Source organism: Mesobacillus sp. S13 (genome assembly GCF_020422885.1).
GTDB classification, from domain to species: domain Bacteria; phylum Bacillota; class Bacilli; order Bacillales; family Cytobacillaceae; genus Mesobacillus; species Mesobacillus selenatarsenatis_A.
This window is the reverse complement of record NZ_CP084622.1, coordinates 2,748,471-2,862,115: the sequence shown is the minus strand read 5'-3', so window position 1 is coordinate 2,862,115 and position 113,645 is coordinate 2,748,471. Positions and strand designations below refer to the sequence as shown.

Annotated in this window: 125 protein-coding genes and 1 other annotated feature (2 of these 126 cut by a window edge); of the genes, 94 read left to right on the top strand and 31 right to left on the bottom strand. The window is 40.9% G+C overall.

What is annotated here, in order from left to right:
* From LGO15_RS14615 to LGO15_RS14600, 4 genes are all read left to right on the top strand, one after another.
* Nucleotides 1-542 carry the 3' portion of a DHH family phosphoesterase gene (locus LGO15_RS14615; protein WP_226085154.1) on the top strand. Its footprint begins 652 nt before the window's first position, so only the last 542 of its 1,194 coding nucleotides appear in the window; its start codon lies beyond the left edge, outside the window; the stop codon is at nt 540-542.
* A gap of 269 nt (nt 543-811) precedes the next feature.
* A complete protein-coding gene (locus LGO15_RS14610; protein ID WP_226085153.1) occupies nt 812-1,984 on the top strand; it encodes a D-alanyl-D-alanine carboxypeptidase family protein in 1,173 nt (390 codons plus the stop codon).
* A gap of 164 nt (nt 1,985-2,148) precedes the next feature.
* On the top strand, nt 2,149-3,534 hold the full coding sequence (locus tag LGO15_RS14605) for an alkaline phosphatase (protein WP_226085152.1): 1,386 nt from the start codon (nt 2,149-2,151) through the stop codon (nt 3,532-3,534).
* Nucleotides 3,535-3,598: 64 nt separating this feature from the next.
* Entirely contained in the window at nt 3,599-4,252 is a 654-nt protein-coding gene (locus LGO15_RS14600; RefSeq protein ID WP_226085151.1) for a DUF4352 domain-containing protein, read from the top strand.
* A gap of 157 nt (nt 4,253-4,409) precedes the next feature.
* Here the strand turns inward: LGO15_RS14600 and modB are convergent, their stop codons facing one another.
* From modB to LGO15_RS14585, 3 genes are all read right to left on the bottom strand, one after another.
* A complete protein-coding gene (gene modB / locus LGO15_RS14595; protein WP_226085150.1) occupies nt 4,410-5,066 on the bottom strand; it encodes a molybdate ABC transporter permease subunit in 657 nt (218 codons plus the stop codon).
* Nucleotides 5,067-5,072: 6 nt separating this feature from the next.
* Nucleotides 5,073-5,846 carry a molybdate ABC transporter substrate-binding protein gene (modA, locus tag LGO15_RS14590; RefSeq protein ID WP_226085149.1) on the bottom strand — a complete coding sequence of 258 codons (774 nt, stop codon included), beginning with the start codon at nt 5,844-5,846 and terminating at the stop codon, nt 5,073-5,075.
* A 184-nt stretch (nt 5,847-6,030) separates the two neighbouring features.
* On the bottom strand, nt 6,031-6,282 hold the full coding sequence (locus LGO15_RS14585; RefSeq protein WP_226085148.1) for a YkuS family protein: 252 nt from the start codon (nt 6,280-6,282) through the stop codon (nt 6,031-6,033).
* Between the two features lie 94 nt (nt 6,283-6,376).
* Here LGO15_RS14585 and LGO15_RS14580 point away from each other — a divergent pair, with 94 nt between their 5' ends.
* The gene (locus tag LGO15_RS14580) at nt 6,377-6,511 is read left to right on the top strand and encodes a YuzL family protein (RefSeq protein ID WP_226085147.1); all 135 of its coding nucleotides are present in this window, start codon (nt 6,377-6,379) and stop codon (nt 6,509-6,511) included.
* Between the two features lie 49 nt (nt 6,512-6,560).
* Here the strand turns inward: LGO15_RS14580 and LGO15_RS14575 are convergent, their stop codons facing one another.
* Nucleotides 6,561-8,180 (bottom strand): ABC-F family ATP-binding cassette domain-containing protein, encoded by a 1,620-nt coding sequence (locus tag LGO15_RS14575; protein ID WP_226085146.1) that lies wholly within the window; start codon nt 8,178-8,180, stop codon nt 6,561-6,563.
* A 302-nt stretch (nt 8,181-8,482) separates the two neighbouring features.
* Here LGO15_RS14575 and LGO15_RS14570 point away from each other — a divergent pair, with 302 nt between their 5' ends.
* Nucleotides 8,483-8,620: a hypothetical protein gene (locus LGO15_RS14570; RefSeq protein ID WP_167832465.1), complete on the top strand. Its 138-nt coding sequence runs from the start codon at nt 8,483-8,485 to the stop codon at nt 8,618-8,620.
* A gap of 123 nt (nt 8,621-8,743) precedes the next feature.
* On the opposite strand, the gene LGO15_RS14565 is transcribed toward LGO15_RS14570, so the two are convergent.
* Complete coding sequence (locus tag LGO15_RS14565) at nt 8,744-9,343, bottom strand: SCO family protein (protein WP_167832466.1); 600 nt, start codon at nt 9,341-9,343, stop codon at nt 8,744-8,746.
* A 189-nt stretch (nt 9,344-9,532) separates the two neighbouring features.
* Between LGO15_RS14565 and LGO15_RS14560 the strand changes: the two genes are divergently transcribed.
* Together LGO15_RS14560 and LGO15_RS14555 are read left to right on the top strand one after the other, a co-directional pair.
* Nucleotides 9,533-9,931: a CidA/LrgA family protein gene (locus LGO15_RS14560; protein WP_226085145.1), complete on the top strand. Its 399-nt coding sequence runs from the start codon at nt 9,533-9,535 to the stop codon at nt 9,929-9,931.
* Nucleotides 9,906-10,592, top strand: coding sequence for an LrgB family protein (locus LGO15_RS14555; protein ID WP_226087898.1), 687 nt, complete (start codon nt 9,906-9,908; stop codon nt 10,590-10,592). The genes LGO15_RS14560 and LGO15_RS14555 overlap by 26 nt, the downstream gene beginning before the upstream one ends.
* A gap of 46 nt (nt 10,593-10,638) precedes the next feature.
* Here the strand turns inward: LGO15_RS14555 and LGO15_RS14550 are convergent, their stop codons facing one another.
* Nucleotides 10,639-11,301, bottom strand: coding sequence for a Crp/Fnr family transcriptional regulator (locus LGO15_RS14550; RefSeq protein ID WP_318999842.1), 663 nt, complete (start codon nt 11,299-11,301; stop codon nt 10,639-10,641).
* A 770-nt stretch (nt 11,302-12,071) separates the two neighbouring features.
* Between LGO15_RS14550 and LGO15_RS14545 the strand changes: the two genes are divergently transcribed.
* Nucleotides 12,072-14,000, top strand: a complete 1,929-nt coding sequence (locus tag LGO15_RS14545; protein ID WP_226085143.1) for an endonuclease MutS2 — start codon at nt 12,072-12,074, stop codon at nt 13,998-14,000.
* A 377-nt stretch (nt 14,001-14,377) separates the two neighbouring features.
* On the top strand, nt 14,378-15,202 hold the full coding sequence (locus tag LGO15_RS14540) for a formate/nitrite transporter family protein (RefSeq protein ID WP_226085142.1): 825 nt from the start codon (nt 14,378-14,380) through the stop codon (nt 15,200-15,202).
* A 170-nt stretch (nt 15,203-15,372) separates the two neighbouring features.
* Here the strand turns inward: LGO15_RS14540 and LGO15_RS14535 are convergent, their stop codons facing one another.
* Nucleotides 15,373-15,543, bottom strand: a complete 171-nt coding sequence (locus tag LGO15_RS14535) for a XapX domain-containing protein (protein ID WP_102263141.1) — start codon at nt 15,541-15,543, stop codon at nt 15,373-15,375.
* A 203-nt stretch (nt 15,544-15,746) separates the two neighbouring features.
* Between LGO15_RS14535 and LGO15_RS14530 the strand changes: the two genes are divergently transcribed.
* The 4 genes from LGO15_RS14530 (at nt 15,747) to LGO15_RS14515 (ending at nt 17,777) form a co-directional block, all read left to right on the top strand.
* Complete coding sequence (locus LGO15_RS14530) at nt 15,747-16,925, top strand: MFS transporter (protein ID WP_167832470.1); 1,179 nt, start codon at nt 15,747-15,749, stop codon at nt 16,923-16,925.
* A gap of 130 nt (nt 16,926-17,055) precedes the next feature.
* Nucleotides 17,056-17,244, top strand: coding sequence for a hypothetical protein (locus tag LGO15_RS14525; protein WP_226085141.1), 189 nt, complete (start codon nt 17,056-17,058; stop codon nt 17,242-17,244).
* A 150-nt stretch (nt 17,245-17,394) separates the two neighbouring features.
* On the top strand, nt 17,395-17,598 hold the full coding sequence (locus LGO15_RS14520) for a YozQ family protein (protein WP_226085140.1): 204 nt from the start codon (nt 17,395-17,397) through the stop codon (nt 17,596-17,598).
* A 20-nt stretch (nt 17,599-17,618) separates the two neighbouring features.
* A complete protein-coding gene (locus tag LGO15_RS14515) occupies nt 17,619-17,777 on the top strand; it encodes a hypothetical protein (RefSeq protein WP_167832457.1) in 159 nt (52 codons plus the stop codon).
* Between the two features lie 31 nt (nt 17,778-17,808).
* Here the strand turns inward: LGO15_RS14515 and LGO15_RS14510 are convergent, their stop codons facing one another.
* The 3 genes from LGO15_RS14510 to LGO15_RS14500 all read right to left on the bottom strand — a co-directional run bounded on the left by LGO15_RS14510 (nt 17,809) and on the right by LGO15_RS14500 (nt 19,647).
* A complete protein-coding gene (locus LGO15_RS14510; protein ID WP_413231403.1) occupies nt 17,809-18,846 on the bottom strand; it encodes a class I SAM-dependent methyltransferase in 1,038 nt (345 codons plus the stop codon).
* A 302-nt stretch (nt 18,847-19,148) separates the two neighbouring features.
* A complete protein-coding gene (locus LGO15_RS14505) occupies nt 19,149-19,397 on the bottom strand; it encodes a transcriptional regulator SplA domain-containing protein (protein WP_167832472.1) in 249 nt (82 codons plus the stop codon).
* Nucleotides 19,398-19,476: 79 nt separating this feature from the next.
* On the bottom strand, nt 19,477-19,647 hold the full coding sequence (locus LGO15_RS14500) for a hypothetical protein (protein ID WP_167832473.1): 171 nt from the start codon (nt 19,645-19,647) through the stop codon (nt 19,477-19,479).
* A 197-nt stretch (nt 19,648-19,844) separates the two neighbouring features.
* On the opposite strand from LGO15_RS14500, the gene LGO15_RS14495 reads away from it, so the two are divergent.
* Nucleotides 19,845-20,084, top strand: a complete 240-nt coding sequence (locus LGO15_RS14495) for a hypothetical protein (protein WP_226085138.1) — start codon at nt 19,845-19,847, stop codon at nt 20,082-20,084.
* A 417-nt stretch (nt 20,085-20,501) separates the two neighbouring features.
* Here the strand turns inward: LGO15_RS14495 and yhfH are convergent, their stop codons facing one another.
* Nucleotides 20,502-20,633, bottom strand: a complete 132-nt coding sequence (gene yhfH, locus LGO15_RS14490; RefSeq protein WP_167832475.1) for a protein YhfH — start codon at nt 20,631-20,633, stop codon at nt 20,502-20,504.
* A gap of 339 nt (nt 20,634-20,972) precedes the next feature.
* On the opposite strand from yhfH, the gene LGO15_RS14485 reads away from it, so the two are divergent.
* The 3 genes from LGO15_RS14485 (at nt 20,973) to LGO15_RS14475 (ending at nt 26,566) form a co-directional block, all read left to right on the top strand.
* On the top strand, nt 20,973-23,132 hold the full coding sequence (locus tag LGO15_RS14485) for a PAS domain S-box protein (protein WP_167832476.1): 2,160 nt from the start codon (nt 20,973-20,975) through the stop codon (nt 23,130-23,132).
* Nucleotides 23,133-23,285: 153 nt separating this feature from the next.
* On the top strand, nt 23,286-25,391 hold the full coding sequence (fdhF, locus tag LGO15_RS14480) for a formate dehydrogenase subunit alpha (RefSeq protein WP_318999786.1): 2,106 nt from the start codon (nt 23,286-23,288) through the stop codon (nt 25,389-25,391).
* A gap of 365 nt (nt 25,392-25,756) precedes the next feature.
* Nucleotides 25,757-26,566 carry a 3D domain-containing protein gene (locus LGO15_RS14475; RefSeq protein ID WP_226085136.1) on the top strand — a complete coding sequence of 270 codons (810 nt, stop codon included), beginning with the start codon at nt 25,757-25,759 and terminating at the stop codon, nt 26,564-26,566.
* Nucleotides 26,567-26,654: 88 nt separating this feature from the next.
* Here the strand turns inward: LGO15_RS14475 and LGO15_RS14470 are convergent, their stop codons facing one another.
* Nucleotides 26,655-27,434, bottom strand: a complete 780-nt coding sequence (locus LGO15_RS14470) for a hypothetical protein (RefSeq protein ID WP_226085135.1) — start codon at nt 27,432-27,434, stop codon at nt 26,655-26,657.
* Between the two features lie 152 nt (nt 27,435-27,586).
* On the opposite strand from LGO15_RS14470, the gene LGO15_RS14465 reads away from it, so the two are divergent.
* Together LGO15_RS14465 and LGO15_RS14460 are read left to right on the top strand one after the other, a co-directional pair.
* Complete coding sequence (locus LGO15_RS14465) at nt 27,587-28,342, top strand: TraR/DksA C4-type zinc finger protein (protein WP_167832481.1); 756 nt, start codon at nt 27,587-27,589, stop codon at nt 28,340-28,342.
* A gap of 339 nt (nt 28,343-28,681) precedes the next feature.
* Nucleotides 28,682-29,542 (top strand): YihY/virulence factor BrkB family protein, encoded by an 861-nt coding sequence (locus LGO15_RS14460; protein WP_264163712.1) that lies wholly within the window; start codon nt 28,682-28,684, stop codon nt 29,540-29,542.
* A 131-nt stretch (nt 29,543-29,673) separates the two neighbouring features.
* Here the strand turns inward: LGO15_RS14460 and LGO15_RS14455 are convergent, their stop codons facing one another.
* Together LGO15_RS14455 and LGO15_RS14450 are read right to left on the bottom strand one after the other, a co-directional pair.
* Nucleotides 29,674-29,925: a sigma-G-dependent sporulation-specific acid-soluble spore protein CsgA gene (locus tag LGO15_RS14455; RefSeq protein WP_167832482.1), complete on the bottom strand. Its 252-nt coding sequence runs from the start codon at nt 29,923-29,925 to the stop codon at nt 29,674-29,676.
* Between the two features lie 3 nt (nt 29,926-29,928).
* Nucleotides 29,929-30,129, bottom strand: coding sequence for a hypothetical protein (locus tag LGO15_RS14450; RefSeq protein WP_226085134.1), 201 nt, complete (start codon nt 30,127-30,129; stop codon nt 29,929-29,931).
* A gap of 146 nt (nt 30,130-30,275) precedes the next feature.
* Between LGO15_RS14450 and LGO15_RS14445 the strand changes: the two genes are divergently transcribed.
* The 4 genes from LGO15_RS14445 (at nt 30,276) to LGO15_RS14430 (ending at nt 33,721) form a co-directional block, all read left to right on the top strand.
* Nucleotides 30,276-31,409: a zinc-dependent alcohol dehydrogenase gene (locus LGO15_RS14445; RefSeq protein WP_226085133.1), complete on the top strand. Its 1,134-nt coding sequence runs from the start codon at nt 30,276-30,278 to the stop codon at nt 31,407-31,409.
* A 152-nt stretch (nt 31,410-31,561) separates the two neighbouring features.
* Complete coding sequence (locus LGO15_RS14440) at nt 31,562-32,152, top strand: class I SAM-dependent methyltransferase (protein ID WP_226087896.1); 591 nt, start codon at nt 31,562-31,564, stop codon at nt 32,150-32,152.
* A gap of 64 nt (nt 32,153-32,216) precedes the next feature.
* Nucleotides 32,217-32,645, top strand: coding sequence for a ferritin-like domain-containing protein (locus LGO15_RS14435; protein ID WP_167832486.1), 429 nt, complete (start codon nt 32,217-32,219; stop codon nt 32,643-32,645).
* A 143-nt stretch (nt 32,646-32,788) separates the two neighbouring features.
* Entirely contained in the window at nt 32,789-33,721 is a 933-nt protein-coding gene (locus LGO15_RS14430) for a c-type cytochrome (RefSeq protein ID WP_226085132.1), read from the top strand.
* Between the two features lie 236 nt (nt 33,722-33,957).
* Here LGO15_RS14430 and LGO15_RS14425 read toward each other — a convergent pair whose 3' ends face one another.
* Complete coding sequence (locus tag LGO15_RS14425) at nt 33,958-34,206, bottom strand: hypothetical protein (RefSeq protein ID WP_167832488.1); 249 nt, start codon at nt 34,204-34,206, stop codon at nt 33,958-33,960.
* Between the two features lie 282 nt (nt 34,207-34,488).
* On the opposite strand from LGO15_RS14425, the gene LGO15_RS14420 reads away from it, so the two are divergent.
* Both LGO15_RS14420 and LGO15_RS14415 read left to right on the top strand, forming a co-directional pair.
* Nucleotides 34,489-34,677 carry a hypothetical protein gene (locus LGO15_RS14420; RefSeq protein WP_167832489.1) on the top strand — a complete coding sequence of 63 codons (189 nt, stop codon included), beginning with the start codon at nt 34,489-34,491 and terminating at the stop codon, nt 34,675-34,677.
* 269 nt (nt 34,678-34,946) lie between these two features.
* Nucleotides 34,947-35,189 (top strand): hypothetical protein, encoded by a 243-nt coding sequence (locus tag LGO15_RS14415; protein ID WP_167832490.1) that lies wholly within the window; start codon nt 34,947-34,949, stop codon nt 35,187-35,189.
* 70 nt (nt 35,190-35,259) lie between these two features.
* Here the strand turns inward: LGO15_RS14415 and LGO15_RS14410 are convergent, their stop codons facing one another.
* Nucleotides 35,260-35,415 carry a hypothetical protein gene (locus tag LGO15_RS14410; protein ID WP_167832491.1) on the bottom strand — a complete coding sequence of 52 codons (156 nt, stop codon included), beginning with the start codon at nt 35,413-35,415 and terminating at the stop codon, nt 35,260-35,262.
* Between the two features lie 181 nt (nt 35,416-35,596).
* On the opposite strand from LGO15_RS14410, the gene LGO15_RS14405 reads away from it, so the two are divergent.
* The 6 genes from LGO15_RS14405 to mug all read left to right on the top strand — a co-directional run bounded on the left by LGO15_RS14405 (nt 35,597) and on the right by mug (nt 41,681).
* Nucleotides 35,597-36,028 (top strand): hypothetical protein, encoded by a 432-nt coding sequence (locus LGO15_RS14405; protein ID WP_167832492.1) that lies wholly within the window; start codon nt 35,597-35,599, stop codon nt 36,026-36,028.
* Nucleotides 36,029-36,286: 258 nt separating this feature from the next.
* A complete protein-coding gene (fdhF, locus tag LGO15_RS14400) occupies nt 36,287-39,244 on the top strand; it encodes a formate dehydrogenase subunit alpha (protein ID WP_226085131.1) in 2,958 nt (985 codons plus the stop codon).
* Complete coding sequence (locus LGO15_RS14395) at nt 39,237-39,794, top strand: helical membrane plugin domain-containing protein (RefSeq protein WP_167832493.1); 558 nt, start codon at nt 39,237-39,239, stop codon at nt 39,792-39,794. Before fdhF (LGO15_RS14400) ends, LGO15_RS14395 begins: the two co-directional genes overlap by 8 nt.
* Nucleotides 39,795-39,920: 126 nt before the next feature.
* Complete coding sequence (gene fdhD / locus LGO15_RS14390; RefSeq protein WP_167832494.1) at nt 39,921-40,745, top strand: formate dehydrogenase accessory sulfurtransferase FdhD; 825 nt, start codon at nt 39,921-39,923, stop codon at nt 40,743-40,745.
* A gap of 132 nt (nt 40,746-40,877) precedes the next feature.
* Entirely contained in the window at nt 40,878-41,123 is a 246-nt protein-coding gene (locus LGO15_RS14385) for a hypothetical protein (protein ID WP_167832495.1), read from the top strand.
* Between the two features lie 39 nt (nt 41,124-41,162).
* Nucleotides 41,163-41,681, top strand: a complete 519-nt coding sequence (mug, locus tag LGO15_RS14380) for a G/U mismatch-specific DNA glycosylase (protein ID WP_167832496.1) — start codon at nt 41,163-41,165, stop codon at nt 41,679-41,681.
* A 352-nt stretch (nt 41,682-42,033) separates the two neighbouring features.
* Here mug and LGO15_RS14375 read toward each other — a convergent pair whose 3' ends face one another.
* On the bottom strand, nt 42,034-42,495 hold the full coding sequence (locus tag LGO15_RS14375) for a GNAT family N-acetyltransferase (protein WP_167832497.1): 462 nt from the start codon (nt 42,493-42,495) through the stop codon (nt 42,034-42,036).
* Complete coding sequence (locus LGO15_RS14370) at nt 42,485-42,976, bottom strand: VanZ family protein (protein WP_167832498.1); 492 nt, start codon at nt 42,974-42,976, stop codon at nt 42,485-42,487. Before LGO15_RS14370 ends, LGO15_RS14375 begins: the two co-directional genes overlap by 11 nt.
* A gap of 366 nt (nt 42,977-43,342) precedes the next feature.
* Between LGO15_RS14370 and LGO15_RS14365 the strand changes: the two genes are divergently transcribed.
* The 4 genes from LGO15_RS14365 to LGO15_RS14350 all read left to right on the top strand — a co-directional run bounded on the left by LGO15_RS14365 (nt 43,343) and on the right by LGO15_RS14350 (nt 47,109).
* A complete protein-coding gene (locus LGO15_RS14365) occupies nt 43,343-43,780 on the top strand; it encodes a peptidylprolyl isomerase (RefSeq protein ID WP_167832499.1) in 438 nt (145 codons plus the stop codon).
* Nucleotides 43,781-43,985: 205 nt separating this feature from the next.
* Complete coding sequence (locus tag LGO15_RS14360; RefSeq protein ID WP_167832500.1) at nt 43,986-44,732, top strand: sigma-70 family RNA polymerase sigma factor; 747 nt, start codon at nt 43,986-43,988, stop codon at nt 44,730-44,732.
* 21 nt (nt 44,733-44,753) lie between these two features.
* Entirely contained in the window at nt 44,754-45,626 is an 873-nt protein-coding gene (locus tag LGO15_RS14355) for a DUF3307 domain-containing protein (RefSeq protein ID WP_167832501.1), read from the top strand.
* Between the two features lie 94 nt (nt 45,627-45,720).
* Entirely contained in the window at nt 45,721-47,109 is a 1,389-nt protein-coding gene (locus LGO15_RS14350) for an FAD-binding domain-containing protein (protein ID WP_167832502.1), read from the top strand.
* Here the strand turns inward: LGO15_RS14350 and LGO15_RS14345 are convergent.
* Complete coding sequence (locus tag LGO15_RS14345) at nt 47,092-47,985, bottom strand: DMT family transporter (protein ID WP_167832503.1); 894 nt, start codon at nt 47,983-47,985, stop codon at nt 47,092-47,094. The genes LGO15_RS14350 and LGO15_RS14345 overlap by 18 nt on opposite strands.
* 137 nt (nt 47,986-48,122) lie before the next feature.
* Between LGO15_RS14345 and LGO15_RS14340 the strand changes: the two genes are divergently transcribed.
* From LGO15_RS14340 to glsA, 11 genes are all read left to right on the top strand, one after another.
* Complete coding sequence (locus LGO15_RS14340; protein WP_167832504.1) at nt 48,123-49,529, top strand: MocR-like pyridoxine biosynthesis transcription factor PdxR; 1,407 nt, start codon at nt 48,123-48,125, stop codon at nt 49,527-49,529.
* Between the two features lie 44 nt (nt 49,530-49,573).
* Nucleotides 49,574-50,329 (top strand): exodeoxyribonuclease III, encoded by a 756-nt coding sequence (locus LGO15_RS14335; protein ID WP_167832505.1) that lies wholly within the window; start codon nt 49,574-49,576, stop codon nt 50,327-50,329.
* A gap of 270 nt (nt 50,330-50,599) precedes the next feature.
* The gene (locus LGO15_RS14330) at nt 50,600-51,247 is read left to right on the top strand and encodes a transcriptional regulator CcpN (RefSeq protein ID WP_167832665.1); all 648 of its coding nucleotides are present in this window, start codon (nt 50,600-50,602) and stop codon (nt 51,245-51,247) included.
* Between the two features lie 14 nt (nt 51,248-51,261).
* Complete coding sequence (locus LGO15_RS14325) at nt 51,262-52,080, top strand: pyruvate, water dikinase regulatory protein (protein ID WP_167832506.1); 819 nt, start codon at nt 51,262-51,264, stop codon at nt 52,078-52,080.
* Entirely contained in the window at nt 52,080-54,752 is a 2,673-nt protein-coding gene (gene ppdK, locus LGO15_RS14320) for a pyruvate, phosphate dikinase (RefSeq protein ID WP_167832507.1), read from the top strand. Before LGO15_RS14325 ends, ppdK begins: the two co-directional genes overlap by 1 nt.
* 180 nt (nt 54,753-54,932) lie before the next feature.
* Nucleotides 54,933-55,313, top strand: coding sequence for a hypothetical protein (locus LGO15_RS14315; protein WP_167832508.1), 381 nt, complete (start codon nt 54,933-54,935; stop codon nt 55,311-55,313).
* 137 nt (nt 55,314-55,450) lie between these two features.
* Nucleotides 55,451-58,027, top strand: a complete 2,577-nt coding sequence (locus LGO15_RS14310; protein WP_167832509.1) for a DEAD/DEAH box helicase — start codon at nt 55,451-55,453, stop codon at nt 58,025-58,027.
* 113 nt (nt 58,028-58,140) lie between these two features.
* A complete protein-coding gene (locus LGO15_RS14305) occupies nt 58,141-59,406 on the top strand; it encodes a LysM peptidoglycan-binding domain-containing protein (RefSeq protein WP_226085130.1) in 1,266 nt (421 codons plus the stop codon).
* Between the two features lie 192 nt (nt 59,407-59,598).
* Nucleotides 59,599-59,982 (top strand): phasin family protein, encoded by a 384-nt coding sequence (locus LGO15_RS14300; protein WP_167832511.1) that lies wholly within the window; start codon nt 59,599-59,601, stop codon nt 59,980-59,982.
* A 14-nt stretch (nt 59,983-59,996) separates the two neighbouring features.
* Nucleotides 59,997-61,673, top strand: a complete 1,677-nt coding sequence (locus LGO15_RS14295) for an ABC1 kinase family protein (RefSeq protein ID WP_167832512.1) — start codon at nt 59,997-59,999, stop codon at nt 61,671-61,673.
* Nucleotides 61,674-61,766: 93 nt separating this feature from the next.
* Nucleotides 61,767-62,693: a glutaminase A gene (gene glsA, locus LGO15_RS14290; RefSeq protein WP_167832513.1), complete on the top strand. Its 927-nt coding sequence runs from the start codon at nt 61,767-61,769 to the stop codon at nt 62,691-62,693.
* Between the two features lie 82 nt (nt 62,694-62,775).
* Here glsA and LGO15_RS14285 read toward each other — a convergent pair whose 3' ends face one another.
* Together LGO15_RS14285 and LGO15_RS14280 are read right to left on the bottom strand one after the other, a co-directional pair.
* Nucleotides 62,776-63,150: a hypothetical protein gene (locus tag LGO15_RS14285; protein WP_167832514.1), complete on the bottom strand. Its 375-nt coding sequence runs from the start codon at nt 63,148-63,150 to the stop codon at nt 62,776-62,778.
* Between the two features lie 5 nt (nt 63,151-63,155).
* Complete coding sequence (locus tag LGO15_RS14280; protein ID WP_167832515.1) at nt 63,156-64,346, bottom strand: ParM/StbA family protein; 1,191 nt, start codon at nt 64,344-64,346, stop codon at nt 63,156-63,158.
* 201 nt (nt 64,347-64,547) lie between these two features.
* Between LGO15_RS14280 and LGO15_RS14275 the strand changes: the two genes are divergently transcribed.
* The 3 genes from LGO15_RS14275 to LGO15_RS14265 all read left to right on the top strand — a co-directional run bounded on the left by LGO15_RS14275 (nt 64,548) and on the right by LGO15_RS14265 (nt 67,653).
* On the top strand, nt 64,548-65,297 hold the full coding sequence (locus tag LGO15_RS14275; RefSeq protein ID WP_167832516.1) for a CsxC family protein: 750 nt from the start codon (nt 64,548-64,550) through the stop codon (nt 65,295-65,297).
* 297 nt (nt 65,298-65,594) lie between these two features.
* A complete protein-coding gene (locus LGO15_RS14270) occupies nt 65,595-66,374 on the top strand; it encodes a CsxC family protein (RefSeq protein ID WP_167832517.1) in 780 nt (259 codons plus the stop codon).
* A 220-nt stretch (nt 66,375-66,594) separates the two neighbouring features.
* Nucleotides 66,595-67,653: a hypothetical protein gene (locus LGO15_RS14265; protein ID WP_167832518.1), complete on the top strand. Its 1,059-nt coding sequence runs from the start codon at nt 66,595-66,597 to the stop codon at nt 67,651-67,653.
* Between the two features lie 44 nt (nt 67,654-67,697).
* Here the strand turns inward: LGO15_RS14265 and LGO15_RS14260 are convergent, their stop codons facing one another.
* Nucleotides 67,698-68,531, bottom strand: coding sequence for a CsxC family protein (locus LGO15_RS14260; RefSeq protein ID WP_167832519.1), 834 nt, complete (start codon nt 68,529-68,531; stop codon nt 67,698-67,700).
* 246 nt (nt 68,532-68,777) lie between these two features.
* The gene (locus LGO15_RS14255) at nt 68,778-69,473 is read right to left on the bottom strand and encodes a CotY/CotZ family spore coat protein (protein WP_167832520.1); all 696 of its coding nucleotides are present in this window, start codon (nt 69,471-69,473) and stop codon (nt 68,778-68,780) included.
* 195 nt (nt 69,474-69,668) lie between these two features.
* Between LGO15_RS14255 and LGO15_RS14250 the strand changes: the two genes are divergently transcribed.
* The 7 genes from LGO15_RS14250 (at nt 69,669) to selB (ending at nt 78,579) form a co-directional block, all read left to right on the top strand.
* Complete coding sequence (locus tag LGO15_RS14250) at nt 69,669-70,250, top strand: branched-chain amino acid aminotransferase (protein WP_167832521.1); 582 nt, start codon at nt 69,669-69,671, stop codon at nt 70,248-70,250.
* Between the two features lie 164 nt (nt 70,251-70,414).
* Nucleotides 70,415-70,849, top strand: a complete 435-nt coding sequence (gene hutP / locus LGO15_RS14245; RefSeq protein WP_167832522.1) for a histidine utilization transcription antiterminator HutP — start codon at nt 70,415-70,417, stop codon at nt 70,847-70,849.
* Between the two features lie 100 nt (nt 70,850-70,949).
* The gene (gene hutH, locus LGO15_RS14240; protein ID WP_226085129.1) at nt 70,950-72,470 is read left to right on the top strand and encodes a histidine ammonia-lyase; all 1,521 of its coding nucleotides are present in this window, start codon (nt 70,950-70,952) and stop codon (nt 72,468-72,470) included.
* Between the two features lie 30 nt (nt 72,471-72,500).
* Complete coding sequence (gene hutU, locus LGO15_RS14235) at nt 72,501-74,162, top strand: urocanate hydratase (RefSeq protein WP_226085128.1); 1,662 nt, start codon at nt 72,501-72,503, stop codon at nt 74,160-74,162.
* Nucleotides 74,163-74,224: 62 nt separating this feature from the next.
* A complete protein-coding gene (gene hutI, locus LGO15_RS14230) occupies nt 74,225-75,514 on the top strand; it encodes an imidazolonepropionase (RefSeq protein ID WP_226085127.1) in 1,290 nt (429 codons plus the stop codon).
* Nucleotides 75,483-76,424, top strand: coding sequence for a formimidoylglutamase (gene hutG, locus LGO15_RS14225; RefSeq protein WP_167832526.1), 942 nt, complete (start codon nt 75,483-75,485; stop codon nt 76,422-76,424). The genes hutI and hutG overlap by 32 nt, the downstream gene beginning before the upstream one ends.
* Nucleotides 76,425-76,722: 298 nt before the next feature.
* Nucleotides 76,723-78,579, top strand: coding sequence for a selenocysteine-specific translation elongation factor (selB, locus tag LGO15_RS14220; protein ID WP_413231402.1), 1,857 nt, complete (start codon nt 76,723-76,725; stop codon nt 78,577-78,579).
* A gap of 1,140 nt (nt 78,580-79,719) precedes the next feature.
* Here selB and LGO15_RS14215 read toward each other — a convergent pair.
* Entirely contained in the window at nt 79,720-80,229 is a 510-nt protein-coding gene (locus LGO15_RS14215; protein WP_226087895.1) for a DUF3231 family protein, read from the bottom strand.
* A 256-nt stretch (nt 80,230-80,485) separates the two neighbouring features.
* Between LGO15_RS14215 and LGO15_RS14210 the strand changes: the two genes are divergently transcribed.
* Nucleotides 80,486-81,067 (top strand): hypothetical protein, encoded by a 582-nt coding sequence (locus LGO15_RS14210; protein WP_226085125.1) that lies wholly within the window; start codon nt 80,486-80,488, stop codon nt 81,065-81,067.
* Nucleotides 81,068-81,095: 28 nt separating this feature from the next.
* On the opposite strand, the gene LGO15_RS14205 is transcribed toward LGO15_RS14210, so the two are convergent.
* Nucleotides 81,096-81,299: a YbbN family protein gene (locus tag LGO15_RS14205; RefSeq protein WP_167832529.1), complete on the bottom strand. Its 204-nt coding sequence runs from the start codon at nt 81,297-81,299 to the stop codon at nt 81,096-81,098.
* Nucleotides 81,300-81,539: 240 nt separating this feature from the next.
* On the opposite strand from LGO15_RS14205, the gene LGO15_RS14200 reads away from it, so the two are divergent.
* The 5 genes from LGO15_RS14200 to LGO15_RS14180 all read left to right on the top strand — a co-directional run bounded on the left by LGO15_RS14200 (nt 81,540) and on the right by LGO15_RS14180 (nt 84,849).
* Nucleotides 81,540-82,136, top strand: a complete 597-nt coding sequence (locus tag LGO15_RS14200) for a class I SAM-dependent methyltransferase (RefSeq protein WP_226085124.1) — start codon at nt 81,540-81,542, stop codon at nt 82,134-82,136.
* Nucleotides 82,137-82,326: 190 nt separating this feature from the next.
* Entirely contained in the window at nt 82,327-83,031 is a 705-nt protein-coding gene (locus tag LGO15_RS14195; protein ID WP_226085123.1) for a class I SAM-dependent methyltransferase, read from the top strand.
* A 17-nt stretch (nt 83,032-83,048) separates the two neighbouring features.
* Entirely contained in the window at nt 83,049-83,513 is a 465-nt protein-coding gene (locus tag LGO15_RS14190; RefSeq protein WP_226085122.1) for an NUDIX hydrolase, read from the top strand.
* 56 nt (nt 83,514-83,569) lie between these two features.
* On the top strand, nt 83,570-83,962 hold the full coding sequence (locus LGO15_RS14185) for an HIT family protein (RefSeq protein ID WP_226085121.1): 393 nt from the start codon (nt 83,570-83,572) through the stop codon (nt 83,960-83,962).
* Nucleotides 83,963-84,243: 281 nt separating this feature from the next.
* Nucleotides 84,244-84,849: a LysE/ArgO family amino acid transporter gene (locus LGO15_RS14180; RefSeq protein ID WP_167832534.1), complete on the top strand. Its 606-nt coding sequence runs from the start codon at nt 84,244-84,246 to the stop codon at nt 84,847-84,849.
* A gap of 66 nt (nt 84,850-84,915) precedes the next feature.
* Here the strand turns inward: LGO15_RS14180 and LGO15_RS14175 are convergent, their stop codons facing one another.
* Nucleotides 84,916-85,359 carry a hypothetical protein gene (locus tag LGO15_RS14175; RefSeq protein ID WP_226085120.1) on the bottom strand — a complete coding sequence of 148 codons (444 nt, stop codon included), beginning with the start codon at nt 85,357-85,359 and terminating at the stop codon, nt 84,916-84,918.
* Between the two features lie 97 nt (nt 85,360-85,456).
* Entirely contained in the window at nt 85,457-85,594 is a 138-nt protein-coding gene (locus LGO15_RS14170; RefSeq protein ID WP_167832536.1) for a hypothetical protein, read from the bottom strand.
* Between the two features lie 203 nt (nt 85,595-85,797).
* On the opposite strand from LGO15_RS14170, the gene LGO15_RS14165 reads away from it, so the two are divergent.
* The 4 genes from LGO15_RS14165 to argS all read left to right on the top strand — a co-directional run bounded on the left by LGO15_RS14165 (nt 85,798) and on the right by argS (nt 88,874).
* Nucleotides 85,798-85,998: a hypothetical protein gene (locus LGO15_RS14165; protein ID WP_167832537.1), complete on the top strand. Its 201-nt coding sequence runs from the start codon at nt 85,798-85,800 to the stop codon at nt 85,996-85,998.
* Nucleotides 85,999-86,268, top strand: coding sequence for an OsmC family protein (locus LGO15_RS24355; RefSeq protein ID WP_226087894.1), 270 nt, complete (start codon nt 85,999-86,001; stop codon nt 86,266-86,268).
* Nucleotides 86,269-86,402: 134 nt separating this feature from the next.
* The gene (locus tag LGO15_RS14155) at nt 86,403-86,879 is read left to right on the top strand and encodes a GNAT family N-acetyltransferase (RefSeq protein WP_167832538.1); all 477 of its coding nucleotides are present in this window, start codon (nt 86,403-86,405) and stop codon (nt 86,877-86,879) included.
* A gap of 39 nt (nt 86,880-86,918) precedes the next feature.
* Nucleotides 86,919-87,133, top strand: a binding site (T-box leader).
* Between the two features lie 43 nt (nt 87,134-87,176).
* Nucleotides 87,177-88,874 (top strand): arginine--tRNA ligase, encoded by a 1,698-nt coding sequence (gene argS, locus LGO15_RS14150; RefSeq protein WP_226085119.1) that lies wholly within the window; start codon nt 87,177-87,179, stop codon nt 88,872-88,874.
* Between the two features lie 36 nt (nt 88,875-88,910).
* Here argS and LGO15_RS14145 read toward each other — a convergent pair whose 3' ends face one another.
* Both LGO15_RS14145 and LGO15_RS14140 read right to left on the bottom strand, forming a co-directional pair.
* Entirely contained in the window at nt 88,911-89,207 is a 297-nt protein-coding gene (locus LGO15_RS14145) for a HesB/YadR/YfhF family protein (protein WP_226085118.1), read from the bottom strand.
* A 143-nt stretch (nt 89,208-89,350) separates the two neighbouring features.
* Nucleotides 89,351-90,514 carry a TIGR04053 family radical SAM/SPASM domain-containing protein gene (locus LGO15_RS14140; protein ID WP_226085117.1) on the bottom strand — a complete coding sequence of 388 codons (1,164 nt, stop codon included), beginning with the start codon at nt 90,512-90,514 and terminating at the stop codon, nt 89,351-89,353.
* Nucleotides 90,515-90,758: 244 nt separating this feature from the next.
* Between LGO15_RS14140 and LGO15_RS14135 the strand changes: the two genes are divergently transcribed.
* From LGO15_RS14135 to LGO15_RS14100, 8 genes are all read left to right on the top strand, one after another.
* Nucleotides 90,759-91,229: a hypothetical protein gene (locus LGO15_RS14135; protein WP_226085116.1), complete on the top strand. Its 471-nt coding sequence runs from the start codon at nt 90,759-90,761 to the stop codon at nt 91,227-91,229.
* Nucleotides 91,230-91,352: 123 nt separating this feature from the next.
* Nucleotides 91,353-91,556, top strand: a complete 204-nt coding sequence (locus tag LGO15_RS14130; protein WP_167832543.1) for a DUF1657 domain-containing protein — start codon at nt 91,353-91,355, stop codon at nt 91,554-91,556.
* Nucleotides 91,557-91,604: 48 nt separating this feature from the next.
* On the top strand, nt 91,605-91,817 hold the full coding sequence (locus LGO15_RS14125) for a DUF1657 domain-containing protein (RefSeq protein ID WP_318999785.1): 213 nt from the start codon (nt 91,605-91,607) through the stop codon (nt 91,815-91,817).
* A gap of 11 nt (nt 91,818-91,828) precedes the next feature.
* Nucleotides 91,829-92,689: a DUF421 domain-containing protein gene (locus LGO15_RS14120; RefSeq protein ID WP_226085114.1), complete on the top strand. Its 861-nt coding sequence runs from the start codon at nt 91,829-91,831 to the stop codon at nt 92,687-92,689.
* Nucleotides 92,690-92,796: 107 nt separating this feature from the next.
* A complete protein-coding gene (locus LGO15_RS14115) occupies nt 92,797-93,228 on the top strand; it encodes a hypothetical protein (RefSeq protein ID WP_226085113.1) in 432 nt (143 codons plus the stop codon).
* A 404-nt stretch (nt 93,229-93,632) separates the two neighbouring features.
* Complete coding sequence (locus tag LGO15_RS14110) at nt 93,633-94,649, top strand: C40 family peptidase (protein ID WP_226085112.1); 1,017 nt, start codon at nt 93,633-93,635, stop codon at nt 94,647-94,649.
* A 252-nt stretch (nt 94,650-94,901) separates the two neighbouring features.
* Nucleotides 94,902-95,258: an STAS domain-containing protein gene (locus tag LGO15_RS14105; RefSeq protein ID WP_102263056.1), complete on the top strand. Its 357-nt coding sequence runs from the start codon at nt 94,902-94,904 to the stop codon at nt 95,256-95,258.
* A 4-nt stretch (nt 95,259-95,262) separates the two neighbouring features.
* Nucleotides 95,263-95,664 (top strand): anti-sigma regulatory factor, encoded by a 402-nt coding sequence (locus LGO15_RS14100; RefSeq protein ID WP_226085111.1) that lies wholly within the window; start codon nt 95,263-95,265, stop codon nt 95,662-95,664.
* 64 nt (nt 95,665-95,728) lie between these two features.
* On the opposite strand, the gene LGO15_RS14095 is transcribed toward LGO15_RS14100, so the two are convergent.
* Nucleotides 95,729-95,863 (bottom strand): BA3454 family stress response protein, encoded by a 135-nt coding sequence (locus LGO15_RS14095; RefSeq protein ID WP_226085110.1) that lies wholly within the window; start codon nt 95,861-95,863, stop codon nt 95,729-95,731.
* Between the two features lie 260 nt (nt 95,864-96,123).
* On the opposite strand from LGO15_RS14095, the gene LGO15_RS14090 reads away from it, so the two are divergent.
* The 4 genes from LGO15_RS14090 (at nt 96,124) to LGO15_RS14075 (ending at nt 98,479) form a co-directional block, all read left to right on the top strand.
* A complete protein-coding gene (locus LGO15_RS14090) occupies nt 96,124-96,273 on the top strand; it encodes a hypothetical protein (RefSeq protein WP_226085109.1) in 150 nt (49 codons plus the stop codon).
* A 178-nt stretch (nt 96,274-96,451) separates the two neighbouring features.
* Nucleotides 96,452-97,060: a hypothetical protein gene (locus tag LGO15_RS14085; protein ID WP_226085108.1), complete on the top strand. Its 609-nt coding sequence runs from the start codon at nt 96,452-96,454 to the stop codon at nt 97,058-97,060.
* A 693-nt stretch (nt 97,061-97,753) separates the two neighbouring features.
* Entirely contained in the window at nt 97,754-97,891 is a 138-nt protein-coding gene (locus LGO15_RS14080) for a hypothetical protein (protein ID WP_226085107.1), read from the top strand.
* A gap of 129 nt (nt 97,892-98,020) precedes the next feature.
* Nucleotides 98,021-98,479 (top strand): STAS domain-containing protein, encoded by a 459-nt coding sequence (locus LGO15_RS14075; protein ID WP_226087893.1) that lies wholly within the window; start codon nt 98,021-98,023, stop codon nt 98,477-98,479.
* 40 nt (nt 98,480-98,519) lie between these two features.
* Here the strand turns inward: LGO15_RS14075 and LGO15_RS14070 are convergent, their stop codons facing one another.
* Entirely contained in the window at nt 98,520-98,945 is a 426-nt protein-coding gene (locus LGO15_RS14070) for a CBS domain-containing protein (RefSeq protein WP_226085106.1), read from the bottom strand.
* Between the two features lie 132 nt (nt 98,946-99,077).
* Between LGO15_RS14070 and ltaE the strand changes: the two genes are divergently transcribed.
* The 15 genes from ltaE to LGO15_RS14000 all read left to right on the top strand — a co-directional run.
* Entirely contained in the window at nt 99,078-100,103 is a 1,026-nt protein-coding gene (ltaE, locus tag LGO15_RS14065; protein ID WP_226085105.1) for a low-specificity L-threonine aldolase, read from the top strand.
* Nucleotides 100,104-100,417: 314 nt separating this feature from the next.
* Nucleotides 100,418-101,776, top strand: coding sequence for an IS1182 family transposase (locus tag LGO15_RS14060; protein WP_226085104.1), 1,359 nt, complete (start codon nt 100,418-100,420; stop codon nt 101,774-101,776).
* Nucleotides 101,777-102,151: 375 nt separating this feature from the next.
* Nucleotides 102,152-102,457 carry an antibiotic biosynthesis monooxygenase family protein gene (locus LGO15_RS14055; RefSeq protein WP_167832556.1) on the top strand — a complete coding sequence of 102 codons (306 nt, stop codon included), beginning with the start codon at nt 102,152-102,154 and terminating at the stop codon, nt 102,455-102,457.
* Nucleotides 102,454-102,822, top strand: coding sequence for a hypothetical protein (locus tag LGO15_RS14050; RefSeq protein ID WP_226085103.1), 369 nt, complete (start codon nt 102,454-102,456; stop codon nt 102,820-102,822). The genes LGO15_RS14055 and LGO15_RS14050 overlap by 4 nt, the downstream gene beginning before the upstream one ends.
* An 11-nt stretch (nt 102,823-102,833) precedes the next feature.
* Nucleotides 102,834-103,496: a cobalamin B12-binding domain-containing protein gene (locus LGO15_RS14045; protein ID WP_226085102.1), complete on the top strand. Its 663-nt coding sequence runs from the start codon at nt 102,834-102,836 to the stop codon at nt 103,494-103,496.
* Entirely contained in the window at nt 103,483-104,229 is a 747-nt protein-coding gene (locus tag LGO15_RS14040) for an STAS domain-containing protein (RefSeq protein WP_226085101.1), read from the top strand. Before LGO15_RS14045 ends, LGO15_RS14040 begins: the two co-directional genes overlap by 14 nt.
* A 365-nt stretch (nt 104,230-104,594) precedes the next feature.
* Complete coding sequence (locus LGO15_RS14035; RefSeq protein WP_226085100.1) at nt 104,595-105,881, top strand: S8 family peptidase; 1,287 nt, start codon at nt 104,595-104,597, stop codon at nt 105,879-105,881.
* Between the two features lie 185 nt (nt 105,882-106,066).
* Complete coding sequence (locus LGO15_RS14030; protein ID WP_226085099.1) at nt 106,067-107,287, top strand: helix-turn-helix domain-containing protein; 1,221 nt, start codon at nt 106,067-106,069, stop codon at nt 107,285-107,287.
* Nucleotides 107,288-107,566: 279 nt separating this feature from the next.
* A complete protein-coding gene (locus LGO15_RS24195; protein ID WP_264163705.1) occupies nt 107,567-107,695 on the top strand; it encodes a hypothetical protein in 129 nt (42 codons plus the stop codon).
* Between the two features lie 116 nt (nt 107,696-107,811).
* Nucleotides 107,812-110,097 (top strand): ATP-dependent DNA helicase, encoded by a 2,286-nt coding sequence (locus tag LGO15_RS14025; RefSeq protein ID WP_226085098.1) that lies wholly within the window; start codon nt 107,812-107,814, stop codon nt 110,095-110,097.
* Between the two features lie 118 nt (nt 110,098-110,215).
* Complete coding sequence (locus tag LGO15_RS14020; protein WP_226085097.1) at nt 110,216-110,740, top strand: sigma-70 family RNA polymerase sigma factor; 525 nt, start codon at nt 110,216-110,218, stop codon at nt 110,738-110,740.
* Nucleotides 110,730-111,365, top strand: a complete 636-nt coding sequence (locus tag LGO15_RS14015) for a hypothetical protein (RefSeq protein ID WP_226085096.1) — start codon at nt 110,730-110,732, stop codon at nt 111,363-111,365. The genes LGO15_RS14020 and LGO15_RS14015 overlap by 11 nt, the downstream gene beginning before the upstream one ends.
* A gap of 101 nt (nt 111,366-111,466) precedes the next feature.
* Nucleotides 111,467-112,231 (top strand): MerR family transcriptional regulator, encoded by a 765-nt coding sequence (locus tag LGO15_RS14010; RefSeq protein ID WP_226085095.1) that lies wholly within the window; start codon nt 111,467-111,469, stop codon nt 112,229-112,231.
* A 488-nt stretch (nt 112,232-112,719) separates the two neighbouring features.
* A complete protein-coding gene (locus LGO15_RS14005; RefSeq protein WP_167832566.1) occupies nt 112,720-112,995 on the top strand; it encodes a YkvA family protein in 276 nt (91 codons plus the stop codon).
* A 144-nt stretch (nt 112,996-113,139) separates the two neighbouring features.
* Nucleotides 113,140-113,645 carry the 5' portion of an STAS domain-containing protein gene (locus tag LGO15_RS14000; protein WP_167832567.1) on the top strand. The gene runs 322 nt beyond the window's last position, so the window shows 506 of its 828 coding nt (coding positions 1-506); the start codon lies at nt 113,140-113,142; its stop codon lies off the right edge, out of view.

Here is a 113,645-nt window from a genome sequence, read left to right as displayed (position 1 = left end):
TCGAATCAGATGGCTTATATGGCGGAGTCGTCCACGCAGAATCCTATCACTCAGAATTAGGGAACGAGCTTGGAAAGGAATATCCACATTTGGATTATATCGCGATCTTGAATTTGGGTGGAAAGAAAATAAGCTTTAGAACGGTCCATGATGATGTAGATGTTTCGGCTGTGGCAGGAGAATTTGGCGGGGGTGGACATGCAAAAGCTTCTGGTTGTTCAATGAACAAGGAAGCCTATAACCGCTATATTGAACAAGCTTTTCCGTTGGATTCGATCAAGCAGGATGCATTTAGAAATACTTATAATTTAAAGGATTCGAAAAAGGGCTGCCTGTATGAAAATCGTGACCGGGAATTGTTCTTGATTTATAACGATGGAACCAGTCATTTTGTTCAGTTAGAAAGTAAGGAGCGGCATGGGCCTTTCGACAGTTTTGAATCAGCTGACCGCTTTTTGAAAAGAGAGTACGGTGCAGCTCTTGCAAGGGATGAAGTTTATATTTCCTATTTGGAAAATATCGTTTTTAATGGAAGGAATTGAAGTAGACTAGGTTGTCAAAATTATAGTGAATTTTATGGAGTTATTTGAATGTAGGTCATCAATGAAATTTATTGGTGGCCTGTTTTTGTGAAAAGTTGGATGGAGATAGTTTGGAATTTGAGCTTAATATGATCAACTTAAAAAGATTCATTTGAAGTTTACAATCTTTTCAGATTATTCCAGTTTGATTAAAAAATAATAACAGTAGACATCTTTCGACAGGATTCTGTTAAAATAGGTGAAGAGAATTGGACACTGGATGTGGTAGGATGAAGAACGTTTTTGGTCTGCTTATGTTGTTGTTAATTATCATGTATACTTCTGTAGATTTTGTAGCAGCAGAAGGCGAAGAAGCTCCTGATTTGACTTCTGAAGCTGCTGTTTTAATGGACACGCAATCTGGTGCGATTTTATTTGGGAAAAATGAAGAAGCAAGAATGTACCCTGCGAGTCTGACAAAGATTGCTACTGCCATATATGCAATTGAAACAGGTGATCTTGATGAGATAGTCGTTGTTAGTAAGGAGATTGAGAATATCGATGGAACAAGGGTGTATCTCAATCCTGGAGAACAAGTACCATTAAGGAAACTGGTTCAAGGTATGCTCATAAATTCAGGAAATGATGCTGCATTGGCGATCGCGATGCATTTGGACGGTTCTTTGGAGAGGTACTCAAAGAACATAAATGAGTTTCTAGAGACCAATACGGGTGTGGAAGACACCCATTTTGTCAATCCGCACGGTTTATTCGATGAGAATCATTATACAACAGCCAAAGACCTCGGGACGATCTTGAACTATGCCATGAATAATTCGGATTTTAGAGAAATATTTGGCACTAAAGAACTGGAATGGGATGGAGAATCATGGGATACAACGCTACTTTCCCATCATCGCATGCTTATAGGTGAAATACCTTATGATGCTGTCACTGGCGGGAAGACAGGTTTTGTGGACCAATCAAAGCAAACCCTTGCCACCACGGCTGATAACGGCATGTTGAAATTGACGGCCATATTGCTGAAATCGGATTACAAACGAAAAATATATGAAGATACTGTCAAGCTATTCGACTATGGTTTCGCTAGTTTTAAATCCTCTCGAATTAAGTCAGGGGAAACCTTCGCAAGTGGAAAACTTAAATTCAAAGCTAGTGAGGACCTCCTTTTGACTGAACCAATTGAAAATGGCAAGAGAGTGGTTGACAAAGAAGGGAATCTTAAGATTGAGGATAAGGATGGGGATATCATCCAATCCATTGAACTTAAACCTTTGATTGAAAAAAAACCTGAGGTAAAGAAGGAGGAACCGCCAAAGCCTGATCAAAGTGGATTGCTTTCTGTCAATACTTTATTGGGAGCCTTGGTACTTGTGGCTGCAGCTGGGGTGTGGGCAATCAACCGTAAACAAAAAAAGAACAGAAGATCTAGAAGCAGGTGATTAAGCCTGCTTTTTTTTTTCGGCCTGGTCCCTGAAAAGTAAAATATATGATTGTAAAGAGGCTTTACAAGGAATTAAAGTATTTTTACATTGTGTTAATAAGAGATTAATAGAGTCCTATTATAGTAGAGAGCGTAGTAAATAACTTATCTGGAGGTCTTAAAATGATTAAAGCTAACTTTAAAAAGAAGATTCTTCCGCTCGCTGTTCTATCAACTGTAGCGTTCGGCAGTATAGTGGGAACGTTCAACGCTGAGGCCAAAAATGATAAAAAAGATCATTCTGCAGAGATAAAAAATGTCATTTTCCTAGTCGGTGATGGAATGGGAGTTTCTTATACTTCTGCATACCGCTACTTGAAGGACAATCCAATAACACCTGAAGCTGAAAAAACTGAATTTGATAAATATCTTGTTGGCAATCAAATGACTTATCCAGAAGATCCTGAACAAAACGTTACTGACTCTGCTTCCGCAGCCACAGCAATGTCCGCAGGAATCAAAACATATAACAATGCAATTGCGGTTGACAATGACGGCTCTGAAGTAAAGACCGTTCTTGAAGCTGCCAAAGAAAATGGAAAGGCAACAGGCCTTGTAGCGACTTCCGAAATTACACACGCAACTCCTGCATCTTTTGGGGCGCACGATGAAACCCGTAAGAACATGAATGGCATTGCTGATGATTATTTTGATGAATTGGTAAATGGTGAGCACAAAATCGATGTCATGCTGGGCGGGGGGCTAAGCAACTTTGAACGTGCAGACAGAAATCTTGCGAAAGATTTCCAGAAAGATGGTTATAGCTATGTAACGAACAAGCAGGAATTGCTCAATAACACAAACGAAAAGGTGCTTGGACTTTTTGCGCCCGGCGGTATGGACAAGATGATCGATCGCAGTGAAGAAACTCCATCTCTTGAGGAAATGACAAAATCAGCAATTCAGCGTTTGAACAAAGACAAGGATGGCTTCTTCCTGATGGTAGAAGGCAGCCAAGTCGACTGGGCGGGTCATGACAATGATATTGTCGCTGCCATGAGTGAAATGGAAGATTTCGAGAAAGCTTACAAAGCAGCTATCGAATTCGCAAAGAAGGACAAACATACGTTAGTAGTTGCGACTGCGGACCACTCAACAGGCGGATACTCAATTGGCGCTAACGGCATCTACAACTGGTTCGGTGCACCGATCAAGGCTGCAAAACGTACTCCTGATTTCATGGCTGCTGAAATTGCCAAAGGTGCAAGTGCGGAGGAAACATTAAAGAAATATATTGATTTTGAATCTCAAGATCTGCCTGCATTGACAGCTGAAGAAATTCAATCGGTTAAAGATGCTGCTTCAGGTAAAAAAGCGGATATTGACAATGCTATTGAAAAGATTTTTGATACACGATCAAATACTGGCTGGACAACTGGCGGACACACTGGTGAAGACGTCCCTGTATATGCATTCGGTCCTGGTAAAGAGCGATTCTATGGACAAATTGACAATACTGACAATGCGAAAAACATTTTTGACATTCTTGCAAACGGCAAGAGGAAATAATGGATTAACCACTCCCGCAGAAGCCTTGGATCTGCGGGAAATTTTCTAAAAAGGGGTTTTTAAAATGAAAAAATACCTACAAATCATGCTGGCTGTTTCAATGGTGACAGGCTGTTCATTTGCCGAGGCCGAGTCAAACAAGGAGAGTAAAACTGCTGAAACCGTTGTGGATAAACCAACTAATAACAATACCGATGTTTATGTACCTAATCCGCAAGTGACGGATGACAGGGATCTTAAAAAAGTAGGCGATTCTATTACGGACGAAAAAGGTGAATTAACCCTTAAGTCAGTAAAAAAAGTCAATGAAACCTTTAAACTGGACGGAATAGAATATACAGTCAAAGAGGTTAAGTTGCTGCACTTTATTCCTGATTACAGCCTAATTGATTTCTACCATCCATATACCCATGATGAAGAATTTGATTTTGTTAAAATTGGCGTAGAAGTAAAGAATAATTCCGCCGAAAATTATCACTTTGGGCCGGTGGCAATGGTGAGTATCAATAATACAATTCATAAGACATGGGAAGATGATTTTTACCTTGAGGAACTAAATGGTGAGAATTTAGCACGGCAAAAGAAGCAAGGGAATCTTGGATTTATCGTGGATGAGCTTGAAAATCTTGATAAAGTGGAAATTCTCTCAGGAGACCTGGTTGATAAGGATAAAGAGAAAATCGGGGAACCGATCAATCTCGTTGTAAACTTTGAATAAAAGATTGATCGTTTTTCAAAAAGGTCTCGGCTTGGATTCATGTCTTGAAGTTAAGTTCATTCAATAGTCTAATACAATGCAGAAAGCCATGAGGAACCATGGCTTTTTTAATACACGTGAAAGGTTGGGAAAGCTGCGAATCAGAAGTATTCTGCAGCTATTGTTTTAATAATGAAGTAGAAAGAAGCATGATGAATGATATTCCTACCATCGCAATAACCCACAGCCAGGCCGACTGCATGTTTCCAGACTCAAGCGCTACATAGATTGCAGTTGGGGCGGTCTGGGTCTTTCCAGGCAAATTGCCGGCAAACATAAGGGTTGCTCCAAATTCCCCGAGGGCTCTGGCGAAACTTAAAATAAGTCCGGTGATTAAAGTTTTTGCTGAAAGGGGGAGAGTAACATATAAAAAAACCTTCCACTCATTTGCTCCATCTACTCTTGCAGCTTCCTCCGCGCCAGGATCTATTGACAGAAAACCAGTCTTGGCTGATTGATACATCAAGGGAAAGGCAACGACAGATGCAGCAATGACAGCTGCCCACCAGCTAAAAATCAGGGGACTGCCGAAAACATGTTCAATTAGTCTTCCTATTGGGCTATTAATGCCGAAGATAACAATCAACAGAAATCCCACTACAGTGGGAGGAAGTACTAAAGGCAATGTTAACAGCGTCTCTACAGCTGTTTTACCAATGAAACTTCTCCTTGCCATAAACCTTGCAGCAAATATACCGAATAAAAACACAATCACTACCGACACAGAAGCAATCTCAAGGGAAAGTTTAACCGGACTCCAGAAATCACTGCTCATAAAAAATCATTCCAATGCTGCTTTAAAGCCATATTTTTTGAAAACTTTCATTGCTTCTTGACCTTTTAGGAAATCGAAAAAATCGATAGACTCACTTAGGTGCTCAGTTCCAGCTACTACCCCAACTGGATATACAATAGGGTCGTGAAGCACTTTCCCATTCAAAGGGATAATTCTTATTTTATCGGAAATCAGTGCGTCTGTTTTATAAACAAAGCCAGCATCGACATTGCCTGTTTCAACATAGGAAAGAACCTGGCGAACATCCTTAGCAGGAATGATTTTTTCCTCAAGTTCATCCCATAATTGCAATGAAAGCAATGCTTGTTTCCCATACATGCCAGCAGGCACAGATTCAGGAGTGCCAATAGCAATCCTCTCAATGTTATCGTTTGTTAAAGATTCTGCTGACATGATGTCTTTGCTATCTTTTTGCGTGATCAATACAAGTTCGTTTCTAAGAAGCCTTACGCTATGTTCTTGATGTAAAAGCTTTTTGGAATATAAGTAATCAAATTTATCCTCAGCTGCGGAGATAAACAAATCTACAGGAGCACCCTGGGAGATTTGTTGCGCGAGGGAACCTGATCCGCCAAAGTTATACACTATTTTAATTCCTGGATTTTGTTTCATATACAGCTGCCCCGTCTCTTCCATTACTTCACGGAGACTTGCGGCGGCAGAGATGGTCAATTCCGTTTGGTTTGTTGCACGGTCATCTGCACAGCCCGAAATGAAGAGTGCCAGGGCGGTGAAAAGAATAATATGTATTTTTTTCAATCCTTCCATCCTTTCAAACGTCCTTTTTAAACATATACAATAGATATAACTGATTATATCGAAATTAGATGGATCCTACATAGAGAAAATATCACAAGTTGGTGAAAATATCATGATATAAGGGTGGAGAAAAGATTATAGGGGAAAAGAAAAAACTGCCAGAAGATTGGCAGTTTTGCAACGATTAACGACTCTGTCCAGTTTTTTGATCTATTTGCCTGCAAACCTCTTCTGCGGAAAGCCCGTTTGCCTCAATGACTGATCCTTGTGTTGAAACATCCTGCATCCCCATTACGTTTGAGTCTATACCCGTTACCACACAGCAGTCACAGCCTTGGGAATCAGCTTCTGAGCGCAATTCGACCACTTCATGCCCTCTTTCACGCAACGCTTCTGAAATGTTTGTAAGAGATTGTTCTACACCTACTCTTGCCATCAATAACACCTCCTCACTCATATAAGTTGTCCGCGGCAAGAATAAATTATTCTCTGAGCTTCACAATATAAATGCAGACAAAGGAGGTGCAGGCATGTCAAATAAGCGAAAAAAGGATCCATCAACAATCGGGCTGAATTCTAGCCAGGTGGAAGGGCAGGGGACGACGGCAAGCGAGACAGGTAGCAGAGCAGCTGATTCCTCAAGAAAGAAGCAGAAAAGAGGCTAATCCTTCAGATAGCAAAAACCCCCGGAGGCCATCCGAGGGTTTTTGGGGTTTAACTATACATTTCAGCAATTTGCTTCTGAAGCTCTTCATTTTCAAGGTATTCGTCATAAGTCACTTGTTTGTCGACCAACCCTGATGGAGTGATTTCCATGATCCTATTCGCTACAGTCTGGACGAATTGGTGGTCATGAGACGAGAAAATCATTGAACCTTTGAAGTTAATCATTCCGTTGTTCAAAGCGGTAATGGATTCAAGATCCAGATGGTTCGTAGGCTCATCCAAAAGAAGGACGTTTGCACCTGATAGCATCATTTTTGAGAGCATACAACGAACTTTTTCTCCTCCGGAAAGGACACTTGCTTTCTTCAGAACTTCTTCACCAGAGAACAGCATACGCCCAAGGAATCCACGGAGGAAGCTTTCGCTGTCATCCTTCGGAGAGAATTGACGAAGCCAGTCCACTAGTGTCAGATCGCATCCTTCAAAGAATTCAGAGTTGTCTTTAGGGAAATAAGCCTGGGAAGTCGTTACACCCCATTTGTAAGTCCCGCTGTCCGCTTCCATTTCCCCAGTAAGAATCTTGAACAATGTCGTAATCGCGATTTCATTCTTTCCAACAAGCGCGATCTTGTCATCTTTATTCATAATGAAGCTGATATTATCCAAGACCTTTACACCGTCAATGGTTTTGGAAATTCCATCAACTCTCAATAGGTCGTTTCCGATTTCGCGATCTGGGGTAAAAGCGACGTAAGGATATTTACGTGATGATGGTTTGATATCATCCAAAGAGATTTTATCAAGCAGTTTCTTCCGGGAAGTAGCCTGCTTGGATTTAGATGCGTTTGCACTAAAACGCGCGATGAACGCTTGTAACTCTTTAATTTTCTCTTCTTTTTTGCGGTTTGTATCCGACTGCATTTTCAATGCCAGCTGGCTTGATTCATACCAGAAATCATAGTTCCCCACATAAAGCTGTATTTTCCCGAAGTCCAGGTCAGCAATATGGGTACAAACTTTGTTCAAGAAGTGACGGTCATGGGATACGACAATTACTGTATTCTCGAAATTGATCAAGAATTCTTCCAGCCATTGGATCGCAGCGATATCAAGGTGGTTGGTAGGTTCGTCAAGAAGGAGAACATCCGGCTTGCCGAATAGTGCCTGAGCAAGAAGGACTTTTACTTTCTCTCCGCCGCCGATATCAGCCATTTTCTTATCATGCAGTTCCTCACCAATCCCTAAGCCTTTAAGAAGGATTGCTGCTTCGGATTCTGCTTCCCAACCATTAAGCTCAGCAAACTCACCTTCAAGCTCAGCGGCCTTCATACCGTCTTCATCAGTGAAGTCAGCCTTCATGTAAATCGCGTCTTTTTCCTGCATGACCTCATATAAACGGGCATGTCCCATGATGACGACTTTCAACACTTCCACATCTTCATATTCAAAGTGGTTCTGCTTCAATACTGCCATCCGCTCACCAGGGGTCATCGATACATTGCCTGTTTGCGCTTCGATTTCACCTGATAAAATTTTAAGGAAAGTTGATTTGCCGGCGCCATTAGCACCAATCAGGCCATAGCAATTTCCTGGAGTGAATTTAATATTAACGTCTTCAAACAGCTTGCGGTCACCATATCTCAAGCCTACATTTTGAACTGTAATCATTTATTTAGTAGCCTCCAATAATATATATCCCAAAGATTATAACATGTTTAAATGCTATGAGCGAATGTATGAAACATTTTTTTGTGTATTGGTGTTTCTAAAGGGAACAAAATGGGAAAAGGCGAGAGTAGTAATTGATAAGTTCGTTTGTTATGGGTTATCACAACGTCCGTGAAGTGTCTATTGGGAAATTAATGATTTTTTTGATTGTCGGTGTCAATTTTTTTGCTCATTTTCACACATATTTCATATTTTTCATGTAAAATAAAACTAGACAATGATGGTAAAAGGAGTTTTTGAAAATGGCTAAAAAGCAGCTGGTTGATTTTGTTAACCGTCTAAAAGAATCAGGGATAAAAGTCAGCTTCACTAAGCCAAAATCAGAATTTTTCTCCCTGAAAAAAACGGAGAAACATCCTACAACAGTGAATTCACATTAAGAGATAGACAGGCTTATCATTATATAGTTTTTTTGATTTACAGTTAAAATGATAAGTAAGCTCAGGAACGTAATTAGACGACAAAAAAAGCGGTTTTCTGCCGCTTTTTTTGTCGTCTATCCTTTATAATTCATCCATTATTTCTTCGAAAACTTCATCTTTATTGAAATCTTCCCCCATAGGGAATTTCTTTATGAATTTATTGTTTTCATCAATCAGGTAAGTGAATGTGCTGTGGACGTAGAACCCGTTACCTGGATCCCGATATTGGAATTGGAATGTATCGGCAACTTGTTTAATTTTCTTTTGTTCTGCTAATGTGTCCGCCTGATCACCAGTCAAGAAGATCCAATTACCGTCATTTTCGAGTCCGAAATTGTCCATGTACTTCCTGAGGACTTCAGGGGTATCGCGATATGGATCAATTGTAATAGTTACAAATTGAACATCCTTACCGTAAACACCTTCATTTATTAAGTCTTTTCTCAGCAGGTTCATCTTTTGAGTTGTCGTTGGGCAGATATCCGGACAATGGGTATAAATGAATTCCACAAGCTTGATGGTTTCTTTTTCTTTTCCAAAAGTATAGTTCTCTTCATCCATGGTTACGAGTGTGATGTCCTCTGGAATCTGCGCATTGGCATCCCGTATAAGAAAGAATGATATTCCTGATGTAATACCAATTAATACAATAAGTGAACTGATCAGATAAATTTTTTTCATTACACAATCCTCCCCCTTATAAAGATATAAAAAAAATTAGGAAAATCATATGGACATTGTGTGAACTATGTTTATTAAGTCTTTTTCAAGAAAATGTTAAGTGAATATTCTTGAAATATAACAAATGAGATTTATAATGAATTGTAAAAACATTTTTAATGTCCATGGGATTAAAAAGGGGACTAAGACTTGAAAGCTTATAAAATGATAAAGTTTATACTACAGATCATAGGATTGATCCTGATCAATAAAGCTGGTTTTTATATTGTAGATTTATTAAATCTGCGAATTCCAGGCAATGTCTTGGGTATGATCCTTCTTTTCGTGCTGTTATGGACGAGGGTAGTCCGGCTTGAATGGTTTGAGGGCGCAGCGGACTTTCTTGTTAAGCACCTATCATTCTTTTTTGTGCCGGTTTCAGTTGGATTAATGACTCTAGGCGGAATGATTGCACAAAATGGGATTCAACTTGCGGTTATTTTAGTTTTGAGTGCTATTGTAGGAATGGGGTTTGCGGGAGGCACTTCCAATTTGCTGATAAAGCGGAAGGAGGGGAAGGAAACTGGAGACTCTGCTCACGATCTTTAGTATTATCATAACTCTGCTTGCGTACCTTTTCGCCAGGAAGGCTGCAGGCAAATATCCATCCCCCTTAACTTCCCCGGTATTTTTGAGCACGGTGATTGTCATTACCGTTTTGCTCTTGCTGAATATATCTTATAAGGAATATGAACCAGGAAGTGCGATTATGACCTATTTTCTTGGGCCGGCTACTGTAGCTCTAGCGGTACCATTATATCGCCAGAGGAAAATTATCTCAGCCTACGCAGTTCCCGCTCTGTCCGGTCTTATAGCAGGAATCGTCTCGACCATACTCTCAGCAGTGTTCATAGCGTATTTGCTTAACTTATCAGATTTAATTCTAGTTTCTTTGACCATCAAGTCTATCACAATACCTGTAGCTTCCGAGGTTGCCAGGATCATCGGGGCAGATTCGATTTTGGTTGCTGCGTTCGTCATGATTACAGGCATGATCGGGGCAATGATTGGCCCATTTCTTATGAACTCGATGAAAATTCATGACCCTTTTTCGAGAGGGTTGGCAATCGGTACCATCGCTCATGGAATTGGTACAGCAGAAGCCGCGAGAGAAGGAGAACTGCAGGGCGCAGTTTCAGGAGCAGCAATGGGAATGGCTGCAATAATCACTTCTTTGTTCCTGCCCACTATTCTCCCGGTGTTCTTGTAAAGAAGCGTATGAAAAAGGAAACCATCACTGGTTTCCTTTTTCGTATTCATTCGATATTACAATACTCAATCGGACAATTTTCACAGTCGATTTGTTTTTTTAAGTAGTCCAGGTTATGAATGATGATTCTTTTTTTTTGTATGGAGATGATTCCTTGATCTCTCAGTTCGCCGAGCATGCGACTGACGCTTTCTCTGGCGGTACCGCAGTAGTTTGCTAAATCCTGGTTCGTGATTGGTACATTGATGTGGATGCCGTCCTGCTTTTCCGTGCCATAACTATTGCTTAGCCTGATGAGTGTAGAATATAGAGCTCCTTTTTTTCCGTTCAACACAAGGTCGCGGAATTTAGTGATCGTTTTTCGTATATGGTCATTCATCCACTTAAGAAATTGGTAAGCGAGCTGGCTGTTATTGAACAAGGTTTGTTCCAGATTTTCGATATTAACCGCTGCTGCTTCCCCATCTTCAACCACTCGTGCATTGAATAAATATCGTGGACCGGCTGTAAAAAGGGTAAGCTCACCTACAATATCGTTGTGTTTACATAATCTTAAATACAATTCTTTCCCCTCGGCGTTCATTTTTGAGATTTGTACCTTGCCGGACAGAATGACATACATTTCTTTGGCTTCCTGCCCCTCGCGGAATAAAAAAGTTCCTTTCTTGATCTTGACGATCCTTTCCGCTGCTCTTATTAATTCACTCATCTCATAAGTTAAGTCATTTGGATTCTCTTGGCTGGCCACACAATCTCCACCTTTTTCGTTCATTGTTTATACCTAATTTAAAATGAAATATAAACAAGAGGTCAATAGAGAAAATGTGAACAATCTCTTTAGATAAGTTGTTTTTTATCTTAATTGGATAAATGTGGTTGACTAAATGGGAGTAAAGGAAGTAATCTATAGTAGAAGGAAAATTTTTATTTATTAGGGAGTATGTTTTATGTTAGGTGTCGTTCTTAACTAACCGTTAATTTCATACGGTCAATCCGGATTTTTTATAGGCCTGAGATAGGTTTATTTGATTATGCGCTGGATTGAATGTTAAGAACAATGAACATAGTAAAGCATGCTTGATATCCGTGAGCATAAGCTGTGTCCTTGTACACAGCTTTTTCTTTTGGAGAGGTTTGCCTGCAGCTTTGACTGCGAGGCATTCTTTAAGCCGCTGTGGACTTGTTCCGTAGCGGCTTTTTTATATTTTGGCTCTGTTAAAGCATAATATTGTTTTTAACTCCTGTTGATTGTAGTGGAAGGCGCGAAGACTCCTCGAAAATGCTACCGCATTTCCTTCGTGCGTGGGCCAGTTCGAAGATGCCCAATCAATGTCCTGCGGGATCAGCGAGTCATGGGGAGACCCCGCAGGCGCCTAAAGCGCCGAGGAGGCTTCCCGACTGCCCGCGGAAAGCGAAGCGCCTGGAACGAAAATCAACAGCTGAAATTAACAGAGCGTATATTCTAAGGGGGTAAAAAAATTGAACGAACAAACTTATACGGTTCTTGGTTACGATAAAATCAAGGAAGAGATAGCTGGCTTTGCATTGACAGAATCAGGCCGTGTGAAAACACGGGAAATACAGCCGTCGACGAATCAGAAGCAGATTGAATCATGGCAAGAGGAAGTTTATGAAGCAATTGAAATCCTGAATATTAGTTCCAGTGTCCCAATCCATGGTCTTGATGGGATGGAAACGATTCTTAAAGGATTCAATAAAGGAGTCCCGCTTCGGACAGAACAACTGGTGCTGCTGCTGTCCTTCCTGGAAACCTGCAATAAGATCCGCCGTTTCATGAAGGATAAGGAGTTTGCTGCTCCGAGAGTATCTGCTTATGTCTTTGGGATTGAGGAGCTTCCAGAACTGGCTGCAGAGATACAAAGGTGTATCAGGAACGGCCGAATTGATGATTACGCTTCAAAGGAACTATTGAAAGTTCGAAAACAAATTGGCATCCAGGAAGAACGTTTGAAAGAGAAGCTAAACCAGCTGTTGAAATCCTCAAAAATAAAACCATACCTTCAAGAAGCTGTCATCAGCCAAAGAAACGGCAGGTATGTCGTTCCTGTGAAAAAGGAATATCGAGGGAAGGTAAAAGGTTCGGTTCTTGACACTTCAGCCTCAGGTTCCACGCTTTTTGTAGAGCCTGAGGAAATTGGCTATTTCCAGGATCAGATGGAGTGGCTCTTTTTAGAAGAACAGGCAGAACTGGAAAAAGTCCTCTTCCACTTGACTGGTCTGGCAGAGGGAAAAGAGAAGGAAATCCGGATGGCCATAGAGACAATGGTTCATTATGATTGCCTGTTTGCAAAAGCGAAATATTGCAGGTCTATTGATGCGAAAAAAGTTGATATCCATGACGACTCAGTCATTGTATTTAATGAAGCACGCCATCCGCTTCTTGGAGAAAAAGCGGTTCCATTAAATATTGAGATTGGAACAGACTATCATGCGCTTGTCATAACCGGACCAAATACAGGTGGTAAAACCGTATCAATTAAGACGGCAGGACTACTGATATTAATGGCGCAAAGCGGATTGCTTTTGCCTGTAGGGGAGGAGAGTGCGGCGGGAATTTTTCATAAAGTGCTGGTCGATATTGGAGACGGTCAAAGCATTGAGCAAAACCTGAGCACTTTTAGTTCAAGGGTTATCAATATAATTGAAATCCTGAAGGAAGCCAATGACAAGACGCTTGTCCTTCTTGATGAACTGGGCTCAGGGACCGACCCAGGAGAAGGAATGGGTCTCGCAACAGCCATCCTTGAGAACTTGAACAATAAAGGGGCAACTATTTTTGCCACAACTCATTACAGCGAGATTAAAGACTTCGCGGATCATCATGAGGATTTCATGAATGGTTCAATGGAATTTAATTTGGAAACACTTAAGCCTACGTACCGCCTGCGCATCGGGAAAGGCGGGGAAAGCCAGGCATTCGCGATTGCGCTGAAATTAGGCATACATCCAAAATTGCTGGAACGGGCCCATCATATAACCTATAAAACGGAGCAAGATTACACATCTTTATTTGAGGATGACCCTGCTGCATTGAAAGAAAGAGAACAACAAATCACAGCAAACAGGCACAAAAGACAGAAGTCATCCAAAGTCTCGAAGAAGCCAGTCAAAGTGTTTGAGATGGGTGATAGTGTGCATGTGTTGAGTACAGGGGAATTGGGAGTGATTTTCAAGGGCCCGGACAGTAAGGGGAATTATGTAGTCCAGACCCGGGAGCGCAAGATCGAAGTGAATTATAAACGGCTTAAACTGAATCTGCCTGCTTCAGAGCTCTATCCAGAGGACTATGATTTCAGTATTATCTTTGAGTCCAAAGAACATCGAAAGCTGTTGAATAGGATGGAGAAAAAACATGTTGAAGAAAGTATCATACGAGAAGATACTTGATAGAATCGATAGAATCTAGTTCAAGTTTTAGTTGTGCATGGAGGGGCTGACTCAAAAGGTTGGATAAATTTAACTTCAAAGTCGCCTCCTTTTGTTTTAATCCCGTTTCTGGGTATACAATTAGTCAATCCTTTGGTTGGTTGTGGTGATCCCTCTCTTACTCGAAATTCAAAGTGATCTCTTGAGGGATTTCCCCTATGGATTATCTAGGGATATGCAAGTCTTTTAAAAAAACGCTTAATAAAGCGAATGTAAACGCTTCGAAAATGGACATAAACAGTTCATGGGGTTATCTATTAACAAACTCATTGTTGAGGTTTAAGATTAATCTAACAGTAAATATTGTGACTTTATTCACAAACAGAGGAGTCTTAACAATGAGCGAAAAGCCAATGGAAATAGCCATCACCACTGCGTTAAAAAAGAAAAAATATCTCCTGGAATCAAAGAGTAAGTACCTCTTGCGTGCGGCGCTAGCTGGTGTATATATCGGCTTTGGCATTATAGTCTCTTACAGGTTGGGTGAATATTTTTCTGATGCTCACTCAGCTGCAACACCTATCGCAAGTTCGATTTTTTTCGGATTGGCACTGGTTTTGATTTTGTATGGCGGGGGAGAATTGTTCACAAGCAATACGATGATGTTGACGATCAGTTCTTTGAAGAAGGAAACGACTTGGAAGGATACCATTGAAAACTGGATTGCATGTTATTCAGGAAATTTATTAGGAGCATTATTCTTTGGAATTCTTATCATGCTATCAGGACTCTTTATATCCCCGGAAAAATCTCAATATATGATGGAAACCGTGAGTATGAAAATGAACACACCGGCATATCAACTATTCTTTCGTGCCATACTGTGCAATTGGCTGGTTTGTCTTGCTGTATGGGTCCCATTCAGTATAAAAGGAGATGGAGCAAAAATAGGAGTCACAATGCTTTTGGTGTTTGCATTTGTGGTCTCAGGCTTCGAGCACAGTGTGGCAAACATGGTACTCTTTTCGGTCGCACTTTTCGTGCCGCATCCTGAAACGATCAGCTTGGCCGGCAGCGTGTATAATCTGGTGCCTGTAACACTGGGAAATATAATAGGTGGTGGATTCTTTGTCGGTACTCTTTATGTATACCTGAATGCAAAAGGGGTTGCAAACGAGGAGAATCAAACAGCAGCTCAATCAGTGTATGGTCAAAATGCATAAAAAAGTATGGAACAAAAAAATCCGCGGATTTCCGTGGATTTTTTTATGTAATCAAAACTTACCTACTCATGCAGATGCATCTGATATGTGAATTGCTCTCCAGTCAGGCTGTTATTGTATGTAAAAAATGCCTAAATGAGATTATAGAGCCATTTACATAAGCGGTCCTATCAACCTTTAAAGGAATTTAAAATCCATTCTCCAACAACCCCACCTAAATAAACTCCCACGATTCCGAGAACTCCTGCTAGAACTGGAGGTGCTGGAAGAGGTAGCTTCAGGAATTTAAAAAGAATCCCTACGATTAAACCGGCAACTAAGCTTAAAATGATTTCTTTCATGTTTTCACCGCCTCTTATGGCAAGATGGTTAATGAATGATATAGTGAGCAGACGTCTGATCACTTAGCAACATTATTTTAACATGAGTACGATAAAATGAAAACGCTTTATTTATTCTTTATATTGCATAAAACGAAATGATCTATTCTTATAGTAAAATAGTGGTAAGATATAACTCTATAACTCGTGTACGGAGGATTTAAATGGACAAGCACGTTAAGCACAATATCTTTACTTTGCAAGGATTTTATCTCTTTGTATTCTTTGGAATAGGCAGCTTATTTCCTTTATTAAGTGTCTACCTAAGTGAAGTTGAAAACTTGAATGGATATCAGATCGGCTTGATCCTGTCGATTGGTCCGGTAATTATGATTTTCTTCCAGCCTTTTTGGGGAATGCTCGCAGACATGAAAAATTCACATAATGCGCTGCTTACTTTAACGACCTTGGTAACAGGGGTTGCCGCTCTGGGTTATATTTTCTTCGATGGCTTTGTTTCGTTCATGATTATCGCAACGACTCTGGCGATTTTCCAAAGTGCTATCATTCCCTTATCAGATAGTATTTCCCTGAAGTACACAAGTAAAACGGGAGTCAATTATGGAAATGTCCGATTGTTTGGTTCACTTGGTTTTGGATTGGCGGTTTTTGCGATGGGCCGATTGTCCGAGTGGAACCCTCAAGTAATTTTCTATGCTTTCTTCCTGACCTTATTGATATCGGCAGCCATTTCAATGAAAATGCCAAAGGAACCTACAGGCCGGCCAACAGGATTATTCGCAGGCATGAAGGAATTAATACAGATGAAGAAGTTTCTTATTTTTCTAGGAGTAACATTCATGATTTTTGGCCCGAATTTAGCCAATAACTTTTACTTCAGCCTGTTTGTGGAAGACAGGGGAGGTACTTATACAGGGATTGGGATTGCCTTTCTTATTGCGGTGTTATCGGAGATTCCCTTCATGAGGGTTGCTGGAAGCTGGATTCGTAGAATAGGGCTGCTGCAGGTCGCCTTGATTGCAGCGATTGTTTCATTAGTAAGGTGGATTTTTTATTTCACAGAGCCATCACTTTCCCTTGTCTATGCATCAGCTGTCATACAGGGATTTTCACTTGGGTTGTTCATTCCTGCAGGTTTGCAGTATATCCGTGATATTACTCCACTGCATATTACGGCTACAGCAGTGACGATATATTCTGCAATCGGTAACGGTCTGGGAAATTGGTTTTTCACGTTCTTCGGCGGCATCGTTTTTGAGGAATTCAGCATTTATGGAGTTTACCTATTTTTTGCTTCACTGACCTTAATGGGAGTTTTGCTGACAGTATGGTTAATAAAGGATGAAAAAAGAAGTCATTCAAAACAGATTGCGACAAACTAAGATCTTTCAGTCAACTTTTTTCATGGCTCTATTGAAGCAATGTTGTTTTATAGCCCTGTTGATTGAAGTGGAAGGCGCGTAGACTCCTCCGAAAATGCTAACGCATTTCCATCGTGCGTGGGCAGGTTCGATGGAGCACAATCAATGTCCTGCGGGATTAGCAAGTCATGGGGAAACCCCGCAGGCGCATAAAGCGCCGAGGAGGCTTGCCGACTGCAAGGAAGAATTGGTTTATGAAAAATCCGGACTTTGGGATTTTACATTATTCTTCCCCGCGGAAAGCGAAGCGCCTGGAACGAAAATCAACAGCCTAGTTTAACAGAGCCTTTTTCATAAAGTATTACCAAAAGCCTGTCCTCCAATATGGAAGGGCAGGTTTTGTTATTTCTTTCAATAGTATATAAAACTTAAGTATGGTTTAAGTGTTTATTTCAAAAAATAACTGAAGTACGAAAGGAGGGTCTTTTTAATGAGAGAGAATAAGGGTAAAAATAACGAACTTGCAGGCCGTATGTATGATACATCGGATTATCAAAAAAATGACGAACTTTCGAATGGGCTTGCTATGACACATGAGCAGGCTAGCGACAGCTATGTAGAAGGGCAAATCGGCGGGAAAATTGAGCGCTCGTCCGGTGCTGAAGATGAATTGAACAACAGGGGTTATCAGTAAGCAGGAAGTGAGGGATCCAAGTGTCTAATAAAGGTGAGTTCCAGGGAAATCGGGATCAATACAAAATGCCGGATGCATTAAAGCGAAAGAAGGACTTTGTCTATCGAGTAGGCTATACTTCAAGTACTGGCAATCAGACAAATAATGAAGAAGAACCGATCAAGAGATCGGATCTGTGAAATTTGCAGGCCCTTTTAAAAGGGCCTGTTTTTATCTGGGTCGGGCTACAATCCCGTTATGGACCTTGATATAACCATGCTTCAGGATATCCAATCCGTTTTCGTATAAATAGAGTCCCATTTGCTCGACGGTCATCAGTTCCCGGTATGTATGATTCATGACATCGGCCATGATCTCATAATACAGCTTGGATTTTAACTGAGCTCTCGGTGTTGTCATGATGATATAGCCGCCAGTTTTTAGGAACTTCTTATGCCAATCTACGACTTCACTTTTTAAAGCATCTGGAAAGTGCTCAAGCAATCCGACACTTAGGACGATGTCAAATTCATTGCCAAAAGGAAGGTAGCGAATATCCTTAACGATGTATTCTGTTTCAAAATCATTTTTATGATAGACCTTATTTCCTCCTGTTGAAGGATTGCTTCCCAAAAAGGGATAGGTGTCTGGAAAATCCTTGAACCTTGTTTCCTTACAAAAAGGGTCATAATCCACAAACACGATGTCGCCGCCAGGATACATGGCACTTAGCTGCATTGCTTCATAACCTTCAGCAGCTCCGAGGAAAAGGATTCTTGGTTTAATTAAATCCAATCCTTCAAACAAAGCGCGTTTGCCCCTTGGGTCCCAGATTCCGTCCTCAATCCGGTGGGCGTAATTCCACAGATGAATTCTGATCATTTCCCCTAGTGCAGACTTTGTTTCAGCGAGTTTGAAATTTCTCAGGCTTTTCATGAAATTTCGTTTCGAAATGTCCATTTCAGCAGGAACATCCTTGACGAACCACTCGTGGAAGGATTTATTGAACAATTGCCATGATACGTTAGCTGGCAAAGTTTGTTGATGTTGCTCTTCCCAATCCTTTTTTTCCTGCGCAAAGGAAGTAACCTCATATGGTCTTCCTGTATCTTTCCAGCGCAACTGGCTCCAATCATTGACGGTATTCAATTTCACAAACTTATTGTATTCCTTTTCGGAGAAATTCCTGAGGTCCATTCTGTACGAAGGCTGCAAGCGGGTTTCATTTGGTCGAATGTCAGGTTCGATCCCTAATTGAAGCAAACACATCACCCCAAATTCTTTTATTGCTAACTTAATTCGAGTCAAAGTGAAAAAAATCCTTTATATTAGCTGAAAATTACAAAAAAAGCACACCCAATAATGGATGTGCTTTTACAAGAGGATTTGCTCATTTAAAGCTTTCCGCGTCGTATCACTTTTTGGGGGGTCAGGGTGCCTTTCTTTAAATACACAAATCCTCCTTCGAGTGCAGAGCCAATGACGAGCTTAGAAGATGCTTTTATAACCCTCATCTTCATCCCTCCTACAAAGAATTGGCTTGCGTAACTATTTAAAAATATAAGCAACACCTAAGAATGATAATGATCCGTTGCTTCAGAATAAGCTTTTTCAGCGGCATCTTGTGTGGCAAAGAGAGCATCATCATCTTCAAGTACATGCAGCGTCTCATTCAGGAAGAGAGCGAACGCATTAGGGTCTTTCGGGTGCTGGACAATTTCGCCAGCTTTTATGTTTGATACAGAAGGTACATGCGGGTTACGGTAAATGACGAATACTTCATCACCAAACTTCAAGTTTTTCGGGTCGATTAGATCCATTTTGAATACCCCTTTTCGCAGAGTTTAAGTGTATAGACTTTTGCATTTCATAGCCATTAATGGTAAGTGAAGAGAATCCCTATAAATTTTCATTTTGCTGTTTTATTTCATCACCCGTTAGAATGATATTTCCTGCTTCCAAATCGCGATGCTCATCAACTGATCCGCCGGGGACATATCGTTGATTTGGAGTATATGTTGAACTGAGTGAATCCTTTTCTCTTTTCAAATTATCTTTTTCAGCTTCCATGATTTCACCCCCTGATAAGACTAGTTTTTGTATTGAGATAAAGGATATACGGCCTATTTATTTACCCCGAAAATATTGGGAAAGACACTAATTCGTCACAAATGTAAGGGTTTACATCCTGCTGTGGTGGTATAATAAAAGTGTAGAAGAAAGTAATTAACATCTTAGGAGGCTCAACCAAATGTGTTCGTTCCGTAGTGAACGAAAATTGGTTATTCCTAAAGTGTTGCAAGTTCATCTTCAAAAAGTCAGCATCACCAGCTGCAGGGATCAATACCTATTCGAAAGTTAACCAGGATCATGTTGTTCTTCCATTGGAACTATTCAAAAGGGAAAAAGCAGACGTTCAGCCTACTAAAGACTTGTACGCTGGAATGAAGCTTCTAACCAAAAGAGTATCAAGGGAATTAATTGATACTTGGAAGGTACCGATTTAAAAGGAAGTCAACAAAGTTCAGGTGATACAGACATTAGGATCATCGTTCCTTAAAGCAGCTTCCATTCAGAGCGAGTGGCTAGTTGGGATGCATGACACAATTGAAGAAAAAACGGCTAACACTAAAGTGAATAATGAGTCTCTCGGTGATTATACCGAAAAATGTGTTTGTAAAGGTGGTCAATATAAAAGTGAACCCTTTTAAAATGGCACCTTTTATGCGGAACAAGCACACATCGGCTATAGTAAGAGGATCATACAACTCAATAGTTCCAAAAAAAGTTTTGGGCTGATGCTGGTTGGGTCTCCTAAGATGTTAAGAAAGAAGCTCGCATATGAGCTTCTTTTTTTGTAAAGATATTTTATTTCACGACTAGACTGGTAAAGGCACCTTTCACAAGAAAGGTGCCTTTTTAGTTTACTCTTCTTTTTTAGATAGGCAGCGATCACATTCCATTAAATATGATTCTGCTTGCTCCTGCATTCCTTCACCACATTCAGGGCACACCTTTTTTGGCAAGTTACGAAAAAATTCTACCGGACTCATCATTTTTAAAACTCCTCCTTTTATAGTACAATTTATATTTTATTTAACCTGTTATAGTACAGTATAAACATTATTAGAATATTTGTGTAGCCTTTTTTTGAAAAAATTTAAAAATAGGTGTTTGTTCGTATGGTTTATTTGGGGTATCAATTTTTAGAGGCAAGGAAGGAGTGTTTTTCATGTTCGAAATCAACTGTTTTAAAGACCTAATAATTACCATATTCCTTTGAAGTCAATAGATAAAAGTGACAAATTTATTACATTATATTTAATAACCCCTTTTATTCTTTTCCGTTTTAACATACAATCGAAATGAAACTTTAAATGGGGAATGATGCCTAAATGGATAATCCGGAATTATCCTTCAATCCAATACTATTGCTTGCAGCTATTTTACTGACAGTGATGTCATCATATACAGCTCTTGATTTGTTTAGTCTTATTAAGTCTTCAGACCGTAATAAGAGATTCCTGTTTCTGGGTGGGACATTTTCACTTGGTATTGGGATTTGGGTTATGAACTTCTTTGGTATGCTTGCCATGAATATCAATGGCACTGTTTCATATCGAATTCCAATCACCGTATTATCGATTATCCTTGTTATTTCTTTTACGGCGATGGCCTTTTATACTCTGACGGGCAAGACAGTGAAAAAGAACAATTTAATCGCTGGCAGCCTGTTCATGATGCTGGCAGTCCTTGTAGTCCATATCCTGGGGATGTACTCAATGAGGTTCGATTTCAGTTATGAACCATCGATTTTACTGATTGCTCTTATACTTGTATTCGTGTCATTTTACTTTTCCTTTTGGATGTTGTTTTTTTCGAAGGGTTTCGCTCAAGGAGACCATGGGTGGATTAAACCGCTAAGTGCTCTTTTCGTAACAGCTGCTATTGCTGAAGGTCATTTTCTTCTCACAAGAGCCTCTTCAATTAATATGAAGAACGGTATCGTTGAACAGACCGGAATCCCAGAGTCGTTGATCAGCTATCTAATTGTTTTTATTTCTGTACTCATCCTTGCTGGGTTGATCGGTTCAAGTGCATTAATCAGCAAAAGGCTGGCAGTTACTGATACGAACTTGAAAGATATAACCGATGCTCTAAACTCTTCAGCGATCGTTGCAATAACTGACCCTAGAGGCAACATTACTTATGTTAATGAAAAGTTCATTGAAATCTCAGGTTACAGTGAGGGTGAACTTTTAGGTCAGAATCACTCGATACTGAATTCTGGTCTTCATACAAAGGAATTTTTCAAGGAAATGTGGAAAACGATTGGCTCCGGTGAGGTTTGGAAGGGGGAGATCCGTAATAAGAAGAAGGATGGTTCTTATTATTGGGTCGATACGACAATTGTTCCCTTTTTGAATAGTAAAGGAAGGCCATATCAATATGTCTCGATTCGTTCTGATATTACGCTAAGGAAGCAGGCTGAGGCGAGCCTGAAAGAAACACTGAAAGAAGTCAGTGATATTAATTTTGCTCTTGATCAATCCTCCATCGTGGCTTTTACCGATGAGAAGGGGATTATCAAAAGTGTGAATGATAAGTTCTGTGAAATCTCAAAATACAGCAGGGAAGAATTGATTGGTAATGACCATAGCATTTTGAATTCTGGCTTGCATTCAAAGGAGTTCTTTAAGAATCTTTGGAAAACCATTGGTACTGGCCAGGTTTGGAAAGGGGATATCCGGAATAGGGCGAAGGATGGTTCGTTTTACTGGGTGGCAACCACGATTGTTCCTTTTCTGAATGAAAATGGCAAGCCGTATCAGTACCTTGCAATACGAAACGATATCACGGAGAAGAAAAAGTCAGAAGAAATGCTGCACCGCCAGGATAAGCTTGCGGCTGTCGGACAGCTGGCTGCTGGTGTTGCCCATGAAATCAGAAACCCGCTGACATCGATGAAAGGATATGCTGAATTCCTGCAGCTCGATGAAACAGAGCCACAACGCCAGGAGTTTATTGAAATCATTCTTGACGAAATTGATAGAGTCAATAATATTGTCGAGGAATTCATGGTTCTTGCCAAGCCAAAGGCTGTCGAGCTTGAGGAGCAAAATATCATTCCGATTGTCCAAAATGTAGTATCAATGTTAAAATTCGAAGCTAGGAAAAGAAATGTCAAACTGGATTTTGATGTTACTGAGGAAATCATCCAGATTGAGTGTGATGAAAACCGTCTGAAGCAAGTATTCTTGAATTTCATTAAAAATGGAATTGAAGCAATGCCCGATGGCGGTGATTTAACAGTCAGAACCGAAATACAAGCTGACAATGTCATAATTTCCATCAAAGATACAGGTGTTGGAATTCCGCCGGAAACACTAAAGAAAATTGGTGAACCGTTTTATACAACCAAGAAAAATGGAAATGGACTCGGCCTGATGGTCAGCTTCAAGATTATCGAAAGCCACAATGGTAAGGTCTATATTGAAAGCGAGCAAAACAAAGGAACTACTTTTAGAATAATGCTGCCGGCAAAAACTGCATAATGTAAATAAATAAAATGAGGCAGGAGAGATCCTGCCTTTTTTGTATTGCTTTTTTCCATCTTCACTTTGGTATCAATTTTTGTCGATAAAATGTTGCAAATATGACAAAAATTTTGATAATTTTCTTACATCCCAATGAAAATTTAGACTACTATGAAATTAAGGGATTTATTAAAAATATATACCGGAGGGGAAGCTATGTCATCGATTAGCCAGGTCAAGACGGTCTGTGGTTATTGTGGAACAGGCTGCGGTTTAATATTGGATGTAGAAGATAACAGGATAGTGAAAATCAGGGGAGACAAGGAGGCACCTGTAAATAAAGGGCAGACCTGTGTAAAGGGTGCCTTTGGCTATCAATATGTCCATGCTCAGAAAAGATTGAACACACCGATGATCAGGAAAGCAGGAGAGTTGGTAAAGGCTACATGGGAAGAAGCTTATAACTACATTTCAAGTCGATTAACTGGTATTAAAACCGATTTCGGACCGGACTCCATTTCAATGTTTGCATGCGCACGTACTACCAATGAATCAAATTATATTACACAAAAGTTCATGAGGACTGCTATCGGTAGTAATAATATTGATGGTTGTAACCGAACCTGACACGCTCCAAGTGTCGCCGGTCTGGCGACTGTTTTTGGAAGCGGTTTCCCGACTAATACATTGGAAGATATAGATGAGGCAGAAGTGCTTTTGCTTATGGGGTCAAACACAACCGAAGCACATCCCATTATAGGAAATAGAATGAAAAAGGCTGCCAAGGGCGGTCTTAAGATCATTGTTATAGACCCAAGAAAAATTGACATGGTCAAGTCCGCTCATAAACACTTGCAAATTAATGTGGGGACAGATATTGCACTGATTAACGCAATGATTCGAATTATCATAAAAGAAAAGCTGTATGACCAGGGATTCATCGGCAGACATACTGAGGATTTTGATATTTTACAGTCGAAGGTCGAGCGCTATACACCAGAATATTCAGCGGAAATCACTGGTTTGGCGGCAGGAGATATCGTGGAAATTGCCCGTCTGTATGCAAATTCCAACAAGGCTATGATCGCCTACACACTTGGTATTACGGAACATCACTGTGGAGTGAACAATGTATTCGATATCGCCAATCTTGCTCTGCTTACTGGCCAAATTGGCAAAAGAGGGGCGGGCATCATGCCTTTAAGAGGACAGAATAATGTCCAGGGTGCCGGAGACATGGGATGCTTGCCGAACCAGCTTACAGGTGCAGTCAGCTTACTGCATGACGAATACCGTACACGTTTCGAGAAAGCATGGAATATGGAAATCAGCAAAAAAGTTGGTGATACCCAGACAAGGACTTTCGATAAAATTGAATCGGGTGATATTAAGGCCTTGTATTGCATAGGGGAAAATCCGCTAGTAGCAGATGTTCATATGAACCATACGAGAAGCATATTAGAAAAGCTTGATTTACTTATCGTCCAGGATATTTTCATGACAGAGACAGCCGAGATGGCAGATGTTGTGCTGCCTGCCAAGTCATGGGGCGAAGTTGACGGGACATACACCAATACAGACAGGAGGGTTCAGCGTGTACGCACGGCGGTTGCTGCCCAGCCTAGTGTGAAAGAAGATTGGGAGATATTGTGTGAACTATCGACTAGAATGGGCTATCATATGGAATATAGTTCTAGTGAAGAGATTTGGAATGAAGTAAGAGCACTTGCCTGGGAGATGTACGGGGGCATCTCATACGCACGCCTTGAAAAAGAGTATGGAATTCATTATCCATGCCCAGATGAGAATCATCCAGGCACGAAAGTACTTCATGAAAGATTCCACGCCGAAAAAGAAAATGAGAAGCGATCTAGTTTTGTGCCAGTCGATTTTACGCCGCCATTAGAACAGCCGGATGAACAATACCCTTTCACCCTGACGACTGGAAGGAGGTATGAGTCATATAATACTCATACCCAAACCAGGCATTATGCAGCAGGGGTGAAAATCAAGCAAACTGAAGAAACCCTGGATGTCCATCCGGAAGATGCGACCCGACTAGGTATAAATGATGGAGATCTCGTAAAAGTAAGTTCACGTCGCGGTACTCTTGAAGTTAAGGCGAAAATAACGGAGCAGGTTGTGCCAGGTCTTGTTTTCATGAGTTTCCACTGGTCCGAGGTACCGACGAATGTACTAACACTGAATGAGTATGATCCAATTTCAGGTACTGCAGAATTTAAGGCATGTGCCGTAAAGATTGAAACAATCGTATAGGAAAGGTAAAAAGCTAAAATCCTTTATGAAGGATTTTAGCTTTTTTAATGTTCAGAGAAACACTCAGTCCGATCATAATTTATGGGTAAGTTTATAGTCATGAAAAACAACTTCTTTTAATTTATGAACTCGAAGTATATAAGAAAAATATGGTTTTTCAAGAAAACAATAGAATAATTTTCAAACTAACTAGAAATTATTCCTACGAAAGTTTTATTTTAACTGAATATTCAGTTAATATGACATGTTCTCGTTATAATTCTGTTATTCTCGTAATCCAATTTAAATATGCTTGTTCTTTTTGTACCGAAATTCTATGTTACGATAATTCACGTGATAAAAATTAGCCGATGGGAGGCAAACAAATGAAAAAGTCATTATTATCTTTGGTTGCAGCAGCGGCAATTTCTGGAGCTGCCGGAACACAAGCACAGGCAGAGGAAATCGTCGTACATAAGGGGGATACACTTTGGGGTATTTCTAAGGAATACGACGTAACAGTAGATTCACTTAAAAAATGGAATAACTTAAAGAGTGATATCATTCATCCAAACGACTTACTAGAAGTTTCACCTATTAAATATGCACAAGTCAGAAAAGGTGATACGCTTTGGAGTATTGCAAAGGCTTATGGTGTTACAGTAAATGATCTTAAAGATTGGAATAAATTATCATCTGACCTTATCCATCCAGGAATGAGCCTGGCTGTTTATACAAATATGCCAGCTGAAATGAAGGTTGAGAAAACGAACGATGCGAAGCCTGCTGCAACACCGGCAGCTACAAATACAACTGCAGCTACAAATACAACTGCAGCTACAACTGCAGCCGCACCGGCAAGCCAGGTAAAAGCAAAACCTGCTGCAACAAAGCCTGCAGCGTCATCAAACCAAATTACTGTTGAAGCTACGGCTTACACAGCAAATTGCACGGGGTGCTCAGGAATCACCAAGACAGGTGTGAATTTGAAAGCTAACCCTGATGCAAAAGTAATTGCCGTTGATCCGACTGTCATTCCTTTAGGATCTAAAGTATATGTTGAAGGCTATGGCTATGCTACAGCTGAAGACATTGGCGGAGCTATTAAAGGAAATCGAATCGATGTCTTTATCCCAACTCAAAGTGGAGCACTTCAGTGGGGAAGAAAACAAGTGAAAGTGACGATTTTGGACTAAAAGACTCTTTGAAAATATAAATTGCAAATGGAAATTTAAACTGCACCCCAATTGTTAGACATACTTAACAATTGGAGGTGTAGTTTTTTTATTTTTCCTGTTTTGCTTTCGTTTTAAACGTTTTTCCATTGATTACTTTCTTTTGAGTGATATTGGGCATGATAAGACTTAAGAAAAACTGTGTGAATCTGGAGTATTGTTCTTCGATTTTTTCAAGGATAATGTTCGCTTTCTGTGAAATAGAGGTCTTAATTTCGTAAAGTTGTTCGTTCATTGATTCTCCTGCAGCATCCTGTTTTCCGAGCCTCTCCATGATTGTTTCATGGAAGATGCCTTGCAAATCTGAATGTTTTGCAAGCATATCATGCAATTCTTCCTGTTTCTGAGCCTGAATTACTAAAGCTTCAGTCACATCTTCATATTCCAAAAGCTTACGGTTCAGTTCCTGAATCATGGATTGTTGATAGGCAAGTTGGTTTAAAATGGCCTCGCTTGTCAGTTCACGATTCTCAAGTTCCTTATAGAATTGGTTGTGCATTTTTTCGAGTTTAACCAGTTTATCATCGATTACAGTTGTGGATTCCTTTTGTTCTGAGATATTTTCCATGACTTTCTCTGAAAAGTCCTCCTGTTTTGCCAATAAGGAAACCATTTTCTGAAATTGAGTAGTTTGTTCTTTTCTGTTTTGCTCCAGGGAACGGTCAAATTGTGTAACGTTACCTGTCAATTCAGCATTCAGCTTTTGCTGCTCATTTAGAATTTCTTGTAAATAATTGAGACGGAACTTCTCCTGGTTGTTCTGTTCAGTGATTTCACCATTGTTGCTATAAACCTGTGGTGACATCAATCCATTTACAAATAAAGGCATAGGCATCACTCCTGTAAGTAAGTTGTCATATATAGTATGACTTCTACTGAAAATGTGGTACCTGCTCAAAAGATAACACTTATTACCTTTTATTAAATGGAGCAGAATGCAGCAAGCTAATAAAAACTGCACTACAGAAAGGAGCAGCTGTTATGCTAACAAAAGGGCAACTGTCGGCATTCAAGGCAGAGCTTCTCAAAAACAAACAAGATCTTGAGTCCCATCTTGACGGGAATGACCATTTTGACCTAAGAAGCGGCCATGCACATGAGTCAACTGGCGAGCTTTCAAGTTACGATAACCATCCAGGTGATGAGGGAACTGAGCTATATGAACGGGAGAAAGATATCGCACTGAATGATCATGTTGAATACCAAATCCAAAGTATAGAGAAAGCTGTCCAGGCCATTGAAAAAGGAACATATGGCAGATGCGAGACCTGTGGGCGAGAGATTCCGTATGAACGACTTCAGGCAGTACCAGAGACAACATTTTGTGTAGAACATACTCCGGATCGGACCGTTTCTCACAACCGGCCAATAGAAGAAGGTGTGCTAATGCCTCCTTTTGGAAAATTTGATTTGGATAACAAGGATGAAAATGTTGCCTATGATGCAGAAGATGCATGGCAAGAGGTTTCAAGCTGGGGAACTTCGGAAACACCATCTGATTTTATGACGCCTCAGGCTCACTATAATGACACCTATATTGAATCTGAAGAAAATGTAGGATATGTTGAAGACTTTGAAAATTTCATTGGCAACGATATAACAGGCAAAGAAGTGACCGTATATCCGAATAAGCAGCACGAGAAATACGAAAGCGAACTGGATGAAGAGGGGATCATGACAACATTTGGCGACCTGCCTGCTTATGAACATGACCCATATGTAGAGGACGATAAATAGTTCACTGGAAAATAGATGTTGAGCAAGCAACTCGAAAAGAACAAAAAAAGGCCAGAAATGGTCTTTTTTTATTGTATAGGAAATTATAAAAGTATTTTGTGTGGGTTACTTTATAGGGTATCTTAATCCAGCTCCAGCGCCTAGCCCCTCGAGACGCTTCGGTCCTGTCTGAAGTCAAAGAACGACTTCCCTGTCAGGCCCACCAGCGCTTGTCGGGGCTGGACAAGGCGCTTGCGCTTATTGTTCTTGAACATCTTTTGGATATTTTGTCAGGATTAAAACCTCTCATGATAGGGAAAAGACAAGTATACTGAATTGTCTATGAGAGGTGAATTTTAATTGAAAAATAAACTTAAGTATTATGGCAAGAGTTTAATGGTAGAACTGAAAAAAGACCGTGCTACAGGCCTTGCTGCCCAACAGGCGTACTATTATATGCTGGCATTGTTCCCATTACTGATTCTATTGATTGCAATCGTGCCTTATTTGAATATCGATCCCCAGAAAGCAATGAATGTCGTGAATTCTTTATTGCCTTCACAGTCAGCTGAATTATTAAGAGATAATGTTGTCAAATTAGTAAGCGAACGAAATGGCGGTCTGCTTACATTTGGTATCATAGGGACAATATGGTCTGCATCCAATGGGATGAACGCTTTCATTAGAGCGATGAATATTGCGTTTGATGTTGAGGAAACGAGATCATTCATTAAGGCAAGACTGATATCAATCATGCTGACATTCGGTCTAATCCTTGCGTTTGTCGTTGCACTCCTCTTGCCTGTCTTTGGTAAAGTAATTCTGGATACAGTAGAATCGATCATCCAAATTCCAGAGCCATATGATATTGTGTTCAACATTGTAAGGTGGATTATCGCGATTGTCGTAATGTCTGCGGTATTAGCAGGATTATATCGATTAGCACCAAATAAACATTATCCTTTCAAGCATGTCATACCAGGAGCTATATTCGCGACAATTGTCTGGCAGCTGATTTCTCTTGGATTTTCCTTTTACGTAAGTAATTTCGGGAACTATTCAGCCACATATGGAAGTATCGGTGGTGTCATCGTCTTGATGCTCTGGCTGTTTTTGACGGGGCTTGCTCTTGTTCTTGGTGGTGAGATCAATGCTATTTACCATAGGGACAAGACAGGTGAAGAGCAAGTTGAAGAGCATGCAGAATCAGTCAATGCTTAAATTAGATGATAAATTACCTATTTTAGATAAAACGAAGCAATTGTGTAAAGAGCCATAGAAAAAAACAGCAGTTTTCTGCTGTTTTTTTTATCCGTTTAACGGATAAAAGGTGGAAGTATTCTTTCAACTGTTCAATAGAGTAATTCGTAAACTTCATTTAATTGCTGTGCGCGTTCTTCATCGACTTCGTTTCTGGCATATTCAATTGCATCAGGGAGAATTTTATTCAAAAATTCGATTTCTTCTGCGGTTAGGTCTTTGACAAAGTCACCTTCAGACGGGTAATCGCCTTGTTCTAATCGATTGTAAATTTTTTTGCTAAGTGGATAGGTCTCTGTATAGTTGGATATGATTTCGCGTAAATAAGCCTGTGTTTTTTCCATTGTCTACTCCTTGAAATACTCTTTGAATTGTTCAGAATCAGTCATTTGATCATTTTTAAAATATGGATTTTCCTCGGTTGCATCACTTGGATCCAGATTTGTTTTGATCACCAGCTGTGGTCCTATTGCGGGTTCTGCGATTACTCTGTCTGTCATTTCCTTGAAATCAGGCAGTCTTTTATTTCCGGGCTTTTTAGGCTCCATTTTGTAACACCTCCATATTATAAGTTGGTTTATTAAAGAGTAATTTATGTGCAAAGCTAATTATTGGAAAATCTTCCATAACTGTTTTCTATTGTTCCTTGCAGGGAAACATAAAATGTATTTAATAGAAATGGGGTGGCGAATGAATGAAAGCAGTTACTTATCAAGGTTCTAAGGACGTTCAAGTTAAAAATGTAGAAGCACCAAAAATCGAACATGAACAAGATATGATTGTGAAAATTACTTCAACGGCAATTTGCGGATCAGACCTTCATCTTTATCAAGGTAATATGCCATTAAGACCAGGCTATATCATCGGACATGAACCGATGGGAATAGTAGAAGAAGTGGGTCCTGAAGTGAAAAAGGTGAAAAAAGGAGATCGAGTGGTCATTCCTTTCAACGTTTCTTGTGGTGAGTGTTTTTATTGCCAGAACCAGATGGAAAGCCAGTGTGACAATACCAATGATTACAAGGATACGGGGGGATATTTTGGTTATACAGAGCAATATGGTAACCATCCGGGTGGACAGGCAGAATACCTAAAAGTGCCCTACGCTGATTTTACATCTTTTGTCGTTCCTGAATCATGTGAACTAGAAGATGAGTCGCTCCTGTTTCTCTCTGATGTCATCCCTACGGCATGGTGGAGTGTAGAGCATGCAGGTGTAAAAAAAGGTGATACGGTAATTGTGCTCGGCAGCGGGCCGATTGGATTGATGACTCAGAAATTCGCCTGGATGAAAGGGGCAAAACGAGTCATCGCTGTCGACCACCTCGACTACAGGCTTATGCATGCAAAAAAAACGAACAATGTTGAGATCTTTGATTTTACACAGGAGGATGATCCAGGAAAATTCCTGCAGAACTTGACAGACGGCGGAGCCGATGTCGTGATTGATTGTGTAGGAATGGATGGAAAGAAGTCTGTAGTGGAAAAGGTAGAACAAAAATTGAAGCTTCAGGGAGGAACACTCTCCGCCCTTGAGATTGCCCATACTGCAGTAAGGAAATTTGGAACTCTTCAAATAACGGGTGTTTATGGATTACGATACAATATGTTCCCGCTTGGAAGATTCTTCGAACGCAATGTCACGATGAAAATGGGACAGGCTCCTGTAATTCACTACATGCCGAAACTGTTCGATATGGTCACGAACGGGGAATTTGACCCGACTGATATTATCACCCATAAGATTCCGCTAGAGGATGCAGCAAAAGGATATGAGATGTTCAATGAGCGAAAAGACGACTGTATCAAGGTAGTTTTAAAGCCTTAAAGTACTTTGGAGTGAACATCCAATAACAACAAGAAGGGTAATTGATAAACCTTGGAACAATAGTGAGGTCTTGGATTAGCAATGTCTTTTCCAGGACCTTCTTTATTATAATGGAGAAAAAGGGATAGTTAGGAGTAAGGATATTGGGAAAAATGTTTGCTTCTTTTTATGATCAACTTATGGGACCTCTCGAGAAGAAATGGATTGCGAGTGTCCGTAAAAAAATAGTTTCTGGATTAGAGGGAACTATACTGGAAATTGGCGCAGGAACAGGAGCGAATTTCCCTTATTATTCAAAGGAAAAGGTGGAGAGGCTAGTTTCGTTGGAGCCAAATCCCGATATGCTTAAACAGGCAAAAGGCAGGGCGAAAGAATTTGAACTGCCTGTCGAATTCCATCAGGGGAGTGCAGAAACCCTTCCATTTAAGGATGGGGAGTTTGATATTGTTGTAGCCACACTTGTCCTATGTTCTGTAAGCGAACCGGATAAGGTATTTAAGGAAGTGAGAAGAGTGTGTAAAAAAGGCGGGAAAATCGTCCTTTTTGAGCATGTACGAACGGATTCGAAATCGCTTGCTTTCCTCCAGGATGTCCTTACTCCTGCGTGGAAAAGGCTGTGTGATGGGTGCCATTTAAACAGGGATACAGGGAGCTATATGAAGGGATCTGGTATCGAGGTGGTGAAAGAAAAGAAGTATCTTAAGGGTATTTTTGTTGAATACGAGGGAGTGAATCCAGAATAAGCCGACCAGGCACACCTTTTTATCCTCTCCATAGACTAATAAAAATAGTTTGGGGAGGTTTGACATGTATCCTTATTATGACCATTACAGACAGAACCAAAAGCTAATCAGTGACCTGATAAAAGCTATTAATGGTGAATACAGCGCAACAAGATGCTATGAAAAGCTAGCTGGGCTTGCTCCTGATGCAGAACAGAGGGACCAAATCAAAGAAATACTTGATGATGAGAAAAGGCACTTGCGTCAATTTACACAAATCTATACAACATTAACAGGGAAGCAGCCACAGCTGCAGATGACCGAAAAATGCAGTGAAACGTATAGGCAAGGACTAGAAGCATCTTTCAAGGATGAGCAAAAAACGACTGATTTTTATCACGAAATAGCAGATGACGCTACTGACCCAGTCATAAAAGAAGTGTTCAGGCGTGCAGCCTTTGATGAACAAAACCACGCTGTGTGGTTCCTCTATTATATTGGTAAAGAAAAGTAGGAGTTGGAGAAATCCAGCTCCTTTTTTCTATTTTTATAGTTTTCACTATTTCTACATATTTTATGTGAAAACAACGGTGTTACCTATACTAGAATGGGTATAGAGAAAGTGATTAGCCTATTTCTACATAAGGAGGAAAAAAGATGAAAAATAGTCTCGCAATTATCATTGGATTTTTAATCGTTGGATCATTATTTGTTGGCTGGAAAATTAGCCAGGACCTTGGACCAGCTGAATCAGCAAGTACGCCTCAGCAGAAAACTGAGAGTACAAGCAAGGAAATTGAATTCAACCCGCCAAGCATGGAGGACGTACCTGATGGTCCTCTTGGTGAAAGCATTAAGTATGGACATGAGCTAGTAATGGAAACAAATACTATAGCCGACGAATACGTCGGCAATAACCTTTCTTGTGCCAGCTGTCATGCGAATGGAGGCACGGTGAAAGAAGAAGCACCGATGGTTGGACTTTCTGCAGTCTATCCTGATTACAGGCCGCGTGAAGGCGAGGTTTACACTCTTGAAGACCGAATCAATGGATGTATGATCCGCAGCATGAATGGAAAAATGTTCCCTACTGACAGCAAGGAAATGCGTGCAATGATCGCTTACCTGCAATACATGTCAGAAGGTGTACCGGCTGGTGCGGACCTTCCTTGGAGGGCGCCTAAAGAACCTAAGCAATACCCCGTTCCAAGTGTTGAAGATGGTGAAAAGCTATACGCACAATCATGTGCTAGCTGTCATGCTGCTGATGGTTCTGGTACTGGAACGAATACAGGACCAGCAGTTTGGGGAGAAAATTCATTCAATGACGGGGCAGGAATGTCAAGACTGACAAAAATGGCAGGTTACGTTCAGAAGAATATGCCCAAAGGACAGGGTGGAACGTTAACTGACCAGCAAGCGATCGATTTGGCGGCCTATATTCTTTCCCATGATCGACCTGAATTCGAAGGCCATGAAGGTGACTGGCCTAAAGGCGGAAGGCCGGCAGATATCATGAATAAGGAAAAACGTGAGCAAGTTAAAAACGGTACAATTGATTGGGAAGCAATGCTCACGATAAAAAATTAATGAACGAAAGAACCAGCACCTGTAAATTTACAGGTGCTGGTCCATTTTATAATTCCCACATTTTAAAGAGCCAGGTAACCTAGCTTATGTGAGACATAGGCACTTTTGAGAACAATGCTGACCAATGTACATAGCATGATCCAATCTTTTTTTGATACAGGGATGACTGTAGAAAATCTCCTCAGTCTTAAGGGAAATGAACTTAAATGTAAATGGTTAATTTTAAATAATTTAAATCATTCGGAATCGTTACCGAAGAATTTCCTCTGGAAGTAGCTTTCAAGGGTGCCTAGTTCTGAATTCAGCAACCTTTCCATTTCCTGCAAATCAGATTGCGAGACAACCGGATCACTCAATGACCAATTAACGGTATAGACAAAGTAGTAATCCTTGATTTGACGGAATATCACAACCGAGTTAGGGAAAATATCAAATTGACCTTTGATATTATATCTCTTTGTGTACGACCAATTTGTAAGTCTCATAGAATGTCTCCATGTCTTTCGAAGTTAATAGGGGGGCAATATTTGACGCCTCTATTTCTTGCATTGTCGAATAAAAAAGATTAATCCATTCTCCATATCCAATACCCTAAAAGAAGAAAGGGAAACCGGTATTTAATACGAGATAGTGTTGTAAGATGATAGATTATGTTAAAATAAAGTTCGTTGGTTAGCGACATGTATCTACATAATATCAAACTGCTAGCAGTGTGATGAATTATATTTTTGTTTAGAAGCAGCCGGATTTGGAGGGAAATCAATTCCATGAATGAAGCCCAGAGAATTCAATTGAATGTAAGAGTGTCCAAGGAAACATCTGATAAGCTTGATGAGATTGTCGAATATTATCAGGAAAATACAAAAATCGGCAGAATATATAAAGGCGATGTTTTGACAGATATTATCGAAAAATCGTTTGAAATCATGCAAAAGCAAAAAAGATTAAATAGATAAGGTCTTCCCTTGAATCCAAAATATGTATGGGCAATTTTCTAATATCATTTTTCGGTGATTTTTTCACTGGTATTTTGGAATAGAGTTTAGATCATGCTCTAATTCACTGGGGAAAGTAAGCAAGCTTGCATTTGGTTTGTGGGTAAAAAGCACTATGTCAAATTGTCAATGTGCAATTATGGCGAATTAGTGAACAAAACAGTTGCGCTAATCGATAATAAGTCGTATTATTTAAATAATCTGATAATACGATAAGGTGGTTATTGATTATGATGCGAATGGCAATTGCAGGTGTAGCCGGCTTTGTCCTTGTGTTCATTGAGTCATATATTGTGATGGTTTTAAAACAGTATGAGACGATTGAATTCGGAGGGATGGCCCCGTTTGTAAGTGTCTGGTCTATGAACTTTTTCCTTGTTTTCTCAATCTTAACCCATATTAAATTTTGGTACGAGGAACGGGAAGCCCAGCGGGAGGAAGATGCAGCGGAAAGAGACCGATTCATTAGTTAAAGAACTTTGCGTAAATGCTTGTGTTACTAACTGCAATAGGAAGAGAAAGGCGATTTTGCCTTTCTCTTTTTTATTTCGCTTTTTCTTGGTCTTTATCGATGCGGTCTCTTTCCGCCTCTTCAGCAGCAATTCTTAATTCCTGGAAAAATAACTGGTCATTGCATACCATACTGTGTTTTTCATTTTCCTCATTGAAATCTTTAGAGTTCTTCTGTTTTTGATCCATTTTCTCATCCTCCTGCAACTGTGTAGTATTTTGTATATTACTTCTTCCCTCAAAAGAAAAAATTCATGCCTCGGGAAACATCTTTGTAAGTATTTACTAACGGTTTTAATTCATGCAAAACCTATTCATTAACTTTTGCTTAAAGTGGGAAACTATCTCTACTTTACTAATGGAGGGAAGCGTGTATAGAGTGAAATCGGTTTATCAATTCGATCATGACCAGCAATTTCTAAAAATTGAATTTCTATTGGATAAGGAACAATCTTCCTGGCATGCTTATGTTTTTGATGAGAATTGGAATGATATCATCGGTTCTGCATCGGTCATTTCCGATATCTTTGCAGACGGGATTGGATATGCTTTTGAAAGCCTCGGAATCCGTGGCAGGATTGCTGTCCTGGAGAGACTCGAATGTAGAGATTCACTAACTGAAGTGATTGATGTTTCTCTTTTCCATCTGCAGGCATTGCTATTTGCTTCAGCAATCGTCGTTGTGGGAGATTACGATGAACTAGAGAGTTTTGGTTTTATGAAGGAAAAATCAATGAATGGAAAGTCGTTGTATATCCTTTCCTCAGATGAAGCTGGAGATGATGCCTGCCGCTTTTTATAGGAGTAATCACAAAGCCTTACCTTAATCGGTAGGGCTTTTGTTTTTTTATCAAATCATCACAGGAAAAAAAAGTGAATGACACACAAATTCAGGCCAATTCCTGAAGGAGAAAAATTATTTTTATAGGAGAAATCTATAATAACTTGTCGGTTCAGTTTCAAAGCCTTTTTCAAAAACTCTCTTGAATGTGGTTAAAGTCATCTATGGATTGGGTAGTGAGAAAGAGAGCAATTTCTACATAGAAAGGAAGATGAGGTCTTGTCTGGCAAAATAAATGTAACAATTAACGGTGCTGACGTGGCGGCTAAAGAAAATCAAACAATCCTGCAATACCTTTCAGATAGCTCAATCGAAGTGCCAAGTGTATGCTATCATCCAAGCCTTGGCCCAATTGAGACGTGTGATACTTGTATTGTAGAAGTGAACGGAGAAATGGTCAGGTCTTGTTCGACAATCATGAAGGATGGAGATACCATCGACACAGTGGCGCCAGATGTTAAGAAAGCACAAACAATGGCGATGGACAAGATTTTGTTTAATCATGAACTGTATTGTACTGTCTGTGATTACAATAATGGGATGTGTGAGGTACATAACACGGTAAAAGAAATGAAAATCAATCACCAGAGCATTCCATTTGATCAAAAGCCTTATGAGAAAGATGAATCAAACCCTTTTTACCGTTATGACCCGGATCAATGTATTTTGTGCGGGAGATGTGTGGAAGCCTGTCAGGATGTACAGGTAACAGAGACGCTGAGAATCGATTGGGATCGTGAACGCCCGCGTGTCATTTGGGATAATGATGTACCAATCAATGAATCCTCATGTGTTTCATGTGGACATTGTTCTACGGTATGTCCTTGTAATGCAATGATGGAAAAAGGAATGGAAGGAGAAGCCGGCTTTTTGACAGGGATCGCAAAAGAAACCTTGCGGCCGATGATTGATATTACCAAGAATGTTGAGACAGGTTACGGTTCCATCCTGGCGATTTCGGATATGGAAGCTGCCATGCGTGAATCCAGAATCAAGAAAACGAAGACTGTTTGCACATACTGTGGAGTAGGCTGCAGTTTTGATGTTTGGACAAAGGACCGGGAAATCCTGAAGATCGAGCCACAGGTGGAAGCTCCAGCGAACGGAATTTCTACATGTATAAAAGGCAAATTCGGATGGGATTTCGTTAACAGTGAAGAGCGCCTGACAAAGCCTTTGATTCGTGAAGGAGATAGCTTCAGGGAAGCGGAATGGGAAGAAGCGTTGGACCTCATCTCCCGTAAATTCACAGAGATCAAGAATGAGTTTGGTCCTGACTCTTTAGGCTTCATAACATCGTCTAAATGTACGAATGAAGAATCCTATTTAATGCAAAAGCTGGCCAGGTCTGTAATTGGCACAAACAATGTTGATAATTGTTCCAGGTATTGCCAAACACCTGCTACTGTAGGATTGTTCAGGACAGTTGGACATGGAGGCGATGCTGGATCGATTACAGATATCGCGATGGCTGATTTGGTCATCATTGTTGGATCGAATACAGCAGAAGCCCATCCGGTACTGGCTACAAGGGTTAAGCGGGCACAGAAGTTGAATGGCCAAAAGCTTATTGTTGCTGATTTGCGAGAGCATGAAATGGCTGACCGTGCAGATTTGTTTATACGTCCTAAGGCAGGCAGTGACCTTGTCTGGATTTCCGCTGTGACAAAGTATATTATCGACCAGGGGTGGGCGGATGAAGAATTCCTGAACAATAAAGTCAATGGACTTTCAGAATACGTAAACAGTCTTGAAGGTTTCACTTTGGAATATGCAGTAAAAACTACAGGTCTTTCTAAAGATACGCTGATTGAGATTGCTGAGAGTATTCATAAAGCTAATAGCGTTTGTGCATTATGGGCAATGGGAGTTACACAGCATATTGGAGGGAGCGACACCAGTACAGCGATTTCGAACCTATTGCTGATTACCGGAAATTACGGCCGTCCAGGAACGGGAGCATACCCACTGCGTGGACATAACAATGTCCAGGGCGCAGGCGATTTTGGCAGCAGCCCGGACTCACTGCCAGGATACCAAAAGGTAACCGATGAAGAGACGCGCATGAAGTTTGAACAGGCATGGGGAACCAGGCTGCCTGCTGAACCAGGGATCAATAACCATGACATGGTTGAAGGGATGCATAATGAAACTCTCAAAGCCCTTTACATCAAGGGTGAGGAGATGGGCCTTGTGGATTCCAATATCAATCACGTCCAGGCCGGCTACGAAAAACTCGACTTCTTTGTAGTCCAGGATGTGTTCTTTTCCAGGACCGCACAATTTGCAGACGTAGTTTTACCAGCAAGCCCAAGCTTTGAAAAAGAGGGAACGTTTACGAATACCGAGCGCAGGATTCAGCGTTTGTACCAGGTATTCGACCCGGTTGGAGAATCAAAACCTGATTGGCAGATCCTGATTGAAGTCGCTAACCGCCTTGGGGCAGGCTGGACTTATGAGCATCCTTCTGAAATCATGGCCGAGGCAGCAAGCCTAATGCCGATATACTCTGGCGTGACGTATGAACGTCTTGAAGGGTACAAGAGCCTTCAATGGCCTGTTCAGCCGGATGGAACTGACAGTCCTGTACTGTATTTGGATGGCTTCCCGTTCCCTGATGGGAAAGCACGTCTTTATCCTGTGAAATGGTCGATTCCTATCCAATATGGAGAAGAATATGACATTCATGTCAATAATGGCCGCTTGCTTGAGCATTTCCATGAAGGAAACTTAACTTATAAATCAGAAGGAATTACATCGAAAACTCCAGAGACTTTCCTTGAAGTGTCGCCAGAACTTGCTGAAGAAAGAGGCCTAAAAGATGGGACGCTTATCAGATTGACATCACCATACGGCAATTTGAAGGTCAGATGTGTTGTCACCGACCGAGTGGCAGGAAAGGAAGTATACCTGCCGATGAACGACCAGGGCGATGCAGCCATCAATCTCCTGACAAGCAGTTATGGAGATAAAAACACCGATACTCCAGCTTATAAGGAGACGAAGGCCAAAATGGAAATACTCCAATTTGAAGGAGTCAATCCTTTGCCGAGGAACAATTTCCGGTACGGTAATCCACAGCCGCAAATCGGCGTCCAGGTCGAAAAGAAGTGGGCCCGTCCAGATTACAGCTTTCCAGGAGATCTTGTGAAAAAGGAGCGTACCCAGCATGGCTAAAGCGATCACCAACATCAATCGTATGCAAATGACAGAGGAACAAAAACGCCAGAGTGACCTGGAGGAAATCGAAACTGCCTTGCTTGATAACAAGGATGCAATTTTACAGTCCATGGACATCCTCAAGCATATGAATCAGCGCGGGGTGCTGTCGCTGTTGGATGGATTATTCAGTGAAGGCGATAAAGTCTTGAATGTTCTAGTTAAAGCGGCAGACAAACCTGAAGCTACCAATACAATCAAGAATCTGTTGCTGATGGTGGGCGTCCTCGGCACGATCAATGTACAGCAGCTGGAACCATTGCTATTAAAATTAAATTCTGGCATTGCCAGAGTAGCAGAATATACGGATAGCGAGGATGATGACAAACTTGGATATTTTGATATTGTCCGTTCTTTGAAAGACCCGGAAATCAATCGTGCGCTATCCTTGCTTTTTGAGTTCCTTAAAGGGATGGGTGAAAATACAGAGGGACTGGAAAGAACCACTCAGCTACCGGAAAACCAGGATATCCACCAGAGCCAGAATGGGACTTTGGTAGATAAGTGATCTTAATGCAGGCAGCAGGCATTCCAGCTTGTTCGCCTGCTTTTTCTAGTTTGGTCATTTCAGCTATTAGGATAAAAGGAGATTACTGTAAAGCATAAAACTTCAATCAGAGAGAGGATGGCTATTGTGAAACCAGTCGAAGTCAAAAGGAAAATCCTCCGTTTTGGGGATGGCCAGGCCGAAATGCTGGAAGACAGCATCGTAACGGAATATTCTATTACCATTAAAGTCAATGGTCAGGAATTTGTTACAATGGTTTGTACTCCAGATTATATTGAAGAAATGGTCATTGGATACCTCGCTTCAGAAGGCATCATCAAGAAGTATTCAGATATAGAAAATATATGGATTCAGGAAAAAGAAGGATTTGTTCATGTAAATACATCCAGAATGAATCCGGTTTATAAGAACTTGCAGGGCAAGCGTTACTTAACTTCGTGCTGCGGAGCAAGCAGGACGGGCTTTGTATTTGCGACCGATGCATTGACCGCAAAAAAACTGCATAAGGTAGAGACGGAAATTGAAGTGGATGATTGTTTCAGGCTCATGGAAGAAATGCAGGATTCCGCTGAACTTTTCCATAATACAGGGGGAGTACATAATGCCTCTCTTTGCAGTTTGTTTGGTCCTATTGTGTCCCGGATGGATATCGGCCGACATAATGCCCTCGATAAAATTTTTGGGCATTGCCTCAAGAATGATATTTCGATAAGTGATAAAGTAATTGTTTTCAGTGGGCGGATTTCATCAGAAATTTTATTGAAAGTGGCTAAAATTGGCTGCCCGATTGTATTGTCCAAATCAGCTCCCACTGAACTTGCCTTAAAACTGGCGGAAGAACTGGGGATCACGACCATTGGCTTTATCAGGAATCGAACACTTAATGTTTATACACACCCTGAACGGGTTGCAGAGGCGAAATATAGTGTCAAGGAAAGCCAGGTTGAATAAGCCTGGCTTATTTAAATCAGGTTGGTCATTGGAAACTCAAACTTCCTAGTGATAAAAGGGAGAGAGTATGAACGCTGTATAAGGTATGTAAAAGTATGGAAAAATGGAGGTGATAGCATAAGGAGTGATAGAATGGGTGAAAAAGAAATGCAAGATATGTTCGAATGGGCAGGGTTATCTGATGTTTATGAGCAGCATGGCTATAAAATGTGGCTGAACGGACTTGAAGATCACATTGATGTCGAACTATTGGATCATTTTTCGGACGCTTATTCATTCGAAAGTGCCGAAACCATGTTTTATGACGAGTTTTTGTTCCACTTAAGAATTTTCAAGAATATAAGCAAGAATAATGAGCTGCCTCGCCGATTTTGGTGAATCGAGAGAGAGAGGCAACATTGGAGAGGAGTAGAGAATATGAAGCCGATTACTGACCATTTACGGGATGATCTAGACGTTATTTTTGTCGGTTTCAATCCCAGTATCCGGTCATCAGAAACCGGTCATCATTACGCTAACCCCAACAATAGATTCTGGAAAATCCTTTTTGAAGCTGGCATCACACCAAGGAAGTATGACTCTTCGGAGGATTATAAGCTCCTTGACTTAGGCTACGGAATGACGAACATTGTTGCGCGGCCAACTAAAGCAGCGGATGAAATTACAAAAGAGGAATACCAGCAAGGGAAGCAGGAGCTAAAGGAAAAAGTCGAAAAATATAGGCCGAAAATCGTTTGTTTTGTCGGGAAAGGTGTCTATCAGCAATATAGCGGGAAAAAAGATCTTCCTTGGGGAAAGCAGGAAGAATCCATTGTGGAAGGCACTGTCGATTTCGTCGCCCCATCCTCAAGCGGACTCGTTAGGATGAAAATGGAAGAAGTAGTGGGGATTTATAAAGAACTCCCTCTCTTAAGGGATCGTTTAATATCCAGTTGAATAAGGAGCGAGGAGAAGCGCGTTCATAAATGTACCCTTATGCCGTGAATTCACTTTGTATAAGGGTACATTTAGTAGAGTGTACACTTTTGCAGCGAGTTCGGCATCCGTAAGGGCACATTTAGGAGCTAAACATATCCTTATGAGAGTCATTCGACTGCTATAAGGGTACATTTAAGAGCTAAACGTAACCTTATGCAGCGAGTTCGGCATCCGTAAGGCAACATTTAGGAGCTAATCGCACCGTTATGTCGAGTACCCACCTCTCATAACGGTGTTTTATATTAATATAAATAAAGTCTTAATTATCCTTGGGTTTGTGTGCAATTTTACGAACCTGAAGTGACCCTGTTTATCCTGATAAGGGCATCGACAATCGAATCATATCCCTGCACTGAATACCATTTTCAAATATAGGTTGTTCATAATTTCGAATGAAAAAACCCTGATCTATTCCCGTGATTCTGAAGCCAACTTTTTGGTAGAGAGCCAGTTGGTTGATACTTGAGTTTCCTGTACCGATTTCAATCGTTGCGTAACCGTACTCAGCTGCGGTTTGAATCCCATGCTTAAGCAGTAAGGTACCTAGCCCCTTGCCTTGGTGAGATTCATCTACTGCCAGATTCATGATTTCGATGGTATGTTTACTAACCGGGACCAGCAGGATTACACCGATTGTTCCACCATTTTCTGACTCCGTAACATAGCACATTCCTTTATCTAAATACCTTGAAACTAAATCCTTAGAAGGATCAGCCAGGAGCAGCAGTTTCCAGGGAGGCTGTTCGCCTTCTTTTAACATTCTAATGTGCATGTGTTTTCCCCTTCATTAAAAATGAATAAATGATCTTGATTAAGAGATACCCCAATGCACCGCCTATTGTGTTCAGGATGATATCATCAATGTCGAAACTTCCAACCCTCGTGAGAAACTGGAGAATCTCCACAGTTAAAGTTGCCAGAAAAACAGAAGTAGTCGTCCGCCAAAAACCAATGAGCCTTTTAAACAGCCAGGGAAGGAAGATTCCTAACGGGAAAAAGGCAAGAACATTGCCAAATAAGTTGGACATCCAGATATTTTGATTGATGTGCGAAGAAGCTTTTATGTAATCTGTGATCGTTTTGAATGGAATAATATTATAAGGGTTGGTGCCTGCAGAATTGATTTCATACGCAGCTTGCCGATATGGGCTGAGAAACAATAAAATGACGGCAATGATAATGTACAAAACGAATAAAGTATAGGATATTGCTGAAATCCATTTTTTGTGTTTGATATCTATTAGGTTTAGCATAACTTCTCCTTGGATTGATCACGAAGATATTTTAAGAGATACATAGGTATTAGCTAAAAAAGTCATATCAGATATTACTTACCCAAACTGGCAATAAATTAAATAGAAAATAATACCTATTAGTAATTAAAATAAAAACCTTGCCACAAGGCAAGGTATGAGAATATGTATTTTGTCATCCTGCCAAGGCAGGGCCCCTGCCGTCCGTACAGTGGTTAAGTGTCCCGCAACAAGCGAATGTCCGGCAGAGGCAGTTATATTTTAACACAATCATGTTGGAAAAATACAATTTGAAGGTGGATACTTTTATTTTTATTTGTAATAGTGGTATGATAACAATGATTTTAACACAAGGAGATGATTTACATGGCTAAAAATGGATACATACAAATGCAAAATGGTGAGAAAATCGAATTCGAACTATACCCGAACGAAGCACCTGGTACAGTTGCAAACTTTGAGAAGCTAGCTAACGAAGGCTTCTATAACGGATTGAACTTCCACCGTGTAATTCCTGGATTTGTCAGCCAGGGAGGATGCCCTAACGGAACTGGTACTGGCGGTCCTGGATACACAATCAAATGTGAAACAGAAGGCAACCCGCACAAGCATGTACCTGGATCACTTTCTATGGCGCACGCAGGTAAAGATACAGGCGGAAGCCAGTTCTTCATCGTACATGAATCACAGCCACACTTAAATGGAGTGCACACTGTATTCGGTAAAGTTACTTCTAATTTGGAAGCGGCTAAAGCGATGAGAAACGGTGACGTTATGGAAAAGGTTGTTGTAACAGAAGAATAGGATCCTTTAAAAAGAGCCTGAGGGCTCTTTTTTTTGTACTTATTTACCCATTGAAGCGAACATACGCTCTTGTTAAAATGGATCCAAGGAAATACGGATTATTTTGTTATTAGGATAAGTCTAATGTTTAATGAATTTGACTATACTATCTAATTTATATAAAATTACACTAAATAGTCGAATTTAATTGTTAGGTGGAGTAGCAATGGAGCCAGTGTCTGTATTTATAATGGATATAACGAATTCTTCCTCAGCAGCTAATGGCGAGATGCTGAGTAATTATTTAGGGAAGCTAGAGACATATATAAATAAATGGTATGAAGGTATCGGTTCCGTACAGATTAAGCATCGATCTGGGGACGAGCTTATTCTTCTAGCTGAAGGATACTCAACAGCATTTATTACAGCCTTTTATATCAGTTCGATTTGGGAATATGAAAAACACCTTCCGTATTTTGGCCTTGCCTATGGCAGGCTGGATAAGAAGGTAGAGGAAATTGATATTGAAAAATGGATTCATCCATTGGCAAAGCAGGCGAGAAGTGCGAATGACCAACTTAAAAAACAGAAGAATAGGGAAACCTTTTGTTATCAAATTCCCGAAAGGGAGCCAGGGTTGCAGACATTAATAAATGGGATGCTTAGCCTGCAGAATGTACTAAGAATGGAACAGACTGATGTACAGCGGCTAGTATGCTCGCTCTATCTTATTTATGGCAAACAAAATACTGTGGCACAGCTTCTCGATCGCTCAGCTCCAACGGTTTACAGCCATTTTAAGAAAGGGCACTGCGAGCAAATTCTCCGCAGTTTCCATGAAATCGTCAGTGTTTTGGATGGCAGGCAGGCGAGTGACTTTTTTCCGGATATGCAAAATGGGCAATTAAAGTTGCTCGAAGAAAGTATTAGAACAAATATAAAAAGCCAGGTGCAGAATATTTTCAGCCTCTAGATTCTGGTGAAAGGAGCAGGCATGCTTTTATTAAGTTTAATTATAGCGCATCTGATAGCCGACTTTTACCTGCAGACGGATCGTATGGTACAGGACAAGCTCAAAAATATAAAAAAGCATATATTTCATCATTTTCTGGTGAACGCAGCTGTCCTTTCAGCAGGCTGGCTCTTTTTTTACGAGCAAAATGATCTTGTAACGACTGTGCTTTGGCCGGTCCTTTACATAACAGGGACGCATTTGATCATTGACATGGTTAAGATTCAGCTAGTGGATCAGTATACGTCTCGTGAACATTTAAGTAAACTGTGGTTTTTTATAGTAGACCAGGCGCTGCATCTTTTTATGCTGCTAACAGCGATGCAGTTATTTTATGAAATATCGCTAGTTTCTAATGTTGATAGATTTATAAATCTTTTGTTTGAGGAAGGGCGGAATTTGGACGCTTCTGCTACAATGCTGGTGATTGTGATTATTTTAATATTGGGAACAAGTGTGAGTGGCCATATGATACGAATACTTCTTGGCTCTCTCCCGGGACAGCTGTTAACCTTTGAAGGAAAATATACCTTTAAAAACGAACTGAAGGAGCAGGCTTACCCACAAGCGAACAGGGGTGAACGAGGACTGTCAGAACAATACAGCTATATGATTTTCAATAAGCACGATATGTCACGCGGGAAGCTGATAGGCTATATCGAGCGGCTTCTTGTTATCTTGCTTACGTACTATAGTTCTTATCCAGCCATCGCCTTCATTGTTACTGCAAAATCAATCGCCCGCTTCAAACAGATGGATGATCGTGATTGGGCGGAGTACTTTCTTCTTGGTACCTTGACATCCATGTTCCTGGGAATCATGTTTGGAATCCTTTTAAGAGAAATATTAAATTAAAGGTTTCACTATTTCCCCCTGAATAATACTTAAATAGAACTGAACTGAGAAAAATTAGAGCCTGTGCAAAAGAGCAAATAGCGGAGTGATTTCAATGAACATCGTCCTTTTCAATAAAGATTTGCGTCTTTCCGACCATCAACCATTGGCGGAAGCAACTGCGTCGGGAGAAGTATTGCCTCTTTATGTATTTGAACCTTCTCAATGGAATGAGAAACCGCTTTCTGCCCGTCATTTGCAATTTGTTGTTGAAAGTCTGGAGGAGCTGTCGAAAGAGATTGAGGAAAAGGGCGGGAAGCTCTTTACTGCAATTAATGAGCTGGAGATCGTATTGGAAGGATTATTGGAATCATATCATTCTATCAATATTTTTGCCCACAATGACGGCTGGTTTATCGATAAAGTGAAAAAATGGGCTGACCAGAATCAGCAAAGCTTGTTTTGTTATGGTCCAGAGCTGGTAAATGTTCATGGAAAACGATTTTATGAACGTTTTGTCTCCTATTTAAAAGAACCACAGACTGAAGTTCCTGTCCATATTGATGTTCCGTCCCGGTTACCAGGTTTTTTATTGACTGATTTGAAAAAACTTCAAACCTTCAAGATAAAGGGTGAGAAAATTCGCTTCGGTCAGCAAGGGGGAGAGTGGAAGGCAATAGAAACACTGGATTCATTCCTCGAAGACAGATTTGCAAAGTACATCGAAAACTACACAAAACCACTGCCGTCCTCATTATCGTCCTCGAGGCTTTCGGCTTATATAACATGGGGGAATATATCAATCAGGACTATTTTTCAACGAACAGAGGAGAAATTACAGGCATGTAAGGTGGAGGAAGAGAAAACACAGTACGAAGAGTTTTTATCAAAACTTATCGCCAGGGTCAAAATTTGCAGCATGGAGTCCCCAGAACAGGAACTGCATGCAATAAGTGAAATCAAGAGGGACTGGAATGAAGAGTGGTTCCAGCGATGGCTGCAGGGAAGAACGGGGATTCCAATGATCGATGCCGCTATGAGGAGTCTGACAAAAACAGGGTGGATGAATTTCTCGCTGCGAGCTTTGGTAACATCTTTTATTACGAATACTTTATTGCTGGATGTAAAGAATCCATCCCATGCGTTGGCGGGATTGTATCTAGACTATGAACCAGCTATCCATGATTTCTATATCCAGCAGCACGCGGAAATGAAAGGGAAGATGAAAATCATTGATCCTGTAAAAGTTGGCAAGGAGCTTGACCCAGATGGAGTGTTCATTCGCCGATATATCCCTGAATTAAGCAGGCTGCCGGAGGAGTACATCCATGAACCATGGCTTTATCCGGCTTTTTACCGACTTGGCTACGAAGCACCAATGGTCGATGTCAAAAAGAAATGTAAACAAGCGAGACTTCAGTATCAAAGTATAAAAAGCAAAGGAAAGCCTGGCCGGAAAAAAGGAGAGGGAGGAGAAACGGAGCAGCTATCCTTTGATTTCTAGAGATGTATTTCCCATTTCGCCCCTGCCTTTGAAGTAGGTCAGGGAAACTCCGATAAGTGTAATTACACCGCCAGCTATTGTCATGATTGCCGGTACTTCCCCCAACCAGAGCCAAGCGATCATAAAAGAAGCAGCAGGAGTAAGGTAGAGAGAACTTGCTGCTTCAGAGGCCCCGGATTTTGCGGTGATATAGGCAATAGCAAAGTAAGCAACCACCGTAGGAAAAAGACCGAGGTAAATAGCACTTATCGTTGCTCCAATTGGGGCTACAATCATTTCATTTAAAATCCCAGGAGCAAAGAAACCCATGAATAAGGTGGCTGCCCATATCGTATAGGCTGTAAAAGGAAGAGCCCCATACTTGCTTAAGTATTTTTTTTGAAACACAAAATAAAGTGATTCAGATAATGAAGCAATCAATATTAGAAGTACTCCGATGCCAAAATTAAGACTTCCTCCTGATCCAATCGAAATGAACATGATCCCAAGCATGCTAATCGAAGCACCGGACCAATACCATTTTCCTGTACGTTCCTGGAAGAACAATTTCCCCAATAATCCGATAAAAACAGGTGAAGTAGAAACAAGCAGGCTGGCGACTCCGGCGCTTACGGTTTGTTCACCGAAATTCAATGCAGTTTGATAGACTGCAAATCCCAGGAATCCGAAGAGGAATATAACAGGCCAATCTTTTCTTTCTGGAAGCTTCATTTTTGTTAATAAGGCGTAGAAAAGAAGAGCCGCTGACCCAATAAAAAGACGAAGGAATGACAAGTGTTCTGGAGAGTAGCCTTCTAGTCCATGCCGAATCCCTGCAAATGCTGACCCCCATAACAAAATAACGAGCAAGTGTGCTGCTGCCAACCTGGATCTCATGTTATTCTCCCCTAAAAAACCATCCAATTTAACCCTGTATGACAGGTTTATCTTTCAAATATAACGGGGTCTTGGTAAAATGTATCCAACCAATGTGGTTTTTTTAAAACCAACCAATTATGAATGGAGCAGGGTTCATGAAAGAGCCAAAATATAAAGTAATAATCAACTTTGTCAAAGAACAGATTACAAACGGGAATTGGCCAGTTGGCAGCAGGCTGCCCAGTCAGCGTGACCTTGCAAAACAATTCAGCGTGAACAGAAGTACAGTCGTCACTGCGCTGGATGAGTTGGCTGCTGATGGGCTGGTTGAGGGGAAGCTGGGGATGGGAACTATAGTCGTTAATAATACTTGGACCCTCATGCGTTCTGCCCCTCCAGTCAATTGGAATGAACAAGTGGGGCGGGGCACCCATCAGGCGAGCCTGTCAACGGTCCAGGCTATAAATCTGGCAGAATCTGATGAGAGTTTGATCCAGCTGAGTAAAGGAGAATTATCAAAGGATTTATTCCCGCTGGAGGATATGAGGGCTGTTTTAACAAAAGTTGGACAGGAACTGGAGCCGTTTGGTTATGAAGACCCGAAAGGAAACCCGCAGCTTCGGGAAGCGATTGCTCAACACCTAAATCAAAAAGGAATTAAAGTCGATGCTTCATCTATTTTAGTCGTATCCGGTGCTTTACAAGCATTGCACCTCATTTCCATCGGATTACTGGAAAAGGAATCCACCGTTTTTCTAGAGAATCCATCTTATTTACAATCCTTGTCCACCTTCCAGTCTGCTGGAATGAAACTTCATGGTATCTCCATGGATCATGAGGGGATCATCCCAGAGGTGATAAAGGAATCCCATCAAAGCAAGGACTCTGTATTATACTGCCATCCGAATTTTCATAATCCCACTGGTATCCTAATGGGAGTAAACAGAAGGAAAGAGTTGCTCAAACTGGCAGAGACAGCTCAGCTTCCCATCATTGAGGACGATGTTTACGGCGATCTGTGGATGGATTCTCCGCCGCCGTCTCCCATTAAATCGCATGACAGGCATGGAAATGTACTATATCTTGGCAGCCTTTCGAAGAGCCTGAATCCCGGATTGAGAATCGGATGGGTTGCCGGTCCGGAAGCAGTTATTGACCGGCTGGCAGACCTGAAAATGCAGACAGACTACGGATCGAGCTCATTATCTCAGCGAGCAGCCGCAGAATGGCTTTCCAGCGGATTATATGAGAAGCATTTAGCAAACGTAAGGAAGCAGTTGGAGGTGCGTAGAAATGCGGCCTTGGAAGCATTGGAAAAACACTTAGGCAATTATGCAGAATGGGAAAAGCCTGAAGGTGGTTTTTTCATATGGGTCAAAATGCATCCGGATATATCCTTGTCTGAATTATATCGAAAAGCCCTTGCAAATGGAGTGTTAATCAACCCCGGAAGAATTTATGCCACCCAAAGAATGCAGTATTTCAGGCTTTCTTTTGCGAATGCACCAGTTAAGGATCTCATTAAGGGGATCGCTATAATAGAATCGCTAATCGAAGACTGATAGAATAGAAGAACATGAGTTTTTAACTAAGGAGAATATGTTTAATGAAATTAGTATCTTGGAATGTTAATGGCATAAGGGCATGCGTTCGTAAAGGGTTTATGGATTTTTTCAATGAGGCGGACGCAGACCTGTTTTGTATACAGGAAACGAAATTGCAGGAGGGGCAGATTAGCCTGGAACTTGAAGGATATCATCAGCTCTGGAATTACGCTGAAAAGAAGGGATATTCCGGAACGGCTGTTTTTTCGAAAAAACAGCCACTTTCAGTGAGGTACGGCATCGGGTCAGCTGAGCATGACCATGAGGGCAGGGCCATAACTGCGGAGTTCGAAGAGTTTTATCTTGTAAATGTGTATACTCCTAATTCCCAGAGGGATTTGGCGCGCCTTGGCTACCGCTTATCCTGGGAGAATGTGCTCAAGGAATATTTGTTGGAATTGGAGAAGACAAAGCCCGTAATCCTTTGCGGTGACTTAAACGTCGCCCATAATGAGATCGATTTGAAAAATCCAAAACCGAACAGGGGGAACTCAGGTTTTACAGACGAAGAGCGCGGGAAGATGACCGAACTTCTCGCCAGCGGCTTTGTAGATTCCTTCCGCCACCTGCATCCTGAAGTAAAAGATGTTTATACTTGGTGGTCATATATGAATAAAGTAAGAGAAAAGAACATCGGATGGCGTATCGATTATTTTATCGTTTCTGAAAAACTGGCACCTGCAATCAAGGAAGCGGGTGCAGAATGTTTCGTTATGGGTAGTGACCACTGCCCAGTCACGCTTGAACTAAGTCTATAAAAATGATTGAATCCCCTGAGCAGTGCTCAGGGGATTTTTTATTGATGTTTCCCTAACATTGAGTAACAGTATGACATATTTAAGTTGAAAAAATAAAAATTCTCCCCATTAAATCGTGTGATACTCTGCTGTTTTAATAAATTCAAAGAATTATCAAAACCTTTCCTTTTGCTTTTTGTTTAAATGTTATATACTATAAGTTAATAAGGATAACACATTATAAAAATCCTTGATAATAATTACATATTAATTATTGGGGGTACGTTGGTGGTGAGTTCTATTAAACTAACAAAACGGCAGGAAGAAATCGTTCAAATTGTTAAAGAGGATGGCCCGATTACCGGTGAGCAGATTGCTGAAAAGCTGAAATTGACTCGGGCTACTCTAAGGCCTGATCTGGCAATCCTGACGATGGCAGGCAGCCTGGAGGCGAGGCCGAGAGTGGGTTATTTTTTCAATAAGGAAAAAGAGAGGCTGTTTGAACCTACAGAAGTTCTAAATCTCAAGGTGAATGACTATAAAGGCCATCCGATTGTCGTCCAGAAATCATCGTCTGTTTATGATGCGATTGTCCAAATGTTCCTTGAGGATGTTGGGACGCTATATGCTGTGGATTCGGAAGGCTGCCTTGCTGGGGTCATCTCAAGGAAAGACCTGCTGAGAGCTGCGATCGGGAATAAGAATCTGGAGGATCTTCCTGTTAGTGTCATCATGACGAGGATGCCAAACATTATCACGGTGAAACCTGAAGAAACACTTGTCCAGGCTGCTAAGAAGCTTGTGACGAACAGAATTGATTCTCTCCCTGTCGTCCGGGAACTCAAGCATAAATCCGATTCATATGAAGTCATCGGACGAATAACCAAAACAACCATTACGAAGGTTTATTTAGAAATAGCAGAGCAAAAATCTGTCTAGGAAGTGAGCGCATTTTGGATATGAAGGAAGTTGTTTACGTAGTATCTGATTCAGTCGGGGAAACGGCGGAATTTGTAGTAAAAGCTGTGGCGACCCAGTTTAACGGGGGACAGGTCGATATCAGAAGAAATTCATATGTTGAGGATGAGGAAGACATTGAGGATGTCATCATGGTCGCGAAGCAGGGGCGTTCAATAATCGCTTATACCATCGTCGTTCCAGCACTTAAGGCTTATCTTGATAAAAGGGCTCAGGAGGAAGGCATCTATGCGGTTGATTTGCTCAATCCATTGATGAATGCCTTTGAAAAGAAGTTCAATAAGGAGCCAAACCATCGACCAGGCATGATGCGCAAGCTGGATGATGAATACTTCCGTAAAATTGAAGCGATTGAGTTTGCCGTCAAATACGATGATGGCAGGGACCCTCGGGGCATTTTGAGAGCGGATATCGTTCTTGTTGGGGTTTCCCGTACTTCAAAAACACCCTTGTCGATGTATCTTGCCCACAAGCGCTATAAGGTGGCCAATGTACCGATCGTTCCGGAAGTTAAGCCGCCAGATGAATTGTTTCAAGTGCCTAGAAGCAAATGTGTAGGTTTGATCATTTCGCCGGATAAGCTTAATGAAATCAGGACGGAAAGGCTGAAAGCGCTCGGTCTGGGCGCTCGGGCTAATTATGCAAGCTATGAACGAATCCTGGAAGAGCTGGATTATGCTGAAAAAATCATGAAACGTGTTGGCTGCCCTGTCATCAATGTTTCCAATAAAGCGATTGAAGAAACAGCAGGATTGATACTCGATATTTTAAAAAGTGAGAGGAGTTTTGGCTGATGTCTAAATTTGTTTATCTTTTTAATGAAGGAAATAGCGGAATGAAAGAAATCCTGGGAGGTAAGGGAGCGAACCTGGCGGAAATGACGCGTATCGGGCTTCCTGTACCTTTTGGATTCACGATTTCTACGGAAGCATGTAATGCCTATTATGAAGCTGGCAAGACGATTCCTGCAGAAGTACAGGCTCAGGTTCTTGAAGCTCTAAGTGATCTTGAAGCGAAAACGGGCAAGAAGCTTGGGAATCCTGAGAACCCGCTGCTGGTATCAGTTCGTTCTGGTGCAGTATTTTCCATGCCTGGAATGATGGATACGATCTTGAACCTTGGTATGAATGATGAGACAGTTGAGGGGATGGCGAAACTAACCAACAATCCACGTTTTGCCTATGACTCATACCGCCGTTTTATCCAGATGTTCAGTGATGTCGTCCTCGATGTTGATGTCTTTTTCTTCGAGCGCTTACTGGAAGAAACCAGGGAAGCGAAAGGATACAAAGCAGATCCAGAAATGACTGCAGAAGATTGGAAAGAAGTTATCCAAGGCTATAAAAATATCGTTACAAAACATACAAGAAAGCCTTTCCCTCAGGATCCTAAGGAACAGCTATTCCTTTCCATCAACGCTGTGTTTGATTCCTGGAATAATCAGCGTGCGATTGTCTATCGCCGTTTGAATAAAATTCCTTCACATCTGGGGACAGCTGTTAATATCCAGAGCATGGTATTCGGGAATATGGGGGATGATTCCGGAACTGGTGTTGCTTTTACTCGTGACCCGTCAACCGGTGAGAGTATCCTGTATGGCGAATACTTAATCAATGCGCAAGGCGAAGATGTTGTGGCTGGCATTAGGACACCTCAGCCAATCCAAACATTGAAAAATGAAATGCCTGCTGTTTATCAGCAATTCGTTGAAACCTGCAATCGCCTCGAACAGCATTATGAGGATATGCAGGATATCGAATTCACCGTTGAACGCGGAGAATTGTTCATCCTTCAAACCCGGACCGGGAAACGTACTGCTCAAGCAGCTATCCGTATTGCGACAGAGCTTGTGAATGAAGGAATCATTGATAAAAAGACAGCCCTTCTTCGTGTGGATCCGGAACAGCTCGATCAGCTTTTGCACCGCCGTATCGATGAGAATTTTGAACGGAACCAGCTGGCAAAAGGACTGCCTGCTTCACCAGGAGCCGCTACTGGGAAAGTCGTGTTCGATGCCGATGAGGCTGAACTTCTTGCAAATGAAGGTCAAAAAGTCATTCTTGTAAGGCCTGAAACGACTCCGGATGATATCCATGGAATCATTGCTGCCCAGGCGGTCGTCACAAGCCGCGGCGGTATGACAAGCCACGCCGCTGTAGTAGCGCGTGGTATGGGTAAGGCTTGTATCTGCGGCTGTGAAGCGATGAAGATCGACTTGCACGAAAAGCAATTTCGTGTTGGCGATGTGATCGTTAAGCATAGTGATATTATTACAATCGACGGTGGAACCGGTGAAATCATGCTTGGTGAGATCCCAATGATCGAACCTGAGCTTTCAGAGGAGTTCCAGCTTCTTCTTTCATGGGCCGATGAAGAGCGGGAAATCGGCGTTCGTGCCAATGCAGATAATCCTGAAGATTCTGCCAAGGCACTGGAGTTTGGTGCGGGCGGTATCGGACTTTGCCGCACGGAGCATATGTTCATGGACGCTGCAAGGGTCCCAATTGTCCAAAAAATGATTCTTGCCGAAACATTTGAGGAACGGAACGCCGCATTGGATGAACTATTGCCGATGCAGAGAGAGGACTTTGAGGGAATCCTTGAAGTGATGCAGGGATTGCCTGTAACCATTCGTTTGCTTGATCCTCCTTTACATGAATTCTTGCCTGATAAAGAAGAACTCTTAGTTGAAATAACGAAACTGCAAATCCTTGATCCTGAATCGAAAGAGCTTAAGGAAAAGGAAGCGTTGTTAAAGAAAGTAAGACAATTGGATGAATTCAATCCAATGCTAGGCCACCGTGGCTGCCGCCTTGGAATGATCCACCCTGAAATTTATGAGATGCAGGCAAGAGCCATTTTCTACGCTGTAGCCAATTTAGCTGATAAAGGAATTGATGCACAGCCTGAAATCATGATTCCGTTAGTTGGCCATGTGAATGAATTGAAGGAAATGCGTGAGCTTGTGAACGCGGCAGCGCAAAGCATCAAGGAAGAAACCGGGAAGAATATTGAATACACGGTCGGAACAATGATTGAAATTCCACGTGCAGCATTGACTGCAGACCAAATCGCTGAGGAAGCGGACTTCTTCTCATTTGGTACGAATGACCTGACACAAACAACATTCGGCTACAGCCGCGACGATGCAGAAGGCAAATTCCTTCAGGCTTATATTGAACAAAAAGTACTTCCTGAAAACCCATTTGCAGTACTTGATCGGGAAGGAGTAGGCAAATTGGTTGAGACTGGTGTAGAACTGGGCCGTAAGACAAAGCCTGGCTTAAAGACTGGTATTTGCGGGGAGCATGGCGGTGAAAAGTCTTCGATTGAATTCTGCTACAATGCTGGGCTTGACTACGTAAGCTGTTCACCATACCGTGTGCCGCTTGCGAGACTGGCAGCTGCTCAGGCAACAATCCGCCACGAGAGAAACAACGAAAAAGAGGCTGTTATAGCCAAATAACCCTTAATGGGGAGCGTGATTTCAATATCGCGCTCCTTTCATTTTAATTTGATTTTTCCTTATTAATAGGTAACTGATGGAAAAAAGGGTATACTAACCTATATACGCAATTCCTCGGGTCTTCTGGTGTTTCCACTTACCATGAGAAGGCGTGAGACCAAACCAGAGAGGATGAGGGAAATGTTAGTGAAACTTTATCAGGCAAAAGCTGGCGATGGCAGCAAGAAAAAGGGATTGAGGAGAACGCAATCCTATTTTATGACACCTGAGGATGCATTATCAGAAGCATTCGCTTTGAAGGAAAAAATGGATTCAAAATATGCAAATGAAATAGAATGGGATTATCAAGGGCCTTTTACAGGTACCTCTGAAAAAATGAAAATACTTAAGGGATACTTAAAGGGCAACAAACAAAGCAGTCCGTTCTACCTTGAAATCCTGAGTGTCGAGAACGTCGATAAAATTAAACCCGTGTCACCAATCAAGCCTAAAAGGTTTACTAAGGATGACCAAAAGGTACAAACCAAAGTCATGCAAAAGTTGAAAGTGAAGAACGCCTAATCAAGCCGTTCCGCTGTTTTTAAGGTTCATATCAGATGGAAGGGCATGCACAGTGGTTGTGCGGCCCTTTTTTTGGTTTTCGAGACACTTATCGTGATTTTTTGTTGATTAATTTACATATTTTAAGGGGTTCAGCTATGAAGCAAATTGACATGATCCACCAGCAGGCCGTGGAGAATACTAAAACTAAAATAATGGATGATATCGAAAAGTTCCTTGGAGAACAGGAAGTCCTTCCTGATTTCAAGGAGTATTTAGATAATAGAAGTACTTATATCAGCCAGATCTGGCTAAATGTGTGGCTGACAAAATCCACGAACGACTTCTCGAAGCGGGATAAAAAGGCTTTTTTAAGTGAGCGTGGTTATGTCGTTGAAGGTGTGGACCGAAAGCTGATCAATAAGCTTTTCAGAAATGAGATGAGGGACTATGAGCCCTTCAACACCAAAGAATGGGTAAAAACCAAGATTGATGAACAAAGCTGGGAAGAGCAATATCACAGCGCGAGAAAGAAGTTCCTCAAAAAAGTGGAGGAAGCCCGGTTGCTTGAGCATAAGGCAGGCATTAAGGAAAACATATACCAGGTTGCCCAAACTGTCTTAAGTGACTTCCAGGAATCAGCCTATCTAAAAATCAGGCATATGATGGCAAAGGAATTAAGGAAGGTTTTTAATGAGAATCAGAAGTTTGAGGATATCGATACACACATGCTGGAAGAAAGATTGACTGTGATTGGATCTTTCAATCCGGACGATTATAGAACCATGGCTGACTTTTATGATGAACTGACAGGCCAGATTCACCAAATAGCCAGCTGGGGGCGTTTTTATTTTGAATATGAGACCTATGAGTTTCATTTCGAAAAAAAAGTTTTAGAGTATTTTACCCAGATAGCTGCAGAAAAGATATTGGGGAGTCTGAATCAGCAACTGCTCAGCGAGTATGAGGAAGTGTTTGAGGACAAACTTTCAGCTGGAGAGGTGAAAAGAATTACTAAAGACCTCACTGGAGTTTATTTAGACGGTTTTCTTTTCAAGCTGCAGGAAGAATATATAACGGATTTAATGACTCTGGCTGATACAGAATTTGATGTAACGGAACATCGAGCAATGTACGAAAGAGACCTTGGAGAGAGGATACGCAGGAAAGAAGAAGAGCGGGCAGAGCTTGAGCGGAAAAGGGAAGAAGAAGCTCGCATGCTGGAGGACATATTCGGCCGTGAATACAATCCTTCACTGAGGAGAAATGTTCGATATACACTTCATATCGGTGAAACGAATACAGGTAAGACCCATCACGCTCTCGAAAGGATGAAGGAAGCAAAAACTGGTTTGTATTTGGCTCCGCTTCGTCTGCTTGCCCTTGAGGTTTTTGAAAAACTCAACTCTGAGGGTGTTCCATGTTCCCTTAAAACGGGAGAAGAAGAAAAGCCTGTGGAAGGTGCCAACCATATATCCTGCACAGTGGAAATGTTCCACGAAAAGGACTTTTATGAAGTAGTAGTTATTGATGAGTCTCAGATGATCGCTGATAAGGATAGAGGATTTTCCTGGTTCAAAGCCATTACAAATGCAAATGCAGAAGAAGTCCACATCATCGGCAGCAAAAATATCAAGTCCATGATGATGGACCTGCTGGATGATGGAGTGGCAGAGATTTACGAATATACCCGTGATATCCCGCTCCAGGTTGAGAATAAAGAGTTTAGCCTGAAGTATACCAAGAAAGGAGATGCTCTTGTTTGTTTTTCTAGAAAACAGGTGCTTGAAAATGCTTCGAAACTCCAGAACAGTGGCCGCCAGGTGAGTATGATTTATGGAAGTATGCCGCCAGAAACAAGGAAAAAGCAAATGGAGCGTTTCATCAAGGGAGAAACAAGTGTAGTGGTTGCAACCGACGCGATTGGAATGGGGCTGAATTTGCCGATCAGGAGAATTGTCTTTTTGGAAAATGAAAAATTCGATGGAACGAGACGCAGGAGGTTGACTTCCCAGGAAGTAAAGCAAATAGCCGGCCGTGCCGGCAGAAAGGGCATATACAATGTCGGACGGGTTGCTTTTACCTCAGATATAGGCTTGATGACAAAGCTGCTTGAAAAAGAAGATAAACCAGTAGAAACATTTTCGATTGCTCCCACCTCGGGGATCTTTGAGAGGTTCCAAAAATATCACCGTTCTCTTGCGGTATTTTTTGAACTATGGGATAAATTCGAGAGCCCTAAAGGGACGAATAAAGCTTCACTTTCGGAAGAAAGGGAGTTGTACGAGTATGTCAGGGATACTGAAATCGAAGCCAGACTGCCGATGATGGAGCTGTATGGATTTCTTCACTTGCCTTTTTCGTCCAAAGAACCTGCCCTTATTGAACAATGGCTCGAAACCATCAAAGCAATTGTCGCAGATGAAGAATTGCCTGAACCACCTGTGAAAACTGCTTCTCTGGAGGAGCTTGAGCTATCTTATAAAGCGATTGGCCTTCATCTGTTGTTTTTATATAAGCTCGGAAGGAAAACAGAGGCTGTTTACTGGGAAAGGGTTCGTACGGAGTTAAGCGACGATGTTCATGAATTCCTAAAGTCAGAAGTCAAAAATTATAAAAAGAAATGCAGGCATTGTGGAAAGGGAATTCATGTCGATTCCCCATATCAAATATGTGATTCCTGCTACTCAGCAAGGAACAGGAAAAGGGCAGACAACAGGGATCGCTGGAGATAGTCATCTGTATGCAGGGCTTCGAAAATGAAGCCCTGCTACTTTTAGGTACGGTAGTATATAATAGCTCAACCGCCATATGATTATAGAAGGAAAAAATAAAAAGGTGTGATCAGATGACTGTTCACGTAGTTAGGTCAGGCGAAAACCTTTGGGCAATTGCCAGGACATATGGTGTATCGATCCAAAGTATTGTCGATGTCAATGGACTTCCTTCCACCACCTTAATCATTCCTGGGCTGGCACTATATATTCCAGATCAGCAGCCTATTATTCGCTATTATAAAATTAAGGCTGGAGATACATTGTGGAGAATTTCTTTGCAGTTCAGGACGAGTGTCAGCAGCATCGTGAGTGCGAATCCGGGACTGGATCCAAATAATTTGTATATTGGCCAGAACATCAATATTCCCTCCCCTGTTCAACCACAATTCTCAACTCTTGGATTTATCGTCCCTGGCTCCTCTCCAACCTTCCTTGCCGATTTGGACAAAATGGCACCTCATTTAACTTTCATTGCTGTTGCGGCATTTTCCTTCACAAAAGAAGGGTATGCCTATGTTTTAGGAGATGATGGACCTATTGTCCGCAGATGCCAAGAATTGAACATCATCCCCTTATTATTGATCCAAAACACTACTTCGGCCGGTTTCAGCAAAGAGCTGGCAGGCAATGTTCTGGGAACCCCAATATATCGCAGAAACCTGGTTGCCAGTTTAGTAAATTTAGCGAACCAAAGAGGATATGCTGGTATAAGTGTGGACTTGGAATTTATTCCTCCGCCTCAGAGAGAAGATTTCAACAGCTTCCTTCGTGAACTGAAAGAGGCCATGGGCAACCTGATATTACATGTGAACGTCCATGCAAAGACAGAAGATATCCCGACCAATCCGATCATCGGAGCCTATGATTATCAATCGATTGGAGAGATTGCTGACATTGTGGCCGTAATGACAATTGACTACGGTTACCCTGGAGGTCCGCCTGATCCTGTTTCTCCTTTATGGTGGATCGCACTCGTAGTCAGGTATTCATTGACCTTGATTCCTCGTGAAAAGTTGCAAATCGGTCTCCCGCTTTACGGTCATGATAAAGTGGTTTCGACCAATCAATATCGTGCTCTCTCCGTCCTTGACGCACAGAATCTTGCTATTTCTACCGGTGCGGTCATCCAATTTGATGCAGCAGCCAGGGCACCATGGTTCCGGTACTGGAAAGGGGCTGAAGAACATATAGTCTGGTTTGAGGATATCAGGAGCTATGTTGAAAAATATAGATTGATTGATTTATATGAGCTTTATGGCGCAACCTATTGGCAACTTAGTTTGAAGGCTCCTCAAAATTGGGCTTACTTGGATAAGGTCGATGTCCTCAAACGATGAATTATTAGACTAATCCTCCCAACTTGTGGCTAAATTCAAAGCCTGAACGCAGTGGGGTAAGCGGGTATTTAATAATTCATAGTAAGCATCTGTTTCTTAATGAAACAGGTGCTTTTTTACTTAATAGGGTAATTGTCTGCTTTTTTGGGGTATTAGTAAGTAAATTGATTCAAATAAGAGGAGGTCCATGAAATGAATAATTTTCTGAAGAGCGGCTTTTTACTCGGGCTGGGAGCTGCAGTTGCCGGCAAGGAAAAAGTAGATGAAACCATCATGAAGCTGGTGGAGAAGGGGAATATGACTCAGGCTGAAGCTGACACGATCTTCGATGACTTTTTTAAAAAAGGTGAATCGAAGAGTGAGGAATGGAATGGAGAATTCAGAGAGATGGCGAGGAAGCAGCTATCAGATCTTGGATTCGCAACAAGGGAAGAGTTAGACACTGTCAAGGCACAGCTTGTGATATTGCAAAAGGAAATTGCACAACTGCGAAACAACGGATTGAATAATGATATTGACCAGGTTGAAAATGGAATGGAGAATGTTCCTCCTGGATTTTCAAAAGACATTGATTAGCAGCGGGTGATGGAATGTTGACGGACCGATTGAGACGTTTAAATAGATACAGAGAGATTGCATCAGCCTTTGTTAAGTACGGTTTTGGCTATGTGCTTGAAGAGGTGGGGCTCTTCCATGTCCTTTCTTTGAAGGATCGGATTGCTGCTGATGTGAAGAGCGGAAACACAAAAGAGGCGGGTTACCGTATGAGATGCATGCTGGAGGAATTGGGGCCAGCTTTTATAAAGCTCGGGCAGCTCCTAAGCATCAGGAGTGATATGCTGCCAGAAGAGATTGTTAAGGAATTGGAATTGCTTCAAGACCAAGTTCCCCCTGTGCCGGTTGATGAAATAAAGGAGAAACTTCATCATGAGTTTGGCAGGCCTGTTGAGGATGTGTTCCAATATTTTAACGAGAATTACGTTGCAGCCGCGTCGATTGGACAGGTTCATGAAGCCATACTGATAACAGGGGAATCTGTCATGGTCAAGGTCCAGCGGCCGGGCATTATCCAGACTGTCCATACTGACCTTGAAATTCTAAGGGATATAGCAAGATTAATTGAACAGAGATATGATTGGGCTCAATACTACAATATTACCGACATGGTAGAAGAGCTGTCTGAGTCCATTCGCAGGGAACTCGATTATACGGAAGAAGCACGAAATACGGATATGGTCCAGATGCAGTTTGAAGATTGCGACTCTATCAAAGTTCCTGTCGTTTTCCATGACTTTTCGACGCCACAGATCCTGACCATGGAGAAGGTTGAAGGAATCAAACTCAACGAATTGAATAGGACTATGATTCAGGATGAGGAAAGACGAAGGATTGCCGATCTTTTGGTAAGTGCATTCATAACTCAAATTTTAAGGGAAGGTTTTTTTCATGGTGATCCACATCCTGGCAATATCCTATATAATCCTGAAGCTCAACAGCTGATATTCATTGATTTTGGACAAGTAGGCCGGCTGTCAGCAAGGTTAAGACAAGATACTGCCTCGATGATGATGGGCATTATGCAAGAGGATACCCACCGAATCGTCAGGTCGATATTCAAAATGGCTTATGTTCCTTCAGACATTGATGAACAGCATTTTTATGACCGGGTAGATGGAGTCAGGAAAACGGTTGAAAGGTCATCAAAAGAGGGATTAAGCTTAGGAATTACGGTCAAGGAATTGTTTGCGGCTGCTCAGGAACATCGAATTATCCTACCTAAGGAAATGACGATGATGGGAAAAGCGCTGATGACGATTGAGGGCATCATTTCTGAAATCGATCCAAGTCTTGACATGATTGAGCTGGCGAGGCCCTATGGAGAGCAGATCATGAGGGAGCGATATGATCCGATAAAAATGGGCAAACGGCTTTGGAATAGGGCGGAGGACTTAACGGATACATTCTCCAATATTCCGAATCAAGTTGAAAATGTTCTGGATCAGGCTTCTAAGGGGGATCTGAAATTTGAAATAAGCTTATCGGAAATAAATCGGATTCTCCATAAGTTTGACAGGATCAGCAACCAGGTTTCCTTCGGTTTGACACTGCTTGCTTTCAGTATTGTTGTCCTAGGGCTAATTGTCGGGGCAACATTTGGCAATAATACAATATTGACAAGCGTACCTGCAATTGAAATAGGGTTTATCATTGCATTCGGAATGTTTTTATGGATTATTTATTCTATATTAAAGTCGGGTCGCTTTTGATAAGACTTTTAGAATAGGCAATGTCGACCCCATTGCCTATTTTTTATGTGAATCGATAGGTGTGTTCAATAATTTTTTTCGGAGGAGTTTATTATGCCTTGCAGAACGACTGATGAACTGAACGAACTGGTAGATGAAGCAAAAAAGTACACTGAGGGCGGAAAGGTAGCAGACTATATTCCTGCATTGGCGAAAGCGAATCCTGAAGAGTTGTCTGTCGCGATTTTTCATGAGGATGGAACTTGTGTTTCTGCTGGAGACATCCATCAAAAATTGACATTGCAAAGTGTATCAAAAGTGTTGACGCTTGCGCTTGCCCTGATTGATTACGGGGAAGAAGCTGTGTTCAACAAAGTGGGTTATGAACCAACTGGCGATCCCTTCAATTCAATTGTCAAACTGGAGTTCAGCCCTTCGAAACCGTTGAATCCTATGATCAACGCAGGTGCATTAGCCGTTACACATATGATCAAAGGGCAGGACGCAGAGGAACGATTCGAACGGATACTCTCTTTCATTCAGGAGCTGGCTGGAAATTCTTCAATTGGTTATTCACAGGAGGTTGCAGAGTCAGAATATGAAAGTTCCGATCTAAATAGAGCTTTATGCTACTTTTTGAGGCAGCATGGGGTGATTGATGAGAATGTCGAAGAATTGCTTCATGTCTATACGAAGCAATGTGCAATCGAAATGGACTGTCTTGATCTTGCCCGTATTGGCTGCGTGTTCGCAATGGATGGTTTGGAGCCGGTCACAAATCGCCGTTTGATACCGGCCCATGTCGCACGCCTTTGCAAAACGTTCATGGTTACCTGTGGGATGTACAACGCGTCAGGAGAGTTTGCAGTCAGGGTAGGGATTCCTGCTAAAAGTGGGGTATCTGGCGGGATTATGGGGTCAGTGCCAAACCGGTTTGGAATTGGCATTTTAGGGCCAGCCCTGGACGAAAAGGGAAATAGCATTGGAGGAATCAAGCTGCTGGAAAGCATGTCTGCCAAGTATAATATGAGCATGTTTTGAGGCGTATTTGGGAGAATCAATTGGTCAGAACCAAGAGCAAAGGACGAGTACATGAGTACCGTCCTTGTTTTTTTAAACAATATTAGCCCCCGAATGCTTCAAGGATATCTTCAACTTCTTTCATGTTGAGTAATTTTGCAGCATCTGTTTGTTCATTCATGGTTCTTGCCTTAACAGTTGGCTGGATAAGATAGCTGCCATTTTCCAGCATCGATCGTATGTCAGCCAGCTGCTGGAGGATTTCGGCAGACCCTCCATTCAATACGGGTTTTGGCGTAAGGTAATGATGGAGAGCGGATAGAACAAGATGACCCAGCGAACTGTTTTCGGCATGGTATTCGATCTGGTCAACGATTTTTTGTGAAACCGAATAAGACTCACCGGTTTTGACATCAATATATCGTTCAGGGACAGTTATCGCGATTTTATTAACGTAATCCGTATAGGTGTTTGACATACCGATCATCCTTCAATGGAAATTAGTTCCTCGGTATTCTCATGTTGTTTTTTAAGCTGGTTCATTTTGGCTAAAATCATGAGTCCGAAGACGTTCAGTTTTTCCAGGTTTTCTGGAAAAGTCAGCTCAATCGGGCGCCCCTTATCAGCCCATCTTACTGCAGCTTCCTGAATTTGTTTTTGGGCCAATTTTGCTGCCCCGCCCACGGCGATGTAGCGGGATGCCCCTTTGATTTCGCTGGAACTGCTTCTCGCGCGGTCAAAGTGCTCAAGATACTTTATAGCCATGATTCTTAATTGGGGAATTACATACTTGCTAATGTCTTTCCTGACCCCGGCAAAGGGTTCGACATACCATTCTGATTGACCTGCAAACAGCTTTTCTTCAAGCTCGGACCTTGAATCAAAAGTATATAATTCATTCTTGCTTACCTTTTTTATAATCGTATCCAAAAAAAGATTGATTCCAAAATGATCACCTTCAACTGAGGCAACAGGTTTGCTGTTCTTGATTCCAACAAAGTCGACTGAATCCCCGCCAAGGTCACCAATGATGATTCCTTTCTTGGAATCCTTCACGAGGGTGTCGTCCTTAATTGTCAATGTGTCAATGTCCCGAATTAAACCTAAATAGGCACATGCTCCCTCGGCACCGACAATGACATCCTTGATTTCGAGTTTGACAATCAGTTCTTTTGGCTCAGGAATTCCCGGCACCTTATGCAGAGTGATGGTATGGGTGCCAATTAACTTTTGCTTCAGTAACTCTTTTCTCTCCTTATATTGTGTGGTTGGAAGAGATACAGCTAATTGGTCGATGCAATAGTTCAATTCAATATCGGTTGAATTTATGACAGAAGCATGGTAGGCTGCAGCGGCGAACAGAAGGATATATGTGCGGTCTTCGTCAGCTTTTTGATTATTGCTTGCGGTCAGGCTGACATTTCTTTGCTTGGCAGCAGCCTTTCCAGCATAAAAAATTTCTCTTTTGTTTGTGATCGCCGGGCTTTTTATCTCTACGATCAAATTTTCCTCGAGAATGATATCTTCCTCGTCATAGGGCTTTTCATAAAACTCATCATCATACAATGCGATGGCGTTTGGCATTTGGTATTCCCTGAGCTCTCCATGATCAGAGGCCAGGACTTTATACCAGCTGTTCCCTATGTCGACAGCGAAATAATTATAATTGTTCATTTTATCCTCCTCCTTTTGAATCCTATGCAAAACGCATGTTCAATTGTGCAAGTACCTAATTTTTTTGGAATGAAAGAATTACATTCATGAACAAATCAAGAAATATGAAAAATCCGCATATGTACTGATGCATTCATCTAGTCCAAAATATCTGGAAGGAATAGGATAAATTGTACAAGAAAATTAAAAGGAGGAAATATAATGACTAATGACCATAAAGGGAAGCGTGGATGCGTTAGTGTCAACAAGTCTGCGTCCAGGAATGAATGTGTGAACGTCCCAACCCCAGGATTGCTCCCATCTGCTAATCTTCCTGTTACTCTTGCGGATATAACCATAACAGACCATCTAGTTGCCGACATTCATTTCCCAGATCCGGTACTTGAAATCAAGGATATCAAAAAAAGGGTGAAAATCGTCCAGTGCAGATTGCTCATAGGTCCTACATCAGATCCTGTTACAGGAATCCCACTATTTATTAAAGGTTTCATCCGCAAAAATATCCAATATGCAACGCCATGTCCGCATGCTAAAAGTGACTGTGTATCTTCAGAAATGCGCTCGTTGACTGTAGATGTGCCATTTGAGTGTGTAACTGTTGTAACTGATTTCTTGACTGATCCAATTCTCCCGATTTCCAATACTCGTGAAGAGTTTGACTTCTTCAGGGCACAAAGCCTGGGCCATGGATATCCGGAAAAAGATCAGATGCTATCCAGCGACCTATCACAATTCCATCAGGTAAGCACACAATTCTACAATCAAATTCCATTCTGTGAACTGGTATCAAGCAGCATTGTTCAGTGGGATGAAGCAGTAGATCGTTATCCTTTACCTAATAATGGACCATTCGAAGAAGGAACATTCCACAATATTGTGGAAAAAACATTCTTGCAATTCCGTGTAAGAGTTTACCAGAACCAGCAAATTGCCCTTAATGGCAATGGGTAACCCTAATTATTAAATAGGGTAGATAAGATTCCACAAATGGCGATGACAGCTGTCATCGCCATTTTTATTATACATATTCAAGACAATGTCTTATCGCTATTAGAATAGTAGCAAAAAAAATGGCAAAAAAATTTTTGCGATGGTATTTGGCCAGTACATCACAAATAAATAAAGGATTTACACCGCCTATCTGCCTTGAAATTTCAGAAAGCATAGGGGCATACGCCTAGACCCAAAAAGTCGAAGCGCATAGGATAGAGCATCTTCACTCTAAGGAGTTTTAAGGAGGAGCCATGTATGTTTGAACTAGATAAAAATAAAAAGCCTGATTTTGAGTGTAAGCCTTCAACCGATCACTTTGAATGCTCACCAAAGCATCATCATCCACATGTAAGCCTAGGAAAGGTCGTAACGAAAGTTCCAGTCGTTCTGGCGGAACTGACTTTGCACGTGAATCTGGATACAATGATTAATTTCCCAGAGCCGGTGCTTGAGATTAAGGATATTAAAAAGAGAATCAAACTGACCCAATGCAGATTGCTATTGCCAACGAATAAATTATTCATCAAAGGGTTTGTAAGGAAGAACATCCAATACGCAAGTCCGAGCCAGGATATTGAAGCTTCTTCATCCTCATCAGTAGCTTCTGACCTGCACTCTTATACAGTCGACATTCCGTTCCAGGTAGTAACAGAGGTAAAGAACTTCCTATCCCATCCTGTCATGCCGCAAGTGAACAACCGGAAGGAATTTGATTTCTTCGTCTCTAAACCTTTGCCAACAGGATTCCCGGAAAAAGATGAATTACTGACAAGTGACTTGAGCCAATTCCACCAGGAAAGCTCTCAACATTATAATGAATTGCCTTTCTGTGAATTGGTTTCCAGCCAAATCATCGAATGGGATGAAGCGATTGACCGTCAGCCGCTTCCAACATCATCACCGATCGATGAAGGATATTTCCAGACAATCGAAGAGAAAATGGTCATTGATTTTACTGTTCGTGTTCTTCAAAATCAACAAATCCGCGTTTCTTCAGCAACAAATGATCCAGATTGCTATGACGAATCAGAGTAAATAACAGAAAAAAGCGGGGTATTATACTAGGCAACATTAGTATATGCCCCTTTATGTTTTTACCTCTTTAAAGAAGGAGGGTAGGGATAGGTTGCAATATAAGCAGACCCTTCCATAGAAGATGGAAAACAGAAATAGAACATTTCATGAGATGAATTTGTTCCAGGGCAATTGGCGAAATCATTCAGTGGGTCGTGAGGAATCAGAGGTTGACTCACAAATGGGTGAAGTATTCGATGAAATCGATAAGGGGCGAGCCCGAGAATTCTATGAAACTGGATTCCGGCCTAAGGGAAAAAGTTCAGGGAAGCCATTGATTCTCGCTCCTCCTGTGATTCGAAGTGTCGAAGAAAAACCTCCTTCAAGGAGACAATTTACAATAGAAGAAGTCGAGGAAGAATCAAGTGACATATTAGAGGTTATTGGCGGAAGCGACGAGTATATAGAGGAGGAAACTCAGGAAGAGTACGAGGAATCCTCTAGTGAAATATTATTTGATGAGTCCAGCAATCTCCCAGATGAAGAAGCAAGTCAGTTATTCGCTGTAGATGAATCCGCAGACGAACCTTTTTACTATGAAGACCGTGATGAATCAGTTGAATATCAACATGGATCCGATGATCATGATTATGAATCCGATGATCATGCCTATGAATCCAATGATCTTGCCTATGAATCCTCTGAATCGTCCTCGGAACCAATGAAATTAGCAACAGCCGCATATAGTGGGAAGAATTCAATGACGGAACTCACGAAAGTAAGGCTGCCATTGCACCTGGCAGATGTTGAGCTCGAAATTGACATTTTTGACACTTTCACACTCGCAAGGCCTATTTCGGATGTGTCTAATGTCGAATGTTCACTACATTCGATTGATGCGGAGGTATTGCTGCCTTCAGCGAGCTTATTCACTAAAGGCACACTTCTGTTGAATATCGATTATGCTTGTACTGATAAATCTGGGACCATGCACTCTCTTATGATTCACATCCCGTGGAAAAAAATCATTCCTGTAAAATGGATTCATCAGCCCGAGCTTTCTTCCAAGAACAGCAAGGAATATTTATTTACTTCAAATCTTGGCATGGAAGAAGGATATACTCGCGAGTATCGTGAGAGTTTAGTAGAAAAAGTGGAGTTTAGCCTATCAGGTTTGCATTGTGTTTGGAATGAACAATTCATTCATAATGGCAGAGTGATGGTCCAAGGCACTGCAAAGATGAAAATAGATCTATTTCAAAAGCAATGTTTGGATTTAAATAGGTTACTCTCAAAATAATATATAAACAGGGTGCCTCAAGCGAGGCACCCTTGCTTTTAATATTAGCCATCATGGCGTTTCATTAATTCAGCCATTCTGTGCTTCATGTTTTTGGGCTGCTGTTGGACAATTTTATCGCCTGATTCCAAATAGGATGATGATGAAGATGAAGATGATTCTTCTTCATGTTTGTGTCCATAGGAATGGTCTAAGTCAACCTGCTGCTTCTGTAGCAATTTGAAGAATAAGCCAACTTCCATCTTTTCTGTGATGCGGCTGAATCGGCCCCAGTTGTCAAAATCCTTGTAAAGGTCAAGGTCATTGACAAAAGATGCAAGCAGTTTGCAGTCAATCGGCTCATTATAGTACTCATACGTAAATGCACCAGAAGTACAGTTATCAGCACCATGGCCTTTCTTATCGATGAATCTTCTTTCGTACACGGTGTTCTTTTGGCTTAAGTTTTCGTAATCTGGGTAATTGTAGACTTTGACAGCCTGGCTGCAAGTAAATGGTACATCGACGCTGTAGTCCTTCAATACTCCGCTGCACTGCTCTACATATTGGATATTCTTGTGGACAACACCGGATATATAGAGTTTAACCTTGTCATAGTCCATTGCTGAACGGATGGCCTTACATTGCGTAAGCGATACGTTCCTGCGCATGTGCTTGATTTCGCGTGCTGCTGTAGGGAGTTTAATGTCACTTTCGACTTCTACTTGCAGCTCAACTTCAGCTAGCGCGACATCAATGTCAGCAACTGGATACTTAAGGTAATTGCCATAAGGATAGTAAGAATCATTATCGCAATCAACCCGAAGCGTTTTTGCTTCATCGCATGAAAGCTGTGGCGGGCAGCCATGGTTTGAATTGCAACCTGTATTTCTCTTCATATCTTTCACTCCTTTTTTTTTAATCAAAAGCAGTAAGAAACAGTATAAGTCTGCTCCTTTCTTTTGACTTACTATTTTATATGCCAGTACTACAGTAAATGAATAGACGAATGATAGAGGGCAATCACATATTTTTTACGTCAGGGAAGTGGAGTTAATAGGATTCGGGACAAGTGCTGAGTTTTAGAGGCAAAATGGAACCCCACATAGAAGTGGGGTGGCTGTTTTGTGTGACTATTCAGGAAATCAGCGTCCAGAGCATAATAGCTTCTTAGGATCCATTTTTTTCGCTTTTACTGGAGGGAAGCAGGTAATGCCGACAAAATCTTTCAAATCGACTTCAAAGCAAGCCCCCGTTCTTACGAAGCCTTCAATTCCATGTTGTTTCCCTTCACAACGTTCCGGACAGAGCAGCTCAAGAATCGCACAGCATTTGGAACCCTTAGTAAAATCAACTACACGGAAAAAACTAGACTTGATATCATAAAAGCATCCATTGATTTTAACAACGCCTGTACCCACGAAGGTCTCACAGTCGCCTTTGCTGCACCCGCATAATAATTTGAATGGGATTGTATCGAAGTTTGACTGTTTGCACTGATTTAAGAGTTCTCTGATTGATCTTTCACAGCTGACATCACAACCATCTTTCTTATGCTTTACTTTATGCTGTGCATCATTAATGTCCCTGACCTTTTTGCACACACAATGATGGGAGTGTTTTTCATCATGATGGCTTTTTTCGCAACCACAATCATCATCGTCCCAATCCTTATGATCATCCCATTTTTTATGATCATCCCAATCCCTATGCTTGTGATCATCCCAATCCCTATGGTCATCATATTTTTTGTGTTTCCCCATATCGCGGTCCCTGGACTTTCCTTTTTTATGATCGTAATCATCGTCAGGTCGATGATCATCTTTGTAATGATAATTCATAAAACGTGCCTCTCCTTTCTTATAGAGTGGTGTTATACTTACAAGATATGGGGAAAAGCAGTGGTTTGTATGGGGATGTGACTATACAAAAGAAATTCTTCAAGAAATTTTTGGGAAACTGAACTAGAAAATTTGCTATTTGCCTATTTTCCATTCAATATAAATATCAGCAAAACGATTATGGAGGCCATCATAATGTTGAAAAAACAGATAGAGAAGTATATAGGATCTCAAAAGGGTACGGTTGAATTACATAATGAAGAAAAGGAATATGCAGAACGTCAAGGATTACTTAATGGTGTCCAGGTAAAATTATCAGAGCCTGGCGCCCGTTTCAAGGATGCTTATATTGAGAGAGGCAACAAAGAGACTGAAGAGTTCCTAGGTGAAGAATCATCGCAATTTCTTAGTCAGCCAATTGGTTATTTCAAAGAACGGAATAATGAATTCATGTACTTGGAATCCAGGTGGTTTGAACTGATTGGAGTCGATGCCGTCAGTTTTGAAAAAGATGATGTGTTCGGAACATATGATGTCATGCTCGGACTTAAGCTTCAGAAGAAATATGAAGCGGACATCAAGAAATTCCTTGAAGAAAACCTGCAAGGAGATGGGTCCAGATTTGACTTGATGTTCGATGCGAATGAAGGAGTATGGAGCCTTAACTTCGCATTGAATGGACTTAAAGGATACAAAGAGGTTCTATCCATCGGAGAGGCTTATAATCTGATCTATGGTTTTCTTTTTGGTCTCGCAGAGTCAATAAAGAATAGGTAACCGAAAAGCGCCTGATGGGCGCTTTTTTCAATGCTTTAATATGGTATCATACTACTATATTAGAATACTAAAATTTCCCATATCTGTTGACATTCACTGCGAGGAACCATAAAATTAATATAAGTTATTAGTCAATAGGTAAAATTCAGAAAACGGGGTCGGTCATGAGTAAATTAGCGATTGGGAAAACAGCGATCCTGCTGGCGTCATTCACAGAAGAAGAAATGGCTTTTTTTCAGGATACCCTTAAAGGTGTAAGCTATTGCCTTGGCAAAGTAGGCTCGATGAATATGCAAAAAGTTATTTCAGCAGTGGAGACAGCTGCCAAACGTCATGGTCTCATACATCCCAATTTGTATCGTGAAACCCATGCTTTATACCATGCAATCATGGAAGGCATGGAAGGGGTGACACGGGGCCACCTGTCCATTGGTGAAATGAGCCGTACTGTCGGCCTTCGATTTGCCGTTGTCCGTGGTACACCCTTTTCCGATGAAGAAGAAGGAGAATGGATTGCCGTCGCGTTTTATGGAACGATTGGCGCTCCTGTAAAAGGGTCTGAACACGAAACGGTCGGTTTAGGAATCAATCATATATAAAGTTGCATTGCCTATAGTCCACTAGTCAGTAGGAGGCGATGATGGTTAAGTATGCCATTGTCGTCTCCTTTTTATTTTATCCGATCAGGAGGTTACTTGAATGGTTGTTTTAACGGGAGAAACGTTAACTTTGGAGCAAATCAAGCAGGTCTGCTATCTCGACGAGGCAGTCGCCATCAGTCCAGAAAGCATGAAGAAGGTTACCGAGAGCAGGGAAGCGGTAGAGAAAATCGTTGCCGACAAGCGTACGATCTACGGAATCAATACAGGATTCGGTAAATTCAGTGATGTCATCATTGATGAACAAGATGTCAATGCATTGCAGTTAAACCTGATCAGGTCTCATGCCTGCGGCGTAGGGGAGCCATTCCCCGAGGTCGTTTCACGTGCGATGATCTTACTTAGGCTGAATGCGTTGATTAAAGGTTTTTCAGGGATCAGGCCGGTTATTGCTGAAAGGTTGAAGGAATTGCTCAACCTCAGGATCCATCCGGTTGTCCCGCAGCAAGGATCACTTGGTGCATCGGGGGATTTAGCGCCGCTGTCCCATCTGGCATTAGTATTGTTAGGCGAGGGGAAGGTTTTCTATCAGGGAAGGGTATGCCTGACAGAAGAAGCATATACAAAAGAAGGTCTTGAGCCAATCGTATTACAGGCTAAAGAAGGTCTGGCGCTGATTAATGGAACGCAGGCAATGACGGCAATGGGTGTGGTGAACTGGATCGAAGCAAAAGACCTGGCACATCAATCAGAATGGATTGCTGCCCTAACAATGGAAGGATTGGAAGGGGTCATAGATGCATTCCACCCTGCTATTCATGAAGCTCGCGGCTACAGACAGCAAATAGAGGTAGCGGAGCGCATGAGAGATTTACTGGCAGGCAGCAAACTGACGACACGACAAGGTGAAAAAAGAGTACAGGACGCGTACTCATTAAGATGCATTCCCCAAGTGCATGGAGCATCATGGCAGGCGCTCGACTATGTAAAAGAAAAGCTGGAGATTGAAATGAATGCAGCTACAGACAATCCGCTCATTTTTGACGGGGGGGAAACCATCATTTCAGGAGGCAACTTCCATGGCCAGCCAATTGCGATTGCAATGGATTTTATGAAAATAGCTGTTGCGGAACTTGCCAGTATTTCTGAAAGACGGATTGAAAGATTGGTCAATCCGCAATTAAATGACCTCCCACCTTTCTTGAGTCCGCAACCTGGACTTCAGTCAGGTGCGATGATCATGCAATACAGTGCAGCATCACTCGTTTCTGAAAATAAGACCCTTGCTCATCCTGCAAGTGTAGATTCGATTCCATCCTCTGCCAACCAGGAGGATCATGTGAGCATGGGAACCATTGCTGCCCGCCATGCACACAGTATCATCCAAAACGTCAGGCGTGTACTAGCAATTGAATGTATCTGTGCTCTTCAGGCAGTCCAATATCGTGGTGTTGATAAAATGGCACCTAAAACTTGGAGCTTCTATCAAGAGGTAAGAAAGATCGTTCCATCCATCACAGAGGACCGGATTTTCTCTGAGGATATCGAGAGGCTTGCAGATTGGCTAAAAAAAAATAGACATCAGTGGACAGCTGTAAAACAGCAGGAGAGTCTGGTTTAATACTATAAAAAATTGAGGAGAGTGGAAAAAATGGCAATTAAAGCAAAGCGCAATATCAAAGCAAAAAAGGGCCTTGAACTGGAGTGTAAAGGATGGGAACAAGAAGCTGCATTAAGGATGCTCTATAACAATCTTGATCCAGAGGTGGCTGAAAAGCCTGAGGATCTTGTTGTTTACGGAGGAATTGGCAAAGCAGCACGTAATTGGGAGGCGTTCGACGCTATCGTTGAAACGCTGCGCAGGCTGGAAAATGACGAAACAATGCTCGTTCAATCCGGTAAACCTGTCGCTGTATTCAAAACGCACGAGGCTGCACCAAGAGTGTTAATCTCCAACTCTGTTTTGGTACCTAAATGGGCAAATTGGGATCACTTTCACGAATTAGATAAAAAAGGATTGATGATGTACGGACAAATGACTGCTGGAAGCTGGATTTACATTGGTTCCCAGGGAATCCTCCAGGGCACATATGAAACATTCGCAGAGGTAGCGAGACAGCACTTCAACGGAACGCTTAGAAACACCATTACGCTGACTGCAGGGCTCGGCGGCATGGGTGGAGCCCAGCCTCTAGCGGTTACGATGAATGATGGCGTCTGCTTAGCTGTGGAGATCGATCCAGAACGGATCAAAAAGCGAATTGATACTCGTTATTGCGACAAAATGACCCATTCAATCGATGAGGCAATTGATTGGGCAAATGAAGCAAAGCATAAGGGAATACCTCTCTCTATTGGTCTGGTCGGGAATGCTGCAGAGGTCCATCTGGAATTACTGTCCAGGAATTTTAAGGTGGATATTGTAACGGACCAGACTTCTGCTCATGATCCATTGAATGGGTATATCCCGGTTGGTTTTAATTTGGAAGAAGCGGCTAAACTTCGTGACGAAGATCCTGAAGAATATGTAAAGCAATCTTCCTTCTCAATGGCAAAGCATGTCGCTTCCATGCTTGAATACCAGAGGAGAGGTGCTGTCACATTTGATTACGGCAATAACATCCGCCAGGTTGCCAAGGATCATGGTGAGCAGCATGCGTTCGATTTCCCAGGATTTGTTCCTGCCTATATCAGACCGCTTTTCTGTGAAGGTAAAGGGCCTTTCCGTTGGGCTGCATTATCTGGAGACCCAGCAGATATTCATCGGACAGACGAACTGATCAAGGAGCTTTTTCCAGAAAATAAAGCCCTTCAGCGCTGGATTGACATGGCACAGGAAAAAGTGGAATTCCAGGGTCTACCGTCAAGAATTTGCTGGCTTGGCTATGGTGAGCGAGTGAAGATGGGATTGGCAATTAATGAACTGGTGCGTAAAGGTGAATTGAAAGCACCGATTGTAATTGGTCGCGATCATTTAGACAGCGGGTCGGTCGCTTCTCCAAATCGTGAAACAGAAGCAATGAAGGATGGCAGTGATGCAGTTGGTGACTGGGCGATTCTTAATGCGCTAGTCAATGTTGCTGCAGGCGGCTCATGGATCTCTGTCCATCATGGCGGGGGCGTAGGCATGGGATATTCCCTGCACGCAGGAATGGTCGTGGTGGCGGACGGTACTGACCTTGCTGAAGAGAGGCTTAGGAGGGTCCTGACTACAGATCCTGGAATGGGTGTTGCCCGCCACGCTGACGCTGGCTACGAAAAAGCGATCGAAACAGCGAAAGAAAAAGGGGTTGACATCCCGATGCTTCCCTAATTTGGAGGAGGCAATGAGAATTATAATGAGGCATTGCATTTAGGGGATTTTAGAAAGAAAGGATGAGAATATTGACATATGATGTAATAGTTCACAATATAGGTCAGCTCATTTTGCCCAAAGCTTCCGATTATCCATTGAAGGGGCAGGATATGAAAGAACTCAACATAAGTGAAGACGCAGCAATAGGAATACAGGACGGGAAAATTGCCTGGGTTGGTCGCGATGCTGAAGCAAGGTCACTTAAATCTACCGAGAGAATTGATGCCGAGGGCAAGGTTGTGTCTCCAGGGCTTGTTGATCCGCATACACATTTAGTATTTGGCGGTTCCCGAGAACATGAACTTTCATTGAAGCAGGCTGGAGTACCTTATTTAGAAATCCTCGCTCAGGGGGGCGGGATTTTATCAACGGTAGGTTCCACTAAAAAAGCGACAGAGGAAGAATTGTATAAAAAGGCTTCTTTCCATCTTGAAAGAATGATTTCCTACGGAGTTACAACCTTGGAAGCAAAGAGTGGCTATGGTCTGGATGCTGATACAGAACTTAAGCAGCTGAGGGTGGTCAAACGTTTAAAGGAAAAGTACCCAATATCTGTCGTTTCAACATTCCTTGGTGCGCACGCTGTGCCGCCTGGATTCAAAGGGAAAGAGGATGAGTTTCTGGACGAAATGGCCAGGTTGTTCGAGGTTATCAATGAAGAAGAACTTGCAGAGTTCGTGGATATTTTTTGTGAAACAGGTGTTTTTACAATCGAACAGTCAAGGAAGTTTTTACAACAGGCAAAGGAAAAAGGATTTGGTCTGAAAATCCATGCTGATGAAATTGACCCGCTTGGAGGCACGGAAATGGCCGTATCATTAGGGGCGGCAAGTGCTGACCATCTGGTTGCCGCCTCAGATGAAGGAATCAGACAGCTCGCGGAAGGCGATACAGTAGCAGTTCTGTTGCCAGGAACGACGTTTTACCTTGGCAAGGACCATTATGCCCGTGCGAGAAAGATGATTGATGAGGGTGCGGCAGTCGCTTTGGCGACAGATTTCAATCCCGGAAGCTGTGTGACTGAAAACCTGCAAATGATTATGTCACTCGCTGCATTAAAGCTGAAAATGTCCGCTGAAGAAATTTGGAATGCAGTCACAGTAAATGCAGCCCATGCAATTGGAAGAGCGTCTCAGGCAGGATCATTAGAAATAGGACGTTCTGCAGATTTCGTCATCTGGGATGTACCTAATTATCAATATATCCCGTATCACTTTGGTGTAAATCATGCACAAAGTGTCTACCATTCTGGTAATAAACTTTGGGAAAGGACCGCTTATGGTGAAATTCAGTTATCTTCAGCCAGGTAAGCCAGCGGTTTTCAAGGACCGGTTCGTCACGAAGGTCAATGAACGGGTAATACCTTATTCAGAGGGCGAAACTGGCAATATCGGCTTAATCGGTCTTCCATACTCTAAAACATCCATTTCTTTATCACAGGCATCGGATGCGCCTAAAACGATCAGGGCAAGCTTAAGCTCATTTTCAACTTTTTCTGGAGAAAGAGCCAAAGATTACGAGAATGTAAAGATCCTTGACTTTGGCGATGTGCAAACACATCCAACTGAGATGGAGGAATCCATTGAAAGACTTTATGTAAGTGTCAAGGAAATGCTTGAGAAAAATGCCTGCCAAAGGTATATCATGCTTGGCGGAGACCATGGTGTCAGCTATCCTTCCATTCGGGCCTTCAAGGAGCACTACGGGGAAATAGGAGTTATCCAATGGGATGCACATCATGATGTCAGGAATCTTGATGATGGCGGACGGACAAACGGCACACCATTCCGGAGCCTGATTGAAGGTGGACATTTAAAGGGTGCGCATCTTGTCCAGATAGGGATTCGTGATTATGCAAATGCGAAAGAATATCATGAATATACAAAAGAAAAAGGGATTTCTGTCTATACAATGGAAGATATAGAGATTTCAGGGATCATTCCTATCATTAAAAAGGAACTGGAAAGACTGTCTGAATTAGTAGATATAATATACTTATCTGTTGATATGGACGTCGTCGACCAGGCATTCGCGCCCGGGTGCCCGGCTATTGGACCGGGTGGGATCACCAGCAGGGAATTGCTTGCGAGTATTTCAGCTGCTGCCTCCCATGAAAAAGTAAAAGCGATGGATATCGTGGAAATAGATCCATCAAAAGACTTCCGGGATATGACAAGCAGGCTGGCCGCTGCCGCCATGCTTCGTTTTATGTACAACTAAAAAAATTAATCAGCCTGCAGACCAATCATTGTCTGCAGGCTGATCTTTTTAAGGAAAAGGTGGTGAAGATGCTTAGTTAGTAGAAAATATACAACCTAGCGATCAGTGAAACCAGAATTTGAACAGCATTGATAGCAGTATCAATTGTCTTGACTTCAACATTTTTCGAGCCTTAAATAATTGTATTTTAATTGTACAATTTTCGTTGCTTGAACTATTTTGCTTTTAAAGTTAGAGTTGTTTTATACATATCTAAAGAGGGTGTAAGCATTTGAGCAAGAGGTATTTTACCATTGGGATGGCAGGTCATATTGACCATGGAAAAACATCGCTGACCAAGGCGTTGACGAATGTCGATACGGACCGCCTGAAAGAAGAAAAAGAACGCCAAATTTCAATTGAACTTGGCTTTGCGCCATTATATGAGGATGAAGAACTGCAAATTTCTGTTGTCGATGTTCCAGGACATGAGCGCTTCATCCGCCAGATGATTGCCGGAGTTGCTGGGATCGACCTCGTCGTTCTGGTGGTTGCTGCGGATGAAGGCGTCATGCCGCAAACGAAGGAGCACCTTGATATCCTGGGGTTTCTCGGAATCCGCTCGGGTATTATCGCAATTACAAAGACCGACAGGGTAGAAGAGGAATTCATAGAGCTAGTGAAAGACGATATTTTAAGCGAGCTTGATGGCACAGTCTTTGAGAACGCTCCATTTATGTTGGTCGATAGTCTATCAAAAAAAGGGATCCCGGAATTAAAAGAAATGATCATTGAAACACTGAAGGAGCAAGAAATGCGGGATGCCAAAGGAGCGTTCCGCCTGCCGATTGACCAGGTATTTACAGTGAAGGGGCAAGGGACCGTTGTGAGAGGTACTGTTTACGAAGGGACGGTTGAAGAGGGCCAGTCATTAAAAATCCTGCCGAGCGGATTAGAGGTCAGAGCTCGACAGCTGCAAGTTCATCATCAGCCAGCAAAGATGGCTTATGCAGGGCAAAGGGCAGCCATCAATCTATCGGGTGTCTCGCGGGATGATCTTGAACGTGGCGAAGTCATTGTGTCTTCCGAGCACTTTATTGTAACGAATACGATTGATGTAGCAATCAGAGTCGTTGAGGATCTTGAGCATTTGGTAAAACAAAGAACCCCTATTAAGTGCCATATCGGGACTGCTGAAGTAATGGGAAGGATTGTCTTTTTTGACCGGAATGAACTAAAAGAAGACAACGGAGAAATCCTTTGTCAGCTCCGTCTTGATGAAAAAATCGTTACGAAGCGTGGAGACCGGTTCATCGTCCGCCGTCCAAGTCCGCAGGAAACGATTGGCGGCGGATGGGTAATTGACCCACGCGGAAATAAATACCGATTTGGCAAGCAGACGATTGAAGAGCTTGAGAAAAAGAAAGCCGGAACGCCAATTGAACGAATAAATGCTGCTTTATACGAAGAAAAAAGTTTATCTATTGAAGAACTAATCAAACGGACGGCTCTTGATGAAGGGGCAATTCTGGACAATCTGAAAGATGACCAGTTCATCCAGATTTCCAATAAGGAATACGCTCTAGTATCAATTGTCGAAGTTATCGAAGAAGAGATCAGCGACCGGTTAGAAGACTTCCATGCTGATAACCCAATGCGAATCGGGATGAACAAGGCGGAACTGCTTCAATCCTTGCAAAAAACTTTTTCAAAAACCCTGCTTGAGTTTGTGATCGATCACGCCATAACCGAGGGGGTGCTGAACAGGAAAGAACAGTATATTTCTATGGAAAGCTTTGCTCCACATGTTCCGAACAACTGGGTGAAGCGAACAGAGAATATGCTTGAGGAACTCAAGAAGGATGGCCTGAAGGTAGCTTATTTGCACGATTATATAAAAAGTGCCGGAATCCCTGAGTCTCTTGCAGCTGAGTTGAAACGATTCCTCGAAGATCAAGGAAAGATTGTTATGCTGGATGATCAATATGCCTGGTATGGCACTCATTTTGCTGAGGCAGTGGAGAAGCTAAGAAAACATACGGGCGCGGAGTTTGAAGTACCCCAGGCAAAGGAAGCAGTGGAGTTATCGCGAAAATACATGATTCCTTTCCTCGAGCGTCTCGATGCACTGGGATTTACACGGAGAGTTGAAAACAAAAGGGTTTGGCGGAAATAAACCCAGGGAGTTTCGCCTCTATTCTTTCACGGAACAGGTATCACCCAAAGATTAGTCCGAACCAAGGTCAACTTCGGACAAAATTGAAGGGATGCATCAGAATTTTGTCTGAACCAAGATCAACTTCGGACAAAATTGAAGGAGATCCGCGTGATTATGTCTGAACCAAGATCAACTTCGGACAAAATTGAAGGGATTCATCAGGATTTTGTCTGAACTAAGGTCAACTTCGGACAAAGCTGAAGGAGATCAGCAAGATTTTGTCTGAACCAAGTTCAACTTCGGACAAAATTGAAGGAGATCAACGTGATTTTGTCTGAACCAAGATCAACTTCGGACAAAATTGAAGGAGATCAACGTGATTTTGTCTGAACCAGGGTTAACTTCGGACAATATTGAAGGAGACCAACTTGATTTTGTCTGAACCAAGATCAACTTCGGACAAAATTGAAGAGATTCATCAGGATTTTGTCTGAACCAAGATCAACTTCGGACAAAATTGAAGGGATGCATCAGGATTTTGTCTGAACCAAGATCAACTTCGGACAAAATTGAAGGAGATCAACGTGATTTTGTCTGAACCAGGGTTAACTTCGGACAATATTGAAGGAGACCAACTTGATTTTGTCTGAACCAAGATCAACTTCGGACAAAATTGAAGAGATTCATCAGGATTTTGTCTGAACCAAGATCAACTTCGGACAAAATTGAAGGGATGCATCAGGATTTTGTCTGAACTAAGATCAACTTCGGACAAAATTGAAGGAGATCAACGTGATTTTGTCTGAACCAGGGTTAACTTCGGACAATATTGAAGGAGACCAACGTGATTTTGTCTGAACCAAGTTCAACTTCGGGCAAAATTGAAGGAGATCAACGTGATTTTGTCTGAACCAGAGTCAACTTCGGACAATATTGAAGGAGACCAACGTGATTTTGCCTGACCAGGGTTAACTTCGGACAATATTGAAGGAGACCAACGTGATTTTGTCTGAACCAAGTTCAACTTCGGACAAAGTAGAAGGAGACCAGCTGAATTTGTCCAAATGATCAATAAATAACTAATAAATATCAAAAAAATAACAGCAGACCTCTTTGGCCTGCTGTTATTCTTTCAATTAGTTTACATAACAATATTATTTAATTCTCGGTGGATTTCACTTGCAATGGTGGAGGGATCAACCATCCTTTTGTTTTATTCAATTTAAGCATTTTGGCTCCAAATTGTGCTTTAGCCATATGGAATTGACCATACATTAAGCCAATATCCTCCCTGATGGCTTGCCCAATCATGGTGCTGGCGGCTACTAAGCCTTCTGCAACATCCTTGGAAACAGCTGCTGCAATCTCTGGGTCACTGAATCTTGCCCCGGGTGGAATGTCTTCCAGATGAGCAACTGGGCGTTCTGGTGGTGCAGGAGGAAGAGCAATTCCATTTGATTTTAGCAACTCTTCTAGCTGTTTATTTTCTTCCTGCATGGCTTCGATAGCCTCTTGAACAAGTTTTTTTAAATCCTCATCACCAATATGATTGATAAACGTCTGGTATGCTGCAATCAATCCATGATTGACTGACAGATGAGTCCAAGTACCAAATACCTCGCCATAATGCAGTGGTTCATCTTTAGGATTTCCGCTTAATATTCCCATGATCGCACTCCTTATCGTTTCAAAGTTCATTGTTTTTGCTCCTTATATTAAAGGAAGTTGGTCCATTGATTATTTTGTATTTAGAAGTTGTATTCATACCTTATACTAGATGGGAAATGAATACATTTTAATTAAACAGCGGAAATTTGGAGTTATTTGTAAATTGAAAATTGTATTATGAGAATAAATCCCTAATATCCTACCTTTTATTGAGCGAAAAACGTATGTTACAGTAAAGGGGAGAGGATGATTTTTTTTGAAAAAAATAGTCTTAGCGCTTCTTTTATCAACTAGTATATTATTTGCAGGTTGCACTGAGGATCAGGTAAATGTCACTGAACCAAATCAAAAAACGATTGAACAGGCAATGTTGGACAGTGGGATCAGGACCGGTAACATTATGTTTACTGAAAAGATAAAGGGGCAAAATGCATTCTCTTTATATGAACAAGTTGATGGATTTGGCGTCATTCACTTTGTTAAGTCAGATAAAGGTTGGCAATACAGAGGGGGATCAGAGTTTGGGCATCCTGTAGGAAAGCCTGATCCTCTAACATTTGGAGCGGCAACATGGTTGCTGGGAGACTATTCTCTTGAGGGGAATAACAGATATAATACCGTGTTCATTGGTGAAATCCATCAACCGGAAATTACGGAGATTATCTTGGAGGTACCGCATGGTAAGTATCCTGCAAAAATCATAACCCGCAATAGCAGGAAGTTCTGGTACCATAAATCAGGTACCGAAAATGCACAGAGTCTTGTGACTAAAGTCTCTGGGTATACTTCAACTGGGAAATTGATATATGAAAAAAACTTAAATTTGAGCGAAAAATAAGGAGCTTGGTATATCCCAAGCTCTACACTCATTCCCCGAAAAATCCTTCGTATATTTTGCTGATATCATCTCTCAACTTCTCAACTTGTACGATCCTGGCTTCCCTCAAATATTCTCGCCCATCTGCATAGAGGACGAGGACGGGCACGGTAAAAGCCATAAGAAATCCAGCGATCTCTTCAACCTTTCCTGCGTTTACCAAACCTGTTTTGATTTTAGGGAAATCTTCCATAACTTCCTCAACCTGAGGGAGCAATCCATGGCAGACGCTTCAACTGTCAGTCAAGACATATATGAAGCTTAATTCATTATCGCTTATCAAGCTTTTTACTTCGTCCATCGACATTAATTCTTTCATCTTTAATCCACCTCCTATCTTTTTTTACCCATTGAAAATTAGGTTAGCCTTCAGTTCTTTAATCATACTAAAAAAAGGGTAAAGGGTATAATAATCAGGAAGGAGTGAGAGAGTATGGGAAATCTATGGCATGAGCGTTTCGGTTCGGAAGAATATGTGTATGGTGAAGAGCCAAACCTTTTTATAAAAAAACAATCAACAAGGCTGGAGAACGGGAAAAAAGTTGTATGCTTTGCTGAAGGTGAAGGAAGGAATGCTGTTTACCTTGCGAGACAAGGTCATGAGGTTACAGCTTATGACTATGCGCTTAATGGCCTAAAAAAGACGGAAGCACTGGCCCAACGGTTTGGAGTCAAGATCACGACTAAACAAAAGGATTTAACTCAAGAACAGGTACCAGTTGAGGAATTTGACGCAGCTATAATGGTTTTTGGCCATTTTTCAAAGCGAGACCAAAAAACAGTATTCGACAAACTCATATCTGCTGTAAAACCTGGTGGCATTGTCATGCTGGAAGTATATTCAGAGGACCAGGTCAAATATGGAACAGGTGGGCCAAAAACAAAAGAGATGCTTTATGATCCATTGGACCTGCTCCAGTGGACGAAAGGGCATAGAACATTGCATTTCTACTATGGAGAAGAGGAGCGAATTGAAGGCCAATTACATACCGGTGTGGGTCATGTAATACAGATTATTTTTCAAAAATAAGGCAAGATTGATAAGGCGAACCTTCTTATAAGAAGGTCGCTTTTTTGCGTTTTTACAAGGATTTTCCAATAGGTTTGTCGAATTATATACAAAGAAGTAATGATAGTACAAATCAAGACATCAACAAGTGTCAACTGTACCTTATTTTACTTTTGAAAGGGTAAACAGGGGAAATCTAGGGAGGTAGATTATGAAAGAAACAATAAATAGCTATGAGGACTTATTAAGAATGTTAGATTACTTTCTGAAAGAAGAAAGTGAGTTTAACTGGGATCATTTTTATTCTGACCGGGAAAGAAAAATTCCTTTTTTTGAAAACCATCCAGATGAGAATTTAGTTGAATATATGGAAAATGGTAGGATAACAGCGGGAAAGGCCTTGGAATTAGGCTGTGGACCAGGGAGGAATGCCATTTATTTGGCCAGGAATGGTTTTAACGTAGATGCCGTCGACCAATCTGCAGAAGGTCTGGAATGGGCTAAAGAAAGGGCACAAGAACAAGAAGTTAAAGTGAATTTTGTTCAACGTAATATTTTTGATTTGAAAATTGAAGAGGGTTCCTATGATCTTGTCTATGATTCTGGCTGTTTCCACCATATCCCGCCGCATAGAAGAATGAGTTATATTGATCTCGTACAGAGAGCTTTAAAGCCTGGAGGTTCATTTGCGCTAACCTGCTTTGTACAGGGAGGAGAGCTTGGCGGGGCGGACATTTCCGATTGGGAAGTGTATAGGGGTAAAAGCATGCGAGGCGGTTTGGGCTTCACTGATGAAAAGCTTAAGGGGATTTTTCAAGAATTCACAGCAGTTGAAATCCGGAAAATGAAAGATTTAAACTCTGATACCGGAAAATTCGGAACATCTGCCCTTTTAGCTGCCCTTTTCAAAAAATAAATAATGGAGTGAACACATTGGAATATATACGTGAGCTAAGAAAGCTGGTAGGCCACAGGCCACTGATTTTACCAGGAGCAGTCGTGCTTATTTTTAATGATGAAGGCCAGTTACTGCTCCAGCATCGAAGTGATGGCGGATGGGGGCTTCCAGGAGGTTTGATGGAATTAGGAGAGAGCCTTGAAGAAACGGCAAGAAGGGAAGTGAAGGAAGAAACGGGGCTCGACATAGGAAGGTTGAAGCTAGAGGGTGTGTTTTCAGGTGAAGAATATTATTTGAAAGTCGCAAATGGTGATGAACTTTACTCAGTAACTACCGTTTATTCAACACAAGACTATATGGGTGAACTAGTGTCGGATGAACTAGAGTCAATTGATCTGCAATTCTTCAATTTGCATCAATTGCCAGATAACTTGCAAAAAAGCTATCTTGATTTTATACAACATTATATTCATCATAACGCCATAGAATGTTGTAAATAGAAGCTGAATATATGTAAGAAATGCCCTTTAAAAAATATTCATACAGGAGTTATAAAATGACGGGTGATCAAAAATGGCAAGATTTCTATTGTGAGGAAGTATTATCAGCCAAAACACCAGTTGAAAAAGTATATGAAACTGAGCAGTCTCTCGCGTTTCATCATACTCGGCCATATTATGAGGTACATATTGTTGTCATTCCCAAAAAACATATTTTGTCATTTTTAACAGTATCCAATGAGGAAGCGGAGATTTTGAATGATGTTCTAAGAGTAGTTAGGCAGGTTGCCTCGATGCTAGAGAAGGATTTTGGAGCATGCACCATCTCTACCAACATAGGAAATTATCAGAGCAATAAACATATGCACTGGCATGTCCATTTTGGTGCGAGAATACGTGATGAGCAAGGATATTTACTAGATGATCAAGAAAAAAATAATGGTTTTTGATTTCATCTAAAACAGATACTTTTCACAAACTTCTTTATCGCTACCACTTTAACATTCACGAATAATATGATTGATTGTGAATAAAATTCACTCAGGCATTTTAGTGTTTATGCTCAGTTTAGTTGTTTTCAGTATCTCAGAGAATATATTTAAGAATTAATTGGAAAAGGACTTAGGCCTAAGTCCTTTTCTGTTATATAGGAGCTGTCTAAAAGATTGAGGGTCGAGTGGAATGGAATTAATAGTAAATATAGTTGGATAGAAAAAGGGGAAGAGGAACTATGCTAGCTGCGGGAGTTCATGGATTTATCCTCGCCTTCGGACTGATCCTTCCGTTAGGAGTGCAAAACGTGTTTGTTTTTAACCAGGGATCGATGCACAAACAATATAGTAGAGTTTTGCCAGTGATTTTGACAGCTTCAATCAGTGATACAGTTTTAATCACTCTTGCAGTTCTTGGTATATCAGTGGTGGTTCTAAAGGTTACCTGGTTAAGTACGTTGTTATTATCAGCCGGCATACTTTTTTTAATCTATATGGGATATTTAACTTGGAGAAGCAGGCCAACTGATGTAACTGCGGAGACAGTAGCCTTTTCCCCGAAAAAACAGATAACCTTTGCCGCATCGGTTTCTTTGCTTAATCCGCATGCGATCATGGACACAATCGGAGTGATAGGAACGAGTTCAATGAATTATGCAGGTCCAGCGAAATTCACCTTTGCAGTTGCCTGTATTTTGACTTCCTGGATCTGGTTTTTCGTTCTTGCTTATGTTGGACGGCAAGTGGGAAGGTTGGGGGAATTAAATAGTTTTCACATGATCTTGAATAAAATATCCGCTTTGATTATGTGGGGGACAGCCATTTACTTGTTGTTGACTTTTTAACTTAAGGATCCTGAAAAGAGGCCAGAAAAAGAGTTCTTCATAAAAATCATGAAGGACTACTTTTTCTTATCGTCTTCTGCGACGTCGAAGATATTGAACTTCTGACTCAAGTTCTTGCAGACGCTTACTGTTTTCTGCTAGATCGCTCTTCATTGCATTCAATTGCTCTTTCACTTCGTTCAACTCCGCAGAAAGTTTTTCGTTCTCAAAAGAAAGTTGTTCGTTCTCATTTTCTAAGCTAGTAGTGTTTGCGTCTTCTTTTTTTGTGTCTGATTTATTCAATGTCTTGGATAGCAATGATAAAGTAGTTGGATTTACAAACCCTTGTACAGCTGCCATTAGGGAATTAAGGTTGTCAGCATTAAAATGGTTATTCTGAGATTGGCTGACCTCATCGTTATTTTCTTCTGGCAACTGATTAAAAATCGCCTGGGTGAAATTAAGTATTCCATCTAAAGACGGCTCTTTTTTCAAAGAATCAATATGTGGCTTTATATCTTTTTCATTCATCTATTATCATCCTTTCTTTTATTATAGAATCTCCCCGGCTAATACCGGTATAACCAGGGAGATTGTAAGGAACTTTAGGTTGCAAATCTTACAGAGATTAAGCAGCACCATTGTCTACAGCAATTACTTCACCGATGCAAGTGTAAAGGACATCAGCAAGTGCGTCTTGGTTCAACAAAATCGCAACTACCAAAGCAAGTGCCAGCAAAAGAACAACAATCGCAGTGATTAACATCTCTCCACCCCCTTCCTTCATAGAAGTTAGGTAAGATCCGAACCTTACAACAACATCTTATGAAAAAATATCGGACGAGCATCAGCTTGTATCATTGAATTTAAAAGACGGGCTGCCTATTTTAAAAGAAATAGGTTATTATTTGAAAAATGGCACAGTTTCTAATATGGTGGAGTTAGAAATTCAAGGAGGGGGTCGTATAATTGTCCGAGCCAATCGCGCTAACGAAAATAACAGTAATCCAGAAAGATACTGCCAATAAAATTAGGGAGGCTTACATTGAAGGTTTTAGTGAGCCTTTACTTTTTGGGGTACATGGTGGTGTAAAGCAGTTCTATGGTGTGAATCCAGAGGTAGAATATCCGTCTACACTAGATCATATCGTTGCTGCAGCAGGCGGCTGACTGGTTGGAACCCTATCTGGCGCGCTGGAGGCGCGTAAAATACCATCTTCACCTGATAAAGTCAAAGCGAACATCCAAGGAACAATTGAAGCACCTGAAGGAGTCCTGAAAATCACAAAAATCAGCTGCCACTATGAATTGAAGGTTCCTTCAGGAAATAGGGAAGCTGCCGAAAGAGCATTAAATGTATTCGAACGGGGATGTCCTGTCGCACAAACATTAAAGGGCTGTATTCAGTTCAATCATACTTGGGAAATCGAAGAATACTAGTAGAATGAGTCCTTATCCTAATAAGATGAGGGCTCATTTTCACTTTTTATACAAGACCATTTTCTTTTATGAAAAGGATTTTTGGTTCTATCCTCGAATTCTTATTTATATCTTTTTGAAAAAGGGGAGTCCATGTGATTGAATTAGTGCGTGCAAAACAGGAGGATGAAGCAATACTCCAAAATTTAATACAATTTTATATTTACGAATTTACTGTCTTTCAGGATATCAAGCTTGAGCAATCTGGATTTTTTGCACCCTTTGATTTAAAACCGTATTGGACTGAAGCCGATTTACATGCTTTTTTTATCATGCATGAAGGAGAACTGGCGGGTTTTGCCATGGTCGAAAGTGGAGCTCCCAATGTCATTCTGGAGTTTTTTATTATGAGGAAATTCTACCGAAGAGGGTTTGGAAAAGCAGCGGCGGAAAAGCTATTTGGCCTATTCCCTGGAAATTGGAGTGTCACTCAGGTAGAGAAAAATGAGCCGGCAAGGAACTTTTGGCGAAAAGTGATTGGCGATTATACTGGCGGCAACTATATTGAAATGTTCGATGATCACAATCGGTCAATCCAAGAATTCAATTCTGGATTATATGCAAAAAAATGATTGCAAAAGGTCCGAAGAGTTGTTTATAATGGGAAAAATATCAAATCGATGAAAAAGAGAGTAATTATTCTTTCTTTGCTACAGCGAGCCAGGGACGGTGGAAGCCTGGTGCATCAGAATAATGAAGCGCACTTTTGAGATGCTGTCCTGAAATTGAGTAGGGATAGCCGGGATTTACCCGTTATCACTTGGAAGAAGGTTCCGAAATTCGGAGCAATTGGAGTGGTACCGCGGGATAAACTCTCGTCTCTTATTTAGAGACGGGAGTTTTTTTATTTTATATAAGGGGGTAATTTAATGGATTATGTGAAACTGTATGCAGAGTTGCTTGCCGTTGAGCTAGAAGGGGCTCTCTCGTGTTCAGAAATAGAGAGGTTAATTGAGAAACCGAAATTTTTGCATCAGGGTGACTTAGCTTTTCCATGCTTCCAATTGGCAAAAAGCATGAGAAAACCGCCGGTAGTTATTGCGGAGGAGTTAAATGCTCGGTTGCAAAGCTCAGTTAATGATTCAATGGAACGTTTTGAAGCGGCCGGAGGCTATGTAAATGGGTTTTTAAACAAGGCGAAAGTGACCGAAGAACTTTTGATTGAAATCGGGCAAAAGAGGAATCATTATGGTGATTTTGATCTTGGTGGAAATCAAATTGTGACAATTGACCTTTCTTCTCCGAATATTGCAAAACCCTTTTCCATGGGACATCTTCGGTCAACCGTTATAGGGAATTCTTTGTCACTTATTTATGAAAAGGCTGGATATAAGACCGTGAAAATCAATCATTTAGGAGATTGGGGAACTCAATTCGGCAAGCTTATCACAGCCTATAAACTTTGGGGATCAGAAGAGAAAGTAAAGAAGAACCCAATACAGGAGCTGCTGGTGCTATATATAAAGTTTCATGATGAAGCAAAAAGCCAGCCGGAGCTGGAGCAAGAGGGACGAAACTGGTTCAGACGTCTGGAAAACGGGGATGTTGAGGCACTCAAGCTATGGAAATGGTTCAAGGATGAGTCACTTAAGGAGTTTAAGAAGATTTATGAACTCATGGGAATCGAGTTTGATTCATATGCGGGAGAAGCTTTTTATAATGACAAAATGGATTCAATCGTGAAAATGCTAAAAGACAGGGAGCTGCTTGTTGATTCGGATGGGGCACTGGTAGTCAGCTTGGAAGAACATGAACTTCCGCCTTGTCTTATTAAAAAATCGGATGGCGCAACATTGTATGCTACCAGGGATTTAGCCGCAGCTAAGTACAGATTCGATAGCTATTCATTTGTAAAATCATTGTATGTGGTCGGCAATGAGCAAAGTCTGCACTTTAAACAGCTCAAAGCAGTGCTGGCAAAATTGGACTTTCCATGGGCTGCCGGGATTGTTCATGTTCCATTTGGCATGATGTTAAAGGATGGAAAGAAAATGTCCACGAGAAAAGGGAAGGTAGTCTTGCTCGAAGATGTTCTTAATGATTCCATTCAACTGGCAGAAAAGAATATAGAAGAAAAAAATCCTCATTTGGAAAATAAAACAGAGATTGCAAAAATGGTTGGTACCGGCGCAATTGTTTTTCATGACCTGAAGAATTTTCGGATGAACGACATTGAATTTTCCCTCGAAGAAATGTTAAAGGTTGAAGGGGAAACAGGACCTTATGTTCAATATACAAATGCACGGACACAATCGTTATTGAAAAAGGGAGGTTTCAAAGGAGGAAATGAAGACTTCAAATGGGCAGCTATTGCGGAGTGGCCAGTGATCACTGAGCTTCAGAACTTTCCGGAAACAATAAAGAGAGCGATTGATAAAAACGATCCATCTTTGATTGCTAAATATGTCCTTGATTTGTCCCAGGCCTTTAATAAATATTATGGAGAAGTCCGCATCCTTGAAGAAAATGCTGAAAAGAACGCACGTCTTCAATTAGTCCATTGTGTAAGCATTGTGCTCGAAGAAGGTCTTAGAATACTTGGAGTCAAGGCTCCAAAAGAAATGTAAAAAGAGTCCCTGGATGAACCGGGGACTCTTTTAGATTCAATTATGTTCTATATAACTGGCGAAAATTTCACCAGCGGTATCGCTGTACTTCAGTTCTACATCTGTTTTGTTAAAGAACCATGTATCGTTTGCTTCTACAAAAAAAGTGATGCCGTCAATCTCTTGCTGTTCGGCGGCTATGGCAGGAGTTTCAAGCGAAAATGCCAGGCTGTAACCTTTATTCTTGTCGCCAAACCCGGCATATTGAGGATAAAGGCGGATGTGAAACGGTTTCTGTGTATCAAATTCCTTTTCAAACCATTTGTATGCGTTTTGATCAATCTTGATTGTCATCTTTGCACCATCCTTTCGTTAGCTTTATTGTAAAACCTCAAAGGTACTGGCTGCCGTGCTTTATGTCACACTTTTCGCAATGTCATTACATTGTCAAAAATGTTCCATTTAAAAACAGCTCCCCAAGTGAGTAGCTGAAAACCCTAAACCCTAGTTTCCTTTTTACGCATTGCTTCTGGGATATAAACACAAAATGGCTCACTGGCCATATAGTCTCCAGTAACAGCATAGGTTCTCGAACGTGAACCACCGCATACATAGCGAAATTCACAAACACCACATTTTCCGCTGTATTTATCAGGGCTGCGCAGGTCTTTGAAAATAGGGGAGTCTCTATATATTTCTGCTAAAGGCTTTTCACGGACATTCCCTCCGACAAGAGGCAGGAGCCCAGATGGCATGACATCTCCGGTGTGGGAAATAAAAACAAAACCGTTGCCGTCATTCACCCCTTTAGGAGCCCGCTTTAGCCCATCAATGACGGAGGCCATATCTTTAGTCAATGTGTCCTCATAGCGGATGCCTTGTTCTTTGATGAGTTTATTTTCTCTTGCTTTTTGCTGGTACACAACACGTCTGTAGTGCTGGGCAGCAGTGGTCTTAATGTCGTATGGTGCCGATTTACTTAACTCATATAGCCATCTAAACACCTTTTCGTGTTCGGCCGGAGTAAGGCAGGCATCGAGTTGCCCTCTCCCAGTCGGTACAAGTAAAAAGATGTACCACATCACTACCTTTAGCTCTTTCATTAATTCTGCCATTTGTTCTAGGTGGTCATAATTGTAACGTGAAATTACAGTATTAAGCTGCAAGGGCATGTTTAATTCGTTCAAGTATTTTACTTTTTCAATCGTAAGTTCGAACGAACCAGGAGTTCCGCGAAAATGATCATGGATTTCTGGAGTTGGCCCATCGAGGCTAAAAGCCCATCGTGAGAGTCCAACTTCCCTGGCCCTTTCCATTTTTTCCTTTGTCACATTATCTGTAGCACTAGGGGTCATGGAAACGCGCATCCCTTTTCTAATGGCATAATCCGCAAGGTCAAAAAGATCTTCCCGCATCATGCAATCACCACCAGTAAAAACTAGCATAGGATTACCCATCTCATAAATTTGATCGATTAATACTTTCCCTTCTTTAGGAGTCAATTCCATTGGGTCGGGTTTATTTTGAGCATCTGCCCTGCAATGCAAACATTTCAGCTGGCAAGCCCTTGTTACTTCCCAAATAACGATATAAGGATTTTGGTCAAAATCAACTTTACCAGGGTGGAAGCTTGTGGAATGGGAATGTCCAACTCCATGCATTTATATCACCAACTTTTTTTCATTTATTTATTCATTATAAAATAAGTGATTTTATGCGCATGTAATGAATGTTACACCTTACCGAAAATGGTTTTCCCGCTGAACTTTTAGAAAAAAGGCAATTTCACCAGCTAAAACTGGCAAGACTACCAAGCAGAATTGATTGAAAAATTTGAAACTTTCCCACTGTCATCTACGTCTATTAATAGGGAGAAATCAGGGATTTGTGAAAAGGGGGATATCGGTGAAGAAGTCTGTTCCGTGGATAGCCTTGTCTATTTTGGTTTTGATCAGTATGGCCAGCTGGATCACGTATAGCACTTATAAACCAACTCCTCCTGAATTGGAAGTTGCTGCAGCGAAACATATCATGGAAGTTAAGCCGGTAACCTATACCTTAAGGAAATGGGGAAGGACTGCTTCTGCGGATATGAATATTGAACCTGCTGTACTTGCCAGAGAATCCACCCCACTTATTGTCGATTCAAATGATAATGTTAAGCTTTTATTCAAACAATCACCGGATGCAGTAAAATGTTATTTATGGGATATGGATACGGGTAGACTCGCTTATAAAGAGTTGACTGGATACCCTTTAAACTTTGAAGAGTACAATGTCGCTTCTGGTGATTACGCTTTGGAAGTTCATGCTAAGTGGGAAAATGGTTATGTATTGTATACTGCAAGAGTGATTGTTCATGATAATGAGCAATGACCAGCCATGGGCTTGCTGACAAGCATGCTCATGGCTTTTTGTTTACTGATCGTCCCGAATAATTTCTCTTAGCTTTGCCATACTAAAACAGTACCAGAAATTCTTTAGAAAGAAGGGACTCTGATGACTGTTGGAGCGCAAGTTAAGCAAACAATTGCTGGTCTAAAAAGTGCTCAGGCGAGTTTGGAGACTTTTGCACTTGGTACGGATAATCAACAAGCAAAGCAACTTTATCAGACAGCTGCACAACAAACACAGGCAGTTATAGATAGCATTCAACCGCGTCTGCAAGAAATAGAAAAAGAAGAACCACAATATAAACAGTAAACGGCAGGGACGGGGTAGGTTGAACCGGCCCTTTTCCTTTTTACAGAGGTGATTAAATTGACAGTAGCATCAAACATCAATCAACTCCTTTCCACAATAAAAGGAATTGAAGCACAGTTATCTACAATGGCGCTGAATACCAATGTTCCTGAAGCGAGCACAATCTTTCATGAAACAATGCTGATCGTTGGGGAAATTAAAACCGACCTTCAAGACAGGAAAACACAGATTGAAAAAGAAGAACCCCAATATAAAAGCTAGTAGGTGAGAAAATGAATGAATGGACGCATATTATTATTTCGTCTGTGTTGTTTGTAGTGACTTTATTTGCCATTACGAAAATAGGCGGGAAGAAGCAACTGTCGGAGCTGTCTTTTTTTGAATATGTATCGGGTATTACGATAGGAAGTATTGCCGGCGAAGTGATTATGGGTCTGGATGGAAATTTATTTCATGGAGTATTGGCTATTGTAATATTTGGGTCCTTCACATATTTGCATGACCTCATTGGAATTAAAAGCAAGAAGTTCAGAGATTTATTTGAGGGAAAGGCAACCGTGATTATAAAAGATGGAAAAGTGATGGAAGAGAACCTGAAAAAAGAAAAATATACAATCGATGAATTGAATTCTTTGTTAAGGCAGAAGAATGTCTTCAAAACTGCAGACGTTGAGTTTGCTGTATTAGAGCCAAAAGGTGATTTGAGTGTATTATTAAAAAAGGAACTCCTTCCGTTAACTCCAAATGATTTAGATATGCCGGTAGCACCAGAAAAAGAAACGTATACGGTCATAATGGATGGAAATGTATTCAATGATCAATTGGCTTATGCTGGTAAAAACAAAGCGTGGCTAGACATTGAACTGGCTAATTTAGGAGTGACGCTTGATAATGTCTTTTTAGGTCAAGTCGATTCTTATGGCAGTCTATATATTGATACATACGATGACCAGGTTCAAGTACCGTCACCTAAACCAAGGAAGCTATTGCTGGCCATGCTGAAAAAATGTCAGGCAGACCTTGAATTATTTGCTCTCGAAACAGAGTCTTCTAAAGCTCAGGATATGTATAGAAAAAACGCGAAAAAATTGGAAGAAGCAATTCGAAAAGTAAAACAGTACCTTAAAGAGTAAGCAAATCCTATGTAATCATTTCCGGTATAACGATAAGGCTAAATCAAATACTAATGGATGGAGGAGATATAAAGATCTCCTCTAATTCTTAATGGGAGTGCTGCCGGATGAATAGATCTGCTTGGATTTCTACGTTGATGAAATCGAATATACCTCAGAATATGATGAAAATGTTCGGATACAAACGTAAGAGAAATCGCTCCATGACCTACTCGATTATGGGGGTTGTAGCAAGTGCAGCAGCAGCCTTTATTTTTCGCAACCGAAATGGAAATGGGATGAGGCAGCTTTTCCAAAATTCCAATGCCGGATCAACTTTTAATAAGCCAATGGCGGCAGGAATTACAGAATTTGCAAAGGAAATCACCTCTGGTTTAGATACAACTAAGACTAACAGTACGACAGGTTTTCATTCGACGACCTCGACGAACCCGGAAAGCAGTCAAATGATTAACCAAATAGCTTCGGCTGCCAAAGAAACAGGAAATAGCCAGCAGGTGGATCACCTAGCCAATCAATTAATTAAGCGCAACCTTTAGAAAGGCTATTTCCAAATTAGAACAGATGAATAATAGACATCAAAAAACTCTCGCTGTGCCTTCAGCGAGAGTTTTTTGTTACTTATAGATTTAATGAAAGTCACTATTTATCCAATCAATTAGTTCCTTTTTACCTTGTTATGAATAGGGAATGGGTCGAGTGGCATAGCTTGGTAAAATTACAACAATGTTAAGCTTTTATTTCACTAATGTAACAAAACGGGAGTCGAGAAGGAAAAAAGCCCCTCTAATCCCTATAAGAAAGGGGTTTAGCGATTAATTGCCATGTAAACGGTATTTTTACCAGAGGAAAAGTATTCCTCACAAACCAATATTTATAGATTCAAAACTAGTTTGGGAAACTCTACTATTAATTTGTAACGAAATCAAAGGAGTTGCTCAACATGAAAAAACAGCTTTTAACGGTGGCTGCAACAGCCGGGATTTTATTTACATCATTCAATGGATCAGCAAGTGCACATGATAAATTACACACAGTCCAGTCCGGAGATTCTTTATGGAAGCTTTCAAATATATACAATGTCGCTATAAATGATATTCAAAAGTGGAATAATCTTTCAAGCACAACCATCTATGTAAATCAAAAACTATCAGTCTTAGCGCCGCATAGTCATTCATCTGATTCAAATACTTCCGTCAGCGCATCTGATTCTACGTATATCGTAAAGTCAGGCGATACGTTATGGGGAATATCAAAGTCGTACGGAATGTCCATAAGTGGACTTAAATCCTTAAACGGATTAAACTCTGATGTCATCTACCCTGGGCAAAAATTGAAAGTTTCAGGATCTGCTGCAACAACAGCCAGTTCTCCAACTGTAAATACGTCCAGCACATACACAGTCCGTAGCGGTGACAATTTGTCAACGATTGCTGCTCGCCATAATTTATCGCTATCACAATTAATGTCAATCAATAATCTGAACTCTCATCTGATCTATCCTGGTCAAGTATTGAAGCTAACCGGTTCATCTACAACACCAGTTGCGACTAATGTGTCAACAGCCACTACACCTGTAATGGCAACCTATGGTTCTACTTCTAAGGTGAATTCATTGATCGGTGAGGCCAAAAAGTATATGGGAGTACCATATGTTTGGGCTGGCAGCACACCTGCAGGCTTTGATTGTTCGGGTTATTTAAATTACGTATATAATAATGTCGGCATTTCGATTCCTAGAACAGTAGAAACCATTTGGAATGCAACAAAACCTGTTTCATCTCCACGAGTAGGAGACCTTGTATTTTTTGAAACATATAAAGCAGGCCCTTCTCATGCTGGTATCTATCTAGGCAGCGGTAAGTTCATTCATGCTGGTTCTTCAAGAGGTGTGGAAATCAGTGACATGAATAACTCTTATTGGAAGCCGCGTTATCTGGGTGCAAAAACAACATTTTAATCTGATTGTTTACCTATACCCAGCTCTTTGAATTTTGAAACCTCCACCTCGGAGGTTTTTTTATTTTCATTAAACGAAGACTACCATTTTACTAGGCACAGCTTTTAATTTGTAAACCACATATTATATAGCGTATAATCCAATTAAAATCTTATTTACTAACGTGCAAGTGGTTGGATGTTGACCATTTTGAATGAAAATTATTTGTACATAGTGAATTCTGGTGAGTTTAATGATTTGGAGGCATATAAAATGAGAATTCCTATTTTAAAATTAAAAGACTATTTATTGGTTTCAATTCAAGTAGAACTAGATGACCAGACGGTACTTACTTTTCAAGAAGACCTGTTAAATAAAATTAAAGATACAGGAGCAAAAGGTGTTGTCATCGATTTGACTTCTGTCGATATGATTGATTCTTTCATTGCAAAAGTATTAGGCGACGTAATCGTAATGACAAGCCTGATGGGCACTAAAGCTGTGCTGACCGGTATCCAACCTGCAGTCGCTATTACCTTGATTGAACTTGGCATAACGTTGGAAAATGTCCATACTGCACTGGATCTTGAACAAGGAATTTCGATTTTAAGCCAATTGTTAGAGGGTTAGCCAGATGACAGAACCGATTATTATTAATATTAATAATGAATTTGATATAGTACTTGCCCGTCAAAAAGGAAGAGAAGTTTCGAAAGAACTCCAATTTGGCGGCGTTGACCAGGCAAGAATAACAACAGCCATTTCTGAACTTGCAAGAAACATTTATTTATATGCGGGAAGCGGCAGGATTACTATTGACGTATTAGAAGATAACGGAAGACGAGGAATTCGGATTTCTGCAGCTGATGAAGGTCCCGGCATTAATGACATCAGGATGGTTTTGCAGGATGGTTATTCTACCTCTGGAGGCCTTGGTGCAGGGCTCCCAGGAGTTAAAAGGTTGATGGACAGCTTCGATATTGATTCAAGCCCCGGAACTGGTACCGAAATCACGATTACCAAATGGGCAAGATAATACCTATGAATAACAGCAAAAATAAAAGGATGTTCAACAATCGTTGAACATCCTTTTCACTATTTTAAAAGAGCCATTGCTCTTGAACTTGCTTTCGTGCCATCTCCATGATTTCTTCCTCTGATGTTTCACAATCAGCAATGACATTCGTTAAATAATTTTTCCCCTTTAAATCTACAGAAACTGTTACTTCTCTCATTGTACATTACCCTTTCTAATGTGTTTTCGTGATCAGTTTAATACTTCCGTGTTTTAAATAATACCAACTATTGAGGTTGAATAAACATCAGGGAGTGACAGGCAGCCTCTCTTTTTTGTTGTTGGGTGTTTTGGTAACTCTTGAACAATCTTGATGGAAAAGCAGATCCTGTGGAATAAAGTACTGTTTCTTAATCCTTAGGGTTTTGCTATTTTCGTGGAGGGAATAGGATGTATATAAAGATTAAGGAGGGAAGCACCATGGCAGATTCAAAAAAGGATCAGCAAAGCCTCGTCGAATATGAACGAGAAAAATTAGGGAAAGATAAAAAGATGGATGAGTTCAAAGGTCAGGGAAGAGTTCCCGATCAGCAAAAAAGATTAAAGGACCAGGAAAACCTTAGAAAATAGTCGGAATAAGCTGGACATAGTCCGGCTTATTTTTTTGTTGATTTAACCTCAATAATGAAACAATAGTTTATTGTTAGCTGGAAAAATAAAAAAGTATGTTTTATTAGAAGGAAATTTTTTACTTTAAGTTGAATATATATTATGGAAATATAGAGAAAAAGAAAAGGGGAACAATATTTTGAATGCACATAATGCTGACCGAGCGGGGAGCTTGCTGATAACAGTCGCTGTTATTCTTATCTTCGCATCTGTACCAATTGGTATTTTTATCGTTACTTTCATTCATCAATCCTTTTACCTTGATAAGTCGCACTGGTTTTTTGACAGCCCAATGTCTTCCTACATAACAATGGTTGCCATGTTGTTGATTATACCTGTATTGCTGATTATCATAGCCGTCTATCTTTTCAAAACAGATGAATCGAAAAAAAGAAGTTTAAATTTATTTATTGCTTCAATTTTCACAATGCTGATCATGGCTTCAGGCGGCTACTTAAGTATTGACAATTATTACTATATGGATAAAGATGGATTATACTATGATGAACTTTGGAAATTAAAACAAACTGAATATCCGTGGGATAAAATCACTGAAATGAAACAAGTTAACAAAAAAGAGGGAGGTACCTTAACTCCTGATAAATTAATTTTTACATATGATAATCAAAAAATCGAGTTGCCGTTGAGCCCAAAGCTCAGAAACGAAGTTGACCCCGTTATCGATTATATCGAGAATACAAAAGGGATTGAACTAGTCATGGAAATTATCACAATCGATGAAGAATAGTTCAAGACCCTTCCATCAATTTGATGGAAGGGTCTTTTGTTATTTCAATCATGTTAGCGAAAAAAGGATCGTTGCCTCCGTTTTTGAAAAAAGTACTGGAAGCTGTAAGCAAAAATCGCAAAGGAATAAATAACACTGAAAAAATATATTGGTTTCAGACGTTGTAATTGATAAATGTCCATTTTCTTAAAAAGATTACTAATAGGGAATGCTAATAAATAATCAATCACTAGATTAATCCCTAAATACTGCCAAATGCTCCCGTAGGCCAGCTTGAACACCCATAGATTTGCCGCAAAAAATGGACCAAGTGTGAAAGTAAGATCATTGTAAATACGAGTTCCAATTCCTCCGGATACCTTCCAAAGTTTATAAGGGTGCGAAAGAAGCAGTAAAATCGATACTAATCCTGTAACAAATAGCGTCACAGGAAGAAACTTTTTAAATGCACGTTTTGGATATAATAACAAAGTGGACCAGGAAAGTAAAAGCATACAAAGCCTGAATATATTATGTAACATGGAGACTCCTCTCTGACCTAAAACAAAACTTTTTGGTTCACATAATGCATAGTTTCTCCACAATTACGAAATATAATAATGTATTATTAAAAAAGTTCTTGGTTGTTTTAAGGACACACTTATGTTAAATTTAACCACACATGACTTTTGTCCTATTAAGGAGAATTTTGCCATGATCAACGAAGAAGAAAAATTAATTTTTCTAAAAGAACTTGGACGTTTAATTGATGATTATAAAAGATGTTGTGATGACGAATATCAAGAACGGATTTACGAAGATATCATGCATTTAATCAATGTAATCAATTAAAGATTAATCCTCCCTGCTTTAATATGTAGAAGCAGTTTTTTTCTATACAAACATAATCAATAAATGTATGATAGAAAAAGCAGAGATACTGTAACCAAAAGATTTCGGGAGGGTTTTAGCAGGTTGGAAATGAACAGGCTGAAAGAACTAGAAGATAAAATTCAAGAATATGAGACAATTATTTCTGAGATGTCCGCACCAATAATACCTTCCATTGTCCCACAAACAATCCTGGTGCCAATCACAGGTTTAATTAGAGCTGAACGGTTTGATAAAATCCGCGGAAAGTTGCTCGCCTTTATTCATAATAAGGATATTGAAACCGCAATCATTGATTTGACTGATATAAGTGGAGAAAGAGTTGAGGATATTTGCCTTGAGGAAATAGGAAGAGAGCTGCATGATTTGGATTCTTCCATTTCTTTGATGGGGGTTAAAACTTTATTTGTGGGTATGAATCCTGAGCTTGTCAAACGAATGGTACTTGATGGAATAAAATTAGAGGCGCAAACATTTTCGACTTTTCAATCAGCGTTGAAGCATTTAATGAAAGAAAAAGGGTTGGAATTCAGAAAAATATCAGAATAAAGTTAACCCGCCAGAATTTACTGGCGGGTTATTTTGTGGTTTATTTTTCTGGTTGAGAGGGAGTGGAGATATCTTCTAGAGCCTCTCCTGCCTCATCCACCATTTTATCAGTGACAGCAAGATCACCTAGGGATACAATTCCAACCATCTTACCGTCCTCTACTATTGGAAGTCTGCGAATTTGTGCGTCTGCCATTAAATCTGCTGCTTCTTCAGCAGTCATATTGATTGTCCCGCGAACAGGGTCGGCTGTCATGACCTCAGAAATAGGTGTATCCATTGATGTGTTTTGGGCAACTGCTTTCAACACAATATCCCTGTCGGTAGCTAAACCTGTCAATTGGTCATTATCACAGATCGGCATTACACCCACATCTAAATCCTTCATTTTTGCTGCTACCTCATGGATTGGTGTATCAGGCTTGCAATACTCTACATTTCTGGTCATTACTTTTTCGATATTCATGAATTCATCCTCCTTTTTAAGCTTCTATTAGAGGAATACCCGAATGCTAACAATGAGAAACTGTTAGTTTTTTGCAGGTTCTGTTGGTAAAATATGAATAAATACAAATGTACATAGAAAAGAGGAGGACATATGATTGATTTAAGAAGCGATACTGTCACAAAACCAACAGAAGAAATGCGTAAAGCCATGTACACAGCTGATGTGGGGGATGATGTCTATCGAGAGGACCCAACAGTCAGGGAGTTGGAAGATACCGCAGCCGAATTACTTGGTAAGGAAGCAGCTTTGTTTGTTACGAGCGGGACACAGGGAAATCAAATTGCTGTTCTGACACATTGCCGGCCAGGACAGGAATTACTTTTAGAGGAAGAATCACATATCTTCTATTATGAATCAGGTGCTGTAGCTGCCCTTGCTGGAGTACAGACAAGGACCATTCCAGGGCACAGGGGAGCAATGGACCCACAGGATGTTTTAAGGTCGATCAGAACGGAAGATATCCATTTTCCGGAAACTGGATTGATTTGTTTGGAGAATACTCACAACCGAGCAGGAGGAGCAGTCATACCGGTTGATAATATGAAAGCGATCTATAATATTGCCCAAGCAAATAAAGTACCTGTTCATCTTGACGGTGCCAGATTGTTCAATGCCGCAGCTGCTGCAGGCGTGGATGCTAAGGAATTTGCTAAGTATACAGATACTGTCCAAATTTGTCTTTCAAAGGGACTTGGAGCTCCTGTGGGCTCTATCATAGCTGGTGATGCTGAATTCATTACGACTGCCCGCAAATGGAGAAAGCGCCTTGGTGGCGGTTTGAGACAAGTTGGTGTCATTGCGGCACCTGGTTTAATTGCGTTGACGAAAATGAAAGATCGGCTTGGAGAAGACCAATGGAATGCTAGGATACTGGCAGAAGCAATTGAAGCAATTCCAGGTATGAAGCTTGCCCGGCAGCCTGAAACGAATATAGTTGTCGCAGATGTTGCAGGTCTGAACATTACTTCCGATGTTTTTGTTGAGAGGCTTCGAGGTGAAGGAATTCTCTCTGGTACCTTTGGCCCTACTTTTGTTAGGTTTGTAACCCATTATGATGTAAATGAAGATCAAATTCAGAAGTCAATCGAAGCGATAGCCAAGGTTGCCAGACAATAAAGCAAAAGCTGGATGACATACATCCAGCTTTCAGACTGTAGACAAACTCGATGGAAATCGAGCTTGTCTACAGTCTTTTTTTTGGTTGGTGCTGAAATGGGGGCTGTTGATTTCCGTTCCAGGCGCTTCGCTTTCCGCGGGGCTGGCGGTGAGCCTCCTCACCGCCGTTGGCGTCTGCGGGGTCTCACCTGTCCAGCTGAGCCCGCAGGAGTCTACGCGCCTTCCACTCCAATCAACAGGACTTACAAACTTAACGTGGAACTAAACATAAGTCTATTTTAAAATAGATACATATAACGCTTGAGGTGATGAAGATGCTTTCAAAGAACAATCCAATCCAACGAGATCAATTAGAAATGGTTGCTTTAGACCAACTGGTTCCTATGGAACATTTAGTCCGTAAAATGGAAGCAGCCATAGATTTTTCTTTCATTTATGACTTGGTGAAAGATGTGTATTCGGAAGTAGGGCGCCCAAGCATTGACCCTGTGATTTTAATTAAACTCACTTTTATTCAATATACCTTTGGCATTCGTTCCATGCGCCAGACCATTGCCGAAGTAGAAACGAACATGGCTTACCGCTGGTTTTTGGGTTATGGATTCCATGATAAAGTGCCCCACTTCTCCACCTTCGGGAAGAATTACGAACGCCGTTTTAAAGACACTGATTTGTTTGAACAGATTTTCTATCGAATTCTTAAGACCGCAGCTGATAAGAAACTTATTAGTGCAGAACACGTCTTCATTGATTCAACCCACGTTAAAGCAAGTGCGAATAAGCATAAATTCGAGAAGAAAGTAGTGCGGAAGGAAACACGGGCGTATCAAGAGAAACTCCAGGAAGAAATCAATCAAGATCGGGAAGAACATGGGAAGAAGCCTTTTCCTCCTGATAAATTCGACAAGGAAGAATCGAAGGAAATAAAGGAAAGCACGACCGATCCGGAGAGTGGATACTACGTCAAGGATGAACGGACAAAGCAGTTTGCCTACTCCTTTCATGCGGCATCAGACCGAAATGGATTTGTCCTAGGAACAATTGTGACACCTGGTAACACCCATGACAGCCTGATCCTTGAACCACTGGTAGAACAAGTAATAGAGAAAGTTGGAAAGCCCAAAGCCGTTGCGGCCGACGCAGCCTATAAAACTCCAGCCATTACGAAGTTTCTGTTTGAAAATGAAATAACTCCGGCTTTGCCTTATACCCGACCACGAACGAAGGACGGATTCTTCCGTAAATATGACTATGTATATGACGAATTTTATGACTGTTACTTGTGTCCTGCCGGTGAGATCCTAAGGTATTCCACCACTACAAAAGAGGGATATCGTGAGTACAAATCTCCCAAACATATCTGCGCCACCTGCCCATTTTTAGCGCAATGTACAGAAAGCAAAGACCACCAAAAGGTGGTAACGCGCCACATCTGGCATGAGTATTTGGAAGAGGCAGACCATTTAAGGCACCAATCAGAAGTAAAACAAATCTATGCGAAGCGCAAAGAAACCATTGAGCGCGTATTCGCAGATGCAAAAGAAAAGCATGGCATGCGTTGGACAACCCTAAGGGGACTTAAAAAATTGTCGATGCAGGCGATGCTTACTTTCGCTGCATTGAACTTGAAGAAGATGGCCAACTGGACATGGAGAAGTCCAGTAATGGCCTAAAAGTATAGAAAAGAGAGTCTATTTCCTTTGAAAAATTCGATGAAATCCAAAAAGGGGTTCGGAATGAGAGCATTCCGAACCCCTTTTGTCTACAAACTGAAAGCTGGATGACATACATCCAGCTTTTTTAATGCATCTGGATTAACGGATTTCAACCTATGTAGTAGATGGCCATTTGAGATGTAAAACCAGGTATATGATCTTTTGAAAAAAAGTATTAAAAGTTAAAGTAAACCCTTTTAAAAGGTAAGAAATACTAGTATTTTCTAAAGTTAGTGATTTTCTATGTCCCTGAGAGCGTAGTAAATTTGAATGCCTAACACTAGAAATGTATAATTGGACTATGTCTCAAAGGGGAATAGGAGGAAATGAATAATGTATATCGTACATTCAACTGTAAATATACCAGAGGGTAAGGTTGATGAGGTGATAGGAATCTATCAAAAAAGATCACGCCTGGTAGATGAGTATGAAGGATTCATTTCCTTTAACTTGCTTCAAAACGAGCAAAAACCATCAGAGTTGACCGTCCAAATCTGCTGGGAATCAAAGGAAAATTATATAAAATATATTACGAGTGACGCCTATAAAAAAGTTCATGAACTTGAAAAGAATTATCCTGATCAGGAACTTGCTACCATACGTCCAACTGTTGGACGATACCAGGTGGTAGCTAAATGAACGAAACATTAATTAATTCAATTATAGAAGAGGTTACCGACGGGATTTACAAAGATAATCCTATCCTGCTCGAAAAATATGGTGAACGGGGAAGGCAAAAATGCAAAGAGGACAATGAACATCATATAAAGTATCTTCAAACAGCGGCTAGTATGGATGAGGAAAAATACTTTATTGATTATGCCCATTGGCTAAATGGCATTTTGACCTCAAGAGGGATGAAGACAGAGCATCTTATTGATAATTTTAATAGATTGATTGGTGCTATTGAAAAATCAAATGATGACAAATCTGCAAGAGCATATGTTAATATACTTGAACAAGCGATCGATTCATTATCAAATGATGCACTATTAAATGAATGAGGTGAGGTGCCATGGACAAGGCTATAGAGCTTTCTCAGCTCTTGCTTGATGGTGACCAGGATGCCTCCTGGGAACTATTGGAAGATGAGATGGAGGCATCGAAAGACAGTTTATATATCTATGAAAACATCATTACGGCTGCCATGAGGCATATCGGGCATTTGTGGGAGACAAATAAAATTACGGTTGCCGATGAGCATTTGGCAACTTCGACATGTGATTATATATTGGCTCGATACAGTTGGCAAAAGGGCAGGGATATGCAAATTTCCTCAATTGGGAAAAAAGCGATGTTTCTTTGTGTTGAGAATGAACAGCACTATCTTGGATTGAAAATGGCTAGCCAATTGTTCAGTGAATATGGTTGGGAAACAAAATTCCATGGGCCGAATCTTCCCCTTGAATATATTAAAAAGGCCGCCGAGGAATGGAAGCCGGATGCAATATGCCTCTCTTTTTCGATTCTTTATCATGCGGAACAGCTTCGTCCTTATATTAAGGAGTTAGAGGAGCTGCCGTGCCGTCCAGCTGTGATTGTAGGTGGGCGATTGTTAAGCCAGTATGAATTTGACCGTTATGGATCGGAACAGACGCTTTTCCTTAAAAATCTTAAAGACATAAATGATTGGCTGGACCGTCATCAGCACGGAGTGAAAACAAATGTCGGATCTTAAATTTTCACCGCAACCTTATTTTTTATTAGACAGTGACTATAATATTCTCGAATTTTCTCAAATTAGTTCGGAAACTTTTACTATAGGAGATACATTTCTTGATTTGGTGGATTGGGAAAGCCATGGCAAAACAAAATCCATATTGGGAAATAAAGAAGGCAGGGCAGAAGGAGAACTGACCATGAAAACAAAAGAATCTCCTTACGCCCTTTTCGACATAAGTGTCATTTGGAATGAGGGCAGGGGTCATGTCATTTGTATTGAAAAAGACCATCGCCTTATAGAATTAGAAAGCATTGTTGAAAAACATCGGAAACGGCTGTCAGATACGAATCTTGAGCTTCTTGAAAAAAAAGAGTTGGTTGAAAAGACTCTTTTCGAGATGAAAAGTCTGTCCTGTCCATTCATTAGATTAACTAAAAGCGCGGCATTGGTGCCCCTTTTTGGGAACCTGGATCAGGAACTGATCTGCCAAAACGAACATAGGGTATTGGGGAAAGCCCAAGAAGGTGGGTACCTAGAAGTACTGTTCGATTTTAATGGTGTCGGAGAATTTACAATCGAAGGAGTAGAAGCTTTTGTGGCACTAGTTAAGGAGTTGCAGATGATGGGGCTTCAGCCATTTATAATTGGAATTAAACCGAATCATGCCTTTTACCTTAATAGTTCAAAGACTGTTCCAGATGTACCGTATTTAAATACTCTCAGCAAAGCGTTTAGAAAATCAATTTAAAATGAGCACTTCGATAATTTTTATCGGAGTGTTTTTATTTTGGTGAACCATTGGTTTCCCAATATTTTTGAGTGTTGAATTACCATTTGATATGATAACTAAGCTTGGTATTGCTTCCGCATTTCTAAAAAAGTATATAAGGAAGTAATCAGTTTTACAGAATTTATGTTCCAGCGAGAACTGTTTATGTAGCTGGAAAGAGAGTTACTAAAAGACACCAAATTTTAGCGGACATCCATTACTTCTCCCTCTTTTTTCCCAATCAAATAGGCTTGGTTATCTGTTGATATTGGCTGAAAATTTAAAATATACTTATTTTTGCAGCCGGCCAGCTGAAAATTTGTAAGGGTGAGAGGAGCAAAAGAATGAAGAAGAAGAGAATACTCGGATCAGCAGTACTTAGTTTAGCAATGGGTGTTTCATTGTTTGCAACAGGGGCTTTTGGTGCGGGAGTGCAAGAGAGCCAGGATACTTATCGAGTTTTAATTAAAGGTCCGAGTGCAGAAAAAGCAAAAGTAAAAGATCAATATGGAAAGAGATGGGATTTTGGCAAACAAGGATTTACAGCAGAGGTAAATAGTAAACAATATCAAGCTTTGCTTAAGAACAAAAATATCGAAGTGTCTCAGGTAGGGATTCACACCATTGATGCACGTGTTGAAGGAAATAGCAATAGCAAAGGAAAAGGCAAGGGTGATTATACAGTCCAGGCATCTTATCCATCTGATCAGACTCCTTGGGGCATCCAAGCAATCTATAACGATAATTACATCCAAGCCACGAGCGGTGGTAATGGAATCAAGGTAGCTGTCCTGGATACAGGTATCAACCGGAACCACATTGATTTAACTGACAATGTTGAACAATGTAAAGATTTTACCCAATCATATTCTTCAATGGTTAATGGGTCTTGTACTGACCGTCAAGGGCATGGCACACATGTTGCCGGAACAGCTGTTGCCAATGGCGGGTACGATGGTGCTGGGGTATATGGGGTAGCACCTGAAGCGGAACTGTGGGGATACAAGGTTTTAGGAGATAATGGTTCTGGTTACTCAGATGATATCGCAGGAGCAATCCGTCATGCTGCAGATGAAGGTGTACGTACAGGAACCAAAGTCGTCATCTCAATGTCACTGGGTTCAAGCGGCAAAGATTCAATGATCGCGAGTGCAGTTGACTATGCATACAGCAAAGGTGCACTGGTTGTCGCGGCTGCAGGTAACAGTGGACCAAGTGCAAACACCATTGGTTATCCTGGTGCTTTAACAAATGCAATTGCTGTTGCGTCACTGGATAATACATTCGTAAATGGAACACATAAAGTATCTGACTTCTCTTCTCGCGGTAACCCATATACTGACGGTGACTATTATATCCAGGAAAAAGACGTTGAAGTAGCAGCACCAGGCGGCGGCATCTATTCAACAGCTGTTGACGGAAACTATACGACTATGAGCGGTACATCAATGGCAACGCCACATATTTCCGGACTTGCAGCAAAATTATGGTCTGCGAATAAGTCTTGGAGCAATTCACAGCTTCGATCTGAAATTCAAAGACGTGCGAAACTGTATGACATCAAAGGTGGATCAGGCGCAGCTACGGGCGATGACTATGCTTCAGGGTTCGGTTTCCCACGAGTGAGATAATATAACACACTTACAACTTTGCCAGCCATCCGGGTTGATTGATCCGGGTGGCTTTATTTCAGTATTTGTTGTAATATATGAAGAAATAATTTATAAAATATAGAATTTTTCAAAAATAGTACTTTTGAACTGTTTAAAATTTTGGGAAAGATGGTAGATTAAAATAAAAAACGGAAGGTGAATATATGCAGTTTGGACCACTCATTAAATTTTATAGGATTCAACAAGGTCTAACACAAAAGGAACTGGCAAATGGCATATGTTCAGTTCCCCATTTGAGCAAGATTGAAAGTAATGCCAAAGAAGCCAACCAGGAAACAATGGGGCTGCTGCTTGAAAGGCTTGGCGTAAACCTTTCTTCCATTACGGAAAATGAAGGGCAGATTAAGCTGCTAGTAAGCGAACTGAATGAGAAGATCGATTATTACTTAAATGACGAAGCTGACGAAGTAATGAAGAGCCTACAAGAGTTTGAAGGAATAATACCTTTTTCAACAAATTTACATACATATGAGCTAGCTAAATATAGATACCTTATTTTCAAGGGTAAGATATTAGAAGCAAGTAAGCAATTTGAACTTTTGAATAAGCAGAAGAATATATTTTCCCAACCTCAGATGGCTTTATTTTCCTATCTTAATGCTGTATGGTTATTAAAGAAAGGTAATTGTAGAAAAGCAGATGAGATTTTAAGTTCGATTGGCAAAGCTTCTAAGGTAGAAATATCCAGAGGAGAATTACTATATCACCGGGCTCTGGCCAAGAGTTCTCTTGAAGAACCAGGATACGCTATTTATTACGGCAAATTAGCCTTAGAAGAATTTATGGTAGACCATAACTTCAAAAGGATCTTGCATGTATTGATTTTATTAGGGATCAATTATACGCATTCAAAGATTTATGAAGAAGCTCAGGATTGTTTTAAACATTTAATTCGGAATGCAGAATTATTAAAAGAAAGCAAACTCCTGCCAGAAATATATCATAATATGGGTTACTTGCAAAAAAAACTTAATAAATTTCAGGAAGCTATTGTTTTTTTTGAAAAAAGTAAAGCAATGCAGACACAGATTAATCTTCATTATTTAATCACATCTTATTCTATTGGTGAAATTAACTTGGAGCTTGGCAATTTGGATAAAGCAAGAGAGGCTTTTCAAGAGGTTCAAGAAGTATCAAAGAAGTTGGATAATCGCAAGTATAAGATTCTATCAAATTATTACCTTATGAACCTTGACTCTCCTGAAAAATCACTTGCATATTCCGAAACGAAAGTGATCCCTTTCTTAGAAGAAAGTGATGGGAAAAGTGAGGAATTAATCGGATTTTACAAAATGCTATCGAATCACTATCAAAATATAGGCAGGTTCGATCAAGCAGTAAAATATATTCAAAAAATTAATTAAGTGGAGGAATGTAACATGAAAAAGAAGTTATTTGCTTTACTTACAACAAGTGCATTTGCTTTAGGAGTATTGGTAGCGGGCATGCCGCCTATCCAACCTCCAGTATAAAAAAGTGTAACAAAAAGGCCATCATAAGGCCTTTTTGTTTTTTATCGGTAGGAACTTGGGAAAATTTTCAGTATGTTCAATTACCCCCAGAACCCTCATATAATAAACGAACTATTTTCACGAGGCCGGACAATAATATTCTGTCCACTCAAAAACATGAGGAGGTTCGGTATGGGAACAATTAGCATGGATATTGACGAGCTATTGGAAGAGACATCTGATGTTGCTGAAAATGATTTAAGTTTTGCGCTGAACCAAATTGAAATTGACACTTTGCTTGAAATTACACGCCATTGGTAAAAGATATCAATCCGTTCCAGGATTCTCTGGAGCGGATTTTTTATTTAATTGGATATATAAGAACATATGTACTATAATTAGTTATATGATTTTTAGAGATCGGGGCAGGTGAGTGGATGCAGAAGGTAGTGAAGATACCGGTGAGGACTTTGGCTGAGTATGTATATAAAAGTGGGAGTATCGTATCTGGATTCAGCTCAACTTCGTCTTTTACCGAAGGATCTCGAATCCATCGAGAAGTCCAAAAAACATATAATGAACAAGATCAAAGTGAAGTCTATTTAAAGGCTGAAATTGAATATGAAAATCTTCATTTTATGATTGAAGGGCGTTGTGACGGTCTTCTTGAAAACAATGGACACATGACAATCGATGAAATTAAATCAACCTCCTTAAGCCTGGATGTGATCAATGAAGAAAGTAATCTTGCTCACTGGGCCCAGGCAGAATGCTATGCGTATATGTACATGCAGGACCATGAACTGGATTGCATCGATATCCAGCTTACGTATGTACAGAAATCTTCCGGTGAAATAAAAAGGTTCCGTAAGACTCAGACAACTGACGAGATCAACGAAGCTATGCGGTACATGTTATCCATGTTTGCTCCTTATGCAAAATTGCGATTAGCGCATGAATTGAAAAGGAATCAAAGTATTAAAGAATTGGCATTTCCTTTTCCTCACTATCGTAAAGGGCAGCGTCAGCTAGCTGGTTCGGTCTACAAGACCATTCTTGAAAAAAAGACCATTTTTGCAAGTGCTCCAACTGGCATCGGTAAGACCATTTCTACCATCTTCCCGGCAATTAAAGCTATAGGTGAAGAGCATCTGGGAAAGATTTTTTACCTGACTGCTAAAACAACGACCAGGCAAACAGCTGAAGAAGCTTATAGTCAACTGTTTTCCGAAGGCCTTCAAATGAAAGTAGTGACTATAACGGCAAAGGATAAGGTATGTTTTACCGGTCAGGGGATATGCAATAAAGAGCATTGTGAGTTTGCGGACGGTTATTATGACAAAATCAATGACGCTATACTTGATATTTTGCAAAATGAAAACTCTATAAATCGACATTGTATAGACCGATATGCATTTGAACACAAGATTTGCCCTTTTGAATTTTCCCTAGATCTTGCGTATAGTGCGGACACAGTCATATGTGATTATAACTATATATTTGACCCGAAAGTTTCTTTAAAGCGTTTATTTGATGATCAAAAAAAAGCAACAGTCCTTCTTGTTGATGAAGCTCATAATCTGGTTGACAGAGGGAGGGATATGTATTCATCCACTCTGGAAAAGGCACCTTTTTTGCAGCTTAAGAGGGAGTTTAAGGGGAAGAACGAAAACATACATAAAATTTCCAAGCTAATAAACGACTATTTTATCAAGGTGAAAAAGCAGGCTGAAGCTTCAAAAACAATCGAATTTGTAGAGCCTCTTGGGGAATTCAATCAGTTGGTATCGGACTTTATTGAACTTGCTGAACAGGAACTGTTAAGCGAAAGATCTGAGAATCCTGAATTGTTGCTTGAAACCTATTTTGCAGCGCAGAATTGGCAAAGAATTAGCAAGCTTTATGATGAACGGTTCATTTTATATGCAGAGATACAAAGGAATGAAGTGAAAATAAAGCAATTTTGCCTTGATCCTTCTTATCTAATCAAGCAAGCAGGTAAAAGTTTCAAAGCCCGTGTTTTCTTTTCGGCGACTTTGAGCCCTACTGGATATTACCGTGATCTGTTGGGCGGAGAAGAAGATGATTATATTGTCCGAATTCCTTCCCCATTTTCCCAAGAACAGACCCAGGTAATGGTCAAGCCTATTTCGACTAGATTCAAGGATAGAGAAAACTCGATAAAACCGATTGTCAAAACACTTGTCGAAACCATTCAGACTAAGCCAGGCAACTACTTGATCTTCTTTCCATCCTATCTCTATCTTAATTCGGTGTTGGAAGAATGGAACCTTGGCAATTATGGCATACCGTCGATTGTACAGGATACAGGAATGGGAGATACCGAACGTGAAGCGTATCTGGAATCCTTTAAACCAGGAAGATCAGACTCACTGGTAGGTTTCGCTGTCCTTGGTGGAATCTTTTCAGAAGGAGTTGATTTAAAGGGGGACCGATTGAATGGTGTGTTGATAGTGGGAGTTGGACTGCCTCAAATTGGCTTCGAGCGGGATTTGATCAAACGGCATTTTTCCTCCCACGGTAAAAATGGATATGATTACGCCTATGTTTATCCAGGTATGAACAAAGTCCTGCAAGCAGGCGGCAGACTGATTCGTTCAGAAAAAGATACAGGAACCATTATATTGATGGATGATCGTTATTTACAGTCTAAATATCAGTTTTTGCTGCCAGATTTATGGAAAAGTTATCGTATAACATAGACAAACATCCTGCTTTTTAGAGGATGTTTTTATTTTTATTGAATATTTCTAACAATTGAAAGCCAAACCGGCGCAACTTCCGTCTAATGATTAAGAATGGAACAAGGGGGTGCATCTATTGCTGTCATTGATTAAAAAAGCCCAGAGGGGAAATGACAAAGCATTTCTTGAGCTTTTCCAGCAATATGAGCAGGATCTATACAGGATGGCTTATATATATGTGAAAAACGAGAATGACGCATTGGATGTCGTACAGGAAACAGCGTATAAGTCGTTTAAATCTATAAAAGAACTGAAGGAGCCAAAATATTTTAAATCATGGCTGATCAGAATAGCCATTAGCTGTTCACTCGACATTCTTAGAAAAAGGAAAAAAGTTGTGCCATTGAAATCTGATTTTGAGGAATTTACTTCAGGAGCAGTTCATGAAGATTTGCCTTCCGAAATTACATTAAGGGGAATGATTGAAGAGTTACGGGAGGAAGAAAAAAGTGTCATCCTGCTAAGATTTTATCAAGGAATGACTTTAAAAGAAGTTTCGGAGACATTGGATATTCCACTAGGCTCAGCAAAGACAATATTGTATCGAGGGTTAGAAAAGCTTCGAAAAAAATGGAAGGGAGATGACGCATGTGAGCAATAAAGTCCAAACAGAAATGAGCAAAATTGAAATACCAAATGAATTGAGTGAGCGAAGCAAATTAGGGATTGGAAAGGCAAAATCTGAGATGGGAAATAACAATAAAAAGAAATGGTTCACCTTTGCAGTACCCGGTCTCGCTGCGATCATTGCACTGGGGATAGCAGGCCCTGGATTGTTATCTAATCAGCCACCTGAAAATCCCGTCATCAAAACAGTACAGACCAGTCACGCTTTTGATGTCACTGACCCTAAAAGGCTTGTCGGATGGGCAGATAATGTGTTTGTTGGAAGAGTTGTAAAGTTGTCTGGAACATCTGATGAAAGAGGAATGCTTGAAACGCAGTTCAAAGTGGAAGTGGCTGAGAACATCAAAGGTGAATTGCATGGAGACATAACAGTCAACCAGCAAGGGGGCTATGAAGGAGAAACCCTAATTCTGGTGGAAAATGACCAGCTGCTCAAAGAAGGAGAAAGCTACTTATTTATTTCCAGGCAGAATGAAGAAAAGGAATGGCATACAATAGTGCCAGTATACGGAGATATTCTAATCAATAGTGAAGCACATAAAGAGGAACTATTAACTAAATATGAAAAGGCGTATCAGAAAGAAATCCCATTCAAGTAAGTGTAGAAGGCTAGAATCATATTTCAAATATAAAATAATAAAAAGTATTGACTCTGACGCTGCGTCATAGATTACGATTTATATGTGGAGGTGATCAAGACATGTACAAAGTAAAAGAAGTTGCTGAGTTTACTGGAGTGAGTGTACGTACGCTACATCATTATGATCGGATTGGGTTACTCAAACCAGAAGCTTTGTCCACTGCTGGGTATAGACTATACTCAGAAGAGAATCTTGAGCGCCTTCAACAGATATTAGTTTTCAAGGAAATGGATCTCTCTCTTCAAGAAATCAAAGATATCATTGATAGGCCGGAGTTTAACCGCAAGGAGAATTTAAAAAAGCATAAAGAATTACTTTTAGCTAAGAAAAAGCGGCTAGAAGAGATGATCATGACTGTGGAACGGACAATTCATTCAATAGAAGGAGGTTATAAGATGGCAGAAAAGGATATGTTCAAAGGGTTTGATATGAAGGAGATTGAAGAACATCAAAAGAAATATAGTGAGGAAGCGAAAGAGCGGTACGGGAAAGAGACTGTCGAAAAAGTCGAGGAGAAGACTGCTGGATATTCAGCGGAAGACTGGGGAGACATCCAAAGTAAAACAGAGGGAATTTATCAACGGCTTATTGCCGGGATGGACAAGGGCCCAGAAGCTCCAGAAGTACAGCAGGCTGTAGCGGATTGGCGCCAGTTTATCACCGATCACTATTATGATTGCACACTGGAAATCTTTCGTGGACTGGGTGATTTATATGTGGACGATCCGCGGTTCACAAAGAACATTGATAAATACCAACAAGGACTGGCAGCATTCTTTAAGGAAGCGATCCACTTTTATTGTGATCAGCAAAAAAGTAAATGAATAATAGGTCTTAAAAACACCCAATACTCTATGAGGCCACTGATAAAGTCCTTATAGGGTAACTTTGTTAAATTGGCCGGTTGATTTCCATTCCAGGATGCTTCGCTTTCCGCGGGGCGTGCGTTGAGCCTTAAAGCGCCTGCGGGGTCTCACCAGACCCGCTGATCCCGCAGGAGTCTACGCACCTTCCATTCCAATCAGCCTAGTGCTACTAAACGAAAGCCATTATCTTTGGAGGCAAAAGAGGACAAGAAACAAGAAAAAAGCAGATCCAATTCCAAAAATATGGAGTTGGATCTGCTTTTATGTTTGGCTCTTAAGAAAATCTAAACAATCGGCATACTTTCAGTGGCCTCTACTCTATAGGCTGATTTTTTGATTCGTAAATGAAACATATCTCCATTTCCAACGTATTAATGTTATCTTACAATGTTTTAAGATTCAATAAAATGTGAAAGTGGATAATACTAGTCAGAAGGAGGGTTTTCATGAAAAAGTTTTTTAAAAGAATCAGGCTTGTATTTAAAGTGCATAAATTTTTACCCTTTTTAATAGAGTTCTTTACTTCGAGGCTAGTTCCATTAAAGCAAAAATTCATTTCAGCTGGTTTGATCATCGGCTATTTTCTCCTGCCATTTGATATCATTCCTGACTTCTTAACATTGATCGGAATCGTTGATGATGTAGGTGTCCTGCTTATTATTTTCCAACAGATGATAAAAATGGCTCCGGCTGAGTTAAAGGAAAAACACAAACTTGAATAAAGTTTGATACAGTATACAAGCCAGTAATAGGATAGATCCGTTAGAGTTTATAATAGGCAGGTTTTTTTGGTATAATACAAAATAGAAGATTTTGCATCTTGTCACTATTTTCATTTGGTGCATTTCGAGACAGGGGGAAGCTTGATGCACAGAAATCATTACTTATATGAATACCTAAAAGAAAACAGCTATAATTTAACTGAAGAATGGTATGAAAATATTGATAAGTCGAACACTGCAGGTGTATATGCTTCGAAAGACCCTGAGGTTATTAAGGCGTTGAAAAAACAAAATCATGATTTCCATTTACATTTTATTGAGTTATTCAATAAAGGGGAACAAGAATTTTTCCAGGACTTCGAGCCATGGATCATCGAGATAGCAAGTGATTTTGAACATATTAATACGCCTATTCATTACGTAATCAGGGAATTTAAAAACGTAAGGAATCAGTATTTTGACTATGTCCGTAAATTTATTCAGATGAACCCGGGGATCACAAGGGAAGAAGTCGATTTATGGTATGATATTATCCTTAAAGAAATGGACGAGGTCATTTTACGTTTCGTCGAAGCTACATATAAATACTCTCAAAACGTGTTGAAAGCCCAGCAGGCGACTATCAATGAATTAAGTGCCCCAGTTATTTC

What these genes read in the sequence shown, in the direction of transcription:
- LGO15_RS14315 (WP_167832508.1), top strand. Translation starts at nt 54,933, where the DNA reads ATGTTAGTGAAACTTTATCAGGCAAAAGCTGGCGATGGCAGCAAGAAA.
- LGO15_RS14100 (WP_226085111.1), top strand. Translation starts at nt 95,263, where the DNA reads ATGACAGAACCGATTATTATTAATATTAATAATGAATTTGATATAGTA.
- LGO15_RS14195 (WP_226085123.1), top strand. Translation starts at nt 82,327, where the DNA reads ATGAAAGAAACAATAAATAGCTATGAGGACTTATTAAGAATGTTAGAT.
- LGO15_RS14170 (WP_167832536.1), bottom strand. Translation starts at nt 85,594, where the DNA reads ATGTTAATCACTGCGATTGTTGTTCTTTTGCTGGCACTTGCTTTGGTA.
- LGO15_RS14285 (WP_167832514.1), bottom strand. Translation starts at nt 63,150, where the DNA reads ATGTCAAACACCTATACGGATTACGTTAATAAAATCGCGATAACTGTC.
- LGO15_RS14575 (WP_226085146.1), bottom strand. Translation starts at nt 8,180, where the DNA reads ATGATTACAGTTCAAAATGTAGGCTTGAGATATGGTGACCGCAAGCTG.
- LGO15_RS14250 (WP_167832521.1), top strand. Translation starts at nt 69,669, where the DNA reads ATGTTGAAAAAACAGATAGAGAAGTATATAGGATCTCAAAAGGGTACG.
- LGO15_RS14395 (WP_167832493.1), top strand. Translation starts at nt 39,237, where the DNA reads ATGGCTAAAGCGATCACCAACATCAATCGTATGCAAATGACAGAGGAA.
- LGO15_RS14600 (WP_226085151.1), top strand. Translation starts at nt 3,599, where the DNA reads ATGAAAAAATACCTACAAATCATGCTGGCTGTTTCAATGGTGACAGGC.
- hutG (WP_167832526.1), top strand. Translation starts at nt 75,483, where the DNA reads ATGGTGAAATTCAGTTATCTTCAGCCAGGTAAGCCAGCGGTTTTCAAG.
- ppdK (WP_167832507.1), top strand. Translation starts at nt 52,080, where the DNA reads ATGTCTAAATTTGTTTATCTTTTTAATGAAGGAAATAGCGGAATGAAA.
- LGO15_RS14130 (WP_167832543.1), top strand. Translation starts at nt 91,353, where the DNA reads ATGACTGTTGGAGCGCAAGTTAAGCAAACAATTGCTGGTCTAAAAAGT.
- LGO15_RS14510 (WP_413231403.1), bottom strand. Translation starts at nt 18,846, where the DNA reads ATGTGTTTGCTTCAATTAGGGATCGAACCTGACATTCGACCAAATGAA.
- LGO15_RS14445 (WP_226085133.1), top strand. Translation starts at nt 30,276, where the DNA reads ATGAAAGCAGTTACTTATCAAGGTTCTAAGGACGTTCAAGTTAAAAAT.
- LGO15_RS14450 (WP_226085134.1), bottom strand. Translation starts at nt 30,129, where the DNA reads ATGGAGCCTAAAAAGCCCGGAAATAAAAGACTGCCTGATTTCAAGGAA.
- LGO15_RS14530 (WP_167832470.1), top strand. Translation starts at nt 15,747, where the DNA reads ATGGACAAGCACGTTAAGCACAATATCTTTACTTTGCAAGGATTTTAT.
- LGO15_RS14385 (WP_167832495.1), top strand. Translation starts at nt 40,878, where the DNA reads ATGGGTGAAAAAGAAATGCAAGATATGTTCGAATGGGCAGGGTTATCT.
- LGO15_RS14375 (WP_167832497.1), bottom strand. Translation starts at nt 42,495, where the DNA reads ATGCACATTAGAATGTTAAAAGAAGGCGAACAGCCTCCCTGGAAACTG.
- LGO15_RS14550 (WP_318999842.1), bottom strand. Translation starts at nt 11,301, where the DNA reads ATGAGTGAATTAATAAGAGCAGCGGAAAGGATCGTCAAGATCAAGAAA.
- LGO15_RS14535 (WP_102263141.1), bottom strand. Translation starts at nt 15,543, where the DNA reads ATGAAAGAAATCATTTTAAGCTTAGTTGCCGGTTTAATCGTAGGGATT.
- LGO15_RS14350 (WP_167832502.1), top strand. Translation starts at nt 45,721, where the DNA reads ATGAACATCGTCCTTTTCAATAAAGATTTGCGTCTTTCCGACCATCAA.
- LGO15_RS14180 (WP_167832534.1), top strand. Translation starts at nt 84,244, where the DNA reads ATGCTAGCTGCGGGAGTTCATGGATTTATCCTCGCCTTCGGACTGATC.
- LGO15_RS14585 (WP_226085148.1), bottom strand. Translation starts at nt 6,282, where the DNA reads ATGGCAAGAGTAGGTGTAGAACAATCTCTTACAAACATTTCAGAAGCG.
- LGO15_RS14030 (WP_226085099.1), top strand. Translation starts at nt 106,067, where the DNA reads ATGCAGTTTGGACCACTCATTAAATTTTATAGGATTCAACAAGGTCTA.
- LGO15_RS14120 (WP_226085114.1), top strand. Translation starts at nt 91,829, where the DNA reads ATGAATGAATGGACGCATATTATTATTTCGTCTGTGTTGTTTGTAGTG.
- yhfH (WP_167832475.1), bottom strand. Translation starts at nt 20,633, where the DNA reads ATGATGAGTCCGGTAGAATTTTTTCGTAACTTGCCAAAAAAGGTGTGC.
- LGO15_RS14280 (WP_167832515.1), bottom strand. Translation starts at nt 64,346, where the DNA reads ATGAACAATTATAATTATTTCGCTGTCGACATAGGGAACAGCTGGTAT.
- LGO15_RS14310 (WP_167832509.1), top strand. Translation starts at nt 55,451, where the DNA reads ATGAAGCAAATTGACATGATCCACCAGCAGGCCGTGGAGAATACTAAA.
- LGO15_RS14035 (WP_226085100.1), top strand. Translation starts at nt 104,595, where the DNA reads ATGAAGAAGAAGAGAATACTCGGATCAGCAGTACTTAGTTTAGCAATG.
- LGO15_RS14295 (WP_167832512.1), top strand. Translation starts at nt 59,997, where the DNA reads ATGTTGACGGACCGATTGAGACGTTTAAATAGATACAGAGAGATTGCA.
- LGO15_RS14610 (WP_226085153.1), top strand. Translation starts at nt 812, where the DNA reads ATGAAGAACGTTTTTGGTCTGCTTATGTTGTTGTTAATTATCATGTAT.
- hutI (WP_226085127.1), top strand. Translation starts at nt 74,225, where the DNA reads ATGAGAATATTGACATATGATGTAATAGTTCACAATATAGGTCAGCTC.
- mug (WP_167832496.1), top strand. Translation starts at nt 41,163, where the DNA reads ATGAAGCCGATTACTGACCATTTACGGGATGATCTAGACGTTATTTTT.
- hutU (WP_226085128.1), top strand. Translation starts at nt 72,501, where the DNA reads ATGGCAATTAAAGCAAAGCGCAATATCAAAGCAAAAAAGGGCCTTGAA.
- LGO15_RS14275 (WP_167832516.1), top strand. Translation starts at nt 64,548, where the DNA reads ATGACTAATGACCATAAAGGGAAGCGTGGATGCGTTAGTGTCAACAAG.
- LGO15_RS14365 (WP_167832499.1), top strand. Translation starts at nt 43,343, where the DNA reads ATGGCTAAAAATGGATACATACAAATGCAAAATGGTGAGAAAATCGAA.
- LGO15_RS14260 (WP_167832519.1), bottom strand. Translation starts at nt 68,531, where the DNA reads ATGAAGAGAAATACAGGTTGCAATTCAAACCATGGCTGCCCGCCACAG.
- LGO15_RS14430 (WP_226085132.1), top strand. Translation starts at nt 32,789, where the DNA reads ATGAAAAATAGTCTCGCAATTATCATTGGATTTTTAATCGTTGGATCA.
- LGO15_RS14045 (WP_226085102.1), top strand. Translation starts at nt 102,834, where the DNA reads ATGGACAAGGCTATAGAGCTTTCTCAGCTCTTGCTTGATGGTGACCAG.
- LGO15_RS14475 (WP_226085136.1), top strand. Translation starts at nt 25,757, where the DNA reads ATGAAAAAGTCATTATTATCTTTGGTTGCAGCAGCGGCAATTTCTGGA.
- LGO15_RS14215 (WP_226087895.1), bottom strand. Translation starts at nt 80,229, where the DNA reads ATGGGAATATTAAGCGGAAATCCTAAAGATGAACCACTGCATTATGGC.
- LGO15_RS14370 (WP_167832498.1), bottom strand. Translation starts at nt 42,976, where the DNA reads ATGCTAAACCTAATAGATATCAAACACAAAAAATGGATTTCAGCAATA.
- LGO15_RS14470 (WP_226085135.1), bottom strand. Translation starts at nt 27,434, where the DNA reads ATGCCTTTATTTGTAAATGGATTGATGTCACCACAGGTTTATAGCAAC.
- LGO15_RS14265 (WP_167832518.1), top strand. Translation starts at nt 66,595, where the DNA reads ATGGGTGAAGTATTCGATGAAATCGATAAGGGGCGAGCCCGAGAATTC.
- LGO15_RS14175 (WP_226085120.1), bottom strand. Translation starts at nt 85,359, where the DNA reads ATGAATGAAAAAGATATAAAGCCACATATTGATTCTTTGAAAAAAGAG.
- LGO15_RS14540 (WP_226085142.1), top strand. Translation starts at nt 14,378, where the DNA reads ATGAGCGAAAAGCCAATGGAAATAGCCATCACCACTGCGTTAAAAAAG.
- LGO15_RS24195 (WP_264163705.1), top strand. Translation starts at nt 107,567, where the DNA reads ATGGGAACAATTAGCATGGATATTGACGAGCTATTGGAAGAGACATCT.
- LGO15_RS14485 (WP_167832476.1), top strand. Translation starts at nt 20,973, where the DNA reads ATGGATAATCCGGAATTATCCTTCAATCCAATACTATTGCTTGCAGCT.
- glsA (WP_167832513.1), top strand. Translation starts at nt 61,767, where the DNA reads ATGCCTTGCAGAACGACTGATGAACTGAACGAACTGGTAGATGAAGCA.
- LGO15_RS14425 (WP_167832488.1), bottom strand. Translation starts at nt 34,206, where the DNA reads ATGAGACTTACAAATTGGTCGTACACAAAGAGATATAATATCAAAGGT.
- LGO15_RS14455 (WP_167832482.1), bottom strand. Translation starts at nt 29,925, where the DNA reads ATGGAAAAAACACAGGCTTATTTACGCGAAATCATATCCAACTATACA.
- LGO15_RS14090 (WP_226085109.1), top strand. Translation starts at nt 96,124, where the DNA reads ATGGCAGATTCAAAAAAGGATCAGCAAAGCCTCGTCGAATATGAACGA.
- LGO15_RS14410 (WP_167832491.1), bottom strand. Translation starts at nt 35,415, where the DNA reads ATGGATCAAAAACAGAAGAACTCTAAAGATTTCAATGAGGAAAATGAA.
- LGO15_RS14345 (WP_167832503.1), bottom strand. Translation starts at nt 47,985, where the DNA reads ATGAGATCCAGGTTGGCAGCAGCACACTTGCTCGTTATTTTGTTATGG.
- LGO15_RS14080 (WP_226085107.1), top strand. Translation starts at nt 97,754, where the DNA reads ATGATCAACGAAGAAGAAAAATTAATTTTTCTAAAAGAACTTGGACGT.
- hutH (WP_226085129.1), top strand. Translation starts at nt 70,950, where the DNA reads ATGGTTGTTTTAACGGGAGAAACGTTAACTTTGGAGCAAATCAAGCAG.
- LGO15_RS14025 (WP_226085098.1), top strand. Translation starts at nt 107,812, where the DNA reads ATGCAGAAGGTAGTGAAGATACCGGTGAGGACTTTGGCTGAGTATGTA.
- LGO15_RS14040 (WP_226085101.1), top strand. Translation starts at nt 103,483, where the DNA reads ATGTCGGATCTTAAATTTTCACCGCAACCTTATTTTTTATTAGACAGT.
- LGO15_RS14005 (WP_167832566.1), top strand. Translation starts at nt 112,720, where the DNA reads ATGAAAAAGTTTTTTAAAAGAATCAGGCTTGTATTTAAAGTGCATAAA.
- LGO15_RS14440 (WP_226087896.1), top strand. Translation starts at nt 31,562, where the DNA reads ATGTTTGCTTCTTTTTATGATCAACTTATGGGACCTCTCGAGAAGAAA.
- LGO15_RS14095 (WP_226085110.1), bottom strand. Translation starts at nt 95,863, where the DNA reads ATGAGAGAAGTAACAGTTTCTGTAGATTTAAAGGGGAAAAATTATTTA.
- LGO15_RS14435 (WP_167832486.1), top strand. Translation starts at nt 32,217, where the DNA reads ATGTATCCTTATTATGACCATTACAGACAGAACCAAAAGCTAATCAGT.
- LGO15_RS14205 (WP_167832529.1), bottom strand. Translation starts at nt 81,299, where the DNA reads ATGGAAGATTTCCCTAAAATCAAAACAGGTTTGGTAAACGCAGGAAAG.
- LGO15_RS14140 (WP_226085117.1), bottom strand. Translation starts at nt 90,514, where the DNA reads ATGCATGGAGTTGGACATTCCCATTCCACAAGCTTCCACCCTGGTAAA.
- LGO15_RS14050 (WP_226085103.1), top strand. Translation starts at nt 102,454, where the DNA reads ATGAACGAAACATTAATTAATTCAATTATAGAAGAGGTTACCGACGGG.
- LGO15_RS14270 (WP_167832517.1), top strand. Translation starts at nt 65,595, where the DNA reads ATGTTTGAACTAGATAAAAATAAAAAGCCTGATTTTGAGTGTAAGCCT.
- LGO15_RS14255 (WP_167832520.1), bottom strand. Translation starts at nt 69,473, where the DNA reads ATGAATTATCATTACAAAGATGATCATCGACCTGACGATGATTACGAT.
- LGO15_RS14200 (WP_226085124.1), top strand. Translation starts at nt 81,540, where the DNA reads ATGGGAAATCTATGGCATGAGCGTTTCGGTTCGGAAGAATATGTGTAT.
- LGO15_RS14580 (WP_226085147.1), top strand. Translation starts at nt 6,377, where the DNA reads ATGTCAAATAAGCGAAAAAAGGATCCATCAACAATCGGGCTGAATTCT.
- LGO15_RS14300 (WP_167832511.1), top strand. Translation starts at nt 59,599, where the DNA reads ATGAATAATTTTCTGAAGAGCGGCTTTTTACTCGGGCTGGGAGCTGCA.
- LGO15_RS14420 (WP_167832489.1), top strand. Translation starts at nt 34,489, where the DNA reads ATGAATGAAGCCCAGAGAATTCAATTGAATGTAAGAGTGTCCAAGGAA.
- LGO15_RS14520 (WP_226085140.1), top strand. Translation starts at nt 17,395, where the DNA reads ATGAGAGAGAATAAGGGTAAAAATAACGAACTTGCAGGCCGTATGTAT.
- LGO15_RS14105 (WP_102263056.1), top strand. Translation starts at nt 94,902, where the DNA reads ATGAGAATTCCTATTTTAAAATTAAAAGACTATTTATTGGTTTCAATT.
- LGO15_RS14355 (WP_167832501.1), top strand. Translation starts at nt 44,754, where the DNA reads ATGCTTTTATTAAGTTTAATTATAGCGCATCTGATAGCCGACTTTTAC.
- LGO15_RS14415 (WP_167832490.1), top strand. Translation starts at nt 34,947, where the DNA reads ATGATGCGAATGGCAATTGCAGGTGTAGCCGGCTTTGTCCTTGTGTTC.
- hutP (WP_167832522.1), top strand. Translation starts at nt 70,415, where the DNA reads ATGAGTAAATTAGCGATTGGGAAAACAGCGATCCTGCTGGCGTCATTC.
- LGO15_RS14500 (WP_167832473.1), bottom strand. Translation starts at nt 19,647, where the DNA reads ATGGAAGCTGAAAAAGATAATTTGAAAAGAGAAAAGGATTCACTCAGT.
- LGO15_RS14525 (WP_226085141.1), top strand. Translation starts at nt 17,056, where the DNA reads ATGGAGCACAATCAATGTCCTGCGGGATTAGCAAGTCATGGGGAAACC.
- selB (WP_413231402.1), top strand. Translation starts at nt 76,723, where the DNA reads ATGGCAGGTCATATTGACCATGGAAAAACATCGCTGACCAAGGCGTTG.
- LGO15_RS14185 (WP_226085121.1), top strand. Translation starts at nt 83,570, where the DNA reads ATGACGGGTGATCAAAAATGGCAAGATTTCTATTGTGAGGAAGTATTA.
- LGO15_RS14570 (WP_167832465.1), top strand. Translation starts at nt 8,483, where the DNA reads ATGGCTAAAAAGCAGCTGGTTGATTTTGTTAACCGTCTAAAAGAATCA.
- LGO15_RS14115 (WP_226085113.1), top strand. Translation starts at nt 92,797, where the DNA reads ATGAATAGATCTGCTTGGATTTCTACGTTGATGAAATCGAATATACCT.
- modB (WP_226085150.1), bottom strand. Translation starts at nt 5,066, where the DNA reads ATGAGCAGTGATTTCTGGAGTCCGGTTAAACTTTCCCTTGAGATTGCT.
- LGO15_RS14110 (WP_226085112.1), top strand. Translation starts at nt 93,633, where the DNA reads ATGAAAAAACAGCTTTTAACGGTGGCTGCAACAGCCGGGATTTTATTT.
- LGO15_RS14340 (WP_167832504.1), top strand. Translation starts at nt 48,123, where the DNA reads ATGAAAGAGCCAAAATATAAAGTAATAATCAACTTTGTCAAAGAACAG.
- LGO15_RS14335 (WP_167832505.1), top strand. Translation starts at nt 49,574, where the DNA reads ATGAAATTAGTATCTTGGAATGTTAATGGCATAAGGGCATGCGTTCGT.
- LGO15_RS14360 (WP_167832500.1), top strand. Translation starts at nt 43,986, where the DNA reads ATGGAGCCAGTGTCTGTATTTATAATGGATATAACGAATTCTTCCTCA.
- LGO15_RS14605 (WP_226085152.1), top strand. Translation starts at nt 2,149, where the DNA reads ATGATTAAAGCTAACTTTAAAAAGAAGATTCTTCCGCTCGCTGTTCTA.
- LGO15_RS14465 (WP_167832481.1), top strand. Translation starts at nt 27,587, where the DNA reads ATGCTAACAAAAGGGCAACTGTCGGCATTCAAGGCAGAGCTTCTCAAA.
- LGO15_RS14565 (WP_167832466.1), bottom strand. Translation starts at nt 9,343, where the DNA reads ATGAAAAAAATTTATCTGATCAGTTCACTTATTGTATTAATTGGTATT.
- LGO15_RS14075 (WP_226087893.1), top strand. Translation starts at nt 98,021, where the DNA reads ATGAACAGGCTGAAAGAACTAGAAGATAAAATTCAAGAATATGAGACA.
- LGO15_RS14305 (WP_226085130.1), top strand. Translation starts at nt 58,141, where the DNA reads ATGACTGTTCACGTAGTTAGGTCAGGCGAAAACCTTTGGGCAATTGCC.
- LGO15_RS14055 (WP_167832556.1), top strand. Translation starts at nt 102,152, where the DNA reads ATGTATATCGTACATTCAACTGTAAATATACCAGAGGGTAAGGTTGAT.
- LGO15_RS14010 (WP_226085095.1), top strand. Translation starts at nt 111,467, where the DNA reads ATGTACAAAGTAAAAGAAGTTGCTGAGTTTACTGGAGTGAGTGTACGT.
- argS (WP_226085119.1), top strand. Translation starts at nt 87,177, where the DNA reads ATGGATTATGTGAAACTGTATGCAGAGTTGCTTGCCGTTGAGCTAGAA.
- LGO15_RS14145 (WP_226085118.1), bottom strand. Translation starts at nt 89,207, where the DNA reads ATGACAATCAAGATTGATCAAAACGCATACAAATGGTTTGAAAAGGAA.
- LGO15_RS14505 (WP_167832472.1), bottom strand. Translation starts at nt 19,397, where the DNA reads ATGGATCTAATCGACCCGAAAAACTTGAAGTTTGGTGATGAAGTATTC.
- ltaE (WP_226085105.1), top strand. Translation starts at nt 99,078, where the DNA reads ATGATTGATTTAAGAAGCGATACTGTCACAAAACCAACAGAAGAAATG.
- LGO15_RS14060 (WP_226085104.1), top strand. Translation starts at nt 100,418, where the DNA reads ATGCTTTCAAAGAACAATCCAATCCAACGAGATCAATTAGAAATGGTT.
- LGO15_RS14070 (WP_226085106.1), bottom strand. Translation starts at nt 98,945, where the DNA reads ATGAATATCGAAAAAGTAATGACCAGAAATGTAGAGTATTGCAAGCCT.